This is a genomic window from Lentzea sp. NPDC036955, assembly GCF_055608005.1.
In genome coordinates, this window is the sequence record NZ_JBVJRC010000004.1 from 645,154 (window position 1) to 745,878 (window position 100,725).

Below are 100,725 nucleotides of genomic sequence, written 5' to 3' on the forward strand. Positions count from 1 at the left end.
GCTGATCCTCGTCGGCATCGCGCTCGTCACCGGGCTCTGGGGTGAGTTCGTCGGGTGGCTGCGCTACTCGTTCGTCGACGTAGTGGAGTTGCCGCTCTAGTGATCGCCTTCCTGCGCAACACGTGGCGCGGCCTCACCTCCATGAGGACCGCGCTCACCCTGCTGTTCCTCCTCGCGCTCGCGGCCATGCCCGGCGCGTTGCTGCCGCAGCGGTCGCTGAACTCCGCGCGGGTCGACGACTACGTCCGCGAACGCGGCTGGTGGGGTGAGCTCCTGCAGGACCTCGGCTTCTTCGAGGTCTACGCGACGCCGTGGTTCGCGGCGATCTACCTGCTGCTGTTCACGAGCCTCGTCGGCTGCCTGCTGCCGCGCACGGTCGAGTACTTCAAGCAGATGCGCGCGAAGCCGGTGCTGACGCCGCGCAACCTCTCCCGCATGCCGCACCACGCGCAGGCCGAGCTCGACATCACGCCGGACGAGGCGGTCGCCAGGGCGAAGAAGGCCATGCGCGGCTGGCGGATGGAGACCGGCGAGGGCACGGTCAGCGCCGAGCGCGGGTTCCTGCGCGAGACCGGCAACCTGGTCTTCCACTTCGCGCTGCTCGGGCTGCTCGTCTCGTTCGCGCTGGGCAAGATGTACAACTACGAGGGCCAGGTCATCGTCCAGGCCGACGGCGGCCAGTTCTGCAACGGCGGCATCTTCAACTACGACCAGTTCCGGCCCGGTCTGCGCATCGACGGCACCGACCTCACGCCGTTCTGCGTCGAGATCGGCAAGTTCTCCGCCGAGTACCTCGACAACGGCCAGCCCGTCGGCTACCAGGCCGACATCCGCTACCAGTCCGGCGCCGACCTGGAGACGAACACCTGGCGGCCGTACACGCTGCAGGTCAACCACCCGCTGCGGACCAGCGGCGACCGGCTCTACCTGCTCGGCCACGGCTACACACCCACGTTCACGGTGACGTTCCCCAACGGGGAGAAGCGCACGCAGGGCATCCAGTGGCTGCCGACCGACCAGCTGACGCTCGCCTCCGAGGGCGCGACGAAGTTCGACCCGCCGGGCATCACCGACTCCGAGCAGCGGCGCAAGAACCAGATCGCGGTCACCGGCCTGCTGGCGCCGACGCCGTTGCTGCACGGCAACATCCTGAACTCGAAGTTCCCCGCGCTGAACGCCCCGATGGTCGCCGTCGACGTGTACCGCGGCGACCTCGGCGTGGACGACGGGCGCGGGCAGTCGATCTTCTCGATCGATCAGGAGCTGGTGGAGCAGGGCCGGTTGCAGAAGGTCGCGCGCAAGAACCTCGCGCTGGGCGAGGAGATCGCGCTCGACGACGGCACGAAGGTCCGGTTCGACTCGGTCAACGACTGGGTGTCGTTGCAGGTCTCGCACGACCCCACCCAGGGGTACGTGCTCGCGTTCGCCGTGCTGATCATCCTCGGGCTCGGCGTCTCGCTCACGGTCAAGCGCCGTCGCGTCTGGGTGCGTGCGACTCCTCGGGAGGACGGGCGTACGTTGGTCGAGGTCGGCGGCCTCGCCCGCACTGACCAGGCCGGATACGGCGAGGAGTTCACGCGGCTGGCCCGCGCGGTGTTGATAGGGGAGAAGTCCTGATGCCGGTCAACGAGACACTCGCGACCTACAGCGACTGGCTGTACCGCAGCGCCCTCGGGGTCTACCTCTTCGCGATGGCGTTCTACCTGGTCGAACAGGCCTTCACGCGGGCGCCGCGCAAGGCCGAGGCGCTGGTGGGCGCCGGTGCGCCGGTCCCGGGACCGGCCGAGGAACCGACCAGGCGCGAGGTCTCGCGGCCGGAGCGGTTCGGCCGCATGGGTGCCGCGCTGACCGTGCTCGGCGCGGTGCTGCACCTGGGGTCGCTGGTCATGCGCGGCCTGTCCGCGGGGCGGGCGCCCTGGGGCAACATGTACGAGTACATGTCGCTGCTGTGCCTGGCCGCGGTGGTGGCGTGGATCGTGCTGATGGCGAAGTTCCCCATCCGCCGCCTCGGCGCGTTCGTGCTGGTGCCGATCTGGGTGCTGCTGTTCCTCGGCGGCACGGTGCTCTACGCCGAGTCCGCGCCCGTGCAGCCGGCGCTGCGCTCGTACTGGCTCGTGATCCACGTCTCGGTGATCTCGATCTCGTCCGGCGTCCTGCTGATCCCCGGTGTGGCCTCGGTCCTCTACCTGCTGAAGGACGGCAGGGACGACCGGCTGCCGAGGCTGCCGTCGGCCGACGTGCTCGACCGCCTGGCCTACCGCACGACGGTGCTGGCGTTCCCCTTGTTCACCGCGGGCATCATCTGCGGCGCCATCTGGGCGGAGGCGGCCTGGGGCCGGTTCTGGGGCTGGGACCCCAAGGAGACCGTGGCGTTCGTGTCGTGGGTCGTCTACGCGGCCTACCTGCACGCCCGTGCGACGGCCGGCTGGCGTGGCCGCGGGGCCGCGTGGATCAACGTGGCCGGGTTCGCGCTGAACGTGTTCAACCTGTTCTTCATCAACTTGGTCACCAGCGGGTTGCATTCCTACGCGGGTCTCTAACGAGTTAGCCCCCACGTCGATGGAACCGTTGCCGGTTGCGTACCGTCGCAACCCGGGGGTCGGGGAGGTCTCGATCCTCCTTGCTCAGGGAGGGCCACAGCGGTGACACGGCAACCACCGGGTGAGGAACAGGGCTCGGGCCCGCAGTACGTCGACCCGCAGACGGCCTACCTCGACCCGCAGCAGTCCGGTCCGCAGCAGATCAGCGGCCAGTCCGGCGCGTACCCCGTCGCCGGCGGTCAGTCAGGCCCCTACCCGGCACCGCACGGTTCCGGCGCGTACCAGGTCCCCGGCGGGTCGGGCGCGTACCCGGTGCAGGGCGGCTCCAGTGCGTACCCGGTGCAGGGCGGCCAGTCGGGGCCCTACCAGGTGCCCGGCGGGCAGTCCGGCGCGTACCAGGTGCCCGGTGGGCAGTCCGGCGCGTACCCGGTGCCCGGTGGGCAGTCCGGGCCGTACCCGGTGGCCGGCCAGTCCGGGCCGCACCAGGTCGGCGGCGGCCAGTCCGGTCAGCACAGCACGGCCCAGTACGGCCAGTTCGCCGGCCAGCAGTACCCGAACAACTTCCCGCAGCAGCAGTACCGCTCGCAGGCCCAGGAAGTCTCGTCGCAGCAGCTGATCAAGAAGGAGAAGCGCCCGCCGTCGTCCGGCTGGCGCAAGTCGCTCCACTCGATGAGCGGCGGCCTGATCAACCTCGGCGAGAGCCCGGCGGACCTGCGCCGGCGTGAGCTGATCGCGCGGATCAACCAGCCGCTGCGCGGGTGCTACAAGATCGCGATGCTGTCGCTGAAGGGCGGCGTCGGCAAGACCACGACGACCACCACGCTGGGCTCGACGTTCTCGTCGCTGCGCGGTGACCGGGTCATCGCCGTGGACGCGAACCCGGACCGCGGCACGCTGGCGCTGAAGATCCCGCGGGAGACCACGGCGACCGTGCGGCACCTGCTGCGCGACGCTTCGCGGATCACGAAGTACAGCGACGTGCGCGCGTACACCTCGCAGTCGCCGTCCCGCCTGGAGGTGCTCGCCTCCGAGCAGGACCCGGCGGTGTCGGAGGCGTTCAGCGAGGACGACTACCGGCGCACGGTGGCGTTGCTGGAGCACTTCTACAACATCGTGCTCACCGACTGCGGCACCGGACTGATGCACTCGGCCATGAAGGGCGTGCTGGACGAGGCGGACTCGCTGGTCCTGGTGTCGTCCGGGTCGGTCGACGGCGCGCAGACGTCGGCGGCCACGCTGGACTGGCTGGAGGCGCACGGCTACGGCGCACTGGTCGCCAAGTCCGTGTGCGTCATCAACTCGGTGCGGCCGAAGTCCGGCAAGGTCGACCTGGACAAGCTCTCCGCGCACTTCGCGCAGCGCTGCCGGTCCGTGGTCCGCATGCCGTTCGACGCGCACCTGGAGGAAGGCGCCGAGATCGAGCTGGACAAGCTCGCGCCGGAGACGCGCCTGGCGCTGCTGGAGCTCGCCGCGGTGGTCGCGGACGACTTCCCCAACACCTAGGCGCTGGTCGTCAGAGCACGCGAGAGGGGCCCCGGGAACGGGGCCCCTTGTCGTTCACTCGTCGCGTTTGCGCTGCTCGTCGAGCTTGCGGAGGAACTCCGGGTCGTCGTCAGGTGCGATCACCTTGCGGCCCGGGGTGTACTCCGAATGCTGTGGGGCGAACGCCCGCCACACGAGCACAGCCACGGTGAGCGCACCGATCACCGCCAGCAGGTAGATCATCTGGTCGCCACCTCCCTTTGCCACGAGATTACCCGCGGCACGGGGATTGCCGCGGTCTCAATGGCGGACGGGTTCGGTCGCCTCGGTCGTGAGCTCCGTGAGCAGCGCCTTCACCTCGGTCTCACGGAACCTGCGGTGTCCTCCAGGGGTGCGGATCGAGCCGATGCGTCCAGCGGTCGCCCACCGGGTCACGGTCTTCGGGTCGACCCTGAACAGGTTGGCCACTTCTCCAGGCGTCAACAGGCGCTCGGTCGCTGCAGCAGTCACTACTGCCTCCTCAGATCAGACGTTCCGGTCCGATCGTGGCATCTCACCCGTCAGGTACTCGAACGCTTGTTTTTTGGTAAAGAGGTAGTAATGGGACGACCGACGCGTTTCGGACACTCCCCCCGTTGACGGCCGCACGCGGGGCCCTCCCGTGCTCTCCTGGTGAACGAAAGCTCCCCGCGTGCACTTCAACTGTGACCGGGACGACGTGCACGCGTGTGCGAGGCATAGGGTGTCGCGGGTGGATGCACTTGATCGCCAGATCATCGCCGCGCTGCGTGCCAACGGGCGGGCCACCTACGCCGACCTGGGCCGACAGGTCGGGCTCTCGGCCTCCGCGGTGCACGAGCGGGTCGGCAAGCTCGAGTCGGCCGGCGTCATCGTGGGCTACCACGCCGTCGTCGACCCCAGCTCGGTCGGCCTGGGCGTGACCGCGCTGATCGGCATCCACCCCACGGACACCGCGGACGACAACGAGGTCGCGGACGAGCTGGCCGAGCTCATCGAGGTCGAGTCCTGCTACCGGGTGGCGGGCGACGAGTCGTTCGTCGTCAAGGTCCGGGTGGCCACGGTGGACGACCTGGAGAAGTCGCTGGGCAGGTTGCGGCGCATCCCCGGAGTTGCCCGAACGCGCACCACGGTGGTGCTGTCCACCCGTTTCGAAGGACGGCCGAACACCTCCGACGAAGGCGACGTAACCTGAACGGGTGCTCGCTCGAGATGTGACCCTGTACGTTCTAGCCCGCTTCGGTCTCGTCGCGGTGGTGACGGGCGCTCTCCTGCTGTTCAAGGTCCCGCTGCTGGTCGCGCTGGTGGTCGGCATCGTGGTGGCGCTGCCCGCGTCGCTGTTCGTGTTCAAGGGTCTGCGCGAGCGGGTCGCCGCCGGTCTGAACGAGCGCGACGCCGTGCGCAGGGCCGAGCGGGACAAGCTGCGCGCCCAGCTCCGCGGTGACGAAGGTCCCGTCACCCAGGCGTGAGCCCGTGGCGCGGATATCGTGCCCGGTGTGAGCACTTCTGTGGACCGGTGTTGCAGCAGGACCAGGCACTGGGTGTGTGAGGCCGTCGGGATCATCGAGGCGGATGCGAACCGCAGCGCGGACACGCACCTGCTGCGCTACCCGCTGCCGCTCGACTGGGGCATCGACCTCTACCTCAAGGACGAGTCGACGCACCCGACCGGCTCGTTGAAGCACCGGCTGGCGCGGTCGCTGTTCCTCTACGCGATCTGCAACGGCTGGGTGACCGGCGGGACGCCCGTGATCGAGGCCTCCTCCGGTTCCACGGCCGTGTCCGAGGCGTACTTCGCGCGGCTGCTGGGGCTGCCGTTCATCGCCGTGATGCCGCGGTCGACGTCTGCGGAGAAGGTCGCGCTGATCGAACGCCAGGGCGGCCGGTGCCACTTCGTCGACGACCCGTCGGCGCTCTACGACGAGTCCCGCCGCCTCGCCGCGGAGCTGGGCGGCCACTTCATGGACCAGTTCACGCACGCCGAGCGCGCGACCGACTGGCGCGGGAACAACAACATCGCCGAGTCGATCTTCGACCAGATGCGGCTGGAGCCGTCGCCGGAACCGGAGTGGGTCGTCGTCGGCGCCGGCACGGGCGGCACGTCCGCGACCATCGGCCGGTACATCCACTACCGCAAGCTGAACACGCGCCTGGCCGTGGTGGACCCGGAGCACTCGGTGTTCTTCGACGCCTGGCGCGACGGCAACCCGGACCTGGTCGGCACCCGCGGCTCGCGGATCGAGGGCATCGGGCGCCCGCGCGTGGAGCCGTCGTTCGTCGGCCAGGTGATCGACCGCATGATCAAGGTCCCGGACGCGGCGTCGGTGGCGACGATCCGGTACGTCGAGGACCTGCTCGGACGCCGGGTCGGCGGCTCCACCGGCACGAACCTGTGGGGTGCGTTCCAGGTCGTGGCCCAGATGCGGCAGTCGCGCACCCGCGGCAGCGTGGTGACCCTGCTCTGCGACGGCGGCGAGCGTTACGCGAACACCTACTACGACGACTCATGGGTAGCTGCCCAGGACATGGACCTCGCCCCGTGCCTGGACCGCCTCAACAACTTCCACCGCACGGGGAACTGGTGACGAGAGCGCTGCGTCACAGCGTGACCTGAGCACTTTGAGTCCGAGGGGGACCGCCGTGGCGCTGTTTTCAACAGACGCTGCCGAGCTGCGCGCGTACGCCGAGTACCTGCGCACCGAGGCAGCGGAGTTCGAGACGATCCGCAAGTACGTCCACGCCACGGCCTGCGACAAGAGCGGTTTCACCGGCCTGCTGACGCTGTTGCAGCCGGGCGTGGACCTCGTGCGCGCGCTGTTCGACGAGACCCTCGACTTCGGCAAGTCCAAACTGGAGGGCACCGCCACCGGCGTGGAGGCCACGGCCGCCGTCTACGAGCAGGTCGACCTGGCCCAGCGGAAGATCTTCGAGGGCCTCCTGCGATGACGACGACGTACTCCTCGCCGCGCCCGGTCTCGGGTTCGCTGCAGCAGCCCGAGGTCGACCGGGCCGCGCTGAACGACGTCCTCCAGGACCAGGGCTGGGGCGTCCAGGCCGTCAACTGGGTGTTCGAGGCCGTGACGGGCGAGAGCCTGGTCGCCACGATCATCACGCCGATCACCGGTGACTGGTCGAAGATCCGCGCCGACGGCGACGCCTGGCGCTCGGTCGGCAACGCCATGAACGACATGTCCTACAACCTCACCGACGCCGTCGGGAAGGTGCGGGACGCGTGGGACGGCGAGGCAGCGAGCAGCCACGAGAAGTACATCGCGCTGGGCTGGAAGGCCGGTCTGCTCGCGGAGATGGGCGTCGCCCAGCTCATCGCGAAGGGCTTCGACACGGTCGCCTCCGGCGCCGAGGCCCTGGGCAGGCAGGCCGCCCGCCTGCTCGACTACCTGATCAACAAGCTCATGCAGGCGGCGGCGACCGTCTGGGTCCCGGTGGCCGGTTGGATCAAGGCCGCCGAGATGGTCTGGAACGCCTACCAGATCTACCGCCGTGTCATGGACATCATCGACACGGTCAAGAAGCTCATCACGGACGTGAAGGCCCTCTTCGACGCCGTGGGCCGGGTCGCCTCTGCACTCGGCAAGCTGAAGGACGCCGACTCCCTCGCCGAGGCCATGAACGCCACCCAGGAGGTGGCCGAGGGCGCCCGCGACGTGCGCAACAGCGTCCGCGACATCCACGAGGACATCCAGTCCGTCAAGGACTCCGCCACCGAGATCGGCGAGCGCGGACGCGACATCGGCTCGACCGTCCGCGAGGTCTACTCCCCGTCCGGCGGCGGCGCCGACGGCACGAAGGCGGCCTCGGTCTCCACCCCGGTCGCGGGCACCCCGGTCTCCGCACCGCCCACGGTCCAGTCGCCCGGCGACACCACCGCTCCCTCGTCCGGTGGCGGCGGCGGAGGTGGCGGCACCGTGACGGCCCCGCCCCCGGTCCGCCCCGGCGGCGGTGGCAGCGCGAGCGCACCCCCGTCCGGCGGCCACTCCGGCGGCCCCACGGTCACCCGCCCCGACACGACCCACGCGGCCGGCGCGGCCCCCGCACCCGCCCCGTCCTCGCACTCCGGCACCCCGGTCGGCGGCGCCATGCCGATGGGCGCCCCCATGACCCCCGGTGCAGGCGGCGACACGCAGCGCTCCGGCCCCCGCCCCGGCTCCACGGCCGCCGCGGGCACCCCCACCGCCCCGCCGCAGCACCGCCCGGCCGGCGGCTCGGGTTCCGCACTGCCCTCACCCCAGCCGGCCGGTCACTCGACCCCCGGCTCCGGCGCCGGCACCGGCGGCACCTCGTCCGGCCCGCGCCCGACCCCCGGCGGCCTGCCGTCGCCGTCCGGTCAGGGGTCCGGCCTGCCGTCGCCTTCGGGACACGGCTCTTCGAGCCACGGCTCGACTCCGGGCACGCCGTCGAGCCACGGCTCGACTCCGGGCACGCCGACGGGCCACGGTTCCGGCCTGCCCTCGCCCGCTGGTCACGGCTCGACTCCGGGTTCGCCCGCGGGTCACGCGCCTGGCGGTTCCGGCTCGGGCCTGCCCTCGCCGACCGGCCACGACACCCCGCGTCCGCACGACACGCCCCCGTCCGGCACCACGCCCCACGACGGCGGCACCAAGCCGCACGACAGCACCCGTCCCCACGACGGCACCGGTGCCCCGACCGACACCAAGCCGCACGACACCAAGCCCCACGACACGACCCCACACGACGGCACCCGCCCGCACGACACGGACGGCACCCGCCCGCACGACACGGACGGCACCCGCCCGCACGACACCGACGGCAAGCCGCACGACACCGGCACGAGCGGCGCCGACGACGCACGTCCCCACGACGACACCCCCACCGGTCACGACCGCGACCCCGGCACCGACCGCCCCGCCGACCACGACACCCCCGGCAACCACAACACCGGCGACAACCACAACACCGACAACCACAACAACGGCGACGACAACGGTGGCGGCGGCGATGGTCCGCCCCGGTCGCCGCAGGGCCACGACCTCACCCCGCAGTTCGACAACTCGGCCATGGCCGCGCAGGGCGAGGGCTACCGGCAGCAGCTGGAGCACATCCTCCCGAACGAGGCCGACCGCCAGCGGTACGAGCAGCTCAGCACGACCCTGTCGACGAACCTCACCCCGGACGAGGCCCGGCACGTCGCGGACGTCCGCAACCAGCTGACCGTCGGCAACGGCGACATCGTCACCAAGGCCCTCAACCAGGGTGCGATGGACACCTACCTGCCGGCGACGCCGCACCCGGACGGCGACCGCAGGCAGGACTGGCAGACCCAGGTCGGCGGGTCGATCGCGCGCGGTGTCGACGTGGTGGACATCAACACGCCGCAGGGGCTGCGGGACGGCCTCGCCCTCGACGACAAGGGCGCCGGCTGGACGCCGATCCCGGCGAACGCGGACTCGGCGATGCAGTTGCGCTACAAGCTCGACGCGACCACGGCGGGGGAGGCGTTCATCCCGTTCGGCGGGCCGAACAAGGAGACCTACGCGGACGCGGCCGAGCAGCGGCGCTACGACGACGCGGCGCAGCGGATGGCCGACGCGGGTGGTGTGGCCACTCCGAACCGGAACCTCGACCCGTTCACGGGCACCGGGTCCACCGGTGGCGGCGTGCCGGAGTGGATCGTGCCGCGCGGCACGGACCTGCCTGACCGCGCCGAGATCTGGCAGGTCGACCGGGCCGGCGGGGAGCGCCTGCACGCCGTCTACGACAGCCGGTACGGCTGGTACCAGCTGCCCGCGGGCACGCCATGACCCACGACTTCGACGTCGCCGAGTACCGCGGCGAGACCTTCCGCACGAGCACGAGCGAGGCGGCGGAGGGCCACGTCTGGCTCATCCGGATCGGCGAGCAGGCACCGGAGCGGCAGGTGCCCATCGCCGACCTGGACGCCTGGTACCGGGACCGCACGACGGCGACGTGGCGCGGGCAGCCGTTCCGGGTCGGCCAGGTGCGCAACGGCACGGCGACCGTCGACTACGTCGGGCACGACGGCACCTGGGCCGCGCAGAACGGGCTCCAGGGCGACCGGTACAACGGCTTCTACGGCACGATCAGTGCGGCAGAGCTGGAGGACGTGCGGGTCGACCGCACCGACCACCTGGCGCGGTGGAAGAAGGAGAACCTGGGATGACCACGCCACAGGCCGTGCACAAGGCAGCGGGCATCGGGCCGGAGACCATCCTGCAGAAGATCGTGCACCCGGCGACGGCGCAGCTCTACCTGGGCAACGTCACGGTCACCGGCCGGTTCGAGCCGCACCGCACCGCCGGGTTCGTCACCCGCGGCCAGGACTTCCCGCAGGGCACGAGCACGCAGTTCGCCGAGGCGTTCGGCGTCGATCGGGTCGAGGGCTGGCCGCAGGGCACGCAGTACCTGCTGCGGTTCTACGCGCACACGACGGAGCTCTTCGAGACCAGCTTCGGCGGTCCCGACCTCGAAGGCGCGCGGAAGATGGGCACGACGCGCGTCTACCCGCTGCCGTTCACGGGCACCGGGTACACGCCGAGCGCCACGCCGATCCCCGAGTACGTCATGGAGCTCAGCGAGTTCGCGGCCGGCACCGAGCTGTGGCGGTTCGAGCCGAACGGCGAGGGCCGCAGCGTCGGCAAGTACGTCGACCGCCAGGTCGGCTGGGTGCCGACGGGGGACGTGGGCTTCGGGCCGGGGAGGTACTGGCAGGGCCCGGTTCCGCTGCGCCCGACCGTCCGGCGTGGACTGATGGCGCGCTACCGCGGCCAGGACTTCGAGGTCGACTTCGCGCCGCGGCCGGGTGCGCTGATCCTGCACCCGTTCCCCGGCCAGACGGTGCCGGAGGACTTCACCGACCGCAACGGACACTGGTCGCTGGAGCTGCCGGACGCGGCCGTCGAAGAGCTCGTGCACGTCCGCAAGCTCTGCACGTACCGCGGCGCGCCGTTCGAGGTCCTGGGCATCCAGAGCGACCAGGTCACCCTGCACTACCTGGGTGAGAACTACCAGCAGGCGCAGGAGCTGGGCCTGACCGAGGTCGACTTCCGCCAGTGGCGCACGTTCGCCACGCGTGGTGAGGTCACCGACGTACGCGACGAAGTCAGGCCGTTGCCACGCGGTCTCTTCGGGTCGAACTGACGGGGAGAGCATGAGCACGCCCAACGACAGCTGGAAGACGCCGGAGCTGCGTGCGGCCGAGGCGCAGGTCGACGCGCGCTTCAAGGAGGCGCAGGACCTGGCGAACCGGCTGAAGGACACCCCGCTGCCGCCGGTGCCGCCCGTCGACTTCAAGGCCATCGCCCAGCAGGTCGAACGCGCCGCGCAGGAACGGGACGCGCCCGAGCAGCTGAAAGCGTTGAAGCGCAAGGTGGACGCGGGCGAGTTCACCTGGGAGGACGTCGTCTCCGGCAAGGTCGCGCAGGACCCGGACGTGCAGGCCATGCAGCAGGAGAACGTCAACAAGATGAAGCAGGCGTTCCAGATGCTCCAGGAGGGCATGACCGCCGAGGAGATCATGAACGCCCAGGGCCCGCGCCGCGGCGGTGGCGAGGACGGCGACGAGATGGACCCCGGCATCTTCACGGAGGACAAGTGGTGATGACGGCCTGGCGGACACCGGACATCCGGGCGGCGGAGGACTTCCTGACCCAGGCGGTCCGGCAGGCCGAGCAGGACATGCGCACCACCGCGCAGAACCTGCGCGGCAAGGAACCGTCCACTGAGGACGTGCGCAGGGTGATGCAGTTCGCGAAGTCGAGCGAGGCGTCACCGGCGATGCGGCAGCTGGCCGACCGCATCGCCCGCGGTGCCGGGCTCAGCTGGCGTCAGGTCCTCACCGGCGAGGCGTCGCACGACCCGCTGGTGCGCCAGGCGCTCGAAGCCGACCGCGCCAGGCTCGACGAGCTGATCCAGGGCGAGACGGCCAGGCCGCCGCAGCCCCGCAGGCCGCAGCGCCAGGACGACGACGAGCCCACCCAGTTCACCGAGGACGCCTGGTAGCGGGCCGTCAGTCCAGGACCAGGGCCACGCTGACCAGCACGGCCCACGCGAGCATCGCGATCCCGGTGAACTGCAGCACCGGGATCAGCTCACGCCCCTGGCGCCCCGCCGCGACCCGGCGCACAGCGGGCAGCAGCACCGGCGCCGCCAGGAATCCCAGCAGCGCGTACGGCACCCGCACGGTCATGCCCACGGCGATCAGGAACGGCACGGCCACCAGCGCCAGGTAGAGCCGGCGGGTGTCCTTGTCCCCCAGCACGACCGCGAGGGTGCGCTTGCCCGACACCGCGTCGGTCGGGATGTCCCGCAGGTTGTTCGCGACCAGCACGGCCGCCGAGATGCAGCCCATCGCGATCGACGAGCCGATGCCGATCCCGGTGATCTCCCCGGTCTGCACGTACAGCGTGCCCAGCACCGCGGCCGGCCCGAAGAAGAGGAACACCGCGATCTCGCCCAGGCCCGCGTAACCGTAGGGGCGCTTGCCGCCGGTGTAGAACCACGCGCCCGCGATGCACACGGCACCGAGGGCCAGCAGCCACCAGTACCCGGACAGCACCACCAGCGCGATCCCGGCCAGCGCGCCGGCACCGAGGCTGATGAACGCCGCCAGCCGCACGTTCTTCGGCTCCGCGGCACCGGAACCGGTGAGGCGGAACGGCCCCACCCGGTCGTCGTCGGTGCCGCGGATGCCGTCGGAGTAGTCGTTCGCGAAGTTCACGCCGATCTGGAACGCGATCGACACGACCAGCGCGAGTCCCGTGAACAGCGCGTTGAACTCGTCGATGTGGTGCGCCGCCGCCGCGCCGACGACCACCGGTGCGATCGAGTTCGGCAGCGTGCGGGGGCGGGTCCCCTGGATCCACTGGACGACTGAGGCCATGCCCCCATCCTCCGCTATGGCCACCGGGGACCCGCCGAGGGGTTATCAGCAGCTAGTCGCTCCGGAGACGCCCGCCACGTAGGCCTTCGCGACGTGCTTGCCGGACGCGATGCGGTACCAGACGTTCGACGTGCCCTGCGTGCCCGACACCGACTCGCCGGTCAGCTGGCACGTGACCCGCACCTGCGCGTAGTTCGCGGCCAGACCCACCTGGGAGGACGAGGAGTTCGCGCCGGACCGCACGTTCACCGTGCCGTTCGCCGCCGAGGTGCGCACCGTCCCGACCGGACCGGAGCCGGTCCACAGGTACGTCACGGTCACCCACGCGTTGTTCGACAGCTGGAGGCCGTCCCAGAACGTGCCGTCGGCCAGGTCGATGCCCGCCGGGTTCGCGACCGCGCGGCCGAACTGGTCCTTGCCGCCGTTGTAGTCGTTCTCGTACGCGGCCTGCGCCTCCGGCTTGCCCTGCGGCAGGTCCTTCCACATCTCGCGGGTCGTGGCCGGGTTCCAGTAGTCGTCCTTGGTGTTCCACGGGCCGACGTCCCACACCGGCGCCCACTCGCAGCGGCCGTTCGACGCGCACACCTGCACGCTGTAGTTGCCGGAGTTGTTGCCCGCCAGGCCCCGCCGCGACGGCAGGGCGACGAAGTGGTCGCGCGAGCGGATCACGTGCCCGTTGGCGGTGGTGCCGCCGACCAGGCCCTCCCGCGTGGCGTAGACGCGGTACGAACGCCCGGCGGCCAGCGCCGACACGTCCTCGGCGGCAGCGGGCGCGGTGTACGCCGACACCTTCACCTTCGCGGCCTTGCCGCTGTTCAGGACGACCCGCGCCTGAACGGTCGAGGTGGTGACCGGCAACGTCGCCGGTGCCTCGTACCACTCGGTCCACTGCCCGTCGGCGCGCAGTCCGCGCACGTCGACGACGCCGTCGCCGGTCACCGCCGCCGTGACCGCGTTGGCGGGCCGCGCGAGCCGGTGCGTCCCGAGCTCGACCAGACCGATCCGCGGGGCGCCACCCCACGAGACGGCGTGCCCGCTCGCGTCGACGGTCCACTCGTTGGAGGCGGCCTGGGCGGGTGCCGCCAGTCCGACCGTCAGGGCCGCCCCGACGACCAGCGGTAACAGGTAGCGCATGAGAACCCCCATCGCCAGCGCGCACGGCCTGGGTCCGTGCGCTTCGCGGCGAGAGTCGTCCTCAGCGGTAAAGGTTCACCTAAAGGAGGTCACCTGAAGGAGTCGGCCACCGCGGTCCGGTCGACCTTGCCCGGTCCGCGCAACGGCAGTTCGGTGACGAACCGCACCAGCTTCGGCGCCGCTGCCCGGCCCACCTGCTCTGCCACCGCGGCCTTGAGGTCCTCGACCGGGGGAGTGCCGCCGCGCGCGACGACGGCGGCCGCCACGACCTGTCCCCACTCGTCGTCCTGCACGCCGACGACGCACGCCTCCAGCACGCCGTCCACCGTGGCCAGGGCCCTCTCCACCAGCACGGGGGGCACCTTCTCGCCGCCCGTGACGATCATGTCGTCGGCCCGCCCGAGCACCTCCAGCCGCCCGTCGCGCAGCCGCCCGAGGTCACCGGTGCGGAACCACTCGCCGAACGGCTCGGGGCTGCCGCGGTACCCCAGCGCCAGCACCGGCCCGCTGATCTCGATCAGGTCGTCCGTGCGCAGCTCGACGTCCTTGAGCGGCACACCGTCGTACACACACCCGCCGGCCGTCTCGCTCATTCCGTACGTGGTGACGACCTGCACCCCGAGCGCGCGCGCCTGCTGCAACAGCCGCGGCGGGGTGGCCGCCCCGCCGATCAGCACGCCGTCGAACTGCCGCAACGCCTCCAGCCCCGGCCCCTCCCCGGCGACGAGCCGGGACAGCTGCGTGGGCACCAGCGCCGTGTAGTGCCGCCCCGGTTCGGCCAGCACCGGCCGCGCGGCCAGCGCGAACCCCATGGCGCGGAAGCCGCCGGACAGGTCCAGCTCACCGGGCGTCGTGCCGGCGACGACGGACCGCACCAGCACCTGGATGCCGGCGATGTGGCCCGTCGGCAACGCCAGCAGCCACGTGCCGGGCCCGCCCAGCCGTTCGTGCGTGGCCTCCGCGGACGTGGTCAGCGCCTCGGCGTCGAGCAGCACCGTCTTCGGCTCGCCCGTGGACCCGGAGGTCGGCACGCCGATGGCGGCCCGCTTCTCCCAGCCGTCGAGCGGTCCGTCCACCAGCGGTTCGCCACCGGAGAGCGCCGCGCGCAGTTCGTCGAGCACGGTCACCTGCCCAAGAGGAGTGCGGACTCAGAAGTAGTACGGGTAGTTCGACCAGTCGGGGTCGCGCTTCTCCAGGAACGAGTCGCGCCCCTCGACCGCCTCGTCGGTCATGTACGCGAGCCGCGTCGTCTCCCCGGCGAAGAGCTGCTGCCCCACCAGGCCGTCGTCGATCAGGTTGAACGCGTACTTGAGCATCCGCTGCGCGGTCGGCGACTTGCCGTTGATCTCCCGGGCCCACTGCAGCGCCGTGGTCTCCAGCTCGGCGTGCTTGACGACCGCGTTGACCGCGCCCATCTTGAACATGTCCTCGGCGCTGTACGTGCGCCCGAGGAAGAAGATCTCCCGCGCGAACTTCTGCCCCACCTGCCGCGCCAGGTAGGCGGACCCGTACCCGCCGTCGAACGAGCCGACGTCCGCGTCCGTCTGCTTGAACCGCGCGTGCTCCTCGCTCGCGATGGTGAGGTCGCACACCACGTGCAGGCTGTGCCCACCCCCGGCCGCCCACCCCGGCACGACCGCGATGACGACCTTCGGCATGAACCGGATCAGCCGCTGGCACTCCAGGATGTGCAACCGCCCCGCCCGCGCCGGGTCCACCGTCTCCGCCGTCTCACCCGACGCGTACTGATACCCGCTGCGCCCGCGAATCCGCTGGTCACCGCCACTGCAGAAGGCCCAGCCACCGTCCTTGGGACTCGGCCCGTTGCCCGTCAGCAGCACGCACCCGACGTCACTCGACATCCGCGCGTGGTCGAGCGCCCGGTACAGCTCGTCCACCGTGTGCGGCCGGAACGCGTTGCGCACCTCGGGCCGGTTGAACGCGATGCGCACGGTGCCCTGGTCGAGCGCGCGGTGGTAGGTGATGTCGGTGAAGTCGAAGCCCTCGATCGGCTTCCACAACGACGGGTCGAAGAGGTCCTGGTCTGCCACGGTCTGAGACTCTAGGCGCATGAATCCGGCAACGCTGCAGGCGAGGGTGGTCGTCGACGAGCTGGTGCGCAACGGCGTGCGGCACGTCGTCCTGTGCCCCGGTTCGCGCAACGCCCCGCTGTCGTTCGCGCTGCACCAGGCCGAGCAGAGGGGCCTGCTGACGCTGCACGTGCGGATCGACGAGCGCACCGCGGGGTTCCTCGCGCTCGGCCTGGCCAAGCGCGGCACGCCGGCCGTCGTCACCTGCACGAGCGGCACCGCCGTGGCGAACCTGCACCCGGCGGTGGTCGAGGCGGAGCTGACGCACGTCCCGCTGGTCGCGCTCACCGCCGACCGCCCGGTCGAGCTCTACCGCACCGGCGCCAGCCAGACGATCAACCAGCACGACATCCTCGGCATCCGGACGCTCCACATGCCCGAGGCCGCAGACGAGCCCACGACGCGATCTCTCATCTGTCGCGCGATGGCCACCGACGGCCCGTCGCACATCAACATCCCGTTCCGCCCGCCGCTCACTCCCGACGACGACGCGTGGCCCACGTCCGACCGCACCCCGTGGACGGCCACGGACCGAACCACCGCAATCGAAACCCGCCCGTCGGACCTGCCCGCGAAAACGCTGGTGCTCCTCGGCGACGACCACCCCGGCCGCGTCCGGGAAGCCGCGCGGCTCGGCTGGCCCGTCATCGCCGAACCCACCGCCCCCGGCGGCCTCCGCCACGGTTCACTGCTGCTCAACGCCGGTCTGCCGGAACACCTGGAGCCCGAGGCGGTCCTGGTCGTCGGCCGGGTCACGCTGAGCCGCGGCCAGCAGGCGCTCCTCAAGAACACCGCGGTCGTGCACGCCGTCGGCGACCAGGCGGAGTGGGCGGACACGCAGTTCACCGCCACCCGCGCCTCGACGTGGCTGCCCGAGCCGCAGGCCGTCGACCAGGACTGGGCACAGGCCTGGCAGAGCGCGGTCAAGGACGTCAGCGCCGCCGTGGACGAGCTGCTGGACGCCGAGCCGTGGCCGACAGGGCTGCACGTGGCGCGCGAGCTCACGCACACGGTCCCGGCCGGCTCGATGCTCTTCGTGGGCTCCTCCAACCCCATCCGGGACGTCGACTTCGCCGGCGAGCGCCGCGACGACCTGGAGGTCCACGCCAACCGGGGCGCCGCGGGCATCGATGGGAGCGTGTCCACGGCCATCGGGCTGGCGACCACGCACGAAGGACCGGCCTACGCGTTGATGGGCGACCTGACGTTCCTGCACGACCTCAACGGCCTGATCACCGACCGGCGGCCGGACCTGACGATCGTGGTGCTCAACGACGACGGCGGCGGCATCTTCTCGTTGCTGGAACAGGGCGCGCCGGAACACGACAAGAGTTTCGAGCGGATTTTCGGCACGCCGCACGGAGCTGATCTCGCGGCATTGTGCGCCGGACACCGGATCAGGCACTCCATTGTGGACGGCAAGGAGGAGTTCCGTAGCGCACTTGCGCCACCGGAGGGCATCCAAGTGGTGGAAGTGCGGTCGAAAAGAGACGAACTGCGCTCTTTGCACCAACGTCTCAAGTCGACGGTGTCAACGGTTTTCAGCAGGTAGGAAAACCCTCCGAAACCTACGTAAGTCGGTGGTTGCCCCCGGAAAGGGGTGGATAGCGTCCGGCGCATGTCGATCAGAACCAAGGCAACGGCCGCGGTCGCGTCCGCAGCCGCAGTGACGCTCTTCGCGGGAACGGCGCTCGCCGCGGCGCCCGGTGCCCCCGGCGCGGGCGACCCGTACTTCCCCGGCTACGGCAACGGCGGGTACGACGTCTCCCACTACGACATCAGGCTCAACTACAACCCCAACGGCGACCAGCTCTCCGGCACCACGACGATCCTCGCCAAGGCCACCGAGGACCTCACCCAGTTCAACCTGGACTTCCTGCTCAAGGTCAAGACGCTGCGGGTCAACAACGCCCCCGCCTCGTTCGTCCAGGACGGCGACGAGCTCGTCGTCACCCCGCGCGGTGGCCTGCGCAAGGGCCAGGACGTCACCGTCGTGGTGACCTACGCCGACGTCCCGTCGCAGGTCAAGGACCACAACGGCTACACGGCGTGGACCAAGACGCCCGACGGCGCGCTCGCGATCGGTGAGCCGGAGATCGCCCGCTGGTGGTTCCCCGCCAACGACCACCCCACCGACAAGGCCACCTTCGACGTCAACGTCGCCGTCCCGGAGGGCGTCGAGGTCATCTCGAACGGCACCTTCCTCGGCAACACCCGCCAGATCAACGGCTGGACCCGCTGGAACTGGCGCAGCACCAAGCCGCAGGCCACCTACCTGACGTTCCTCACCATCGGCCAGTACGAGCTCCGCCAGTACGCGGCGCCCAACGGCCAGCCGGTGTTCAACGCCTACTCCACGCGCCTCGGCGACTCCACCGACGCCGCCAGGGCCAGCGTCGAACGCACCCCCGAGGTCATCGAGTTCCTGTCCGGCAACTTCGGCCCGTACCCGTTCGAGGCGCAGGGCGGTGTCGTCACCCCCGACCTCGGCTACGCGCTGGAGGACCAGACCCGGCCCACCTACGACGACGCGTTCTTCCGCCGCGGCGCCAACACCTACGTCGTCGCCCACGAGCTCGGCCACCAGTGGTTCGGCGACTCGGTGTCGGTGCACCACTGGCGCGACATCTGGCTGAACGAGGGCTTCGCCTCCTACGCGGAGTTCCTGTGGTCCGAGCACGTCGGCGAGGGCACGGCCCAGGAGAACGCCGACTTCGTCTACGACTCCTACCCGGCCGACGACCCGTTCTGGCAGGTCCTGCCCGGCGACCCCGGCGCTGACAACGTCTTCCACGGCGCCGTCTACGACCGCGGCGCGCTCGCGGTGCACGCGCTGCGCGTGGCCGTGGGCGACGAGAAGTTCTTCGAGGTCCTCAAGACCTGGCAGGCCGAGAAGAAGTACTCCGACGCCACCATCGAGGAGTTCATCGCGCTGGCCGAGCGGGTCTCCGGGCAGCAGCTCGACCAGCTGTTCCAGACCTGGCTCTTCACCAAGGGCAAGCCGGCGGAGGCCCCCGGCCGGTCCGCCGCCCTGACGGCGAAGACCACGGCGAAGGCCGCAGAGCCGAAGTCGCGGGCCAAGATCGCGCTGACGCACGAGCTGCTGGACGCCCACAAGTAGTCGCCATCCGGCCGTGAGCGGTTTTTGTCATTGATATGACCAAAACCGCTCACGGCTTTTTTGTGCTTGGATCGCGATCAATGTATTCCCGATCCGGTGGAACCGGTTAATCCGAACGGGGTGTTTTGCGGGTCAATCCGTTTTTGTTCCCCTGATTCTGCCCTAACGTCACTCCCCGGATCACGGTGCCGGTCTCGGGGAGGTGAGCCTGTGGCGGATCAGAACAGTGCCGGGGAAAGCGCTCAGGCCCACACCTCCGGGCTGTACATCGAACACGACCCGCAGGCCGTCGACAAGGCGATCGGGAAGCTCGATGACCTCCAGCGGACCCTGGAGCGGATCAAGCGCAGGTCGTCGCTGCTCGCGACCAGGACCCCGCTCGGCGGGGGCTACGCGCAGGCCGTGGGTTCGATCAACGAACGGGTCGGCGAGCTCGCGCGCTCCACGGTCATCCCCGGCCTGCTGAGGGTGATCGACGAGCTGAGGGCCGAGCTGGACAAGAGCAGCCGGTCGTACCGGAACGTGGAAGAGAGCACGTCCGACACGCTGAACAGACTCTGACGGGAACTCATGAACCGCATGCGCATCGCCGTGGTCGGTCTTGCCCTGTTCGCCGCGGCCTGTTCGGACGGGGGTGTGAGCGGCCGGGCCCGTCCCGCCTCGGTGCGGACGCCGGTGACCAGCGAGGTCAGCCGCACGTCCGGCGCAGGGCTCGCCGGGGTCAAGCCCTGCGAGCTGATCAGCGGGGCGGAGGCGGCCGGCCTGGGCCTCGTCGCGCCGCGCCCCCGCACGACCGCCGGCCTGCAGACCTGCGAGTGGGACGGCAGCGGGAACGGCGGTCTCACCGTCGCCGTGGACGTGCGGCGGGGCGCCGACGCCCTCGACTACTCCGGTGACGCGAAGACCCCGGCCAGGTTCGGCGAGCGCGACGGCTTCAGCGTGGCGGCGCCGGACGGGGCGAAGGACCTCTGCCACGCGGTGATCTCCGTGTCCGCGTCGTCGAGCGTGCAGCTCGTGGCGAGCGCGGGCGGCGCGTCGGCCGACACCGCCAAGGCCTGCGCGCTGGCGACGAGATCGGCCGAGCTGGTGGCCGCCAGGCTGCCCTGATCCACAGATCCGCGAGGGGACGACGATGCCGCACGACACTCCGCGATTACCGCAGCCGAACGTGAACTACTCGGCGCACAGCCACGCAGACCTGCACCGGCTGGCGATGGACGGCAACGACCCGGCGCTCGCGGGGGAGATCGCGGCCGAGTGGAGGTCGATCGGCACCGAGCTGACCGAGCTGGCGGCCGGGATCAACGAGGTGGTCAACGGCCTGCGCGCGGGCTGGTCGGGCGCTGCGGGCGCCGGTGCGTCGGCGGCGTTGACGAAGATCTGCTCCTTCACGGACGAGCTGGCGTCGACGTTCACCGCAACGGCCCGCGTGGTCGAGGAGCAGGCCGCGGCGGCAGTGGCGGTGAAGAGCGCGTTCCCGCAGGAGGTCCCGTTCGACCCCGCGCGGATGCTGAAGGACGCGGCGACCAGCTGGAACCCGGTCCGCATGGTGGCGGCCCCGTTCGACGTCCTGGCCCAGTACGAGAAGGCCAAGGCCGCCAAGCAGGAGGCCGAACGGGTCGTGCAGGCCCGCGACAACGCGCTGGCGGCCTCCGCCGCGCTGCTGCCGGCCTTCGACGACGTCCCGCAGGTCACCACCGGCGACCAGGGCGTGACGACGACGAGTAGCACGACGTTCGCGCACACCACGGCCACGGTGAACCCGAACGCGGTGCACCCGGCCACGCAGGTCGGCACCCCCGTCGTCGGTGTGCCCGGCGTCCCGGTGAGCCCGGTCAGCCCGGTCAACGGCAACCCGGCCGGCGACTCCAGCGCCACGAGGACCGCGTGGTCCGCATCGGCCGCCCACCCCACGCCGCCTGGCCCGACGCCGCCCGACCGCACGCCACCCGCACCCGGTTCGGGCTCACCGGTCTCCTCGGGAGCCGTCCAGGGCATGAGCACCCCGCGCACCGCCGCGGGCAGGGGCGGGGGAGCGGGCGGTGGCCGCGGTGCCGGCGGGTTCGGCACGGCGCGCCCCGGTGGTGCCGCGGGACGGGGCACGTTCGGTCCCGCCACACCGGGCGGTGCCGCGGGCGTCGCGCCGGGTGCGGAGGGAACGCGCGGCGGCGGCGGTGCTCCCGGAGCGGGCAGGAACGGCGCTCCCGGCCCAGTCGGAGCCGGCCCCGCCGCGGGCGCGGGAAACGGCGGCGAGGAGGACAAGGAACACCGGTCCAACTACCTCGTGCCGACCGACGAGTACTTCGACGACAACCGGATGGTCGTTCCCCCGGTCATCGGGGAATGAGCTCGTCCCCATTTCACCCGAACGAGCCAGTATCTTGGAATAGAAACACGTCATACCCTCGATGGACATGGCCCCAAGCACTCCATCCACCGCGTACAGCCGCGATCTCGGCGACGAGTTGCGCCGGCTGCGCGAGTCCAGCACCGATCTCACCGGAAACGCCATGGCGCAACGGCTCGGCTGGGACCCCAGCAAGGTGTCCACCATCGAAAAGGGCAAAACCCGGCCGAGCGAGGTCGACCTGGTCCAGTTCATCACGATGTGCGGCAAGGACGTCGACTTCTTCGAGGACTTCCGGCGCAGGTACCGGTACGCCTTCGACGAGTACATCGTCCAGGTCTCGGACAACGTCCGCACGCTCGCCCTGGCCGAGTCGACGGCCGACAAGATGCTCAACTACGACACGTTGACGGTGGCCGGGCTACTGCAGACGGAGCGGTACGCCGATGCCCTCTACCGAGCCCACGGTGTCGCCACCGAAGAACGAATCCCGGCGCTGGTGCAGGCCCGAATAGATCGCCAGGCGGTGCTGCGTCGACACAATCGGCCGGATTGCTTGTTCTACATCCATGAGCTGGCGCTGCGGCAGCAGGTCGGCAACGCCGAGATCATGGAGGACCAGTACCTCCAGCTGCTGTTCAACGCGCGCATTGTGCGAATAGTCCCCGCGAACGTGCTCATCAACTCGGCGGGTGTCCGGCTGTGGGAGTACGAGAAGGCGTTGCCGGTCGTCTACAGCGAATCCGACCTCACGCACGTGTTCGTGCAGGACCCCGGGGCGATCGCGCGCACCAGGTTGATCTTCAACCGCTTGGCCGAGGTCGCCTTGGATGAGGAACAATCGCGGAGCAAGCTGGCGGAGTACGTCGGCTCACCGCGAGAGGACCTCCACGATGCAGGACCGCGCCTGGCGTAAGAGCAGCTACAGCAACGGGACGCCGGAGGGTGATTGCGTCGAGGTGTCGCTGACCCGGGACGTGCTCGTCCGCGACACCAAGAACACGGCCGGTGAGGTGCTGACCTTCAGCACCTCTGCCTGGCACGCGTTCCTGGAAGAGCTCTAAAGCCCTTCCAGCGCCTCCCGCATGGGGCGCATCTTGGCGTGCGCCTCCTGCACCTCGCTGTCGGGGTCCGAGTCGGCGACGAGCCCGCAGCCGGCGAACAGGCGTGCCGTCGACCCGTTGATCTGCGCGCACCGCAGGGCGATGCCGAGCTCGCCGTCGCCGTTGCCGTCGATCCACCCGACCGGTCCGGCGTAGCGCCCGCGGTCCATGCCCTCCAGCTGCGCGATCAGCCGGGTCGCGTCCAGCCGCGGTGTTCCGCCGACGGCCGCCGTGGGGTGCACGGCCTCACCGAGGTGCAGCAGGGACGCGGACGACGACAGCGTGCCGATGACGTCGCTGGACAGGTGCGAGACGTTCGGCAGGCGCAGGACCGACGGGCCGTCGACGGACATGGTCGAGCAGAAGGGGCGCAACGTCTCCGCGAGAGAGGTGATCGCGTACTCGTGCTCTTCGAGGTTCTTCTCGGACGACATCAACGCCGCCGCGAGCTCTTCGTCGCTGATGCCGTCGTGCGGCCACGTCGTACCCGCCAGCACGCGTGAGTCGACCACGGAGCCGGTGCGCCGCAGCAGCAGTTCGGGTGTGGCGCCCACGAGACCGTCGACCGCGTAGGCCCAGCACTCGGGGTAGCGCCGTGCGAGGCCTTGGAGCACGAAGCGCTGGTCGAGCCGTTTGTCGGTCACGGCCAGGAGGTCGTGGGCGAGCACGACCTTGCCGAGCTCGCCGTCGCGCATGCGGGCGACGGCCTCGCGCACGGCCTCGCGGTACTGCGTGACGGGCAGCTGGCCGTTGGCGTAACGGACCGCCGAAGGGCGCGAGAGAGGGGTTTTGCGGGGGATCGAGTCGGCGGTGCCGATGGTGGTGACCCACTCCACACCGTTGCGCCTGCCGACGACGACCTCGGGGACGATCAGCACCGAGTCGCCGGGCTCGTCGGCGAACGCCATCGAGATGAACGCGACGGGGCCGCTGCCGGGAACGCCCAGCTCGTCGTCCACGTCGAGGTGGCTGACGAACTCGCGCCACCACGCGTCGGCGCGGGCGAACCGGTCCGGACCGCTCACCTCCAGGCGCGCGGCCTCGCCCCACCCGACCAGTCCGGAGCCGTCGCGCACCCACGCGAGGGCCTGCTCCGGGTTCGGCAGCAGTCCGAGCAGGTCACCGGCCCTGTCCCGCCTCGACCGGACGCGGATCCGCTGCCGTGCTCGTGATGTGGGTGCTGATGTCACGCCTCGACTGTATGGACCTGAACCTGAAAGCGTGGCACTCACCCGGCTCTAGACTTCTCAGTTGTGGTGGAGGACGCAGTGACCAAGCCGCCGCTCGGCGTACGCGTCCGCCGTGCGGTCAGCCGTGCTTTGTTCATCGTCGGTGGTGTGGTCACGCTGATCTGCGTGCTGCTCCCTCTCGCGTGTTGGCGCGACGATGTTGCCATCGAGAAGCGCACGGGTGAAGCGGTCGCACAGGTGGATTCGGTGGCATTCAACAGAACCGTTGTGCGCTACGCCACACCGGATGGGCGGGTGATCATCCCGGCGCAGGGGGTGCTCTACCCGGACGGCCTGAACGTGGGCGACAACGTGCGGGTCCAGTACGACAGGGCGAACCCGGAGCTCGTGCGCGTGGCCGGCCGGACGGCGGTGCTGTCCCTGCTGCCCGTCGGGACGTTCCTCGCGGCCGTCTGGATCGTGATCGCGGCCGTTGTGACAGTTCTACGCAGATTCGGCACTCAGGTGTAACATCGGTGCATGGCGGATGACCTGGAGCTGCGCTTCGAGCGCACCGTGCAGGCCGACGCGCGCATCGAGCCGCGTGACTGGATGCCCGACGGCTACCGCAAGACGTTGATCAGGCAGATCGCCCAGCACGCGCACTCCGAGATCATCGGGATGCAGCCGGAGGGCAACTGGATCTCCCGCGCGCCCTCGCTGCGGCGCAAGGCGATCCTGCTGGCCAAGGTGCAGGACGAGGCAGGCCACGGCCTGTACCTGTACTCGGCGACCGAGACGCTGGGCGCCGACCGCGAGGACCTGACGACCAAGCTCGTCGAGGGCCGCCAGAAGTACTCCTCGATCTTCAACTACCCGACGCTCACCTTCGCGGACGTCGGCGTCATCGGCTGGCTGGTCGACGGCGCCGCGATCTGCAACCAGGTGCCGTTGTGCCGCACGTCCTACGGGCCGTATGCGCGCGCGATGATCCGCATCTGCAAGGAGGAGTCGTTCCACCAGCGCCAGGGCTACGAGCTGCTCATGACGATGATGCGCGGCACGCAGCAGCAGCGGGACATGGTGCAGGACTCCGTGAACCGCTGGTGGTGGCCGGCGCTGATGATGTTCGGCCCGCCAGACGCGGAGTCCACGAACACCGAGCAGTCGATGGCGTGGCGGATCAAGCGCGACACCAACGACGAGCTGCGGCAGAAGTTCGTGAACATGAGCGTGCCGCAGGCCGAGGCGCTCGGCGTCACGTTCCCCGACCCCGAGCTCAAGTGGAACCCCGAGCGCGGGCAGTACGACTTCGGTGCGCCCGACTGGGACGAGTTCTGGCAGGTCGTGAAGGGCGGCGGTGTCTGCAACGAGCAGCGCATCGCCCACCGGCGCAAGGCGCACGAGGACGGCTCGTGGGTCCGCGAGGCCGCTGCCGCGCACGCCGCGAAGCACGCCGTTGCGAAGGAAGGTGCCGCGTGAGCACGTCTTGGCCGCTGTGGGAAGTGTTCGTGCGGGGCAAGCGCGGCCTGAACCACGTGCACGTCGGTTCGCTGCACGCGCCGGACGCGGAGATGGCGCTGCGCAACGCCCGTGACGTCTACACGCGCCGCAACGAGGGCGTGTCGATCTGGGTGGTGCCCGCGGCGTCCATCACGGCCTCCTCGCCGGACGAGAAGGACCCGTTCTTCGCGCCGTCGGGCGACAAGGTCTACCGGCACCCGACGTTCTACGCGATCCCAGAGGACGTGCCGCACCTATGAGCTTCGACAACGCGTACGAGTCGCTGCTGGGCCACGAGGACGCGCACTGGGCGTTCGGGACGGGCTTCTCCGACGCGCTGGTCGGCGTGAACCGCGAGTTCGCCGCCGGTGTCGACCGCGAGGCGCTCGCCGCGTACTGCCTGATGCTCGGCGACGACGCGCTGATCATGTCCCAGCGGCTCGCGGAGTGGTGCTCGCGCGCACCCGAGCTGGAAGAGGACATCGCGCTCGCCAACATCGCGCTGGACCTGCTCGGCCAGGCCAGGATGCTGCTCACGCGCGCCGGCGAGGTGCTCGGCAGGTCCGAGGACGACCTCGCCTACCTGCGCGACGAGCGCGAGTTCCGCAACGTGCACCTGGCCGAGATCGACTGCGGTCCCGGCCCCGGCGGCGACTTCGGCACCACGATCGCGCGGCTGCTGGTGTTCTCGTCGTGGCGCCTCGCGCTGTTCTCCCGCCTGCGCGGCTCCGCTGACCCGGTGCTGGCCGCCGTGGCCGAGAAGGGCCTGAAGGAGCTGGCGTACCACCGCGACCACGCCGCCCAGTGGACCGTCCGCCTCGGCGACGGCACCGACGAGTCGCACCGCCGCATGCAGGCGGGCCTGGACCGCGTGTGGCCGTTCGTGGACGAGCTGTTCGCCACGCACGCCGTCGAAGCGCGCCTGGAGGGCGTCGCGGTCGACCCGGCGTCGCTGCGGTCCGAAGTGGACGGTGTGTTCGAGGCCGTGTTCTCCGCCGCCGGGCTGGTGCGCCCCGAGGACCGGCGGGCCGCGCGGGTCGCGGGCATGGCCGGTCGCGACGGCGTGCACACCGAGGCCATGGGCTACCTGCTGGCCGAGATGCAGCACCTGCACCGCTCGCTGCCGGGAGCCGTGTGGTGAGCACGGCACTGGAGATCGCGTCGGCCGTGCGGGACCCGGAGCTGCCGGTCCTCACGCTGGCGGACCTCGGCGTGCTGCGCGACGTGTCCGAAGAGGACGGACGCGTCGTCGTCACCATCACCCCGACCTACTCCGGCTGCCCCGCGATCGACGAGATGGGCGCGGACCTGCGCCGCTCGCTGCTGTCGGCGGGGTTCGAGGAGGTCGAGGTGCGGCTGTCGCTGTCCCCGGCGTGGACGACGGACTGGATCAGCTCGGAGGGCCGGTCGAAGCTGGCCGCCGCGGGGATCGCGCCGCCGTCGCGGATCGGCCCCGCCCTGGCCGGCCCGGTACCGCTGAACCTGGTGCCGCCGTCGCGCCAGGTGCCGTGCCCGCGGTGCGGTTCCCCGAACACGGCGGAGATCTCCCGCTTCGGTTCGACCGCGTGCAAGGCGCTGCGCCGCTGCAACGCCTGCTCCGAGCCCTTCGAGCACGTCAAGGAGATCTGAGTGGTCCGCCGCGCTGCCTTCTACAAGCTGACGGTCGCCCGCGTCGACCGCCTCTGCGACGACGCCGCAGCCGTGACGTTCGACGTGCCCGCCGACCTCACCGACGAGTTCGCCTTCTCGGCCGGCCAGTACCTGACCCTGCGCCAGGGCGACGAACGCCGTTCGTACTCGATCTGCGCGCCGGCGGGGTCTCCTCCGCGCATCGGCGTCCGCCGGGTCGACGGCGGCACCTTCTCCTCGTGGCTCGTCGACCGGCTGGCCGTCGGTGACGTCGTCGAGGTCCTGCCACCCCTGGGCAAGTTCACGCCGTCGGGCTCGGGCGTGCACCACGGCTTCGTGGTCGCCGGCTCGGGCATCACCCCGGCCCTGTCGATCGCCGCGACCGTGCTCGCCACGGGCGCCCGCGTGACGCTGCTGTACGGCAACCGCCGCACCGACACCGTGATGTTCGCCGACGAGCTGGCCGACCTGAAGGACCGCTACCCGGCCACCCTCCAGCTCGTCCACGTCCTGTCCCGCGAACCCCGTGACGTGGAGCTGTTCTCCGGCCGCCTGGACGCGGCGAAGCTCTCCGCGCTGTTCTCCACGGTCGTCCCGTTCGACGGCATCGACGAGTGGTGGCTCTGCGGCCCGTACGAGATGGTCCAGGACGCGACCTCCGTGCTGCGCTCCCGCGGCGTGCCCCCCGACCGCGTGCACCACGAACTGTTCTACGTGGACGAACCCCCACCCCCACCGCGCCGGGCGGAAGCCGTGGTGGAGTCCGCCTCCGCCGTGACCGTGGTGCTGGACGGCAAGTCCACCACCCTCCCGCTCCCCGCCGACGAACCGATCCTCGACGCCGCACAACGCGTCCGCGCCGACCTGCCGTTCGCGTGCAAGGGCGGCGTCTGCGGCACCTGCCGCGCGCTCGTGACGGACGGCACGGTCGAGATGCGCCGCAACTACGCGCTCGACGAGTCCGAGGTGGCGGCCGGGTTCGTGCTGACGTGTCAGGCGTTGCCGACGAGTGAGCGCGTGACGGTCGACTTCGACGCCTGATCGGAGGTGTCCGTTACTCCTTTGAGACCATATGGTCCATGTGGCACGGATTTCTCGACGAGTCCCGTCGAGGCACGACCTACCTGGTCGTCGCTGTCTTCGTTCGACCTCGTGATCTGGATGCGATCCGGTCGGCCCTGCGTCGGTTGGTGAAGCCGGGCCAGCGCCGGGTGCACTTCAAGAAGGAGAGCGACTCGCGCAGGCGGGAGCTGGTCTCGCGGCTGCGGGAGATGGGGTTGCGGGCCGCCGTGTGGACGGTTCGCGACTCCGACGACGTCCACGCCCGCCAGCTATGCCTGTCCGCGGCCGCGACCTGGCTCCAGGAGCTCGGTGTCACCCGGCTCGCGATCGAGAGTTGCGCGCACCAGGACGTTCGCGACCGGCAGACACTCGCGTCGGTGCTGGAGAAGGTGAACGATCCGTTCACCTACGAACACCTGCGGCCTGCGGAAGACCCGTTGCTGTGGGCGAGTGACGCGCTCGCCTGGTGCTTCGGAGCGAGCGGCGACTGGCGGCAGCGCGTCCAGCCGATGCTCGACGCGGTCGTGAAGCTCGACCAGTGCCCAGAAAGCGCGAAACCCGGCAACCGACCGTCCGGACGGTGAACCGGGTCCACTTCCGGTTCCTACTGGAACCGACAAGAAGAACTGTAGCACTGATAGTGCGCGACCAGTAACTCCAGCTTGCCGACGCACGAGCGCCGAACATGGCACGATCGACGGTCATGGGGGTCGTGATCCGCTCAACGCTCGGCGGTGCCGCAATCGGCGCCGCGGTCGTGGGCGCCTTCGTCACGATCATCGACGTGTCGATCCCGTCGCCGTCGCAGTCCTCGACCTCGCTGTTCGTCCGGTTCCTGGCGATCCTCTTCTTCGCCGTGGTCTTCGGCGCGCTGCCGGGCGCTCTGATCGGCACGGGCGTCGGCGCCCTCCGCCGTTCGGCGCAGCGCGGGCCGGCCGTGCCACTGCGCCCGATGCACCCGCCGATCGCGCAGCAGCCCTACGACATGTGGTCCGAGCTGGTCGAACGTTGCGCCGAGAGCACGCGCAGGGTCACGGCGGCGGTGCAGACGGTGCCGAACTCACCGGCCAAGGAGTGGCTGCAGCGGATCAGCGGGCAGCTCGCGGGGGAGCTCGACGACGTCCGCGGCATCGCGCAGCTCGGCAGGGCGCTCGGCGCGGTCGACCGGCAGCACCCGGTCTACCAGCGGCTGCTCAGGGCGGCGCACGACTTCCACCAGTTCGAGAACGAGGTGGGCCGGGTCGCGCTGCAGATGTTCGACCACCCGGAGCTCGACGAGGCGCGCACGCATCTCGAGGTCCTCGAGCGGCAGTTGCCTCAGCTCAGTTGACCGTTCAGCGCCGACTGCCACCAGCCGAGGACCTCGTCCGCGGCGTCCGGTGCTGCCACCAGCAGGCCGTCCGCGGGCAGTTGAGCGCCCTCGCCGCGGCGGTCCAGCACGACCGCGCCGGACTCCAGGGCCAGCGACACGGCGCCGGCGACGTCCCACTCGTGGTAGCCGTGCAGCACGGCGGCGGCGACGTGGCCGAGTGCGACCTGCGCCACGGCCAGGCACTTCGACCCCAGCACGCGGACGCCCGTGCCCGCTATCGCGGCCGTGGAGATGAATTCGCCCATGCCGGGCCACGGTCCTGTGCGGGTCATTTCGGTGCACACGACCAGCGAGTCGCCTTGGCGTTCAGCCAGCCGCACCGGGGTGCCGTTGGCACGCATGCCACGGCCGCGGGCGGCAGCGTAGATTTGCGACCTGTACGGATCGGCGACCACACCGACTACCGGGCCCCACCTGTCCACGAGTGCGAGGCTGTAGGCGCACCAGGGCATGCCGGCGGTGTAGTTGGCCGTGCCGTCGACCGGGTCGACCACCCAGCGGAACTCCGAGTCACCCGGGACGTCGTCGTCGGAGTTTTCACAGAAGACCGGAATGGACGGGAACTCAGCGGTGAGCACGCGTCGGGTGTGGCGTTCGAGGGTGCGGTCGGTGTCGGTGACCCAGTCGAACGGTGACTCGTCGGAGTCGGGACGCGCACCACGGCCCGCTGTGGCCATGATGACGTCCGAGGCGTCGTTCGCCAGACGACCGGCCACTTCCATCGCGATGGACACCAGTCCGGGGTCGGCTGGATGCGCGGGACGGGACGACAAGACGGTCATGCTGGCCTAGTCTCACCGCTTCGGGTGACCGGAACACGACCGCCAGATGACCAAACGACGATCACCTGGCCACGACGTGAGGTGTTCTGACCGCGTCAAATTTCGCGTCACGCGGACTTCACACCAGCACTACAAGGTAGGTTCTGTGCGCGTAGCGATCGTGACCGAGAGCTTCCTGCCCCAGGTGAACGGGGTGACCAACTCCGTGCTCCGCGTCCTGGAGCACTTGCGCAGCAGAGGCCACGAGGCCATGGTGGTCGCCCCCGGCGCCGGCGAGGACTCCGTCCACGGCATGCCCGTCATGAGGGTGCCCGCGGTCGACGTGCCGATCGTGACGAGCCTCCCGATCGGCGTCCCCAGCCCCAAGGTGCTGCACGCGCTGGCCGACTTCGAACCGGACGTGGTGCACCTCGCATCACCGTTCGTGCTCGGCGCCTACGGGCTCAGAGCCGCGCGCAAGCTCGACGTGCCGACCGTCGCCGTCTACCAGACCGACGTCGCCGGGTTCGCCGGCAGCTACGGCCTCGGGCTCACCAAGCGCGCCGCGTGGCGGTGGACCAAGCGCCTGCACACGCTCGCCGACCGCACCCTGGCGCCGTCCAGCTCGGCGGTCCAGGCGCTGGAGGAGCACGGCGTGCCGCGCGTGCACCGGTGGGGTCGCGGCGTCGACATCGAGCTGTACCACCCGCGCCCGCGGCAGAACGACCGGCTGACCGTCGGCTACGTCGGCCGCCTCGCGCCGGAGAAGCAGGTCCACCGGCTCAAGGAGATCCACGACATGCCCGGCGTGCAGCTGCGCGTCGTCGGCGACGGACCCTCCCGCGACCAGTTGCAGAAGGACCTGCCGAACGCCGAGTTCCTCGGTTTCCGCACCGGTGAGCCGTTGGCGGAGGCCTACGCGTCGCTGGACGTGTTCGTGCACACCGGACCGCACGAGACCTTCTGCCAGGCCGTCCAGGAGGCGCTCGCCACCGGGCTGCCCGTCCTCGCCCCGAACGCGGGCGGCCCGCGCGACCTGGTTGCGCACGGCCGGACCGGGTACCTGTTCGAGGACGACATCGCGCAGTACGTGGACCTGCTGCGCGACCCGCTGCTGCGCAAGCGGTTCGGCCTCGCCGCACGCAGGTCGGTGCTCTCCCGCACCTGGCCCGCGGTCTGCGACGAGCTGCTGGGCCACTACGCTGCGGTTACCGGACTCACACACCAGGCGGCCGCTTGAGGATCGTTCAGCTAGCCAACTTCTACGGACCGCGGTCGGGCGGACTCCGCACGGCGCTGCACCACCTCGGCGCGGGCTACGTGCAGTCGGGCCACGAGGTCGTCCTCGTCGTGCCCGGCGACCACCGCGCCGACGAGGTGCTCGAGAACGGTGTGCGGCGCATCACGCTGCCGGCCGTGAAGATCCCGTACACCGGCGGCTACCGCGTCGTGGACCCGTGGCGGGTCAAGGCGCTGATGGAGCAGGTCGGACCGGACCGGCTGGAGGTCTCCGACCGCCTGACGTTGCGCGGCATGGGCGCGTGGGCCGGCGCACGGGGCATCCCGAACGTCGTGATCTCCCACGAACGCCTCGACCGGCTGCTGCAGTTCGTGCTGCCGGAGGGCCCCGCGGTGAAGGGCGCCGACTGGGCGAACGCCCGCATGGCCGCCTCGTACGACACCGTCGTGTGCACGACCGGGTTCGCCCGCGAGGAGTTCGACCGGATCGGCGCCACGAACGTGACGCAGGTGCCGCTCGGCGTCGACCTCGCGACGTTCACCCCGGAGCGGCACTCGGCCGACCTGCGGCGAGACCTGTTGCGCGGCAAGGAGAACCTGCTGATCCACTGTGGTCGGTTGTCGCCGGAGAAGCACGTGGAACGCTCCGTCGACACGCTCGCCGAACTGCACGAGCAGGGCCACTCCGCACACCTCGTGATCGCCGGCGACGGCCCGCGCAGGGCCGCGCTGGAGAAGCGCGCGGCGGGCCTGCCGGTGACGTTCCTGGGCTTCGTGAAGTCCCGGTCGGAGGTCGCCTCGCTGCTCGCCTCCGCGGACCTGTCGCTGGCGCCGGGCCCGCACGAGACGTTCGGCCTCGCGGCACTGGAGGCCCTCGCCAGCGGCACGCCCGTCGTGGTGAGCAGGAGCAGCGCGCTGAAGGAGATCGTGCAGCCGTCGTGCGGCGCCGCCGTCGACGACCACGCGCACGCCTTCGCCTCGGCCGCCGAACGCCTGCTGGCCTCCGGCTCGCGGGAGGCCGCGCGCGCCCGTGCCGAGCAGTACCCGTGGCAGGCGGCGGTGGACGGCATGCTGACCGCTCTGCGGGTGCCGTAGGACGTCCTCAGCGGTTCTGACCTAGGCTCTTGGCATGTCGCGAGCAGGTTTGGACAAGAACCCCCGCGAGGTCGCCGAGATGTTCGACGGCGTTGCCAAGGGCTACGACCGCACGAACTCGGTCATGACGCTGGGCTTCGACCGCCGCTGGCGGGAGTGGAGCCGGCGCGTGCTCGACGCCCGCTCCGGCGAGAAGGTCCTCGACCTCGCCGCGGGCACCGCCGTGTCCACGGTCGAGTACGCCGCCTCCGGCGCCTGGTGCGTCGCCGCGGACTTCTCCGTCGGCATGCTCGCCTCCGGCGCCCACCGCCGCGTCCCGAAGGTCGCCGCCGACGCCCTGCGCCTGCCGTTCAGGGACAACTCCTTCGACGCCGTGACGGTGTCCTTCGGCATCCGCAACTTCAACGACACCGTGGTGGCGCTGCAGGAGATGGCCCGCGTCACCAAGCCCGGCGGCCGCATGGTGATCTGCGAGGTCTCCACCCCGGTGTGGAAGCCGTTCCGGTTCGTCTACATGCGCTACCTGCTGAAGCTGCTGCCGCTGATCGCCCGCTTCGTGTCCTCGAACCCGGCGGCCTACTCCTACCTGTCGGAGTCGATGGCCGCGTGGCCGGACCAGCGGTCGCTGGCGGAGCTGATCTCGAAGGCCGGGTGGGAGGACGTCGCCTGGTTCAACCTGACCGGCGGCATGGTGGCCCTGCACCGCGCCACAAAACCGAAGCCCAAGTCGGAGTCCGTGCCGGAACCGGGCCCCGAGCCCACGCTGGCCCCCGCACCCGAACAGCAGACCTGACCACCTCACCGCCCGCCCCCCGCCCCCGCTTTTTGTCGCACGCGGGGCCCTTCCGTTCTCTCCTGGAGTACGAAAGCTCCCCGCGTGCACTCAGACCGGCCGCCACAACGTCGCCGAGACGCGAGGTCTCGGGCGCTGTGCTGCGGCTTGGTAGGCGCCGCGCAACTCGTTGATGACAGCCGCCGGGTCCTTCTTCAGCCGCGACGGAACCGTGTGGACGGTCATCACGCCGTTGGCCAGCAGAGCGGAGTGCTGCGCCATCGTCCGTGCGTAGTCATCCGGTGCCAGGTGGAACTCCAGCGAGTCGATCTGCCATGCGAGTCCGACCTCGTCCCACCAGCCGTCCACGACGGCAAGTTGCTCGCCTGACACGGATCTGATCAGCACGTTCCACTGAGGTGGCGGCAGCGAGGAACGATGGACCAACGATCGTGACCACGCTTCAGCCGCCGAACGAACACCGTCGCTGACCTCCGCCAACACGCGCCTTGGCAGCCAGGTGCCGCCCAGTCGCTGGTCTTTCAGCTCCTCGGCGATCGCTTCCGGTGAACAGAGCCGCCTCTGCACCGCGTCCGCGATGAACGCGCGCACCACGTCCAGACCGCTCTCCTTGCGGGCCGCGTCGATGAGGGCTCGAGCGAGCGTCACAACGGGAAAACCGTCGATGATCACGCCGTCCCACGGCCGGTTGGTCCGTTCGACGAGCATGGCGCCTTGGCTCGTCACACGGCGGCCGTGGGGGACGAGCACGTGGACGCGTGGATCTGCCGGCAATCGACGTACCCCGTGCCTGCGGGCGGCTTCGACGCCGGTCAAGAACGTCAGCGGTCCAGCCCGCAGCAACGCGCCCCGGACGAGCTGCCGTCTGCTCGGTGTTCCACCGGTGAGCAGGTAGACGCCGAGGAACAGCCGCGTCCACCCGCCTCCTGGCCTGCACTTCTTGGCCAGCGTGTTGCTGCTGAACCCGAGTGCGAGCAGGTGCCTGCGAACAGCCACGCCGTCCTCGAAGGCGTCGGCGAGCAGGCCGTAGTCGATCGATCTGGTCTTCATCACTCGATCAATCATCAACACATGTCGGCCAGGAGCAACCAGCCCTTGATCGACATGTGGACAACTCGCGATCTTCAGGTGCACGCGGGGAGCTTTCGTACTCTTCTGGCGCACGGGAGGGCCCCGCGTGCGGTGAAGCGGGGCGGGCGGGAGGCGTGGGGTCTCAGGGAGTGGCGGTTAGAGTCGCGAGGGAGTCACGAGCGAGCGTGTAGGGAGTCTGGATGAGCAGGCGCGGGATCAACGAGGACGCCGACGTCATCGTGGTGGGGGCGGGACCGGCGGGCTCGACCGCGGCGACCTACCTGGCCCGCGCGGGCCTCGACGTCCTCCTGCTGGAGAAGAGCTCGTTCCCGCGCGAGAAGGTCTGCGGTGACGGGCTGACGCCGCGGGGTGTCAAGCAGCTGATCGACCTCGGCATCGACACGAGGGAGAGCAACGGCTGGCTGCACAACAAGGGACTGCGGGTCGTCGGCGGCGGCGTCACGATGGAGCTGGACTGGCCGGAGCTGGCCACGTTCCCCAACTACGGCGTCGTGCGGCCGCGCATGGACTTCGACGAGATGCTCGCGAACGCGGCGAAGGCGGCCGGCGCGCGCATGCACGAGAACACCACGGTCACCAAGGCGATCGTCGAGAACGGGCGCGTGGTCGGCGTCGAGGCCAAGCAGGGGCCGGAGAAGAACCCGGTCACCTACCGGGCGCCGATCGTCGTCGGGTGTGACGGTGTGTCAGCGCGGCTGGCCCTCAGCGTCGGCCTGCAGAAGGACGACGACAAGCCCATGGGCGTCGCGGTGCGGAGGTATTACGCCAGCCCGCGCACCAAGGACGACTACCTGGAGTCGCACCTGGAGCTGTGGGCGCCGGACGGGCAGCTGCTGCCCGGTTACGGCTGGATCTTCGGCATGGGCGACGGCAGCGTGAACGTCGGTCTGGGCATCCTCAGCACGTCGAAGGCCTACGGCACCACGGACTACCGCCAGCTCCTGCGCTCCTGGCTCGACGCCACGCCGGAGGAGTGGGGCTTCCGCGAGGAGAACGCGACGAGCCGCATCGGCGGCGCCGCGCTCCCGATGGGGCTCAACCGCAAGCCGCACTACTCGAAGGGGCTCGTGCTCGTCGGGGACGCCGGCGGCATGGTCAACCCGTTCAACGGCGAGGGCATCGGCTACGCCATGGAGTCGGCCAAGATCGCGTCCGAGAGCATCGTCCAGGCCCTCGCGCGCACGGGTGTCAACCGTGAACACGCGCTGTACGGCTACCCGGTGCGGATCGAGCAGGCGCTCGGCAGCTACTACCGGCTCGGGAACGTCTTCTCGAAGCTCATCGGCAACCCGGCGGTCATGCGGACCGCAACGAAGTACGGAATGCCGCGAAAGCGCCTGATGAAACTCGTGCTCAAGCTGCTCGCGGGCCTCTACGACCCCAAGGACGGCGACGCAATGGACAAGCTCATCGTGGCCGCCACGAAGCTCGCGCCGACGGCGTAAATTACTCCGAATAGGTGACGGCACCGGCTCTTTTCGAGCCGGTGCCGTTTCGTTTGTGTCCACCAGGTTAAACGGCCAGGTCAGACCCTGTGACCCAGGTCATTTACAGGCGTTCTACACTGGCGAGCGAGCTTGTGAATCACTTCACAACAGTGTGATCAGGCTTGTGAACTGTTTCACAAGCGTTTGTTAGGTTCGCCTAACAAACGAGTGGCAGAAGTACACCCTTAGGGTGCGCCTCGACACGCGAGGAAAGGACGACGGAGAGTGCTGGACCCTTACCTCCCCCTCGTATTGATGTTCGCGCTCGCCGGGGCGTTCGCGCTCTTCTCGGTGACCGCAGCGCCCTACATCGGACCCCGCCGCTACAACCGGGCCAAGCTCGACGCGTACGAGTGCGGCATCGAGCCGAGCCCGCAGCCGGTGATCGGTGGTGGCCGCATGCCGGTCGCCTACTACCTGACGGCGATGCTCTTCATCTTGTTCGACATCGAAATGGTGTTCCTCTACCCGTTCGCCGTCGCTGCCGACAAGCTCGGCCTGTTCGGGCTGGTGGAGATCGTCCTGTTCGTCGCAACGGTCGGCTTCGCGTACATCTACGTGTGGCGCCGCGGCGGCCTCGACTGGAACTGAGGAAGTCATGGGTCTCGAGGAGAAGCTCCCGAACGGCATCCTGCTGGCCAGCGTGGAGAAGCTGGTCAACTGGACCCGCAAGTCCTCGCTCTGGCCTGCCACCTTCGGCCTGGCCTGCTGCGCCATCGAGATGATGACGACGGGTGGTCCGCGCTACGACCTCGCCCGCTTCGGCATGGAGGTCTTCCGGGCGTCACCGCGCCAGGCCGACCTGATGATCGTCGCGGGCCGGGTCACCAACAAGATGGCGCCGGTGCTGCGGCAGATCTACGACCAGATGCCCGAGCCGCGCTGGGTGCTGGCCATGGGCGTGTGCGCCAGCAGTGGCGGCATGTTCAACAACTACGCGGTGGTGCAGGGCGTCGACCACGTCGTGCCCGTCGACATGTACCTGCCGGGCTGCCCGCCGCGGCCGGAGATGCTGATGGACGCGATCCTCAAGATCCACGCCAAGATCATGGACGAGCCGCTGGGCGCCGTGCGCGCCAAGGCACTCGCCGACTCGGGCTACCGCACCGACCTCATCCCGTCGTCCGAGCGCTTTGCGAGGAAGAAGTGACCGAGCCAGGGGGAGAGCACTCCAGCGTCAACAACCGCGCGGGAGAAGACCTCGAGAAGACCAACGGCGACGAGGCGAAGGCCAAGGCGCCGATCCTCGCCGGCAAGGAGCGCAGGGGCCTCTTCGGCGTCACCGGCTCCGGTGACACCTCCGGCTTCGGCGGCCTGCGCCTGCCCGCCCACGTGGCCGCTCCGTCCGAGCGCCCGTACGGCGGCTGGTTCGACGAGGTCGCCGACGAGATCCTCGCCGCCGCGAACGAGAAGGGCCTGCCCGCCGACACGGTGCAGCAGGTGTCCGTCGACCGCGGCGAGATCACCTTCTACCTGCGGCCGGAGACGCTGCTGGAGGTCGCGCGGATCTGCCGCGACACCCCGTCGCTGCGCTTCGAGCTCTGCAGCTCGGTGTCCGGTGTGGACTACGGCGCCGGGGTGCCGCAACGCCTGCACTCGGTCACGCACCTCACGTCGATGACGTACCGCCGCCGCATCCGGCTGGAGGTCGCGGTCGACGTCGAGCACCCGCACGTGCCGAGCCTCGTCGAGGTCTACCCGACGGCGGACTGGCAGGAGCGCGAGACCTGGGACATGTTCGGGATCATCTACGACGGTCACCCCGGACTGACCCGAATCCTCATGCCGGACGACTGGGACGGCCACCCGCAGCGCAAGGACTACCCGCTGGGCGGCATCCCGGTCGAGTACAAGGGCGCGGAGATCCCTCCGCCGGACCAGAGGCGGTCCTACTCATGACCGAGCGGCTTTCCGACTTCACCACCGGCACGAACACGAGCGCCACCGGCAGCGACAGCTCCGACGACGTCGACACGAGCCCGAACACCCCCGAGATCGCCGACTCCCGCAAGACCACCGAGGGCACCGTCTACACGGTCACCGGCGGCGACTGGGACGAGGTGCTCGCGGACGCGGTGCACGACGAGCGCATCGTCATGAACCTCGGCCCGCAGCACCCGTCGACGCACGGCGTGCTCCGCCTGGTGCTGGAGCTCGAGGGCGAGACCGTCACCCACGCCCGCAGCGTGATCGGCTACCTGCACACCGGCATCGAGAAGAACCTCGAGTACCGCAACTGGGTGCAGGGCGTCACCTTCATCACGCGCACGGACTACCTGGCGCCGCTGCACCACGAGGCCGCCTACTGCATGAGCGTCGAGAAGCTGCTCGGCGTCACCGTGCCGGACAAGGCGCAGGCCATCCGCGTGCTGCTGATGGAGCTCAACCGGATCAGCTCGCACCTCGTCGCGCTCGCCACCGGCGGCATGGAGCTCGGTGCCCTCACCGGCATGACCTCCGGCTTCCGCGAGCGCGAGGAGGTGCTGCACCTGCTGGAGTTCCTGACCGGTCTGCGGATGAACCACGCGTTCATCCGGCCCGGCGGCCTGGCGCAGGACCTGCCCGACGGCGCGATCGAGAAGATCCGCGACTTCATCAAGCTGATGAACAAGCGCCTTCCCGACTACGACAAGCTGCTCACCGGCCAGCCGATCTGGCGCAACCGGCTCGCGGACGTCGGCTACCTGCCGGTCGACGCGTGCCTCGCGCTCGGCATCACCGGTCCGATCCTGCGCTCCGCGGGCCTCGCCTGGGACCTGCGCAAGGTCGACCCGTACAGCGGCTACGAGAACTACAGCTTCGAGGTGCCGGTCTCCGACCAGGCGGACTGCTTCGCGCGGTACCTGCTGCGGCTGGAGGAGATGCACCAGTCCCTCAAGATCATCAAGCAGGTCGTCGACACGTTGCCGACCGGCCCGGTGATGGTCGAGGACGCGAAGATCGCGTGGCCGGCGCAGCTCACGATCGGCAGCGACGGCATGGGCAACTCGCTCGAGCACGTCCGCAAGATCATGGGCCAGTCCATGGAGTCCCTCATCCACCACTTCAAGCTGGTGACCGAGGGCTTCAAGGTGCCGGCGGGCCAGGTGTACGTGCCGGTCGAGTCGCCGCGCGGCGAGCTCGGCTACCACGTGGTCTCCGACGGCGGCACCCGCCCGATGCGCGTGCACCTGCGCGAGCCCAGCTTCGTGAACCTCCAGTCGATGCCCGCGATGTGCGAGGGCGGCATGGTCGCCGACGTGATCGCGTCCGTCGCCTCGATCGACCCGGTGATGGGTGGTTGCGACCGATGACCCAGGCAGCAGAGAACACCACGTTCGACCAGTCCACCGCGGACAGGGCGCAGGCGATCATCGCCCGCTACCCGCAGGCCCGCAGCGCGCTGCTCCCGATGCTGCACCTCGTGCAGTCGGTGGAGGGCTACGTCTCCCAGGACGGCATCCGGTTCTGCGCCGGGCAGCTCGACCTGACCGAGGCCGAGGTCAGCGCGGTCGCGACGTTCTACACGATGTACAAGCGCCGCCCGTGCGGTGAGCACCTCGTGAGCGTCTGCACCAACACGCTGTGCGCGGCGCTGGGCGGCGACGACATCTACAAGACCCTCAAGGACCACCTCGGCGTGGGCCACGAGGAGACCGCGGGCGAGCCGGGCACGCCGGGCTCGATCACGCTGGAGCACGCCGAGTGCCTCGCCGCGTGCGACCTCGGCCCTGTTCTCCAGGTCAACTACGAGTTCTACGACAACCAGACGCCCGAGAAGGCGCTGGGACTCGTGCAGGCGCTGCAGTCGGGGGAGAAGCCCGCCCCCACCCGCGGCGCCCCGCTCACCGACTTCAAGCAGGCCGAGCTCCAGCTCGCCGGGTTCTTCGAGGGTCGCGACGCCGACCTCGACGGCCCGTCGGCGGCCGCGGAGACGTTGCGCGGCGCCAAGATCGCCCAGGAACGCGGCTGGGACGCGCCGGAGATGCCGTCCAACGCCGAGTTCCCCGCCCTGCCGGAAAAGAAGTAGGGGGCACACGATGGTTGACCCGCTGACTCCCGTTCTCACCAAGCGCTGGACCGAGCCCAGGTCCTGGACGATCGAGACCTACGAGCGCACCGGTGGCTACACCGCGCTGCCCAAGGCGCTCAAGGCCCACCCGGACCAGCTCATCCAGCAGTGCAAGGACTCCGGGCTGCGCGGCCGCGGCGGCGCGGGGTTCCCCACCGGCATGAAGTGGGGCTTCATCCCGCAGGGCGACGGCAAGCCGCACTACCTCGTCATCAACGCCGACGAGGGCGAGCCGGGCACCTGCAAGGACATCCCCACGATGATGGCGGACCCGCACTCGCTGATCGAGGGCGTGATCATCACGTCGTACGCGATCCGCGCGAACTTCGCGGCGATCTACGTCCGCGGCGAGGCCCTGCACTGCATCCGCCGCCTCAACGGGGCCGTGCGCGAGGCGTACGCCAAGGGCTACCTGGGCAAGGACGTCCTCGGCAGCGGGTTCGACCTGGACGTCGTCGTGCACGCCGGCGCCGGCGCGTACATCTGCGGTGAGGAGACCGCGCTGCTCGACTCGCTGGAGGGCCGCCGCGGCCAGCCGCGGCTCAAGCCGCCGTTCCCCGCGACCTCGGGCCTGTACGCGTCGCCCACCGTGGTGAACAACGTCGAGACGATCGCGTCGGTCCCCTTCATCGTCAACGGTGGCGCAGACTGGTTCCGCGCGATGGGCCGCGACCGGTCGCCCGGCCCGAAGATCTACTCGCTGTCCGGCCACGTGACCAACCCCGGCCAGTACGAGGCGCCGATGGGCACCACGCTGCGCCAGCTGCTGGACATGGCCGGTGGCATGAAGGACGGCGTCCCGCTCAAGTTCTGGACGCCGGGTGGCTCGTCCACCCCGCTGTTCACCGCGGAGCACATGGACGTGCCGCTGGACTTCGAGGGCGCGGCCGAGGCGGGCTCGATGCTCGGCACGACCGCGATCCAGGTCTTCAACGAGACCGTGTCCGTGCCGTGGGCCGTCATGAAGTGGACGGAGTTCTACAAGCACGAGTCGTGCGGCAAGTGCACGCCGTGCCGCGAGGGCACGTACTGGCTCGTGCAGATCCTACAGCGGATGGTGGCGGGCAACGGCACGGCGAGCGACATCGACACGTTGCTCGACGTCTGCGACAACATCCTCGGCCGTTCCTTCTGCGCGCTGGGTGACGGTGCGGTCAGCCCGATCACCAGTGGCATCAAGTACTTCAAGGACGAGTTCCTGGCTCTCTGCGACCAGAACTCCAAGGTCCTGGCTGGAGCGAACGCATGACCATCGCCCCTGACAAGAGCACGCCCACCGAGCTCGTCGTGCCCGAGGGCCACGTCAAGCTCGTCATCGACGGCGTCGAAGTGGTGGCGCCCAAGGGCGAGCTGCTGATCCGCACGGCCGAGCGCCTCGGCACGGTCATCCCGCGCTTCTGCGACCACCCGCTGCTGGAGCCCGCCGGCGCCTGCCGCCAGTGCCTCGTCGAGGTCGAGATGGGCGGCCGGCCGATGCCGAAGCCGCAGGCCTCCTGCACGATGACGGTCGCGGACGGCATGGTCGTGAAGACCCAGCTGACCTCGCCGGTCGCGGACAAGGCCCAGCAGGGTGTGATGGAGCTGCTGCTCATCAACCACCCGCTGGACTGCCCGATCTGCGACAAGGGCGGTGAGTGCCCGCTGCAGAACCAGGCGATGGCCCACGGCCGCAGCGACTCCCGCTTCCACGAGCACAAGCGGACGTTCCCGAAGCCGATCAACATCTCCACGCAGGTGCTGCTCGACCGCGAGCGCTGCGTGCTCTGCCAGCGCTGCACCCGGTTCTCCGCGCAGATCGCCGGCGACCCGTTCATCGAGCTGCTGGAGCGCGGTGCGCAGCAGCAGATCGGTGTGGCGCAGGAGAAGCCGTTCCAGAGCTACTTCTCCGGCAACACCATCCAGATCTGCCCGGTCGGTGCCCTCACGAGCGCCGCCTACCGGTTCCGCGCCCGGCCGTTCGACCTCGTGTCGACGCCGAGCATCTGCGAGCACTGCTCGTCGGGGTGCGCCGAGCGCACCGACTGGCGGCGCGGCAAGGTGCAGCGCAAGCTCGCCGGCGACGACCCGCAGGTCAACGAGGAGTGGATCTGCGACAAGGGCCGGTTCGCCTTCCGCTACGCCACGGCCGGCGACCGCATCACGCGACCGCTGGTCCGCGACGCCGAGACCGGTGAGCTGCGCGAGTCGTCCTGGACCGAGGCGCTGCAGGTCGCGGCGGCCGGTCTGACGGCGGCCCGGGACGCGAACGGCGTCGGCGTGCTGACCGGTGGCCGGCTGACCGTCGAGGACGCCTACGCGTACTCGAAGTTCGCCCGGATCGCGTTGCGCACCAACGACATCGACTTCCGCGCCCGGCCGCACAGCGCCGAGGAGCTGGAGTTCCTGTCCGGCACGACGGTGTTCACCAACCCGGACAACGGCGTCACGTTCGAGGGCATCGAGAAGGCACCGGCGGCTCTGCTGGTCGCGTTCGAGCCCGAGGAGGAGGCGCCGATCGTCTTCCTGCGGCTGCGCAAGGCCGCGCGCAGGGGCACCACGAAGGTCTTCCACCTCGGCCAGTACACGTCCCCGGCCGTGGAGAAGACGTTCGGAACGCTGCTCGCGTGCGTGCCCGGTGCCGAGGCCAACGCCCTCAACGCGTTGCCGGAGCACGCCTCCGACGTCGTCGAGCTGCTGGGCAAGCCCGGTGCGGTGATCCTCGTCGGCGAGCGCGCCGCCGAGATCCCCGGCGCGTTCACCGCGGTCGCCCGGCTGGCCGAACGCACCGGCGCCAAGGTCGCGTGGATTCCGCGGCGGGCCGGTGAGCGCGGTGCGCTCGCGGTCGGCGCGGTGCCGAACCTGCTGCCCGGTGGCCGTCACGTCGCGAACGACGCGGCGCGCACCGAGGTCGAGCGGACCTGGGGTGTGGCGGAGGGCTCGCTGCCCGCGACGCCCGGCCGCGACACCACCGGAATCCTCGAAGCCGCCGCGAGCGGTCAGCTGTCCGGCCTGGTGGTCGGCGGCGTCGACCCGTTCGACCTGCCGGACCCGCGGCTCGCGGAGAAGGCGCTGGCGGGAGCCGGTTTCGTCGTGAGCCTGGAGCTGCGGCCGAGCGCGGTCACCGCGCACGCCGACGTCGTGCTCCCGATCGCCCCCGCGGTCGAGAAGTCGGGCACCTTCCTCAACTGGGAGGGCCGCCTGCGCGAGTTCGGCACGACGCTGGAGGGCACCGGCGCGCTGCCGGACTGCCGCGTGCTCGACACCCTCGCGGTGGAGATGGACGCGGACCTGTTCACGCAGACGCCCGCTGCCGCTGCCGCCGACCTGGCGCGGCTCGGCGAGGGCGTCTCGAACGGGTCCTCGCTGAACGTCGCCGCCCCGCTGGTGTCGCCGGCCGGTGCGGGCAAGGCCGTTCTCGCCACCTGGCACCGCCTGCTCGGCAACGGCTCGCTGCAGGTCGACGAGCCGCACCTGGCCGGCACGGCCCGCCCGGTCGTCGCCAAGGTCGCCGAGGCCACCGCGCGGCAGTTCGGCCTGGAGAGCGGCGGCTTCGTGACGGTGTCCACCGAACGCGGCGCGATCACGCTGCCGGTCGAGACCGACGACCTGCCCGAGGGCGTCATCTGGCTGCCCACCAACTCGGGTGACGTGACCGTCCGGGCCACGCTCGGCGCGGGCCACGGCTCGATCGTCTCCGTCAGCGGAGGAAAGTCATGACGCAGCACTACTTCGCGGCGGAGCTCGGTGACACCGGCAAGCTCCTCGCGGACGACCCGATCTGGCTGGTCCTGGTCAAGGTCGTCGGGATCTTCGCCTTCCTCGTGGTCATGACCCTGTTCATGATCAACTGGGAGCGCAAGGTCGTCGCGCGGATGCAGCACCGCCCCGGTCCCAACCGGGTCGGCCCGAACGGCTGGCTCCAGTCGCTCGCGGACGGTCTGAAGCTCGCGTTCAAGGAGGACATCCGCCCGGTCCTCGCGGACAAGTGGGTGTTCTTCCTCGCCCCGGTGATCTCGTGCATCCCCGCGTTCCTCGCGTTCTCGGTGATCCCGCTCGCGGGCGAGGTCAGCATGTTCGGCGAGCAGACCGCGCTGCAGCTCGTCGACCTGCCGGTCGGCGTGCTGGTGGTCCTGGCCTGCTCCTCGCTCGGCGTCTACGGCATCGTGCTGTCCGGCTGGGCCTCCGGCTCGCCGTATCCGCTGCTCGGCGCGCTGCGCTCGGCCGCGCAGGTGATCTCCTACGAGATCGCGATGGGCCTGTCGATCGTCGCGGTGATCATGTTCACCGGCTCGATGTCGACCGGTGACATCGTCAACGCGCAGGCGAGCACGATCCTCGGCACCCCGATCCCGGGCTGGTTCGGCATCCTGCTGTTCCCGAGCTTCGTGATCTACGTGGTGTCGATGGTCGGCGAGACCAACCGCGCGCCGTTCGACCTCCCCGAGGCCGAGTCCGAGCTGGTCGGTGGCTTCCACACCGAGTACAGCTCGCTCAAGTTCGCGCTGTTCTTCCTCGCCGAGTACGTGAACATGGTGACCGTCTCGGCGCTGGCGACCACGCTCTTCCTCGGCGGCTACCGCGCGCCGTGGTCCGGTGAGTTCATGAACACCGGCTGGTGGGGCCTGCTGTGGTTCATCGTCAAGACGCTGTTCTTCCTGTTCATCTTCATCTGGCTGCGCGGCACGCTGCCCCGCCTGCGCTACGACCAGTTCATGAAGCTCGGCTGGAAGGTGCTGGTCCCGGTCAGCCTCGTGTGGATCATGGCCGTCGCCGTCATCCGCACCGGTGCGCTCAAGGAGCTCTCCACCGGGCAGAAGCTGGTCGCACTGGGTGTGTTCGTCGGCGTCGTGCTGCTGATCTCGTTCCTGCTGCCCGACAAGAAGCAGCAGGCCAAGGGCGGCGTCCCGCTGGCGGGCTCCGGCTTCCCGGTGCCGCCGCTCGACCTCCAGGTCCCCAGGTCCGCGCCCAAGCGCAAGGTCAAGGTCGCCACTCTTCCCCAGGACAAGGAAGCCCTGGCCGCCACTCCCACCGCGAAGGAGGCGGAGTAGGGATGTTCGAGTCCATCAAGGGCTTCGGAGTCACCTTCGGCACCATGTTCAAGAAGGTGGTGACCGAGGAGTACCCCGAGGTCAAGAAGGTGACCGCACCGCGGTTCCACGGCCGCCACCAGCTGAACCGGCACCCGGACGGGCTGGAGAAGTGCGTCGGCTGCGAGCTGTGCGCGTGGGCCTGTCCCGCGGACGCGATCTTCGTCGAGGGTGGCGACAACACCGAGGAAGCGCGCTACTCGCCCGGTGAGCGCTTCGGTGCCGACTACCAGATCAACTACCTGCGGTGCATCGGCTGCGGCCTGTGCATCGAGGCCTGCCCGACCCGGTCGCTCACGATGACGAACGAGTACGAGCTCGCCGACGACAACCGGCAGGACCTGATCTTCACGAAGGAGGACCTGCTCGCCCCGCTGCTGCCCGGCATGGAGCAGCCGCCGCACCCGATGCGGCTCGGCGACAACGAGCAGGACTACTACGTGAACGGCCCGCAGCTCGCCAAGGCGGCCCAGAAGGAGGGGGATCAGCAGTGAGCCTCGTCCTCCAGTTCCTGGCGCAGCAGCCGGAGCCGGTGCAGCGCGCGGTCGACGTCATGACCACCGGTGAGAAGGTCGCGTTCTGGGTCCTCGGCCCGCTCGCGCTGGCCGGCGCGCTCGGCATGCTGTTCTCGCGCAACGCGGTGCACTCCGCGCTGTGGCTGGTGCTGACCATGCTGAACCTCGGTGTGCTGTACATGGTCCAGCAGGCGCCGTTCCTCGGCTTCGTGCAGATCATCGTCTACACCGGCGCGATCATGATGCTGTTCCTGTTCGTGCTGATGATGGTCGGCCGGGACAGCTCCGACTCGGTCGTCGAGGTGATCAGGGGACAGCGCCTCGCGGCCACGTTCCTCGGCATCGGCTTCGCGGTCCTGCTGGTCAGCTCGATCGCCCGGTCCCTGACCGCGGTGACGCCGGTGGGTCTCGCCGAGGCGAACACCACCAACGGCGGCAACGTCGGCAACATCGGCCAGAAGATCTTCACGGACTACCTGTTCCCGTTCGAGCTCACCTCGGCGCTGCTGATCACGGCGGCCATCGGCGCGATGATCCTCGCGTTCGTCGGCCGCGACGGGAAGCCCGCCAAGAAGACGCAGCGGGAGCTCGTCGAGGAGCGCTTCCAGGAGGGCAAGCGGGTCGGGTCCATCCCCGGTCCCGGTGTCTTCGCCACCGCCAACTCGGTGGCCACGCCCGCACTGCTGCCCGACGGCAGCGTCGCGGAGGAGTCCCTGTTCGAGGTCATCGAGACCACCGACAGGGGCAAGCTCTCCGACGACGTCGCCGAGGTCGCAGGCTCCGGCCACCAGCCGGACCCGCACGCGCTCAAGGGAAGTGAGTCGTGACTCCGACGTACTACCTGCTCCTGTCGGCACTGCTGTTCAGCATCGGCGCCGTCGGCGTGCTGGTGCGGCGCAACGCCATCGTCGTGTTCATGTGCGTCGAGCTCATGCTCAACGCGGTCAACCTGAGCCTGGTGACGTTCGCGCGGATCAACGGCTCGCTCGACGGTCAGGTGATGGCGTTCTTCGTGATGGTCGTCGCCGCGGCGGAGGTCGTCGTCGGCCTCGCGATCATCATGTCCATCTTCCGGACGCGTCGCTCGGCCTCGGTCGACGACTCGAACCTGCTGAAGTACTGAGGGGTCACCGGTGACGGAACCTGTTGCCGCCAGCGGGGTCGCTTCTCTCGCCTGGCTTCTGTTGGCGCTGCCCGCGTTCGGCGCGGCGGTGCTGTTGGTCAGTGGCAAGCGCGCCGACAAGTGGGGCCACCTGCTCGGCAGCGCCACGCTCCTGGCGTCGTTCGGCTACGCGCTCGCGTTGTTCTTCTCGACCCTCGGCGTCTCGAACACCGAGGAGCGGGTCCAGAACCTCAAGCTGTGGGACTGGATCGACGTCAACGCGCTGACCGTCGAGTTCGGACTGCGGCTCGACCCGCTGTCGCTGACGTTCGTGCTGCTGATCACCGGTGTGGGCTCGCTGATCCACATCTACTCGATCGGCTACATGGCGCACGAGGAAGGCAGGCGGAAGTTCTTCGCCTACCTCAACCTCTTCGTGTCGGCGATGCTCCTGCTGGTGCTGGGCAACGGTTTCGTGACCCTGTACTTCGGCTGGGAGGGCGTCGGTCTCGCCTCGTACCTGCTGATCGGCTGGTACCAGTACAAGCCGGAAGCGGCGTCGGCGGCCAAGAAGGCCTTCCTGATGAACCGCGTCGGTGACCTGGGCCTCGCCATCGCGATCTTCCTGATGTTCAACCGCCTCGGGACCACGCAGTACACCGAGGTCTTCAGCCGGGTCGGCGAGTTCAGCGGTGCCGAGGTCCTCGCGATCACGCTCCTGCTGCTGCTCGGCGCCTGCGGCAAGTCGGGCCAGTTCCCGCTGCAGGCCTGGTTGCCCGACGCGATGGCAGGCCCGACCCCGGTGTCCGCCCTGATCCACGCGGCGACGATGGTCACCGCGGGCGTGTACCTGATCGCCCGCTCCAACCCGCTCTACAACCTGAGCGAGGACGGCCGCCTGGTCGTCATGATCATCGGTGGCGTCACGCTGCTGATCGGCTGCATCATCGGCTGCGCCTACGACGACTTCAAGAAGGTCCTGGCGTACTCGACGGTCTCGCAGATCGGCTACATGATCCTCGCCGTGGGCCTCGGCCCGATCGGTTACGCGCTCGGCATCATGCACCTGCTGACGCACGGCTTCTTCAAGGCCGGGCTCTTCCTCGGTGCCGGCTCGGTCATGCACGGCATGAACGACGAGGGCAACATCCGCCGGATGGGCGGGCTCTACAAGTTCCTGCCGATCACGTTCGTCACCTGGACGCTCGGCTACCTCGCGCTGATCGGCATCCCGCCGTTCGCGGGCTACTTCTCGAAGGACGCCATCATCGCGGCGGCGTTCGGCGCGGAGGGCTGGCGCGGGTACGTCTTCGGCGGTGTCGCACTGCTCGGTGCCGCGCTCACCGCGTTCTACATGACCCGCCTGCTGATCCTGGTCTTCCTGGGCAAGCCCCGCTGGAAGGACCTGAAGGCCGAGAACGGCAAGGACTACCACCCGCACGAGTCCCCGCTGACGATGACCATCCCGATGATCGTCCTCGCGGTCGGGTCCGTCGCCGGCGGCTGGTTCCTCTCCTCCGGCGGCCGGCTCGCCGGCTGGCTGGAGCCCTCGCTGGGTGAGCTGCAGGAGTCGCACGGCGTCCTGTCGCACGGCGTGGTCGGAATCCTGACCGTGGTGCTCTCGCTCGCCGGCGCCGGTCTCGCGTTCCTGCTCTTCGGCCGCGGCACGCAGCCGGTCGAGCGGCCGGAGCGGGTGTCGTTCCCGGTCCGCGCGGCCCGCAACGACCTGTACGGCAACGCCCTCAACGAGGCCCTGTTCGCGCGGCCGGGCACCTGGCTCACCCGCGCGCTGGTCTACCTCGACCTCAAGGGCGTCGACGGCGTGGTCAACGGCACCGCGGCGTTGCTGGGCGGTAGCTCCGGCCGGCTGCGCAGGCTGCAGACCGGTTTCGTCCGCTCCTACGCACTGTCCATGCTCCTGGGCTCGATCGTGGTTCTCGGGGCTCTGCTGATGGTGAGGTTCTCGTGAACTGGGTCCTGATCGCGCTGCTGGTCGTGCCGCTCGTCGGCGCGCTGGTGGTGACGTTCCTGCGCAAGGACGACGCGAAGGCCAAGTTCGTCGCGCTGGCGTTCTCGCTCGTCGAGCTGGTGCTCGCGGGTCTGCTGTGGTTCGCCTACGACCCCGACGGTGACCGCCTCCAGCTCACGTCCGGGGTGACCTGGATCGAGTCGTTCGGCGTCCGGCTGTCGTTCGGCATCGACGGCATCGCGCTGGTCATGATCGCGGTCATCGCGCTGCTCATCCCGCTGGTGATCGGTGCCGGCTGGACCGAGCGGCTGCCGGAGGGCCGGTCGCAGGGCGGGTACCTCGCGCTGATCCTGGTGCAGGAGGCCGTGACGGTCGCGGTGTTCGCCGCCACCGACGTCTTCCTGTTCTACGTGCTGTTCGAGGTCATGCTCATCCCGATGTACTTCCTGATCGGCGGCTACGGCGGCGCGCGCAGGCAGTACGCGGCGGTCAAGTTCTTCCTGTACTCGTTCCTCGGCGGCCTGATCATGCTGGCTTCCGCGATCGGCGCCTACGCGATGGCGTCGGACGAGCTGGGCAAGGGCACGTTCGACTGGGCGACGCTCGTGACCGTGGTCCGCGACGCGGACGCGACGACGCAGACCTGGCTGTTCCTCGGCTTCTTCCTGGCGTTCGCCATCAAGGCGCCGCTGGTGCCGTTCCACACCTGGCTGCCCGACGCCGCGGCCGAGGCGCCCATCGGCGTCACGGTGATCGTCGTCGGCATCCTGGACAAGGTCGGCACGTTCGGCATGCTGCGCTACCTGCTGCCGATGTTCCCGGAGGCGTCGAAGAACCTGGCGCCGTACATCCTGGTCCTCGCGGTGGCCGGCGTCCTCTACGGATCGCTGCTCGCCACGGGCCAGCGGGACATGAAGCGGTTCCTCGCGTACGTCTCGATCGCGCACTTCGGCTTCATCGCGCTCGGCATCTTCGCGTTCACGTCGCAGGCCGGCGTGGGCTCGGTGTCGTACATGCTGAACCACTCGATCTCGACGGGCATGCTGATCCTGGTGGTCGGCATGATCATCGCGCGCGGTGGTTCGTCGCTGATCTCCGACTACGGCGGCATGTCGAAGGTGGCCCCGCTGCTCGCGGGCATGCTGCTGATCTCGGGTCTGACCACGCTGTCGCTGCCGGGCACGAACTCGTTCGTCTCGGAGTTCCTGGTGCTGATCGGCTCGTTCCCGACGCAGCCGGTCTACACGGTCCTCGCGACGATCGGCATGGTGCTCGCGGCGCTCTACGTGCTGTGGCTCTACCAGCGGATGATGACCGGCCCGCTGCGCGGCGACGCGCTCGTGGGTGCCGCTGCCGGTCCGGGTGCCGTCGGCGACCCGGAGAAGAAGACGGCCATCGGCGACCTGAACAAGCGCGAGATCGCTGTTCTGGCACCGCTCGTCGTCATCGTGCTGGCCCTCGGGTTCTACCCGCAGCCGGTGCTCGACGTCATCACCCCGACTGTCGGGGCGACGCTGACCGAGGTCGGCGTGACCGACCCGGTCTCCGTGCAGGAAGGCAAGTGACGTGAACCTCCTGTTCGCCCAGGCGCAGCAGATCCAGGCGCCGGAGATCGACTACGCGGCCATCGCGCCGTTGCTGGTGGTGCTCGGCGCGGCGTGCATCAGCGTGCTGCTGGAAGCGTTGCTGCCCAAGCACCAGCGGTGGGCGGTGCAGCTCGTGCTGTCGCTCGTCACCCTGGTCGGGGCCACCGGCGCGCTGATCCTCTACGCGGTGAAGGACGACCGTCCGGCCGCCGGTGTCTCGACGCTGGCGGGTGCGGTCGCCGTCGACTCGCCGTCGCTCTTCCTGTGGGCCACGCTGCTGGTGCTGGCGTTCGGCAGCCTGCTGCTGATCGCGGACCGCTCGGTCGAGCCCGGCGGCGTGTTCGTGTCGCAGGCGGCGATCCGGCCGGGCACGATCCAGGACCGCGCCCAGGCCACCAAGGCCGGGATGCAGACCGAGGTCTTCCCGCTCGTGCTGTTCGCGCTCGGCGGCATGATGACCTTCGTCGCGTCGAACGACCTGCTGACGATGTTCATCGCGCTGGAGGTCATGTCGCTGCCGCTGTACCTGCTGTGCGGCCTGGCCCGCCGGCGGCGCCTGCTCTCGCAGGAGGCGGCGGTCAAGTACTTCCTGCTCGGCGCGTTCGCGTCGGCGTTCTTCCTCTACGGCATCGCGCTGCTGTACGGCTTCGCCGGCTCGGTGAAGCTGTCGGCCATCGCCTCCGCCGCCGCGGGCACGGACCGCTCGGACACGCTGCTGTTCGCGGGCTTCGGCCTGCTGGTGGTGGGTCTGCTGTTCAAGGCCGCGGTCGGCCCGTTCCACGCGTGGACCCCGGACGTGTACCAGGGCGCTCCCACGCCGGTGACGGCGTTCATGGCGGCGTGCACCAAGGTCGCGGCGTTCGGCGGCATCCTGCGCGTGCTCACCGTGGCGTTCCAGAACACCCAGTGGGAGTGGCGGGGCGTGCTGTACGGCGTCGCCGTCGTCTCGATGGTGATCGGCGCGGTGCTCGGCCTCACGCAGACCGACGTGAAGCGCATGATCGCGTACTCCTCCGTGGCGCACGCGGGCTTCCTGCTGATCGGCTCGATCGCCCTGACGCCGGAGGGCGGGTCGCCGGGCGTCAGCGCCACGATGTTCTACCTGCTGGTGTACGGCTTCACGACGATCGCGGCGTTCGGCATCGTCTCGCTGGTGCGCAACTCCGACGGCGAGGCGACGCACCTGTCGCAGTGGGCGGGCCTCGCGAAGCGGTCGCCGCTGGTGGCGGGCATCTTCACGTTCCTGCTGCTGGCACTGGCCGGCATCCCGCTGACGTCCGGTTTCATCGGCAAGTTCGTCGTGTTCAGCGCGGCGATCGAGGCAGGCCTCACGCCGCTCGTGGTGATCGCGCTGGTGGCCTCGGCCGTCGCGGCGTTCTTCTACCTGCGGGTGATCGTGCTGATGTACTTCAGCGAGCCCGCGCCGGACGGTCCGACCGTCACGGTGCCGGGGGCGTTCACCACGGTCGCGATCACGTTGGGTGCGGTGGTCACCCTGGTGTTGGGTCTGTACCCCACGTTGGTGCTCGAATGGGCGGGTACCGGCACCTTCCTCAGCTAGGTGTACGTAGGCTGCTGATGTGACCAGTAGCGAGCATGAGGGACCGGGGTTCGCGTTGGTGGACCCCGTGCTCACCGAGGTAGTCCAGAACGGCCTGGCCGAGGTGGAGCAGCTCCTGCACGACGTCGTGCAGAGCGAGTTCCACCCGGTCACGGAAACCTCGCTTCACCTTGTGGAGGCGGGCGGGAAGCGGATCCGCCCGCTCTTCACACTGCTGGCTTCCCAGTTCGGCGCCGACTACGACCGCGAGAAGGTCGTCAAGGCGGCCGCTGTGGTCGAACTCACGCACCTCGCGACGCTCTACCACGACGACGTGATGGACGAGGCGACCACGCGGCGCGGCGCGGTGTCCGCGAACGCCAAGTGGGACAACAGCATCGCGATCCTGACGGGCGACTTCCTGTTCGCCCACGCCTCCCGCTTGACCGCCGACCTGGGCACGGACGCGGCGCGGATCATCGCGGAGACGTTCTCGATCCTCGTCACCGGCCAGATGCGCGAGACCGTCGGCCCGAAGCCCGGCGAGGACCCGGTCGCGCACTACCTCCAGGTGATCGGCGAGAAGACCGGTGTGCTGATCGCCACCGCGGCCCTCTTCGGCGGCATGTTCTCCGACGCGACCGACGAGCAGACCGACGCCCTGCGCCGGTACGCGGAGGTCATCGGGGCGGCGTTCCAGATCGCCGACGACGTCATCGACATCGCCTCCCCGTCGGTCGAGTCCGGCAAGACGCCCGGCACCGACCTGCGCGAGGGCGTGCGGACGTTGCCGATGCTCTACGCGCTGGCCGACCCCGCCGAGACGCGGCTGGCCGAGCTGCTGGCCGGGCCGATCACCGAGGACGCCCTCGTCGACGAGGCGCTGGCGCTGCTGCGCGAGTCCTCCGGCATGGACCGGGCGCGCGAGACCCTCGACGAGTACGCCGACCGGGCCCGCACGGAGCTGGGCAAGCTGCCGCCGTGCGCCGCGCGCGACGCCCTTGAAGAGCTCGCCACCTACGTGGTCGCCCGCACGCGCTGATCCCTCGTCACGCGGGGGCCCCGCGTTCCCTTCAAGCGGGCTGCTCGACCGGCGCGAGCAGTTGCTTGCGCCGGTTCCGCACGGCGTCGGCCGTGAAGATCGCGAGGGCCACCCACACCAGCACGAACCCGGCCCAGCGGCTGGGCGGCATCGGTTCGCGCACCACGAACACGCCCCACGCGAACTGCAGGATCGGCGCCAGGTACTGCAGCATCCCCATGGTGGTCAGCGGGATCAGCCGCGCGCCCAGGCCGAACAGCAGCAGCGGGATCACCGTGACGATGCCGGTGCTCAGCAGCAGGAGCGCGTGGCCGGTGCCCTCGGTGGTGAAGGTGTTCGCGCCGCCGAGCACGAGCAGGTAGCCGAGCGCGATCGGGAAGATCACCGCGCTCTCCGCGGCCAGGCTCGACGTGGCGTCGAGCGGCACCTTCTTCTTCAGCAGCCCGTAGACGCCGAACGAGCAGGCCAGGACCAGCGAGATCACCGGCAGCGTGCCGTAGTCGACCGTGAGCACGATCACTGCGACGACGAGCACACCGATCGCGGCGAACTGCGCCGCCCGCAGCCTCTCCTTCAGCACCACCATGCCGAGGGCCACGCTGACCAGCGGCGTGATGAAGTAGCCGAGCGCCGACTCCACCACGTGGTGGGTGTTGACGGCGTAGATGTAGACGCCCCAGTTCACCGTGATGAGCACCGCGGCCGCCGTGACGATCAGCCAGCCCCTGCCGGACAGTTCGACCAGCGGGCGCCACTTGCGCAGCACCGCCAGCAGCACCCCCATCGTGACGAAAGACCAGACGATGCGGTGTGCCAGCACCTCCACGGGTGCGGCCGGCACGAGCAGTGGCCAGTACGCGGGGAACAGTCCCCAAAGGACGTAGGCGGTCGCGCCGTAGGTGATCCCTCGCCCCTGGGTGTGAACTTCTGCCGAAGTGAGGTTCGGACTCGTCAGGGGAGGCACAGAATCTCACTCTACGCCGCAGGTTCCGGCGCTTGTTTGCGCTGAACGGCGTAGTGGCGCAGCATCATCAACGGCACTGTAGTTTGACTACGCTCACCCTTCCGAGTGAGTGGGTCGGCGCGTGGTCTTAGAAGGGGCTTACCCGTGAATGTCTTCGGGCAGGTCTGGTTGTGGAGTCTGCTGGCGTTCGTCGCGGGGGTGTTGCTCACCTGGCTCGTGATGGTCAGGCCCGCACGGAAGCAGGTCGCGGAACTCGAAGATCGACTTCTTGAGGAGAGGTCGCGGAACACCGCCGCGCCGGTCGCCTCCGCTCCCGTCGACGACTTCGTGGTCGACGAGTGGGAGAGCGGCCCGCAGCGCCCGCTCCGCGACGACATCCTCGCACCCGTCCCGGCACCGGCCCCCTACGCGGAGCCGCCTGCCTACTTCGGTGCGCCCGTGCCGGCGCCCGTCGCGGTGCCGGAGCCGGTCGTCGCCGAACCCGAGCCCGAACCGGAGCCGCAGCCCGAACCGCAGCCCGAACCGCAGCCGGAGCCGGAGCCCGCGCCGGTCGTCGAGGTGCCACGCGCGCCGCTGATGTCGCCGGAGGAGGCGCAGCGCCGGTTCGAGGAGCAGCTCGCCGAGCAGAAGGCCTTCGCCGACGCCGCGGAGGAGGACGACCGGCCGCGTTCGTTGTTCGAGCGCCTCAGCCCGGAGTCCGTGCCGGAGGAGACCCCGGCCGAGATGACGACCGTGCTGCCGCGGTCCGGTCTGGAGGCCGCCGACTTCGACGAGGAGCCGGAGCTCCCCGCCGAGCAGACCTCGTTCGTGCCGGCCTACGAGCCGACCGCGGAACCCGGCGCACCCGTCGCGAAGCCGACCGCGGGCCCCGAGGTCGACGGCCCGGCCGACGACTTCATCTACCAGCCGCGCGAGGTGTGGGCCGAGCAGGAGCAGGAGGTGTTCCTCGACGAGGCCGACGAGCAGGAGGACGAGCCCCAGGGCACCCGCTCCGAGCAGACGACCTACATCGCCGTCGAGGAGAGCGCCTGGCCCGCCAACGACCTCACCGGCGAGTACCCCGGCCTGCGCGACGAGCTCACCGGCCGCCTCGACCCCGAGCCCGAGTCGGCCGCCGAGCTGACCGGCGTGCTGGGCGAGCCCATCGACCTCGACGCCCCGCACGTGCGCAACGGCGTCTTCACCGAGCCGCAGCCGGACGCCGAGCCCGCGCAGGACCCCGAGTCCGGGTACGACGAGCCGGCGTACGACACGCAGGTGCACGCGGCCGTGCCCGCGTTCGAGGAGCCCGAGCCCTCCTACGCTCACGACGAGCCCTCGTACGCCCAGGACAAGCCCTCGTACGTGACGCCCGCCCAGGACGAGCCCGTGTACGGCACGCCTGCCTACGACGAGCCCGCGTACGGCACTCCCGCCCAGGACGAGCCCGCCCGCCAGTCGCCCGCGGCGCACTCCCAGCCGTTCACCAGCCCCGGCGCGGCCCCGGCCACGGCGTTCTCCGCGTTCGGCGACAACACCGACCCGGTCGAGCCGCAGGAACGCCAGCCCCGCGGCATGGGCGCCGCCTTCAACCACCCGCCGGAGACCCCCGAGGAGGCGGCACCCCCGGCGGCCCGCCCCGAACCGGTCGCGGAACGCCCGCGCTCGCTGTTCGAGCCCCTCCTGGACGCCGACGAGCCGCTGCCGGCCACCGGCCAGACCCGTTCGCTGCCGGACACGAGCGACGACCAGCCGTTCGTGCCGAAGTTCGTGCCCTCCGACGAACCCCTGCTCGCCGCCCCGCCGGAGCCGGAGCCGGAACCGGAGCTCGACCTCCCGCAGCGCGTGACCGAGGCCGGCCTGCCCATCCGCGAGGCCCGCAAGACCACGAAGCAGCGCCAGCAGAGCTTCCCGGCCTTCCAGGCGTTCGAGGCCCCCAAGCAGGAGGCCCCGAAGCCGGCGGCGGCCCTGCCCCAGCGCCCCCGCCCGGTCGGCTTCTCGCCGTCCACCGGCGGTCGCCCCAACGGCACGGCAGCCCCCGGCTCCTCCCGCTTCCAGCAGCCGGAGGGCTTCAACCCGCGTTCCCCGTTCGGCCCCGGCTCTGTCCTGCCCAGGTCCGACGGCCACGCCCCGGCGGAGGACTTCGCGGTGAAGGCCACCCTGACCGGCCGCCGCTACTACACGGAGGGCTCGGCGAACTTCGGCGAGACCCGCGCCGACGTGTGGTTCCGCACCGAGTCCGACGCCGAGAAGGCGGGCTTCCGCCCGGCGCCCTGAGCCGCCGCACCTGAGGTGTTGAACGCCGAGAGGCCCCCACCGACTGCGGTGGGGGCCTCTGGCGTTGTCGCCGAGCCGTGGATCAGTCGCTGAGCACGGTCCACGTGTCCTTGCCGTGCAGCAGCTTCTCCAGGTCCGCGGCCTTCGCCTGCTTGGCCGCCGCCACCTGCGCCCGCGCACCGTCGTCGTACGTCGGACGGTCCGCACGCCGGAACACACCGGTCACCGTGTGCGTGAGGTCCTGCGTCGACAACCGCGACAGCGCGAACGACAGGTTCAGGTCCGACGCGTCGTGCACCACGACGTCCGAGGCGTCCACGTCGGCGGACTTCGCGACCGCCAGGCCGAAGCCGTCGCGGACCACGCAGTACTCGCCCTCGCGGCCGAACCGGATCGGCTCGCCGTCGACGACGTTGATGATCCGCCGCTGGGCCTCGTCGGCGTCCTTGAGGACGTCGAACGCGCCGTCGTTGAAGATCGGGCAGTTCTGGTAGATCTCCACGAGCGCCGAACCGCGGTGCTCGGCGGCCTGGCGCAGCACCGACGTGAGACCCGCCTTGTCGGAGTCGAGCGCGCGGCCCACGAAGGACGCCTCCGCGCCCAGTGCCAGCGACACCGGGTTGAACGGGTGGTCCAGCGAGCCGATCGGGGTCGACTTGGTGACCTTGCCCTCTTCTGACGTCGGCGAGTACTGGCCCTTCGTGAGGCCGTAGATCCGGTTGTTGAACAGCAGGATCTTGAGGTTCACGTTGCGGCGCAGCGTGTGGATCAGGTGGTTGCCGCCGATCGAGAGCGCGTCACCGTCACCGGTCACCACCCACACCGACAGGTCCGGCCGCGCCACGGCGAGACCCGTGGCGATGGCCGGCGCACGGCCGTGGATGGAGTGCATGCCGTAGGTGTTCATGTAGTACGGGAACCGGGACGAGCACCCGATGCCCGACACGAACACGATGTTCTCGCGCTTGAGACCGAGCGACGGCAGGAACGACTGCACGGTGTTGAGCACGATGTAGTCGCCGCAGCCGGGACACCAGCGGACCTCCTGGTCCGACTTGTAGTCCCTGGCCGTCTGCTTCTCGTCCGTCGTGGGAACTCCGGTCAGTCCCGGGATTCCGAGGTCGATCGCAGTCACGCCGACACCCCCTTGATCACGTCAGCGAGCACGTCCTGGAGCTCTTCCGCCTTGAACGGCAGACCCTGCACCTTCGTGTAGGACACCGCGTCCACGAGGTACTTGGCCCTCAACAGCAACGCGAGCTGGCCCAGGTTCATTTCCGGCACGACCACCCTGTCGTACCGGCCGAGCACCTCGCCCAGGTTCTTCGGGAACGGGTTGAGGTGCCGCAGGTGCGCGTGGGCGACCGGCAGGCCCAGCTTGCGGACGCGGCGTGCGGCCGCGCCGATCGGGCCGTAGGACGAACCCCAGCCGAGGACCAGCACGCGGGCCTCGCCGCTCGGGTCGTCCACCACGACGTCGGGGACCTCGATGCCGTCGATCTTCGCCTGGCGCAGGCGGACCATCCGGTCGTGGTTCTCCGGGTCGTAGGAGATGTTGCCGGTGACGTCCTGCTTCTCCAGACCGCCGATGCGGTGCTGCAGACCGGGGGTGCCGGGCACGGCCCACGGGCGGGCCAGCGTCTCCGGGTCGCGCGAGTACGGCTGGAAGTTCTCCGGGTCGGTCGCGAACTCGACGGTGAGGTCGGGCAGCGCGTCGACGTCGGGGATCAGCCACGGCTCGGAACCGTTCGCGACCGCGCCGTCGGACAGGAACAGCACCGGCGTGCGGTACTTGAGCGCGATGCGGCAGGCGTCCACCACCGCGTCGAAGCAGTCGGACGGCGACTGCGGCGCGACGATCGGCACCGGCGACTCGCCGTTGCGGCCGAACATCGCCTGCAGCAGGTCCGCCTGCTCGGTCTTCGTCGGCAGACCGGTGGACGGGCCACCGCGCTGCACGTCGATCACCAGGAGCGGCAGCTCCGTCATCACCGCGAGGCCGATGGTCTCGGACTTCAGCGCGATGCCGGGACCCGACGTCGACGTGACGCCGAGCGCACCGCCGTAGGACGCGCCGAGCGCGATGCCGATGCCGGCGATCTCGTCCTCGGCCTGCACGGTCGTGATGCCGAAGTTCTTGTGCTTCGACAGCTCGTGCAGGATGTCCGACGCGGGCGTGATCGGGTACGTGCCGAGCACGACGGGCAGCTTCGAGCGCTGCGCCGCCGCGACGATCCCGTACGCCGTCGCCGTGTTGCCGGTGATCTGGCGGTAGGTGCCGGTGTTGAGCTTCGCGGGCGCCACCTCGTAGGTGACGGCGAAGGCCTCGGTCGTCTCGCCGTAGTTCCAGCCCGCGCGGAACGCCAGGACGTTGGCCTCGGCGATGTCCGGCTTCTTCGCGAACTTCTCGCGCAGGAACCGTTCCGTGCCCTCGGTGGGCCGGTGGTACATCCACGAGAGCAGGCCGAGCGCGAACATGTTCTTCGCGCGTTCCGCGTCCTTCTTGCCCAGGCCGGTCTCTTCCAGAGCGCCGATGGTCAGCGTGGCCATCGCGATCTTGTGGACCTGGAACTTCTCCAGCGAGTCGTCCTCCAGCGGGTTCGAGTCGTACCCGACCTTGGTCAGGTTCCGCTTCGAGAACTCGTCGGTGTTGACGATCAGGATGCCGCCGTCGGGGAGGTCGACGACGTTCGCCTTGAGCGCGGCCGGGTTCATCGCCACGAGCACGTCGGGACGGTCACCCGGCGTCAGGATGTCGTAGTCGGCGAAGTGCAGCTGGAACGACGACACACCGGGCAGGGTGCCCTGTGGTGCGCGGATCTCGGCGGGGAAGTTGGGCTGCGTGGCGAGGTCGTTGCCGAATGCCGCCGCTTCCGACGTGAACCGGTCTCCGGTGAGCTGCATGCCGTCACCGGAGTCGCCGGCGAAGCGGATCACGACGCGATCCAGCTTGCGGGTCTCAGTGCTCATTCCTACGCCGATACCTCTCTCCAAGGGTGGCTGTGCCCCACCGCGAGGGTAGTCGCCAGGACCGCCTGCGAGACGGGCCGTGTACCACTAGGCGAGACGAACCGTCCCATCTGCCGCACCGGGTCCTCACTCAGACGGTAGGCACAGCACTACCAGCGGATACCTGAATGCGGCAGACGTCACCCTCGATACCTGTTACCCACGGTAACACCTAACGCCCGCTGATCCGAGCCTTCATCGCGGCAAGCCTGGCAGCGAACTCTGGAGTGTCGATCGAAACCACCTGTGGCCGCAGCTCCGTCTCGACCGCTTCGCCGTGGTCGTCGAGAACATCGGTCACCCGCATCGTGGCCTTGATGGTCCGGACGAGTTCAGCCGGTGCCTCCGCGGCCGCCCTCGCCAGTCCCCTCGCCGCCTCCACGGGGTTCTCCGCACGCTGGAGGGCCAACCCCGTCCTGACCGCCTCGTCGGCGTCGAGCACCTGCCCGAGCAACGTCATCGCGGTCGCGACCTGCGGCCCGACCTTGCGCTGCAACATCCACGTCATGCCGCCACCGGGGTGGATGCCGAGCTGCAGGAACCGCGCGTCGAACCGCGCCTTCGGTCCTGCCACCAGGACATCGCACGCGAGCGCGAGGTTGAGCCCGGCACCGACAGCGGCCCCGTTGACGGCGGCGATGGTGGGGATCCGTGCGTTCGCCACGGCGAGGAACCCGCGGTAGATCCGCCGCAGCCCCTCGTCCTTGGAGTTGCCGAGCTGCGTGAGGTCCGCACCGGCGCAGAACGCCGGCGGCGCCCCGGTGACGACCACCGCGTTGGCGCGCTCCTCGGCCTCGGCGACCTTCTCCGCGAGCTCCTCCGACAGGTCGATCGTCAACGCGTTGCGCCGCTCCGGGTCGTCGATCGTGATCACGGCGACGGAGTCGGCGCACTCCAGCAGAACCTGAGCCATGGCCCGGACTCTAGGGTGCCGGCGGCCGGTCCAGCAGCCGGGACAGCACCACCGTGGACACCGTCCGGTCGATGATCTCGACGGCCCTGAGCCGCTCCAGCGCCGTCTCCAGGTGGTGGATGTCCGCGGCCCGCAGGTGCACGATCGCGTCCGCCGCGCCGGACACCGTGTAGGCCGCGCTGACCTCGGCCATCGGCTCCAGCCGGTGCTGGATGTCGTGCGGCGCCACGTTCCCCCTGCAGTGCACCTCCACGAACGCCTCGGTGCCCCACCCGAGCGCCTCCGGGTCCACCACGGCCGTGAACCCGCGCAACACCCCGTTGTCCAGCAGTTTGTCCACCCGCCGCTTCACCGCGGGCGCGCTGAGCCCGACCTCCTTGCCGATCTCCGCGTAGCTGGACCGTGCGTTCGCCATCAGACACGAAATGATTCGCTGGTCAATGCTGTCCACACGCAACATTCTGCCCTAGTTCACGCAATATCGCGGCGTTGTTCGAGGGTCATCCTCACCTTTACATTTCGATCCATGACGGTATCCATCTCCGGGCCGGCCGAGCCGATCACGCTCGACATCGCCGCACCCCTCGCGCCGACGCGCACGCCGACCACCCGTCGGTACCTGATGTGCCCGCCGACGTACTTCACGGTGGAGTACGCGATCAACCCGTGGATGGACCCCACGCAGCCCACCAGCACCTCGCTGGCCGTGGAGCAGTGGACCGCGCTCAAGGAGACCTACGAACGCCTCGGCCACGAGGTGAACGTCATCGACCCGGTCCCCGGCCTCCCCGACATGGTCTTCTCCGCCAACAGCGGCACCGTCGTCGACGGCCGCGTCCTCGGCTCCCGCTTCCGCGCCCCGCAACGCGCGGCAGAAGCCGACCACTTCCGCCGCTGGTTCCTCGCCTCCGGCTACAACTCCGTCGTCATGCCCACCGCCGTGAACGAGGCGGAGGGCGACTTCACCTGGACCGGCACCCTGCTGCTGGCCGGCACGGGCTTCCGCACCGACCCCCACGCCCACGGCGAGGCCCAGGAGGTCCTCGGCGTCCCCGTGGTGTCCCTGCAGCTGGTCGACCCGCGCTTCTACCACCTCGACGTGGCCCTGTTCATGCTCGACGACCAGTCCCCGACCCCCCTGGTCGCCTACTACCCGGAAGCCTTCTCGCCCGGCTCACAGGCGGTGCTGCGCCGCCTGTTCCCGGACGCGGTGATCGCCAACGACGCCGACGCGGTCTGCCTGGGCCTGAACGCGGTGTCCGACGGCAAGCACGTCGTGATGCCCGTCGAGGCAACGCACCTGGCGGAGCAGGTGGCCCTGCGCGGGTTCGAGCCCGTGTTCGTGGACATCTCGGAGCTGCGCAAGTCCGGTGGTGGGCCGAAGTGCTGCACGATGGAACTGCGCGGCTAGACCTCGCCCACGCAGTGCCGTTCCGCTGTTCCTGCGTGAAGGCCTGATAGGCCGGTTGACCTGCTCCGATGCTGCCAACGACGTCAGTGTCGGCAGGTCACCGTCTGTCGCTGGCTGCGGCCTTCTGCGGCTGTCTCTGGAACATGTGTGGAACAAGAAGAGCCCCCGGCGAGACCATCGCCGGGGGCTCGTCCGTTACGCCTGCCTAACCGCCGTAGCTGCACTAACCGCGGGTTAGGGATTGCAAGTGATCACTAGGGTGACCAAGGTTCGTCGAGGAGTTCGGCCGTCCGAGGTATGGCATGTGAGCGCGGCGGATGTGGGGGCGTAGGTGCCCGGAAGATGCGGTCAGCCTCGGTCTCTCCAGGCCGTAGCGACACGATCGTGTGGCGTTGCACCTGGTAGGAGTTGCGGCCACGCCTGAACTCGAACGCGTCGCTCGGCACATGTCGAGTGGAAGTCTTGATCAACCCCAGCTCGGTGAGCTTGCGGGCACCCTTGAGACGGGTGTCCTCGGAGAGCCCGTACCGGTCTTCGGCCATCGTGGGACTGATCCACACCCAAGGCGTCGGTGTCTCCTTGATCGCCTTGCCGCTCTCTAGCCAAAGCACGAGCAGCATGACCACAGCCGGGCCGTGGTCGAGTGCGGCGATCCATCCGTTGGTCCACAGCTGACTAGGGATCTGGAAGTAGCGGTGGTGTGCTGCTTGAGCTGGCTTGGAGCGCAGGCGAGTGTAGGCCGAGCCTGGAAGCTCGTAGCGTTCGCCGCTGCCTGCATCGTTCATCAGGTGGATCACAGCATCCCGACCGGGAGAGCTTTCCAACTGGATGAGTCCGTGATGGTCGAGCCAGCCAAGTGCGTTGCGGATCCTCCTGGCGCCCGCAGTCTCCGGATCGACCAAGCCCAGTAGTGCTGCCCATGATCGGAGCGGGTAGGTCAGGGTGGGGTCGTCGCGTACGGCCCACAGCAGCGAAAGCATCAGTCGAAGCCTGACGTCTCCGCCCGTGATCCCGCGGCCGCCGGTCGCACCGCGCAGCAACGCGACGGCCCGCGGAAGCGGATCGGACGGCTTCTCACGTTCGACAAACCCGTACCGGACTGGGGCGTTGCGCTTGGCCTGGCGCGCAAACCTTTGGGCGATCTCCATTGCGTCGGGTGAGGTCGACGCTGAAGCCGCAGGTAGAGGCTCCATGTGACCTCCTTCAGTGCTAAGAGATAAATCTGAGCTTGAGCTACACTTTGCCCAGATGCTTGGTCGCTACTATAACGTAGTGCCTGCTGGCTCGGTGGGTTGGTTCAAGATCCAGACGAGGCCTGATCGCGGCTGACTCCCGCATAATCGGCAAGTTGGCCGGTATGAGCTCTGGTAAATCGGTAGGTTCATCGGTCAGTCACTATGCTACAGTTGGTATCAGCAGGTCGCGACCCGCTCATATCCGGCGAGTGACCTGCAGGCGGCCGACTGGACGTCCAATGCCCTCGTGGTCAGCGTGGTCAGCGCTACCGAGGAGTCATCGGCCAAGGTCGGCCGCCGCCGCTTGTGGGCCCCCGTGTCAATCTGGCGCGGGGGCCCTGCCTATGCCTGGACACGATCTTGCTGCCAGCGCGCCTGTCGGCACTTCAGTCGCGTGACCACTCCGGTTCCAGCGACGCGGTTACTCCTCACCACTCAGTATGGCGTCGATTTTCAGGTTCGACTTCTCTCGTTGCCCGTCCAGCACCTTCGCGTAGACCTTCAACAGGACGTCGACCGTGTGCCCTGCCCGCTCCGCAACTTCCGCCGGAGGCAGGCCAGCCGCGAGCCACGTCGAGACCGCCGCATGCCGGAGCGAGTACGGCGTGTCCGCCAACGGCGACTCGAACTGCTCCGGCGAGAGCGCGAGCTCACGAACGCGACCCCAAGCGTGGGTGTAGACCGTCGCGTTGACCGGTCCGCCGCTGACCATCCCGCGGAACAACCGTCCATCCGGCGTGGTCCCGAACGTCTCCAGATGCCACCGGAGGATCGCGACCAGCACAGGCGGAATCGGCACTGGTCGGACGGCGCCCTCAGCCTGCCGCTTGAGCGAGCGCGTTTCCCATAGCTCGCCGGAGTCGGTGTACCGCCCGTTCGCCCGCGAAGCCGACTTCTCCAGGATGAGTTCACCCCAGCCGGTCTCGGGGAGCTTGCAGTCAGCTTCCCTCAGCCGGTTGACCTCACACGGACGCAGAGCCGCGTAGTACATGGTCGCGAAGAACCCGTACAGGTAGTCGTACTGCCCGGTTGTGGTGCCCGCATAGGTCACAGCCGCGAGGCACTGGCGCCCTTGAGCAGGGTTCACCACCGATCGAGGGTCAACCTCGCTCGTTCCCCGCTGCACCGCAGACTTCATCCCTGTGACCGGGTTCGAATCGAGTTCGCCGACGTCGACCGCGAACCCGAGCAGATGATGAAGCACGCCTCGCCGGGTTCGTGTCGTCCACGCGGCTGCAATCCTGCCGTCGAGGTTTCGGCCGAGCGACCGCAGCAGCCGACCAGTTTCGATCTTGTCAGCCAGTTCGCGAACCAGACGAGAGTTGGTCTCGATCCAACCCGCCGCGTCCTGCTCCGCCGCCGTCAGTGACCGGTTCCGGGTGTTGTCAGGCAGGAGGTGTGTCGTCAACACCCGCCGGAGCACGCGAGCCGGAGGCGCACCCTTCTGTGACCCCACGAACGCGGCCACCGGGATGGCCAAGGTGTCGACGTAGCGCTTCCGGGTGTTGGGCGCCGCCTCCTCCCACGACTCACTTATGAACTCCTGTGCGAGCTTCAACAGCGACCGCGCGGACTGCTTCTTGACCTCCGACTCCGGCAACCCCGACGTGATGTCGAAGGCTTCGCCCTTCTTGACGAACTGCTTCAGGTCGGAGCGGCGATTGTCCGCGAGCGCCTTGGACTTGTACCACTCCGAATGCTGCTTTCCGGCCGTTGCCCAGCGGACCCCGTACGGCTTCGGGCGGACCTTCCCGTTGACGTCCGGCTTGAGGACCTTCAGCGCGTAGATGCTGACCTTGTATGTCAGGTTCACGCGGCATCACTCCGCAGGCCGAGCAGCCACGCGGCGAAGTCAGCGCCGGAGATACGCAACGCCCCGTTCCGCATCTTGTGCACGACAGGAGCGGCACCGGGGATCTGCCGCCACTTGTAGAAGGTGTCCTTCGAGATGCGCATTCGGGCGCAGAACTCGTCGGCCGTCATGAAGTCATCTGGATCAAGCAGCTCGGACATGGTGTTCCCCCTCCTGTTCGTACTTGCGCAGGCGTTGAGCTCGGACCCGTTCGGCGATGCCGGCCGCGAGTTCGCGTTCCGCGTCGTTGTCGTAGCCGGATCCGGCGTACTGCCAGTCGTTGACGACGACCACGGCCGCAGGGTCGAGTCCGAGGCGCTCGAACATTTCGAGCGTCCGGAACGTGCGGCGTTCTTCGCGGATGGCGCGGAACGTTGTGGAGTAGTGCTTGGACTTGGTGAGGAAGTGGCCGCGGAACCCGAGCATGTGTGCCCACTTGCGCAGGTTCAGTTCCTCGAAGTCGGCCAGGCCGCCGAGGTCCCAGGCCGTCTGCACCATCCGCCGGTGGTGCTCGGAGATCTGGAGGATGTCGATGTCCAGCTGGGAGCGGATTGGCCGGTCCGCCGTGTCCCTCGCGCCGGTGCCCTTGGTGGCGTATTTCGCGACGTAGCCCGCCAACCGGGCCTCACTGATCTCCCCGGACTCGTCTTCCACCTGGGAGCCGCGGATTCGCTTGGTGTCGACCTGTTCGCCCCACAGGAGGCGCAACGCCGAGCCGTCCGGCCGCGTTGTGTCGATCCGTACCGTCCGAGCCGCAGCTTTGATGCAGTCGCCGAGCAGTTCGGCCGTTGCCCAGGCCGGGGTGGGGTCGTGTGGCCCGTCTGGTCCGTCGATGCGCACGACGGCGTGGAAGTGGACCAATCCCCGCCGCTGATACTCAGCGACCTTGGCGTACGAGAGCCGGGCGTGGTGCTTGAACTCGGCGACCTTCAGGCCGGCCGCGCCAGCGAGCTTGCGGCGAAGCGCGATGGTGAACCGGTGCCACAGCTTGCCCGCGTGTGCCTGCCAGATCACCGCCCCCGCGTAGTCGTAGCTGCCGGGGTCGACAGCACCACCGGTACGGGGATCGTCGCCATGGTGCCATTCGCCGCAGCCCGTACAAGGCCGGACCTTGCCCGTCGTGGTGGTCGGGCGGTTGTGCACCAGGCCGAAAGACGGCGCGGTGAGCGTCGCGAACACCCGAGGCTTCTCGGAGACGTCCACGGGAACGCCCTTGCTTCCGCCAGCTAGGCCCGCGTGCATCAGGTGATAGGCGTCGGCCGCGTACCGGTCCGAGCAGGCCGGGCAGACCGACTCACGGCGGTTGCCGCACGGAACCATCACGTCCCCGCCGATGTGCTCGATCAGCCCGCCGTGGAGGTCTTGGAGCTGGAAGGCGCCTGACAACCGGATGGGCGCGGCACAGCCGCCAATCGCGGTCACCCGGTCTCGCCATGCCCGGAAGTCGACCGCCTTGACTCGTGCGGTGATGCGGTCTTCCAGAGTGAGCACGGTGACCCTCCTTTCGTTGCGGGAAAAGGAAAAGGCGGGGGCATGACCGGCGTTCTGGTCATGCCCCGCGTGGTTGAGATGGGTCAGGCTGCGAGTTGCGCAGCGAGCCGCGCGGCGTACTCCTCGGGCACGTTGAGCGCGTCTTGGATGTCTTGCGCGGTAAGCGCTCGACCTTCCGCATGCACCTCGTTCGCCTTGGCGTCCAGCGCACCTTGCAGATGTCCGGGAAGCCTCAGAGCGGTTCGAGCGGGTACCGCCTGAGCGACTGCGCTCGGAGTGTCAGATGCCGGCGCAGTAACGAGCTCAGCCGCCTTGTCACGAGCGGCGTTGCAGCGTGCCTGGATCACCGGCATGACTTCGGCGAGCAGGAACACCACGAGCGGGATCACGAGGTGCAGGAACACCATCCCGGCGTTGATCTGCCCGTCCGGAGGCCGCAGCGACGACCACACATTGGTGATCAGCGTTGCGCCGAGCAGCACCCGTTTGAGCCACTTGACCGGCCGGTCATCGACCGCCAGGCCGTGGGAGAGCATCTGCGCTTCCCACCGCAGGAGCGTGATCAGGATTCCGGCGAAGGCCGGTTCCACGAGCCACGCTCCCCACCACATCGGATCAGCAGGCCCGAGGTGCCCGGCGAGGAACGCTTGCACGCCGGTCGCGGTAAAGCCGAGACCGCAGGTCAGAAAACACCACATGGAGCGCGTCACCGACACCCGGAACCGGTTCGCCTGCACCGCCGCCAGCAACGGATTCGCGGTGAGCTGGTGGATGTCCTGCGCCTCATCGAGCTGGGCACGCAGACGCCGAACGGTCCGCGTCTCGCGCAGTACCTCGGATTCAGTTTCGTTGCCGTGATTGGACTTCTCGGACACGAGGCCACCTACTCCCCGTGCGCTGCCTTGAGGAGCAGGCACCCCAGCCACAGCAGCTCGACGGCGAGCACCAGGCACCCGACGAAGCCGAACAGCAGGTACATGCAGATCAGGGAAGTCACGACAGCGAACGCCATGTGCGCGATGCGGACGAAGCCGCGGAGGTTGACCGGGACGGCAAGTACGAGCTTCATCAGGCCACGTCCTTTGCGTTCCTGGCGAGGTGGTGGATTCGGCGCCGATCAGCCCCGGTGAGGCCGCCGACGACACCGGAGGCGTTGGCCCGGAACCGCGGACTGGTGGCTTCCCAGTCGAGTTGGTCCTGGCGGCACTCGGCGATGACCGTGCAGGACGCGCACACTTTCTTCGCAGCGGCGATCCGGCCGGCGGTGTCGAACAGGCTCGGGTCGGAGTCCGCACAGGCAGCCCGTTCACGCCAGGCGGGTGGTCCGTCAGTCGGGCCAAACAGAACCCGCATCAACACCCGGTAGCTGAAGGCTTCGGCGTCGCTGTTCTTCACGCCGCCACCGCCAGTCGAGCACCGGACACCCGCGCGGCCTGGACGACCTGGGCGACCTCATCGACCGTGACCTGTTCCGGCGTGCACACGGCCAGCCGGAAAGCCTGGGCGAGCACCACCCCCGAGCCGGACTTGACCTTGCCGCCCAGCTCGACCACCAAGGCCGAGGCAGCAAGACCGAGCGTCACACCGGAGGCAGTGCGCCCAGTCGCCGCGACCGAGAGGGTTTCCGCGGCCTGGAGTGTCCAGGTCAGCTCGACCCCGTGCAATGAGGCTGCCCAGACCAGCAGGCACGCGAGCCGATCGGGTGCGGTGCCGGAGGTGAATTCGGCGTGCACCGAGCCGGACGGCGTGGAGATGACCAGGCGGTCTGGCCGAGGCAGGCCGAGCGTGCGGATGTGGCCGCGGATCGAGCGGAGCAGGCCGTCAAGGCGGCGAGGTGCACTGTTTTCGGGCATGGCAAGGCCTCCACGATTAGTGGCGAAAGGTGTTGGGGTGAAGGAAGCTCAGGCGATCGAGCGAAGAGAGCCGGTCTGGTCGTCGCGGACGAACTCCACGAGTTCGCGGATGTTCTCGTCCGTCGTGTACGCCGCGCGGACTCGGCGGGGAACGCGTGAGCGCTCGTCGGTGCGGTAGCCGATGCCGGCCGTTTCAGGAATCGCGGGAATCTGGTCGGCGATCGCACCTCGTTCGCGAGCGCCCTCACCCAGCACCATGTCCGGGTGCGTCGGTGACGTGGTGCGCAGGCAGATGCGATTAGGGAACAGGTCCCGGATCGACAGCGTGTCCTTGTCCGGTTCTTGGATGTAGGCATCCGCGACGTGAAGGGTTGCGCGGCCCATCGAGGTGCCCCGAGCCAGCAAGCCCGTGATCTGCCGCGCGTACTCGGGCCTGTAGGCGACCAACGAGCCGATCTCGTCCACGATCAGCAGGTTGAGCGGGTACTCACGCGACGGCTGGACCGACCGCAGCCCTGCCCGCTGCATCCGTTTCTGGGTGCGCTCCATGTCGTCGACCCACATCTCGATCAGCTCCAGGCACTCGCCCGCGTCATCGGCGTAGCGGTTCTCCGTGATCGGCTTGATGGCCGCGAACTCCAGGTACTTCGGGTCGCAGACCCACAGGCGGACGATGCCGTCTCTGATCAGCGGAGCCATCGAGCGCAGCTTGGCGAACGCCAGCGAGTTCTTGCCTGAGCCCGTGCCACCTGCCGTGAGGGTGTGCGTGCCTTGGACGGGTTCGGTCCAGTCGCCGCCGTACTCGTCCTCACCCAGTAGCACCGCCCGCAGATCGACGTCCTCGGAGCGCTCTGGCATATCCGGCGCCGGAATGACTTCGGTGAACGGTTCGTCCCGCTGCACGACGAGCGCCACGTAACCCGGCTTCACCAGCTCGATAGCGACCCGTTCGGCTTCCATCGCATGCGCCAGCTCTTCGGCCTGCCGGGCGAAGTGCATCGGTGACTGACCCTTGGCCAGCTTCACCAACACGGTGTCGATCGACGGCGAGTACGAGCGGACCCGCACCACACGCGGGTAGTTCGTGATCTTCTTCCGGCGGTGCTCGGTTGTCAGCTTGTGCACGTCCATCAGGTCCCGCCAGCGCCCACCGACGTAGGCCCCGAACCACCGCCGCTGCCAGGCCCGCAGTGTGGGCGCGGCCAAGGTGTCGAACGAGTCCGGGTGACCCCGGTACCAAAGCCCGGTCGCACCAGCCGCGCCGCCGAGGACGTAGCCCGTGACGGTCGGGCCGAGCGTGCATGCACCGGCCGCGACGGCAGACGGGGCGAGCATCCATTCCGGGTTCCTGGCCAGCCACCGTGCCGCGCGGAACTCGGCGGCTACGACGCGCTTGCTTGCGTTCCACTTCCAACCCATTGCAGTACTCCTCAGGGAAGTGCGACGGCCGACCCTCGAACGTGTCGAAGATCGGCCGCCGCGTTGATCAGTGCGGATTCAGTTGTTGGGCAGTTGCCCGCGGGCGTAGGACGCCTCCGTGGTCAGCACGCTGACTGAGCGGACGAACCGGCGCCGCAGGTCCGTGAAGCCCTCACGGCGAACCGGGATTCCGTCCATTGCCGTGCGGAGTTGCTTCATCGCCTGGTCCAGGTTGGACACGGCGTTGTCGAGCTGGTGAGACATTGATCAGGCTCCCCACTCTTTGGCCTTCAAATTGATCTCGTGCCGCTTGGCTTGCTCCCGCAGCGCACTGAGGTCGTTCCGCGCGGTCCGCAGATAGCCCTTGAGTTCGTCGGGTGTCGCGACCTGCCAGCCACCGGCCTTGCCGGGCTTCTCGCTCATCCGGTTGATGAGCTTTTCCAGCGGCACCAACAGCTCCTCAACGAAGTCCATCGCGCCGACGAACGCGCCGTACTGCTGCTGTGCTCGCTCGTTCAACATCTCTTGGATCAACTAGCCACCCTCTCAGTCCTCAAGTCGCCGACGTAGATGAAGCGGTACAACGCTTGCTGCAACTCCAAGTGGTCACGCCAGCTCTCGCCGACGCCCGGAAAGCCGTGCTTCGTAAGGACTTCGCCAACCTCATGAACGAGGCCGAACGTGAAGCGCGGGTCATTGCCGTCCGGATCAGCAAGTTCGATCGGGTACGAGCGCTCATCCATGCTGAAATTCCTTTCGGGAGGCACGGCAAACCCAGGAACGAAGGCGTACCTGGATTCACCGAATCTCCCGGAGCACATGAAATGCTCCAGATTTAGGCATGGTTCGACTCACTGTGGAATTCTCAAAGAACAAAAATGAGTGCCCTGGCCCGACTCGAAGCGGGCTACCGGCCTACCGGGCAGGGCTTGCGGGGCTAAGCCGCGGGAGCGGACACGATGCGTGCCGCAGGGGTGAGGCCGTCTGCCTTGAACCACAGGCCGGAGGCGGTGATCTTGCCGTCCTCCCCGCGCATCTCGTAGGTGTTGATCACGGGGTTGATCAGCTCGACGTAGTCGCCTTCCTCGAACCCCGCACCGGGGTCGCCGGGAAGGTTGACGCGGATCTCCTCGCCCTTCGTCTTGCGGCGGCCTTCAGCCGGACGGGCCTTGGCGAACAGCACCACGACGAACTGCTCTTCGTTCGTGTTGCGATCGACCACGGGCACCAGCTGGCCGCCGTCGAGCTCGCGCATCTTCACGCAGGGCGCTTCGGTGATCAGGAGCTTGTAGTGGGACAGGATCACGGGGATGTCGTTCAGAGCCATGTCGTACCTCCAGTGACGAGCAACCGATACATACCAATATAGAGCAGTATGGATCAGCTGGCATAGTCCAATCGGGTGACCTATGTCAGTGAGGGTGATCAAAGTTAGTCTGATGTTCGTGAGTGACCAGCCAGGACTAGCCGCGTACCAGCGAGTCGTGGAAGCGGTGAAGAAAGACATCCGGTCCGGAGCCCTGAAAGTGGGCGCCCGTCTACCCGGTCACCGCAAACTCGCCGAGCAACACGGCGTCGCACTCGGGACCGCGCAGAAGGCTGTGCAGATCCTTGAGACCGAGGGCTGGGTGGTCTCGCAACCCGCCGTAGGCGTCTTCGTTCAAGAACCGCCGGCCGAGGATCGAAGCCCGGCCACGATCGAGACGGTCATCCGCCAGCTTGATCAATTGCAGGCGGCGGTCTTGCATCTGACTGAGCGTGTCGAGCAGCTCGAAGCCGCCGACGATCCTCGATCTGTTCCACCTTCTCAGTGACCCTCGTTATGGCGAACTGCAACTGACGCAGCCTGAGGCTGATGAATTCCAACTCATCCGGTGTTCCGTTCATGTAGACATAGAACGGCAGGTGAGGGGGTGCATTGCAGTGTGCTCAAGGGGGTGCATTGATGCACGGAAGGGGTGCACGGGAGGTGCACGGCGTGCAGACACGGTGATCATTTGACCGGCAACAGCGAACCGAACAAGCTCCTAGCTGCGGTGATGTCGGAAGCCGACATGAGCAACAAGGGGCTTGCCGCACGAGTGCGAGAACTTGCCCAACGAGACGGTCAGACCATCTCGGCCGATCACGTGTCCGTTCGTCGCTGGCTGGATGGAACGCGGCCAAAGGCTGCAACCCAGAACTACATCGCTCTTGCGCTAGGAGCCAAGCTCGGCCGGCGCGTCGACCTCGGGGAGATCGGCTTCAACGGCGGTCTTCAACCCGTCGGCCCCGATGCGACTGAGCACGGTGCGGAGTACCCGCCGAGTGCAGACGCTGCCGTTGACCTGATGAGCCAACTCACCGCGGCTGACCTCGAAGATCAGCCTGCTCTTGTGCGTTCCCAGTGGGCGCAGGAGGCGACGCCGAGCATCATCACCGGCTACCTGTTCGGCGACTCGCTGCACGTGGCGGAAGCAGGCGAGTTGCGTCGAGGCGGGGGAGCGGCGGCATCGGCGATCCGCGCGACGGCGGCCAACCTGATGGACCTCGACTTCAAGTACGGGGGCGGGCACGTCCGGAAGATGCTGCTCTTCTACTTCAAGACCGAGATCACCCCGCTTCTGCAGGGCGTGCACAGCGAGTCGGAGCGGCGCGACCTGTTCAGCGCAGCCGCGGAGGTGGCGCAGCTGCTCGGCTGGAGCGCCTACGATGCGGGCCGCCACGGAGCAGCACAGCGGTACTTCGTGCAGGGACTCCGTCTTGCCCGCGAGGCTCAAGATCCTGTCCTGGGCGGACGGTTGTTGGCGAACCTCAGTCACCAGGCGAACTACCTCGGACGCTTCAACGACGCCGTCCAGTTCGCGCGTGCAGCGCAGGGCTCGACCATCGCCAAGGCCACGCCGGCGGTTACGGCGATGTTCCTCGCGATGGAGGCCAGGGCGTTGGCCAGCAGCGGCCAGGCCCGAGAGTTCGCCCGCGTGATGCACGAGGCGGAGCGCTTCTTCAGCCAGCACGTCCCTGACGACGAGCCGCCGTGGATCAGCTACTTCAACGCCGAGGAACTCGCGGGGGAGGCCGCCCACGGCTTCCGCGACCTCAAGCAGTCGGAGAAGGCCCGGCTCTACGCCGCCCGAGCCATCGCCCCGGACGACACTCCACCCCGGACGCGAGCCTTCATCGGCATGGTCTCGGCCGCCGGGGCGCTCACGAACGGAGACCTGGAGGAAGCCGTTGACCTGGCGATCGACGCGGTAGACCTCGCTGGTCCGCTGCAATCGAGCAGATATGTGCGCTACCTGACCGACTTCCACGCGCAGCTTGCAGCGCTACACGCAAACGATCACCGCACGCGCCTGTTCGTCGAGCGGGTGATTCGGCACTATCCGGGCCTTGACCTCGGAACTGCCGCTCTGCTGACCAGAATCGCTTAGAAGGGCCGCCACGGTTCCGTTGTGCGGCCGGTCCGCATGGTCTGAATCCGTGTGGCGTACTCGGCAGCGACCTCTTCGGACTCGTCAACGTTCTGCATGATCCACGTGGTCATTTTGATCTCGTGTGTGGCCTGCAGGACTTCGAAGCCGTCCCACTGCGTCACGTCTCGGCCGTAGGCCTCGCAGAACTCGCCGTACTCGTCGGCTGTCCACCAGCCGGCAGACAGGTACTCAGTCGCAGTCATGGCCAGGTCCCACTCGGGCTGTCCCCACGAGAAGCGCTCGAAGTCGATCAGGAGCGCTGCACCATCACTGATCATCAGGTTCTGAACGTGTGCGTCCCCGTGAGTTGCAGTCGGCTCCAGCGGGAACATGAGCGCGTCGATCTTGTTCCGGAGTTCGGCGACCTTGTCGAGCAGGAAGCGCTTGTCGGCATCTGGCACGCAGGCGGATTCGATCCGAGGTGCGACGCGCTCAAGGATGTCCTGCTCAGGTAGTTCGAACGTCGTCGGTCGCGGCGTCTGGTGCAGCCTCCGCAGCAGTTGGCCGAGGGCGTCGACGTCACTGCGACCCCCGTTACGACCGTCGATGTAGCGCCAGAACGTCACTGGGTACCCGGAGACCGAGATCGGCTGATCGAGGTCGTACAGCCGCGCGGCGGGCAAGCCTTCCTTTGCGAGCCAACTCGCGACAGCCACTTCCTTGACCGCGTCGTCCCAGTGATCCTCGTTCCGGGCGATGCGCACCACCGCAGACGAATTCGGAAGATGGAACAAGGCGTTTTCGCCTAGCCGCATCAGGCGTGAGCCGGTCGAGTCGATTCCCGTCTGGGCGGAGACCTTCTTCAGCACGGCAGACACAAGACCAGAGCTGAAAGGCCCGTCCGGGATGTCTGCTTCAAGCACGTTGCGCACCTTGCCCACGCTAGAGGTCTGGTTCCTGCTCTTCCAGGCTCTTCCGAGTGCCCGCAGGGTTCAATGCCTGAACCTAACACCCGTTCGAGCGCTCAGCGTCGAGGGCTGTCTGGACGCTCGCACGACGCGGCCGTTATCGCTGTCACGTACTCCTCTGAGAGCAACTGGCTGAAGAGGTCTCTGGACTCAGAGAGGCTCAGCGCGACGTTTTCAAGGGTAGCCAGAACCTTCCGGCATCGTGACGTCGCCGCCTCGTCCTGAACGAAAACCCTTGCGAAATCGCAATCCACGACTGCTGTGTCGGGCATCTTCTCGTATTCGTAGAGGGTGAAGCCGGATGACGAGAACAGTTTCTCGTCCGCCGGAACAACGCGAAGTGCCCACGACAGACACCTGAGCAGCTCAAGTTGATCCATTCGCGCGCGGTCGTCTTCGAGCTGTGCTCTGACTGCGGTTTCGTTCACGTAGAACATGCAGTTCGGCCGCTTGGTCGCGCGCAGGATGCACCGGCGTTCTTGTTGGGACTGGACAGCTGTCTGGATCTGCTCGGCGGTTGCCCCGCACTGCTGTAGGACATGCTCCGTGTAGGCGTCCGTTCGGAAGAGGTCCGGGATCATCGTCCCGCCATAACCCGTGATGCCTGTTGCAGTTCGCTCAGCGAAGAGGATCGTCGTGACGTTCGTCGGCTGCTGGGCGAAATACGGCTCGAAGGCCTGCTGGTAGCGATCGATGAACTCGGCGATCCAGCGTCGGTCTTTGCCGCACGCAGTCAGGTACTGAGCAAGATCCACATCAGTCGGATGCACCTTTCCGCGCTCGATGTTTGACACCTTGCTGGGGTCCCAGTCGAGGGCCTTGGCGAACTCGGCCCCCTTGGCGAACCGCTCCCGCAGGGTTCGGAGTTCGTCGCCGAGCTCACGGCTCCGCGGGGTGAGTGGTTTCCGATCCATGCGCTCAGTTGCCTCCGTCTTTCATGATGCTGGCCGTCTCGGCTATCACCTCTATGGACTGCGCCGGACTGAGGGCAACCTGTTGCAGCGCTCTGAAGCTCTGGTTGACCAGTCGGCACACGGTCAAGTCTTCGATGTACCGCGCGTCGCCTTGGCCTTCCACGTACACCGTGTCTTCGTGTTGCGGGTGCGGGAAGGAGAGATGGAAGAATGAACTTTCTGGAACACCTTCGCCGTCTGTGACCTGAACCGTGAACGTCTCGATTTCAGAGAGTCGGATCAGCTGAAGAAGAGCGGAATTCGTAATCGTCGGGTTGCCGACCACTCGGCGAACCGCATGTGTGCTGACCAGGACGTTTACTCTGGGGCTGCGTCCTGTGGTTGAACCCAAGTTGTTCATCCAACGTGATTGCAGCTCCGCCGTGCGTTCTGGATACTCGGCCGGATAGGTAGGGCTTCCAAGGGCGGCGGCAGAGATTCTGTACTCCGGCGTCTGGAGGAAGCGCGGGATCATGTCCGCACCGAAAGCGGAGATCGTCACGGCCTCAAGGTAAGACTCGTCTGCGTCTCTGGTCGCATTCAGCTCCACCGCACCGTGCTGCACGTTCGTGCCTTGAGAGCATCTCCCCGCAGCCGCCTCAGCGCGCCTGACCAGCTGTTTCCAGACGTCATTCGGAAGGTCGTAGACGCGGCCCAGGAGCATAATGTCCAGTGGGTCGAACGGCTTCAAGGCGTTCTCGGTCAGGCTGAGCGTCGCTGCCGAGAACCCAGCCCGGTGGCACGCAGCAGCGAGACTCAGACCAGCCTCGCTCCGCCACCTGCGCAGTTCGCGGCCGATTGCCCTCTCCGCCATTGACGGCCGAAAGTTCTTCGTCACTGCGGCCCCACACCGTCAGTGATCCCGGAGCTGTCGACCGCCTGCGCGGTACGACCTCGTCTTTCGCCACGCTTGAGCAGCGATTCGCCGAGCGAGATGAGAATCTGGCCGAACTCGCGCTCGTTCTGGGGTGGCAGGGTCTCCATGACGATGTCGAACGCGACGCCAGGCATCAGCTCCGAGACCTTGCGGAGACCCGCGACCAGTTCGACATCATCGGACGACAACACGGTGAGCACTCCTCGACACGACAGCTGCAGGGCGCCTGACAGCAGCGACGCTAGATCGACTACTGATCAGTAATCCGAGCTGTCGGCTAGACCAAGCCGGGAGCGCTGCTGCTCAGAGAGGTGCGCCAACACGCGCAGCCAGCCGCGCAGCTTCCGTCGCGACCGAACGCCGAGCGTGCTGTACGAGCGTTCCCAGCACCTTGTGCGCGGCCGGCCGATGCTTCAGGTCCTCGGGTGCTTCACGCGCCGTGGCGGACAGCATGACCAACGCACTGCCGTAGTCACGGCGCTGCACCTGGCCCTTGGCCTGGTCGAGGAGAAACGCCACACGACGCTCGATCGAGGGGGAGCGGTCGTGGTCGATCCGTTCTGCCAACCGCAGCCCGTCCGCCGCCGCGCCAGCTTCTACCTCAACGCTGACCGCGTGCATCGCCACGTTCGTAGGCCCGAACACCGTCCAAAGCGTGTTGCGTTCGCCGGTCCGCTTGGCCAACGGCTCGACCGCACGCACGCGCTCTCTGGCCCTCCACGCGTCACCGCAGCGTGCTGCCGCAATAGACCCAACAAGGAGGAGCGCACCGCGGAGCGCCACGGCGTCCAGATCGTCCTCCATCTGCGGACCCAGCGCCTCCGCCCCGTGCATCGCGACGTCTTCCGCGCCCTCAGCCTCACCATCGGCAAGCAGGACCTGAGCCAAGTTCCATTGCGCCATCGCCAGCCGCAGCGGATCGTCCGCGTCCTCTCCGGCACGAATTGCCCGGTCCGCCGCGAGCATCGAAACGTCGACCCTGCCAAGCCTCTTGGCAACGCTCCGCAGCAGGGCGTAGAGATCAGCAGCGCAGCGCTGAACTTCCCGACGTTCAGCCGCGGACAGGCCCCCGCCATCACGCAATGCTTGCTCGGCCTCGATCACGAGCGCGGGGAGTTCCGGCGTGAGCTGGCTGTATCGCGTGGCTGACGTCTGCCAGGTCTCCCATGCGCTCAAAACGTTGCTGCGCAGGGCCTTCACGTCCACTACCGCGCCGCTAGTTGAGGTCAGCGGCCGGGTAAACGCCCTGTACAGGGCATCTCCCGCCGAGCCTGATCGGGTCGGCGTCTCACGCTTCGCTGCGGAGCTCAACAGCTCATCGGCTGACACGTTCAGCACGTCGGCCAGCTGCTTCAGCACCGTGACCGTGGGGAGCTTGAGGCCGCGTTCGATCTGATAGAGGTAGTCAGGCGTGATGCCGGCCAGCCCAGCAATCACGGTCTTGGACTTCCGCGAAGCGAGGCAGAACAGGCGCACGCGTTCGCCGATCGTGGCTGCAAGCTGCTCGTCCATTCCCACCTCTGCGAAGCGTTGACCTGCACTGATGCTACGCCCCAGCGCGAGACCCCAACCGGGTGACAGACTCGAAGCATGATCGCGCCGAACGAGCCGCGACGGCTCGTGCTCTGGGACATCGACCACACGTTGCTTCAGTCTCGTGGCATGGGGCGCGAGATGTACGAGCGAGCGGTCCCGATGGCGATCGGCCGACCTTTCCAGCAGCTTGCCGACGTGAACGGCAGGACCGAGCTGGACATCATCGCCGAGACTCTGAAGTTGCACGGGGTCGAGCCCACCAACGCGGCAATTGGCAAGTTGGTGAACGCACTCATCGACAGCTACGAGGCTGGCCGCGACGAATTCGCATCACGAGCCCGAGTGCTCCCTGGCGCACGTGAAGCCCTGGCGGCGCTGAAGTCTGAACCGGCTGTCCATCAAGGGGTGCTGACCGGCAATCTTCGGGCTGTCGCGCGTATCAAGCTGGTCGCGCTCGGGTTAGAACAATTTCTCGACCTGAAGACGAGTTCGTACGGCGATGACCACGCCGACCGCGCGGAACTGGTGGCAATCGCCAGGGATCGCGCCGCTCGGCAGCTCGGCGGACAGTTCGGCCCAGACGACACGGTGCTAATTGGGGACACTCAAAAGGATGTGGCCGCAGCATTAACTTCCGGCGTGCGAGTTATCGCAGTGGCGACCGGGCGAAGTAGTATTGAAGAGCTACGGGCAGCTGGAGCGGTTGATGTTCTCAAGAACCTAGAAGATACGGCTAGGGTGCGGGATCTGATCAGACGATAGGCTATTGCCTGAGTGTGTCTGTCCTTCAATTTGAGTGGAGGTGCCAGTCTTGTCGAACTGACTGTGGCTATCAAAATTCAAGCTGTTCTTGCACTGCCTCCGGTTCGACTGTTGTCGTCGAGCGATTTCGAACTTCCTCGACAGAGCCGGTGATTCCCTGAATGTGTGCGTTGTATATCCAATACATCATGCCATCGCGTTCTAGATCGCCAAATACTTGGATAGCGAGGTCTTCGTCGTGTGCGCGCACGGCTAGATGATACTGATCTGCATCGTCTAGCCTCACCCGGAATTTCCGCGCCGGAGATGTTAACGTCTCCAAACCGAAAACTCCAGGTCCTCCTGCATGCTTTTTGGTGAGCAGATGAACTCGGCCGATGATCGTTGTGGGTCTGGACGATTCTTCGCTAGCGGCAAGTTTACGCGAAACCCGTTCGAAGACATCAGTGTCGGCGCCTTTGAATTCAAAAGTGAATTTTGGATTTACTCCTTCGGGTGGGCTTGCGGGATCGTATTCGATCTCGATATCTCCGCCGCTTGAGTCTCTGGAAATGCTGGTCAACGCGGAGGAAAGTTCGTAAGAGAGGCCATTTTGTACTGCTGCATCGAACCCGCTGAGAGAGCCTGTGTTGTAGTAGTGTTCCAGCCCTTCAGCTGCGGCTTCCAGGGCGCCCACCACAGATCGAGTAATATTTCTCGCGGGAGTCGAATCGATCTCGGGTAGGCTTTGCTCGTGACTGCCTGTGCCGCTAAGCGCAATTGGGGTATTCGCTGGAGCGTAAGCAGTGACGACGTAGCTTCCTATAGCTGTCTGGCCCATAAGCACGCTGTCTAGGTACCTGCCAGCGAATTGCCCATGCCGATTACTGTACCGCCGCAGGCGCTCAATGTGAGACTTTGCGCCTGCAATCAATGCGGCTCTCGCTGCGCTGATTAGGTCCTCGCCCTGTCGCCATGGGATCAAGCCGGTCGGAGCCGAACTCTCCTTGCGAAAACGAAATGAATCCGTCAACTCATTCGTCAGTCGTGGAGCTAAGTCCACAGTCCACAAATCGCGAAACGTTGAGCTGCTAAGTTCAAGAATCGCTGCGCGCATGGAATCTTCGAAATCTGGCGCGGTCTTGTCCAGAGGAACAAGGAGAGACCAGCGTCTTCCCCAATCCTCGCCGTTTGCAGGAGGGGTAAGTCGCCTGTAAATTCCTGTTCGTCCGCCAGCTATCTTCCAGCCAAGATCTTCAAGGAGCAGAAGTAAACGATCCGGGTCGATCCGTTCAGGATGATCGGTGAAGGGATGACTCGAACCGTTCATGTCAGCTCCTCCTCTCTGTCCAGTCGGTTCAAGATCTCGGTAAGGGCGCTGGCGTCGAATACATTAGCCGTCGGTATGTGTACCGTAGGAGATTTTACTCCGTCTGCAGCAGTCTCGCCTTCCAGGCTACGCCAGTAGCAGCAGTACTGAAGTTCGAGGGACTCATGGCTTCCTTTGGTCCAGTCTGCTTGCACTGGCGTGGTGGCCATGACGATCAAGATCGCTTTGGGTCCCTTGCGGCGCATGGCGAGTTTCTCAAAGTACTCTCGCTTCTTAAGTTGATAAGAGAAGAAGTCTTTCTGTGGGTCAGGCCTTACCGTGGTGGTATTTTTGAGCTGGGCAAGGACGGTTACTTCTTCGGTGTTCTCTTCTGCGCCTGGACGGATGATCCGAATATCTGTTCCATAGAGATCTCTTTTGGTGACCTCAACGGTGCATCCAGCTGTAGCGGCCACGGCGAATACGTAGCCCTCCTGCAGCTGCTCCATGCACTCTGTGAACGATGACGCGATCACAGGGCGGATATTCACCTGGCGAGCCTTCTTTGGCTCCGTCAAGGCCACCTCCCCCATGTCCTGCGCTTGTTGCAGCGATCAAGCTAAGCGGCAAGCGTATTGGCCATACGGATGAGGTATCTAGATCCATAGGGGTATGCGTTACGGTCTAGCCATCACGGCTTGGCAACGACACGACAGGTGGACCGTTGTCAACTGCGGTGTTCAGAGTTTCTTCTCTTCATCAAGGCGGCCCCTGCGGGGCCGCTGGCCATTCGTGCTTCAGCCGTCGCGGAGTTCAGCCCTCGGCAGTCTTGTCTGGCGCCTCCAAGCGGGCCTGGCGGCCCGCGTCGGCGCCAGCGAGGCAACCGAGGGCTGTCCGCGCCGGCCGAGGGTATGGCCACCGTCCCCGCAGACGCCGCGACAGTCGAACGCAGTCGCCCCATAGGCACGACACGCCGGGGCGCAACCCGACTTTCGTAGGGTCTTGCTGTGGACAACTCGACGTCGTAGGTTGTGGATAACTCGGAACTACCTAGGTGTAGTTCCAGGTCGTAATGAGTGCAGGTTATCCACAGAACACAACATGTCGTATCCACAGCCTGCGGATCACGCTAGATCTTGTGCGAACGTGTGTTCGTGTCGAGTTGCATCCGCTCCGTAGGCGGTTCACACTCCTCCTCAGTAGACAGACGAACGTGCGCCATCGTGCGCAAGGAGTGAGGTGTGGGCCTCATGGGCTGGGGCCGAGGTTGTTCGATGCGGCGGCGCGGTACTGACCCGCTGGTTGCTTGAGCCGCATATGCGAAAGGCCCATGGCAGGAGCACTTGCCATGGAGGCAGGTGGCACCAGACACGGGCCCGGACTTCGCACCCCGACCCTAGCGCGATGAAGCGGCAAGCGCATAACCAGTGCTCGCGGCTGCTTCGAGTAGTCACGGTGTGCCTGCCTGTTACTGAACAGGAGAGATCTTTGAAGGCACAGAACGTGGACATCTCCACGTTGATGTTCACCGAGTACGTCGGCAGCCGAAACAGCCGGCGCATCGACATCGTCAAGGAACAGCGCAGTCTCCACGACGCAGAGGATGGCGTCTGCCGCGCGTTCTATCAGCGTATGAGGGACGCGATGCGTCGTGCGGCCAACTCGCCTTGCCCCGAGAACGAGCTGAACGCAGCAATCGCAAGGGCTAACCGCCGCGGGCAGGAGCGTGCGTTCACCGAGATCAAGACGGGCTTCCTGCCGTGGTTCTCTGGTCTCAAGGCCTCTGGCGTGCGGACCAAGCTGTCCGTGTTGACCGTTGGCGAGTTGGACCTGAAGGTGCAGCCGCACCTGGGGTTGCGTCTGCCTGACGGATCGACGTGGGCGGTGTTGGCCTACCTCAAGGAACCGGTGTTGCAGCTCGACGCTGCCAACATCGCTTTGAGGATCTTGCAGCGGACCGTGGACGAGACCTTGCCTGGAGCGGTTCCTGTAGTTCTGGACGCTCGCCGCGGAAAGCCGTACTTCGAACCGAAGCGCGGCAAGCTCGACCGCCTCGATCCACTGATCGCTGCGGAGGCAGCCGGCTACGTCGTGCATTGGCGGATGGCCGCGTGACCGAGTAGCGGGCGCCGCTGTTTGTCGACGGCGGCCCTTGAGTTGGGACGAGCGCCGTGTCCAAGCTTTCACCAAGCTGGGCACGGCGCTCGGCTGCCGCGCCTATGGACAGCTCAACGCCTTGACGGCGTCGACCAGCCCACAGGCTTGCCCTCGAAGCGTGTTCAACGACTGCCACTCGGTACGCCAGATATCCGCTTCGCTGCGCCGGTCGGCCGGACGCCGGCCTTTGGAACACGTGTGGAACGCCGGTCGGTGATCGAGTTTGGGGTGAGCCTCCGTCGCAGGTCAGCCTGGCATCAGTCGAGCTGGGGTAACTCCGCACGATGGAACTGCGCGGCTGACCTCACCCACGCGACCATCACGATCTGCGCTGGAAGGAGCTCCCGAACCGGGTCTTCGACCAGCGCAGATCCGTTTCCGGGCGAACTACTGCTCCGACACGGTGATCGACATCTCGGCACTATGGAGACCATGCCTGCCGATCCCAACAGCCCCACCACCGCACCGGTGGAGAACGACTACGACCTCTTCGCCGAGAACTACACGGCCGTGAACGAGACCAGCCTCCTCAACGCCCACTACACCCGGCCCGCGATCGTGAACCTGGCCGGCGACGTGACCGGCCGGCGGATCCTGGACGCCGGGTGCGGCTCCGGCCCCATCTCGAAGGTGCTGCGCGACAGGGGCGCCATGGTGGCCGGCTTCGACCGCAGCGCGAAGATGGTGGAGTTGGCGCGGCAGCGCCTCGGCGACGACGCGGACCTGCGGGTCGCCGACATCAGCCAGCCGCTGCCGTACCCCGACGGCGCGTTCGACGACTGCGTCGCCGCGCTGGTCCTGCACTACCTGGAGGACTGGTCCGCACCGCTGGCCGAGCTGCGGCGGGTGTTGAAGCCCGGTGGGCGGCTGATCGTGGCCGTCAACCACCCCATCATGCTCAAGATCCTGGATCGCAAGACCGACTACTTCGCGACCACCAAGTGGACCGACGAGTACGACTTCAACAGCCAGAAGGCCACACTCACCTACTGGCACCGGCCGCTGCACGCCATGACCGACGCCTTCACCGCGGCGGGCTTCCGCACGGCCGTCATCAGCGAGCCGCCTCCGGCGCCGGAGGCCCATGAGCTGTTCCCCGACGAGATGGCGGAGTTCCCGGGCGGGGCCTTCCTGAGCTTCCTGTTCTTCGTCCTGGAAGCCGCCTGACCCGGAGCGGCGGAGCAGTGGATCTGCGCTGGTCGGACGACTTGGAGCAGGGTTCTCGCCAGCGCAGATCTGCTTTGTGCGGGCCTACGCGCCACGCAGCGGCGGGCGGGCCTCCTGGTGCGGCACCGGAGCGGTGTGCCGGGCGTTGATCGCCTGAGCCTCGGCGAGCTGGTCCTCCAGCGTCACGATGCGGCAGGCCGCGTCCAGGCCCGTGCCCTGGTCGACCAAGGCGCGGACGCGGGCGGCGAGGCGCAGTTGGTAGCGGCTGTACCGGCGGTGGCCGCCGGCCGAGCGCTGGGGCTCGATGAGCTTCGCCTCGTCCAGGCTGCGCAGGAAGTTCGCCGAGGTGTTCAGCAGCTCCGCGGCCCGGCCCATCGTGTAGGCGGGGTAGTGCTCGTCGTCGAACTTCTCGGCTGTCGTCTGCGGGTTCTCCGCAGTTGATTCATCTGTGCCAGGGGTCATCGCGCCTCCGCATCACGAGGGGCCCCGATGCCGTAGCACCGGGGCCCCAGGGTTGTTGGGTTTCACTTCCACCTAGCCGACCGTGAGATCGACTTGCTCTGTCCGCACGGCCCCTGTCAGAAGCGGGCACTGCGGGGATCGCGTGTGCGTAACCGAAGACCACCTTCCAATCTGATGGAACTGCGGTACCCGTCCGGCCGAGTTCAGCCGAAGGCGGGCGATCCGATGGGGTGCAACCCTTCCCTTCTCCTCTGATTACTGCTCTTTCACTCTCACGTGGCTGCCGGCACCGGACCTCATGCACATGCCGGTTTCGCTTTCGCCGACTGCCTTCTTGCACATCTCACGGGCAGTTCGTCATCTCCCGTGCCCTGGACCTCTTGTTCGACGAGGAGAATGCTACCCACATCGGACCGAGGATGTCTACCTCCGTCACCACAGATTTTCTCCCGCAGGCAACGTGCACCGTCGACCAGCCGCTCATCGCAGCCCTGCGAGCTCCTACCGCCTGTGGACAACCCTTCAACGGCGCGGGAAGGCCTTCAAAGGCCCATGGAGTTCGATCAACGCGACTACCCGCTCGTTAACGCTCCTGCAGCCCACCGTGTGGACGGTGCCGCTCAACGACCAACGGCCGTATGCGCACCCTTCGGCTCCATACGCTGGCCATCGCCCGGAGGTGCACGCCTAAAAAGAGGAACGGCTCCCTGGCCAGAGGGAGCCGTTCGATCACCTTCGCCGGGCTGAAACCACTCCACACGCGAAGGAGCTTGCGACAAGTGACGTTAGCCAGTCGGTCCGCCGCCCAGAACCACGCGGACGACGAACGGTCGGTCGCGCCTGCCGGCCAGCACGCCTGTTCCCGCCGAAGCGAAGGACCCGCCGAGAACCTCTGGTCCACGATCCGCCACCACACGTCCAGTTGGTCACTGCTGCTGCGCCTGCTCACGCTCGCGCTCGGCGTTGCCTTGTTGTTGGGCGCGGCCACCGCGCTGATGTGGCTCCTCGGCATGAGGGTCGGCATCGCGGGCTTCGAGGTGGCACCCGCGTCCTGAACCGGTGGCCCTCGTCAACGGTGCCGAGGGCCACCGAACGGCAGTAGCCTCCGGCGGGTGCCCACCGTTCTCGTCATCGGCTTCGACCCGCACACCATCCCCGGTTACGACCCGGACGCCGTCGCCGCGGCCATCGAGCAGGGCAGCAGGCTCGTGGCCGAGCTCGGTCTCGCCGAGGACCTCCACCTCGTCGACTTCGCCCAGCTCGGCGACGCCGCGCTGGCCGGGATCGCCGACCGGCTCAAGGTCAAGCGGTACGACTGCGTGGTCGTCGGTGGCGGCATCCGCAAGCAGCCGGAGTTGCTGGAGGTGTTCCAGCAGGTGGTGAACCTCGTGCACTGGCTCCAGCCGGACGCGGCCATCGCGTTCAACAGCGGGCCGAGCGACAGCGCGGACTGGGTGCTCAAGGCGCTGGAGCAGAGGCGCCAGAACAACCGGCCGTGAACCGCGGCGGCCACGCTTCCGTACCTCTCGTCAGAACTGTGTGCCAAGCGAGCACCGAGCCGGCAGACAGCTCCGCCGGTTCGTCAGGAGGCAACGATGAACACATCACGGAAGCATTCACAGCGGTGCTGACTGTGTGTTAGCAACGGATCGCCCAAGTCATCGGAAACGTGACGAGAGTCACCGAACGGGTGCCCAGGCTTGCCTGTGCTCGTGACGCGAGGTTACGTTCTCGCCCGCCGATAACGGTTTGGTCACTGGCAGGACACGGGAACCGCAGCTCGACGGGTTCCGCGGGTCCGCCCGGAATCCCCCGCCGGGAACGCCGGAGACCAAGCTCCCCGACGCAGGAGGCTCCCCCTTGGCCCGGCACAGCAAGGCCGCCGGCCGAACCGTGTACACGGTCGTGCCCAAAGCAGAAGTGAAGCCCGGTTCCCACCGCGCCGAGGACGACAAGGTCCCGCTCGCCCACCGCGTGAGCGCCATCGTCGTCGCGGCGGGTGTCGCCGCCGGCACGGCCGCCATCGCCAACGCGGCCACCAGTGGCTCCTCCACCGACCTCGCCGCGGGTGCGGCCGAGCTCGGGGCGGCTCCGCAGACGCAGCAGGCCTTGAAGACCGTGCACGACGTCAACCCCGGCGGTGAGGTCGGGCGCCTGCTGCAGTTCCAGCAGATGTACGCGATGCAGACGTTCGAGCAGGCGAGCAAGATCGCCAAGGACGCGCACGCGCAGCGGGTGGAGGCGGCTCGCGTCGAGGCGGAGCTCCAGGCCGAGATGCGCAAGCCGGCCAAGCAGCGCGAGGTCGAGGGCTGGATCAAGGAAGCCATCAAGGTCCTGCAGGCCAACGGCACCAACATCGACAACAGCAGCCTCGACGAGATCTACACGATCATCATGAAGGAGTCGAACGGCAACCCGAACGCCGTCAACAACTGGGACTCCAACGCGCTGCGCGGCACCCCGTCCAAGGGGCTCATGCAGTGCATCGACCCGACGTTCCGCGCGTACAAGCTGCCGGGGTACGACAACATCCTGGCGCCGGTCGACAACATCATCGCCGGTGTCCGCTACACCTACGCGCGCTACGGCGGCTTCCACAACCACCCGGGTCTGGTCAACATGAACCTGGGCGGCGGGTACCTGGGGTACTGAGAACGGTCGCCCCGGGGTGCGGGAACCCCATCGGCGGGCGATGCTGTCAACAGAGTTCACCCACAAGCATGGCGGCCCTAGCGGGCGCACGCCCGGTAGTGCTCCCATCGAAGCGATCCCCCGAACGCAGGGAGTGGCCGATGAACGAGCAACAGGCACCCGACACCGAGCTGGCGAAGATCCGCTCGGAGGCGACGAGCTGGCTGGCCAAGATGGCCAAGGCCCAGCACCGTCCCGAGGTCGAGCCCCGCAGGCCTGAGCACGACGCCATGACACCCGCGAAGACGCAGTAGCGCAGCACCCGCAGGACCCCGGGAGCGCCTCGGCTACGGCCGGGGCGCTTCTGCTGTGAAGGCCGCCCACAGCAGGTTGAGCGGGTGATCGGCCGGGTGCTTCGACAGTTCGTCCGTTCGGGCGAAAACGCCGACGAGCCGCTCCAGCGAGTCATCTGCGAGCTCGACGACCCGGAGGCCGCCTCCCTCCCGCAGCTCGTTGTTCGACGCCACCACGCCCAAACCGGACGTCACGATCATGGCTCCCTGGACGAGGTTCGAGCGCAGCAGCGAGATGCCGTACTGGATCTCGTCGATCTCCGCGGCGATGTCGATGCTCTGCCGGTAGTCGGGGCCGAACCAGCCGCGCAGGAACTCCGCGATCAACCCCGCTCCCGGCACCACCAGCGGCAGGGACCGCAGCTGCGGCACCCGCACCCGTTCGCCGACGACCGCGTCCGGCAGGTTCGTCAGCAGCGCCAGGCCGCCGCGCCGCCACTCGATCACGTCGAACTCCGGCCGCTCCCAGCCGGCGCCCGCCCGCGTCACGACGCTGCCGCACACCACGTCGACCTCGCGGGTCTCCAGCTTCGTCCAGATGTCCTTGGTGCGGATGTGCACGACCTTGAGGTCCACGTCGCGCTCGCGGAACTCGTCGGCGACGTGGTGCCACGCCTTCGCGAGCGTGTCCAGCATGTATCGCGTGGTGCCGACGGTGACGGTCGTCCCGAGCTTGCGGCGGCACTCGTGAATTCCGTCGAGCCAGTCCGCGAGCGTCTCCCGCGCCATTTCGACGAGCGACTCACCGGTGGGCGTGAACAGCACGTCCCTTCCGCGTCCCTGCTTCACCACCAGCGGTTCACCGCACAGTTCCCGGAAGTTCCTGTTCAACGTGTCCAGCTGCTTCTGCACGCTCGACTGCTCACGTCCCAGCGCCCGTGCCGCGCGCAGGGCCGACCGGGTCTCGTGCACCGTCAACAGCGTCCTGAGCTGGTCCATCGTGGTGTCCAGGAGAGCGCCGGGCATGTTCAGCAGACGGTGCAGCGAGGTGCTGGTGGGCAGCACCAACTGGGACGAGCCGGACATCGGAACCCTCTCTGGTGTTCTACCGATCAGTTGAACTGAACTTGACCGCAGTTCGCAGACAGATAATCTGCAGATTCTGCCGGTAAATCCCTGGACACTTATCTGGCGGTGTACAAAACTATCTGCGGCGACCACGCGTGGGAGCCGATTCCGGGGGGAATCATTGGGGGGTGGGGGTCCGCCAGGCGCAAGCCGGCGGGCCCCCAAGTATTACCCTCGCTGGTTGTGACGGCTTCCGCTCGCCTGGAATGGGGCACCACCTACCAGGTCACCGTGCTCGAACTCGGACTCGCCTGCTGCGGGGTAGAGGTGATGGCAGCGCTCGACCGCCTCCCCGGCCTCGGCGTGACGCCGGTCGACGGCGCGGGCGAGGCGCACGTGCTCGTCGTCTCCGGCACCGTCACGGACGTCATGTTGCCCGCTGTGCTCCGCAGTTACGAGGCCATGCCGGAACCCAGGTACGTGATCTCCGTGGGCGCCTGCAGCAACACCGGCGGCCCGTACTGGGACTCCTACAGCGTCACCAAGGGCATCGACCAGGCGTTGCCGGTCCACGTCGCCGTCCCCGGCTGCCCGCCACGCCCGGAGGCGCTGCTCGAAGGCCTCAGGGCGCTGCACCGGCTGGTGAACGCGTGACGACCACCCCCAAGACCGCGTTCGGGCAGACGGTCCACCACGTCGAGCTCGCCGACTGGCTCACCACCGCCACCGAACACCACGCCGCGGGCTTCGCGATGTTCGACTGGCTCGGCGTCGAGGACGCGGGCCGGCCCGGTGCCGTCGGCCGGCGCCACGCCGTGTTCCTGCACGTCATCGACCCGAGCACGCGCGAAGGCGTCATGCTGCGCACCGAGGTCGGCCAGGACGACCCGCTGCCGAGCGTCGCCCACCTCTGGCGCGGCGCCGAGTGGCACGAGCGCGAGGCCGCGGAGATGTTCGGCATCGCGCTCACCACGCCCGGCGACCGCCTGCTGCTGCCCGACAGCTTCCAGGGCCACCCGCTGCGCAAGGACTTCGTGCTGGCCTCCAGGGTCGTGCGCCCGTGGCCGGGCCGGCTGGAGCCGGGCGAGGACAACACCAGCGCGCCCAGCCGCCGCCGCACCGCACCGCCCGGAGTGCCGGACCCGTCGTGGGGCCCGCGCCGTGAAGAGGAGAGCACGCCATGACCGGGCCGGAGAACGGCAACAGCCTCCCGCCGCGCACGAGGGGCGTCATCGCGCTGCTGGAGGCCAACTGCACGGTCTGCATGATCTGCGCGCGCGAGTGCCCCGACTGGTGCATCCACATCACGTCGCACACCGAGGTCGAGCAGCAGGCCGGCAGCGCCCGCCCGCGCAGCCGCAACGTGCTCGACCGGTTCGCGATCGACTACGGCCAGTGCCTCTACTGCGGCATCTGCGTCGAGGTCTGCCCGTTCGACGCCCTGCACTGGGCACCGGAGTTCGGCTATCCGGGCACCGGGTCGCTCGACGGCGACGGCGCCGTGGCGGAGCTGGTGCACGAACGGGACGTGCTGGCCACGTGGGTCGACCAGGTGCCACCGCCGCCCGCGCTGGACCCGGCCGCGGAACCGGCGCCGGAGACGGCCACCGGAACCGGGAGGCGACCGGGTTCGTTGAGGGGTAGGACGTGAGGAACCCGGAGGCGCAACCGTGCACAAGCACATCAACGGGTTGAAGACGGCCTTGCTGCTCGGCGGGATGAGCGCGCTGATCATCGTGATCAGCAGCCTGTTCGGCCGCACGGCACTGGTCATCGGCCTGCTGCTGGCCTTGGGCGTGAACGCCTACGCGTACTTCAACTCGGACAAGCTCGCCCTGCGCGCGATGCGGGCCAGGCCCGTGTCGCAGGTGGAGCAGCCGGTCATGTTCGCGATCGTGCGCGAGCTGTCGCAGAAGGCCAAGCAGCCGATGCCGCGGCTCTACCTGAGCCCGACGGTGGCACCGAACGCGTTCGCGACCGGCCGCAACCCGCGCAACGCCGCCGTCTGCTGCACGACCGGCATCCTGGAGCTGCTCGACGAACGCGAGCTGCGCGCGGTGCTGGGCCACGAGCTCGCCCACGTGTACAACCGCGACATCCTGATCAGCTGCGTCGCCGGCGCGCTGGCGGGCGTGATCACCATGCTCGCGAACCTGGCCCTGTTCGCCGGGATCTTCGGCGGCGGCGACGGTGACGACGACGGCCCCGGCCCGCTCGGCCTGCTGCTGATCGCGCTGCTCGGCCCGGTCGCCGCGACCGTCGTGCAGCTGGCCGTGAGCCGGTCCCGCGAGTTCCAGGCCGACCAGTCCGGCGCGGAGCTCACCGGCGACCCGCTGGCACTGGCGAGCGCCCTGCGCAAGATCGATCTCGGGACGCGGGCGGCGCCGCTCGCGCCGGAGCCGGAGGTGGTGTCGCAGAGCCACCTGATGATCGCGAACCCCTTCCGGCCGGGGGAGCAGTTCGCGCGGTGGTTCTCGTCCCACCCGCCGATCGCCGACCGCGTCCGCAGGCTCGAGGAGATGGCGCGGCGCTAGCGCGAGGTCTGCGCCACGGCCATCAGGTACTCGCCGTAGCCCGACTTGCCGAGCTTCTCGCCGAGCGCGTAGCACTCCTGCGCGGAGATGAAGCCCATGCGCAGCGCGATCTCCTCGGGACACGCGATGCGCACGCCCGTGCGGTGCTCCAGCACCTGCACGAACTGCCCGGCCTCCAGCATCGAGTCGTGCGTGCCGGTGTCGAGCCACGCGAACCCGCGGCTGAGCTCCACCAGCTGCGCCCGCCCCTCGCGCAGGTAGCGCAGGTTGACGTCGGTGATCTCCAGCTCGCCCCGCGCCGACGGCTTGAGGTTCGCCGCGATGTCGAGCACACCGTTGTCGTAGAAGTAGAGCCCGGTGATCGCCCGGTTCGACTTCGGGTGCCGGGGCTTCTCCTCGATGGAGATGAGCCGCCCGAACGCGTCGACCTCGCCCACGCCGTACCGCTCGGGGTCCTTCACCTGGTACCCGAACAGCACACAGCCGTCCAAAGAGGACGCGTGCTGCTGCAGGGTGGTGGAGAAGCCCTGGCCGTAGAAGATGTTGTCGCCCAGCACCAGCGCCACGTCGTCGTTCCCGACGAAGTCCGCGCCGATGACGAACGCCTCGGCCAGCCCGTTCGGCGCCGCCTGCTCGGCGTACTCGAAGCGCATGCCCCACTGCGACCCGTCGCCCAGCAACCGCCGGAACAGCGGCAGGTCGACCGGCGTGGAGATGATCAGCACCTCCCGGATGCCGGCCAGCATCAGCACCGACAGCGGGTAGTAGATCATCGGCTTGTCGTAGACCGGCAGCAGCTGCTTCGAGACGGCCTGCGTGATCGGGTGCAGGCGCGTCCCGCTGCCACCGGCGAGGACGATGCCCTTCACCGGTAGTTGGTGAACTGGAGCGCGATGCCGAAGTCCGAGCCCTTCAACAGGGCGATGACGTCCTGCAGGTGGTCCTTCTTCTTGCCGGACACGCGCAGCTGGTCGCCCTGGATCTGCGCCTGCACGCCCTTGGGCGCCTCGTCGCGGATCTTCTTGGCGATCTCCTTGGCCTTCTCCGACGAGATGCCCTGCACGAGGTTCCCCGTGACCTTGAACACCTTCCCGGAGATCGCCGGCTCGCCCACCTCGAACGCCTTCATCGAGATGTTGCGCTTGACCAGCTTCTCCTGGAAGACGTCGATGGCCGCCTTGCAGCGCTCCTCGGTCTCGGAGGTGAAGGTGATCGCCTCCTCGCCGGCCCAGGCCACCGTGGTGCCGGTGCCCCGGAAGTCGAAGCGCGTGCTCAGCTCCTTGGCCGCCTGGTTGAGCGCGTTGTCGACCTCCTGCCGGTCCACCTTGCTCACCACGTCGAACGACGGGTCCGCCACGACTTCACTCCTCAACGATCTCGGGGTCTTCGTGCTGCACCGATGCTACTGGGGGACCCCGATTTGAGGCCGCCCGACGGGGTTATGTATTGTTCCCACCGCACCGTTACGACGGTGTGGGGCGGGTTGCCCGAGCGGCCAATGGGAGCGGACTGTAAATCCGTCGCGAAAGCTACAGAGGTTCGAATCCTCTACCCGCCACATCGGCGGAAAGGTCCCTGTGACCAGCGCAAGCTGGCCACAGGGACCTTTCTGTTGTGTCCGGCTGTGTCCGGTCGGTTCCGGCGTTCTCCGAGTGGCTGTACCGAGGACGTACCGAAGTTATGCGGCGGTCGGCCCGCCTAGCGCTGCCTGGACGCGCTGCCTCGCCGTCTCCTCTCCTCCGTCGATGCACTTGGCGTACGTCCGCAGTAAGACGTTCAGGCTGTGCCCTGCCCATGCGGCTACCCGGGGTGCCTCGACACCCGCGTTCAGCCACATGGACACACAGGCGTGACGCAGGTCATACGGCCTCTTGGCTAGCGGCGACGCAGCCACCGCAGGGGTGAACGCAGCTTCGCGTGCCAACGCCCATGTGCGGCCGTAGGTGGAGCTGCCGATGCGGCCACCGCGCTCAGCAACGAACAGACGGCCACCTGGCGCGGTGCCGAACTCATCGAGGTGCGCATGCAGGATGAGAGCCAGTTCGGGGGAGCAGGGCACCGGACGGCCCTCCGTGTCCTCACGGTGCTTCAGCCCGCGTTCCTCGTCGCGTTCTCCGCTGTCCGTCCACTGAGGGCCAACTTCCGGTGCGGCACCGTCGAGGTGGATCTCTCCCCACTCGCGCACTTCCCAGCGGCTAAGCGGCTCGTTCCACTCGCGCGGCGGTAGCGCTAAGTGGTCACGCCGGACGTTGCTCACCTCCTCCGGCCGCAGCCCAGCGAAGTACATGAGCGCGAAGAATGCGACGAGCTTTCGGCCAGTTCGTCCACTGTTCGGCACCTCGCGCAGAACCGTGCGGAACTGAATCGGGTTGGCAACCGAACGTCGGTCGACCTGGTGAACCACGGTCTTGCGCTTCTTCAACTTCACCTCGGTGAGCGGGTTGCCGGCAAGAGCCTTCCTTTCGACGGCATAGTCGAGCGCACTGCCGAACGTCGTGCGACGCAGCCGAATCGTGTCTGGCGCGGCGCGCTTGCCGTCGAGCTTCTTCTCATATTGCATGGTGACTTGCCGCAGAACCTCCGGCTTGGCGAGGTCAGAAACCAGTCTCGTGTTCCGCGAGAGCCAATCCAGCGCCATTGCGATGTCGCTCGGCTGCGTCACTGACCGCTGATTGGCGTTGAGCGCGACACGGAGCGCCCTGCGCAGCACCGAGTGTTCCGGCCTCCCCCGATCGGTCGTGAGCATTGCCTCCGTTATCGGGGCCAAAGCGTCGGCGATGGATTTGCGGTGAGTCGGCGCAGCGTCCGGCCATTTCATGTCGACGAACGAGCACACGAGTTCGAACCACGACATCGCGGTTGTGTCCTTGCGCAGCATTGAGACCGGTAGGCCGGTTTCCACGCAGAACGCTTCACCCTTGTTGGCGGCGGTCAGCAACTCGGCACGAACGCTGCTGGCGAGCGCGTCGGTCTTGAACGGCTTCTTGAACCGCTGGCCTGCCACCGACCACTGAACCCAATGCGTGGTCGTGCGCTTGCCCTTGTACACGTCGATCACGTAGATGCGTACGTCATAGCTTGTCGTCGTCATGCTGCCACCTCGCAAGAGCCGTACCAGGATTCGACGTCCGCGCGGTTGAACCGCAATTGGCCGTTCGGCAACTTGGCGTGGCGCGGCGCAAGACCCTTTGCTAGCCACTCGTAAAGGGTCGAGCGCGACACCTTGAATTCTTTGCAGAACTCGGTAACCGTCAGCAGTTCGCGTCGACTCATGGCTATTCCCCCTCCGAATTCACGGTCGCCTTCTCCGCGGGCAGGTAGCGCGCCCATGCGTCGCCCAACCCGTGAGCGCCGTCGATGACGTAGCCCTTGAACGTCTTGGCACCGTTCTTGAAAGCGGTGACTTTGACGCCGTAGGCGCTGAGTTCCGTGGCCAATTGGCGGGCGTTGATCGGCCTGCCATAGAAGTCGCCCCACGGCGCTTCTTCCATGCTGTGCAGGACAGCGAGGATTTCCACCGTGCTCATGCGGGTCACGCCGCGGTCGGCGAACACGGTGCGGAGGTCGGACAGCAGCCGGATTCGGTCGGATGTGGGGTTGGTTTGAGCGGCGGTGACGAAGTGCACGCATGCGGCACGTGCGGTCTTCGGCCAGTGCCCGCCGGCCATGTCCGCGATTGCGAGCAGCGGTTCCCAGATTTCGGCTGCGCGGTCGGTGACGCCTTCGGGCATGTCCGGGTAGGCGGCACCAACGCGTTCGCCGACGACCTCCATCCACGTCGCCAGAGCGTCACGGACCGGGGCGGACTGTTCCTCCACCTTTCGTTCGCGGAACGCCTCGACTCGTTCGTCGGGGCGTCGCCGGCGCATGTGGACGGTGATGGCGCGCGTGGTGATGGTGTCGGGCATGTTTCCTGCGATGCCTGCCAGTGCGGCGGGGGCGTAGACCGGGAACCGTTCGATCACCATGTTTCCGGCGTCGCCCTTACAGCGCGCCACGGTGGCGGAGCGCTTGTAACCAGCGTTGACCAGCGCGCGGAGGTCTTCGTTGCCGCCACCTTTGTTGTCGAAGATGGCGTCAACCTCGTCAAACAGGATGGTGATCGGTCCGGCGCCGACCATGCGGAACAACGCGGCCGGGGTGGCGGAGAACGTCATTTCCGGCGTGCGGACCAGGTGGCGGGCGACCTCCAGAACGCGGGTCTTGCCCGAGCCGGGTTCCGCGCTGGACAGCACGACGCGCGGGGTGATGTAGAAGTGTTCGGCGGCCCAGGTGTGGGCGTACCAGAGCGCGAGCATGGGCGCACAGTGCTCGTCGGGGAAGGCGTTGAACCGCGACAGGAACGCCTGCACCGCGTCCAGAACCTCAGCGCCGTTGTGGGTCGTGGTCATGCGGAGGTCTCCTGACTGTTCGTGTGCGCCGGGGACTTCATGCCGCGGTTCGGGTGTGGTGGGCGCCGGTGAGGATGAGTCGGCCGATGTGTTCGGCGACGTCGGGGACGACGGCGTTGCCGAGGGTTCGGCGGCGGTCCACTCCGGTGGGAACCCCATAAGCCACTCCGACAGGGCGGGGTTGACCGGTCCACGGCCTTCCCGGTTGCGCACTGCGTCGGCGAGGTTCCACCTGTGGCGTTTGCGGTCGAGCACTCCGCCCCGTTGCGAGTCGGAGGCCCGTGGCGTGGGCCAGTCCGAACAGCCGTCGCCGCACGTGTGGGGCACCCACTGCACAAGCGGTGGCCCACCCCACGCGGTGGTGGTAGCCGAGTCGGACAAGGTCGGCGTGGACGATGTCGAGTCCTCGGTGGAGCAGACCGGACACGTTCTCCCACACGACCCAGTCGGGCTGGAGGTTGTCGATGACGTCGGCCATTGCGGGCCAGAGCCATCGGGGGTCGTCGGGTCCGAGCTTGAGTCCGGCGGAGCTGGCCGGTTGGCAGGGGAAGCCGCCGATGACGGCGTGAACGGGGGGACGTGACCGGGAGTGCCACCAGTTGATGGTGGTGTGGACGTCGTCATGGCGGGGCACCTCCGGCCAGTGTCGTTCGAGGATCGAGCGGGCGTAGGGGTCGGCCTCGACCTGGCCGACCACGGTCATGCCGGCGCGTTCGAAGCCCAGTTCGAGGCCGCCGATGCCGGAGAACAGCGAGAGAACGTTCATGCCGCCACCCCTGATGGCTGGTCGGAGGCGAGGATCAGGCGGCCGATGTGTTCGGCGACTTGGGGAACGACGGCGTTGCCGAGTGCTCGGATTGGGTCTCGCACCAGGTGGGCGGGAATCCCATCAGCCAGGCGAGCCACGTCGGGTTCGGTCGGCCACCCAGGACGGTTGGAAGCTGGTCGGTCCGGCCGACGCCTTTCCAGTCCCTTGCCACGGGGGTGGGCCACAAGGAACACGCGCTGTCGTGGATGTGGTGCACCCAGCGAGCACGCTGAGAGCACACTCCATTCCGCATCGAACCCGAGGTCGGCCAAGTCTCCGAGGATGCGTCCGAAGGCATCCCAGTCGTGAAGGAGAGCTGCGACGTTCTCCACGAGGACGTAGCGGGGTCCCACCACCTCGACCACGTCGCGCATCCACGGCCACGCCCACCGTTCGTCGGCCGTCCCGAGCTGGAGTCCGGCGCGGGAGAAGGGCTGACAGGGGGGTCCTCCAGCCACAACGTCAACTGCTGGCCGGATTGCCCTGGTCCACCACTCGCTGGCGGTGCGGACGTCGTCATGGCGCGGAACCTCCGGGAAGTGCTGGGTCAAAATCTGTTGGCAGTACGGGTCGATCTCGACCTGGCCGACCACGGTCATGCCGGCGCGTTGCAAACCGAGTTCGAGGCCTCCGATGCCGGAGAACAGCGACAGGACGTTCATGCCGCGCCCCGATCGGTGAACAGCCCTGCCGTGCTGGCCGCGGCCTGTTCGGTCGGTGCGGTGCGGGGACGTGACGCGCCGGCGCGCAGCCCGTTGGCGATGGTGCGCAGCACTTCCTGCTCGGTGCACCCACACCGGTCCGTGACCATGTGCAGTGCCGCGTTGAACAACTCGGCCTCTGCTGTAGCCGAGGGGAGCAGTCCACCGGCTACGAGCTGCCCGAGGGCGACGGAGGCCACGAACAACGTCCGCGTGTGCGCCCCTGACTGCGCCGCTGCGACCCTGTTGCGCTCACCCTGGACCGCGGCCGAAACGTAGGCGGGCAACCGCTCAGAACGGCTCACGATGGGCGCTGTACGGGCCGCTGGAGGCCTGGGAGCGAGGCAGCGAACCAACCACACCGGAAGGGGCATGGGAGGCGCGTCCGTGATGAGCCGGTATCGCCCCTCCGGAGTGGTCGAACCGGGGCCGACGACGTAGCCGCCGTGCGCGCGAGTGTCGACTTTCCAGCCCAACCCGTTGCCGTGGTCGCCTTCGGTGTTGCGCAGCTCCACAGTGGATGGTGCCTGGAAGTAGAAGTGCGTTCCGCCGCGGGCGGTACCCACCGTCATGGTGTCCCAGGGAATGTCTTCGCCGGCATCCCTGCACAGGGACCGGAAGACGTCGTGGCCGTCGACGATCCCCGCCCGGTTCCAGCGTCGTGGAGGTACGTCGTCACGCGACTTGCGGGTGTCGAGGTCGATGACCACGAGGTTGCTCGGTCCGGTGGCGATGCCGATGTTGAACGGCGCGACCGACCAGCAGGCGGTGATCCGGTCGGGGTCGGTGGTGGCGCGCTGCTCCCACCCGAGGTGCCCGTTGCGGCACACCCCGGTACGTGGGCATGGGCGGCGGGGCGAGTTTCCGTGCAGGGCGGGCACCTTGGTGCCTGCTCGCAGCGGGAAGACGTGCATCCCCAGGCGGGCGTAGTGCAGCGCGTGCGTCAGCATGTTGGGCTCAGCCATGACAGGTCTCCGAGGTGTGAAGGAGAAGGCAGGGGAGCGGGGCGGTCACGTCCCCTGCCTGAGCTGGGTGAACGGATGTCACTTCATGCGCTTGCCGTTGATCCAGATGCCGTCTGGTCCGAAGTGGACGTCGCCGCTGATCGGCCCGTCGACCTGGACTCCGTGGTTGCCGCCGTGGGCGATGTTGGTCACGTCCCCGCCGTGAGCAGGGCGGGTGTGGTGGTCGACCGGGTGGCCGTTGATGCGGGTGATGCGGCCATCGACGACGTCGATCTGTGCTCCGCGGCCGGGGGTGGTGGGGATGTTGTGCCGGCGGATCAGCTCGTCTGCCTGCGCGCTGAGGTCGGCGGCCTGCGCACTTACGCGGCGCGCGTACTCCGTTGCCCGCTGGTAGTCGGACGCCCTGCTGTCGGCGCGCCGGCGGTTGTCCTTCGGGCTGTCACCGGTCTGGACGTTGGTGGGGCCGTGGAACGTGTACTGGCTGCGTCGGCCCTGCTCGTCGGTAGTGCCGTAGCTCCAGGGCTGCGACGTGCTGCGCTGGTCGCGGTGTTCCTGGTGCGGCTGGGTGAACTGGTGCTCGTTGCCGGTGTTGACGTTGGCCGGACCGTGGAAGGTGTAGGTCACGTCCCCACCGGCACCTGCGCCCGGACCGCCGCGGTGGTGGTGCTGCCCGCCGTAGATGACTCCGGCCTGGACACCGACACGGCTGTTGCCGGTGGCGATGTTGGTGATGTCGCCGTAGTCGGCTGCTCCGCTCTGGACAGTCGAGCCGGTCACGTCCCCGCGCTGACCAGCGTCGCGGTCCGGACCGCGGTGACGGTCGGTCTGGACGTCGCCGTGGATGACCCCTGCCTGGATGCCGACCTGGCTGTTGCCGTCGGCGATGTTGGTGATACTTCGCCGTCGCGGGCCGTTGCCCTCCGAGGTGGGCGGGGTGTCGTCGGCGGGCGGTGGTGGGGTCACGTCCCCTTCTGAGCTGGACGAACTGCGCTTGCGCTGTTTCTGCTCACGCATCTCGGTGAGGGTGTCGCGCACGGCGTCGTCGATCTCGAACTTGCCGCAGTCGCCCAGGCTTTCGTGGCGCTTGTTGCGGACCCGCTGGCGGAGCAGGTCGTCCAGCAGGCCCGTGGTGCGCTGGTCGCCGGCGGCGACCTTCTCGCACAGGTCGAGCAGCGGTTGCATCTCCCGTTCGGGTTCCTGGCGGACGATCGGGACGGCGTGCAGCTTGCGCACCAGCTCACGCAGGGGTTCGGGCGTGCCCTCGGGGACCTCGGGGACGGGGGTGTCCGGGCCGTCCATGTTGCGGATGGCGGTGGAGAGGCACAGCTTGGCGCGGCTGCCCTCGGGAAGCCGGTCGCGCAGCTCCTTGAGGTCGTTCACGGCCTGCTGGGCGGTGGTCTTGCGGCGCACGACGTCGGTGGCGAGTCGTCCCACGACGTTGGCCAGCGGTTCGCCATCGACCTCCATGCGGGCGTCGGCGCCCATGTACTTGACCGCGGTCCCGATCGGGCCGTCGTCGTGGTAGTGCACCGGGCTGTTGTCGAGGATGCTGCCCCAGGTGTTCTCGATCAGCGGCGCGGCAGAGGCCTCACCGGTGACCGGGGCCGGTGTCTTCTTCGGGGCGGTCACGTCCCCGCTCTGACCCGAGGGTTCAGTGCTGTCGTTATGGCACATGTGGTTCTCCTTGGCCGCGGCGATGGCGGCGTTGGCCTGGTCAAGGCGCTGCTGGGCGGCGACGATGGCCTCCGGCTCACCGGCGGCCGTGGCGTGGCGCAGCGCCTGCTTGGCGCGGGAGCGCTGCTTGCGGGCGGTCTGGGTGGCGCGGCTGCTGGCAGTGCTGCCCGTGCAGCGGCGTCCTCCTGCTCGGCACATGTCACGTCCCCTTGCTGAGCAGCGGATATCAGCCGACGTGCTTGCGGTGGCGGCGCACGGCGTTGAGGACACGACGGCCGGCGCGCAGCGTGAGGCCTTCGCCGCCGCAGCGCGGGCAGAGCTTGATGCCGCCGAACCCGCCGGTGCGTCGGCCGATGCCCTTGCAGGCACCGCACTTGCGGAACGGGAAGGCCCAGCACGCCAGGGCGTAGACCAGGGCGAACGTGGCCAGCAGCAGCCACGCGGTACCGCGGACGCCCGGTGCGATGTCACTGACAGCGACGACGATCAGTCCGAGAATGGTGAGGCGGAGGAAGGTCTTCGGGGTCATCGAAGTGGCCTCTCAGGGCTGTTTGTGGGTGCGCGAGACCGAGCCCCCTAGGTGCTAGGGCGCTGATCAGCGGGTATGCGGGTGTCTAGGGGAGGCTCTAGGTCTAGAGGGGCTTGGCTCTAGACCTAGAGCCGTGCGCGGTCTACTTCCGCGACTTCTTCCCGTCACGCTCGGTGAGTGCCTGTGTGAGGGTGGAGCGTTCGACGCCCATCCGGTTGGCACCCTTGCCCGTCTCCGGGTCGGTACCCCACACCTGTTTGGTGGTGATGCCGAACGGCTTGAGCGCCCCGGCCAGCGTGGTGGCCTTGGCCGCGCCGGTCGGCAACGCGCCCCACTCGCCGTAGACCGCGGGCCGCAGTTCGGCCAGCGCGTCCACAAGGGACTCCGACCAGCGCTTCTCGTTGGCACCGAACACGTTCAGGAGGTCGGGCAGCAGCGTGTTGGCCGCCTCGACGTCCTCGACCTGGGCGTCGACGCCGGCGGCGTAGCCGGACAGGCTGCCCGACTCGACCCGCCACGCCCGTGCCCGTGCGGCGATGGCCTTCGCGCTGGGTGCGTCGATGTAGACGCCCTTCACGGTCTGCGTCTCGTCACCGACACCCTTGAGCAGGCCGATTCCCTTGTCGCCAAAGGAGAACTGCGTGGCGCGCTCACCGTTCTTGTAGGACGAGGTGCCCAGCACCATGTCGTTGGCGATCTGCCCGGTGACCTTGAGGCAGAACCGCAGGATGGCGTTGTCGCTGATCGCCATCGGGATGGACTTCGAGTCCGGGCGCTGCGTCGCGAGGATGATGACGATCCCGGTTGCGGGTCCGCGTTTGACCAGGTCGGTGACGATCTCCTCGAACTCGGCGCCGTGCTCGGGGTGCTCGAACATCACCTGGCACTCGTCCACCCCGACCACGACCGGGTGCAGACCCAGGGCCTTCTTGTCCGCCAAGGGGGACGTGACCTTGTTCTCGGGGCACAGGTCCGGCGGGAGTTCGCGGATCACCTTGGTGCGGCGGCGCATCTCGTCGCGCAGCTCCCGCAGGCTGGTGAGCGCGTAGCCGATGTCCTCCGGGTCGTCGCCGGCGCGGTAGCGGTGCGCCACCACCTCCAGCGGCGAGAGGTCACCGGTTCCCTTGAGGTCGAACGCGTACACCGCCGAACGCGGGTCTAGGGCGGCGATGAGCAGCAACTCGCGCAGCGTGAACGTCTTGCCCATCCGCGGGATCGCACCCACGATGCCGGCGACGTACATCAGCACCACGTCGACCCACTTGCCTCGCACGTCCGTGCCGAAGGGCTGGGGCTCGAACAGGTCGATGCGCTTGCCCGTGCGCAGCGGCCACGCGGGCTGGGACGCCTTGCTCATGTCCTTGTCGCCCACCCACAGCACCAGCCGTCCGGGGTGGACCTCTGGCTTGCCCTCCGGCCACACACAGCCCAGCGGCCTGCCCAGACCGGAGGCGAGCTTCTCGCGCTTCTCGATCACGTCCGTGGCGGTGACGCCAGCGGGAAGGTCGAGTTCGGCGCGCCATCCGGGGCCGTCGCGGGTGATGGGTGCGGTGAAGCCGATGGCGTGCGGGTTCTTGGCCAGCGCGCTGGTGATACCGGAGATCCCGAGCACGGACAGCGCCTTCTCCACCGTGTCCGCGGTGAGCTTGGCGACGTGCGCGGCGACCACCGCACGCGAGACCACCGGCTGGTCCGCGGGGGTGCCGAGCTTGCCCAGCAGCGCCACCGCGAGCGTGCCGCACGCCCACAGCACCCACCCTGGTGTCACGTCGGGCAGCAGCATCAGGACGGGCACACCGATGGCGGCGAGGATCACCAGGGTGAGTGCACGCGTCCGTACTCGCACGTTGCGCTGCGCGGACAACCGCAGGTAGGCGGCCGTGTCAGCGTCCCGTGCGGCAGCGGCACGCAGCACGCGCCCTTCCGCGTCCGAGGCCCACCGGCCGGTCGCCGCGGCCAGCAGCAGCGCACCCCGCGGGGACCGTACCGCCAACCGCAGCAGGTACAGCGGGGACCGGGTGGCGTGGTAGCCGGCGGCGTGGGCGTAGTGCCCTGCCACCCACCGGACGGTGTCCCGTGCTTCCTCGACCGATCGCAGGTAGGTGGGGATGATCGGTTCCCGCTTGGCCTCCCGCAGCCGGCGCACCCAGTGCACCGCGTCGCCGCCGGGCTGGTCGACCAGCGTCACTGCACCGGTCACGTCCCTCTCGGAACCGGGGGCGTCGTCGTCGACCAGCTCACCCTCGATCACCGCGGCGTCATCGGCCGGGACGGGGTGCAGGGCGGTCACGGTGGCGGGGCGCTCGAACTCGTCACGGTCCTCGGGACCGGTCGCGCCGGTCAGCGTCGTGATGGTCATCGCTGCACCTCCGCAAGA

At 68.3% G+C, this 100,725-nt stretch carries 109 protein-coding genes and 1 tRNA gene (1 of these 110 only partly in view); 63 read left to right on the forward strand and 47 right to left on the reverse strand.

The features are described 5' to 3' along the window. The 4 genes from ACZ7CF_RS16625 to ACZ7CF_RS16640 form a co-directional block, all read left to right on the forward strand. On the forward strand, positions 1–100 hold the 3' portion of the coding sequence (locus tag ACZ7CF_RS16625; RefSeq protein WP_360399787.1) for a cytochrome c biogenesis CcdA family protein. 677 nt of this gene lie to the left of the window's left edge; 100 of the gene's 777 nt are visible here — the last part of the coding sequence; its start codon lies off the left edge, out of view; its stop codon occupies positions 98–100. Between the two features lie 41 nt (positions 101–141). Further along, positions 142–1,617 (forward strand): cytochrome c biogenesis protein ResB, encoded by a 1,476-nt coding sequence (resB, locus tag ACZ7CF_RS16630; protein WP_360399911.1) that lies wholly within the window; start codon positions 142–144, stop codon positions 1,615–1,617. Further along, positions 1,617–2,540 (forward strand): c-type cytochrome biogenesis protein CcsB, encoded by a 924-nt coding sequence (gene ccsB, locus ACZ7CF_RS16635; protein WP_360399785.1) that lies wholly within the window; start codon positions 1,617–1,619, stop codon positions 2,538–2,540. The genes resB and ccsB overlap by 1 nt, the downstream gene beginning before the upstream one ends. Before the next feature lie 102 nt (positions 2,541–2,642). Next, a complete protein-coding gene (locus ACZ7CF_RS16640; protein ID WP_470369927.1) occupies positions 2,643–4,043 on the forward strand; it encodes a MinD/ParA family ATP-binding protein in 1,401 nt (466 codons plus the stop codon). 54 nt (positions 4,044–4,097) lie between these two features. Here ACZ7CF_RS16640 and ACZ7CF_RS16645 read toward each other — a convergent pair whose 3' ends face one another. After that, positions 4,098–4,265: a hypothetical protein gene (locus tag ACZ7CF_RS16645; protein WP_086667950.1), complete on the reverse strand. Its 168-nt coding sequence runs from the start codon at positions 4,263–4,265 to the stop codon at positions 4,098–4,100. A gap of 57 nt (positions 4,266–4,322) precedes the next feature. Further along, entirely contained in the window at positions 4,323–4,532 is a 210-nt protein-coding gene (locus ACZ7CF_RS16650; protein WP_053737033.1) for a BldC family transcriptional regulator, read from the reverse strand. 241 nt (positions 4,533–4,773) lie between these two features. Here ACZ7CF_RS16650 and ACZ7CF_RS16655 point away from each other — a divergent pair, with 241 nt between their 5' ends. From ACZ7CF_RS16655 to ACZ7CF_RS16695, 9 genes are read left to right on the forward strand one after another with little or no spacing between them, the layout of a single operon-like run. After that, complete coding sequence (locus ACZ7CF_RS16655) at positions 4,774–5,235, forward strand: Lrp/AsnC family transcriptional regulator (protein WP_360399777.1); 462 nt, start codon at positions 4,774–4,776, stop codon at positions 5,233–5,235. 4 nt (positions 5,236–5,239) lie between these two features. Next, a complete protein-coding gene (locus tag ACZ7CF_RS16660; protein ID WP_360399774.1) occupies positions 5,240–5,509 on the forward strand; it encodes a DUF4229 domain-containing protein in 270 nt (89 codons plus the stop codon). A 27-nt stretch (positions 5,510–5,536) separates the two neighbouring features. Next, the gene (cds1, locus tag ACZ7CF_RS16665) at positions 5,537–6,625 is read left to right on the forward strand and encodes an L-cysteine desulfhydrase Cds1 (RefSeq protein WP_360399771.1); all 1,089 of its coding nucleotides are present in this window, start codon (positions 5,537–5,539) and stop codon (positions 6,623–6,625) included. A 55-nt stretch (positions 6,626–6,680) separates the two neighbouring features. Then, positions 6,681–6,986 (forward strand): hypothetical protein, encoded by a 306-nt coding sequence (locus ACZ7CF_RS16670; RefSeq protein WP_360399768.1) that lies wholly within the window; start codon positions 6,681–6,683, stop codon positions 6,984–6,986. Continuing rightward, a complete protein-coding gene (locus tag ACZ7CF_RS16675) occupies positions 6,983–9,820 on the forward strand; it encodes a hypothetical protein (protein ID WP_470369928.1) in 2,838 nt (945 codons plus the stop codon). Before ACZ7CF_RS16670 ends, ACZ7CF_RS16675 begins: the two co-directional genes overlap by 4 nt. Continuing rightward, positions 9,817–10,200 (forward strand): hypothetical protein, encoded by a 384-nt coding sequence (locus tag ACZ7CF_RS16680; RefSeq protein ID WP_360399762.1) that lies wholly within the window; start codon positions 9,817–9,819, stop codon positions 10,198–10,200. Before ACZ7CF_RS16675 ends, ACZ7CF_RS16680 begins: the two co-directional genes overlap by 4 nt. Further along, positions 10,197–11,177, forward strand: a complete 981-nt coding sequence (locus tag ACZ7CF_RS16685) for a hypothetical protein (protein WP_458430126.1) — start codon at positions 10,197–10,199, stop codon at positions 11,175–11,177. The genes ACZ7CF_RS16680 and ACZ7CF_RS16685 overlap by 4 nt, the downstream gene beginning before the upstream one ends. 10 nt (positions 11,178–11,187) lie before the next feature. Then, entirely contained in the window at positions 11,188–11,637 is a 450-nt protein-coding gene (locus ACZ7CF_RS16690; protein WP_360399756.1) for a hypothetical protein, read from the forward strand. Further along, positions 11,637–12,038: a hypothetical protein gene (locus ACZ7CF_RS16695; RefSeq protein ID WP_360399753.1), complete on the forward strand. Its 402-nt coding sequence runs from the start codon at positions 11,637–11,639 to the stop codon at positions 12,036–12,038. The genes ACZ7CF_RS16690 and ACZ7CF_RS16695 overlap by 1 nt, the downstream gene beginning before the upstream one ends. Before the next feature lie 7 nt (positions 12,039–12,045). On the opposite strand, the gene ACZ7CF_RS16700 is transcribed toward ACZ7CF_RS16695, so the two are convergent. From ACZ7CF_RS16700 to ACZ7CF_RS16715, 4 genes are all read right to left on the reverse strand, one after another. Beyond that, complete coding sequence (locus ACZ7CF_RS16700; RefSeq protein ID WP_470369929.1) at positions 12,046–12,918, reverse strand: 1,4-dihydroxy-2-naphthoate polyprenyltransferase; 873 nt, start codon at positions 12,916–12,918, stop codon at positions 12,046–12,048. Positions 12,919–12,963: 45 nt separating this feature from the next. After that, positions 12,964–14,052, reverse strand: a complete 1,089-nt coding sequence (locus tag ACZ7CF_RS16705; RefSeq protein WP_470369930.1) for a hypothetical protein — start codon at positions 14,050–14,052, stop codon at positions 12,964–12,966. A gap of 89 nt (positions 14,053–14,141) precedes the next feature. Beyond that, positions 14,142–15,179: an o-succinylbenzoate--CoA ligase gene (gene menE, locus ACZ7CF_RS16710; protein WP_360399744.1), complete on the reverse strand. Its 1,038-nt coding sequence runs from the start codon at positions 15,177–15,179 to the stop codon at positions 14,142–14,144. A gap of 21 nt (positions 15,180–15,200) precedes the next feature. Beyond that, positions 15,201–16,103 (reverse strand): 1,4-dihydroxy-2-naphthoyl-CoA synthase, encoded by a 903-nt coding sequence (locus tag ACZ7CF_RS16715; RefSeq protein WP_458430132.1) that lies wholly within the window; start codon positions 16,101–16,103, stop codon positions 15,201–15,203. 19 nt (positions 16,104–16,122) lie between these two features. On the opposite strand from ACZ7CF_RS16715, the gene menD reads away from it, so the two are divergent. The 7 genes from menD (at position 16,123) to ACZ7CF_RS16750 (ending at position 22,674) form a co-directional block, all read left to right on the forward strand. Further along, positions 16,123–17,694 carry a 2-succinyl-5-enolpyruvyl-6-hydroxy-3-cyclohexene-1-carboxylic-acid synthase gene (gene menD, locus ACZ7CF_RS16720; RefSeq protein WP_470369931.1) on the forward strand — a complete coding sequence of 524 codons (1,572 nt, stop codon included), beginning with the start codon at positions 16,123–16,125 and terminating at the stop codon, positions 17,692–17,694. 66 nt (positions 17,695–17,760) lie between these two features. After that, a complete protein-coding gene (locus ACZ7CF_RS16725; protein WP_470369932.1) occupies positions 17,761–19,263 on the forward strand; it encodes a M1 family metallopeptidase in 1,503 nt (500 codons plus the stop codon). 210 nt (positions 19,264–19,473) lie between these two features. Further along, positions 19,474–19,824 carry a hypothetical protein gene (locus tag ACZ7CF_RS16730; RefSeq protein ID WP_470369933.1) on the forward strand — a complete coding sequence of 117 codons (351 nt, stop codon included), beginning with the start codon at positions 19,474–19,476 and terminating at the stop codon, positions 19,822–19,824. A 9-nt stretch (positions 19,825–19,833) separates the two neighbouring features. Beyond that, complete coding sequence (locus ACZ7CF_RS16735) at positions 19,834–20,370, forward strand: DUF3558 family protein (RefSeq protein ID WP_470369934.1); 537 nt, start codon at positions 19,834–19,836, stop codon at positions 20,368–20,370. A 25-nt stretch (positions 20,371–20,395) separates the two neighbouring features. Next, positions 20,396–21,610 carry a WXG100-like domain-containing protein gene (locus ACZ7CF_RS16740; protein ID WP_470369935.1) on the forward strand — a complete coding sequence of 405 codons (1,215 nt, stop codon included), beginning with the start codon at positions 20,396–20,398 and terminating at the stop codon, positions 21,608–21,610. 67 nt (positions 21,611–21,677) lie between these two features. After that, complete coding sequence (locus tag ACZ7CF_RS16745; RefSeq protein ID WP_360399723.1) at positions 21,678–22,526, forward strand: helix-turn-helix domain-containing protein; 849 nt, start codon at positions 21,678–21,680, stop codon at positions 22,524–22,526. After that, on the forward strand, positions 22,504–22,674 hold the full coding sequence (locus ACZ7CF_RS16750) for a DUF397 domain-containing protein (protein WP_360399720.1): 171 nt from the start codon (positions 22,504–22,506) through the stop codon (positions 22,672–22,674). Before ACZ7CF_RS16745 ends, ACZ7CF_RS16750 begins: the two co-directional genes overlap by 23 nt. Here the strand turns inward: ACZ7CF_RS16750 and ACZ7CF_RS16755 are convergent. Beyond that, positions 22,671–23,903 carry an isochorismate synthase gene (locus ACZ7CF_RS16755; protein ID WP_360399717.1) on the reverse strand — a complete coding sequence of 411 codons (1,233 nt, stop codon included), beginning with the start codon at positions 23,901–23,903 and terminating at the stop codon, positions 22,671–22,673. The two genes, ACZ7CF_RS16750 and ACZ7CF_RS16755, sit on opposite strands and share 4 nt — an antisense overlap. A 78-nt stretch (positions 23,904–23,981) precedes the next feature. Here ACZ7CF_RS16755 and ACZ7CF_RS16760 point away from each other — a divergent pair, with 78 nt between their 5' ends. From ACZ7CF_RS16760 to ACZ7CF_RS16795, 8 genes are all read left to right on the forward strand, one after another. Next, positions 23,982–24,413 (forward strand): DUF3592 domain-containing protein, encoded by a 432-nt coding sequence (locus tag ACZ7CF_RS16760; RefSeq protein WP_360399714.1) that lies wholly within the window; start codon positions 23,982–23,984, stop codon positions 24,411–24,413. Between the two features lie 9 nt (positions 24,414–24,422). Beyond that, complete coding sequence (gene paaA / locus ACZ7CF_RS16765; RefSeq protein WP_470369936.1) at positions 24,423–25,364, forward strand: 1,2-phenylacetyl-CoA epoxidase subunit PaaA; 942 nt, start codon at positions 24,423–24,425, stop codon at positions 25,362–25,364. After that, positions 25,361–25,645, forward strand: coding sequence for a 1,2-phenylacetyl-CoA epoxidase subunit PaaB (paaB, locus tag ACZ7CF_RS16770; RefSeq protein WP_089948924.1), 285 nt, complete (start codon positions 25,361–25,363; stop codon positions 25,643–25,645). The genes paaA and paaB overlap by 4 nt, the downstream gene beginning before the upstream one ends. Then, on the forward strand, positions 25,642–26,526 hold the full coding sequence (gene paaC / locus ACZ7CF_RS16775) for a 1,2-phenylacetyl-CoA epoxidase subunit PaaC (protein WP_458430144.1): 885 nt from the start codon (positions 25,642–25,644) through the stop codon (positions 26,524–26,526). The genes paaB and paaC overlap by 4 nt, the downstream gene beginning before the upstream one ends. Further along, a complete protein-coding gene (paaD, locus tag ACZ7CF_RS16780) occupies positions 26,523–27,014 on the forward strand; it encodes a 1,2-phenylacetyl-CoA epoxidase subunit PaaD (RefSeq protein ID WP_470369937.1) in 492 nt (163 codons plus the stop codon). The genes paaC and paaD overlap by 4 nt, the downstream gene beginning before the upstream one ends. Further along, a complete protein-coding gene (gene paaE / locus ACZ7CF_RS16785) occupies positions 27,015–28,055 on the forward strand; it encodes a 1,2-phenylacetyl-CoA epoxidase subunit PaaE (protein ID WP_470369938.1) in 1,041 nt (346 codons plus the stop codon). A gap of 149 nt (positions 28,056–28,204) precedes the next feature. After that, positions 28,205–28,660 (forward strand): hypothetical protein, encoded by a 456-nt coding sequence (locus ACZ7CF_RS16790; RefSeq protein ID WP_470369939.1) that lies wholly within the window; start codon positions 28,205–28,207, stop codon positions 28,658–28,660. A 119-nt stretch (positions 28,661–28,779) separates the two neighbouring features. Next, positions 28,780–29,406: a hypothetical protein gene (locus ACZ7CF_RS16795; protein ID WP_470369940.1), complete on the forward strand. Its 627-nt coding sequence runs from the start codon at positions 28,780–28,782 to the stop codon at positions 29,404–29,406. Here ACZ7CF_RS16795 and ACZ7CF_RS16800 read toward each other — a convergent pair. Continuing rightward, complete coding sequence (locus ACZ7CF_RS16800) at positions 29,394–30,230, reverse strand: inositol monophosphatase family protein (protein WP_360399691.1); 837 nt, start codon at positions 30,228–30,230, stop codon at positions 29,394–29,396. The genes ACZ7CF_RS16795 and ACZ7CF_RS16800 overlap by 13 nt on opposite strands. A gap of 145 nt (positions 30,231–30,375) precedes the next feature. Between ACZ7CF_RS16800 and ACZ7CF_RS16805 the strand changes: the two genes are divergently transcribed. From ACZ7CF_RS16805 to ACZ7CF_RS16815, 3 genes are read left to right on the forward strand one after another with little or no spacing between them, the layout of a single operon-like run. Next, the gene (locus ACZ7CF_RS16805) at positions 30,376–31,449 is read left to right on the forward strand and encodes a glycosyltransferase family 4 protein (protein WP_458430149.1); all 1,074 of its coding nucleotides are present in this window, start codon (positions 30,376–30,378) and stop codon (positions 31,447–31,449) included. Then, positions 31,446–32,543 (forward strand): glycosyltransferase family 4 protein, encoded by a 1,098-nt coding sequence (locus ACZ7CF_RS16810; RefSeq protein WP_470369941.1) that lies wholly within the window; start codon positions 31,446–31,448, stop codon positions 32,541–32,543. Before ACZ7CF_RS16805 ends, ACZ7CF_RS16810 begins: the two co-directional genes overlap by 4 nt. A gap of 34 nt (positions 32,544–32,577) precedes the next feature. Further along, positions 32,578–33,336 carry a demethylmenaquinone methyltransferase gene (locus tag ACZ7CF_RS16815; RefSeq protein ID WP_470369942.1) on the forward strand — a complete coding sequence of 253 codons (759 nt, stop codon included), beginning with the start codon at positions 32,578–32,580 and terminating at the stop codon, positions 33,334–33,336. 90 nt (positions 33,337–33,426) lie between these two features. Here the strand turns inward: ACZ7CF_RS16815 and ACZ7CF_RS16820 are convergent, their stop codons facing one another. Beyond that, positions 33,427–34,470 (reverse strand): hypothetical protein, encoded by a 1,044-nt coding sequence (locus tag ACZ7CF_RS16820; protein WP_458430151.1) that lies wholly within the window; start codon positions 34,468–34,470, stop codon positions 33,427–33,429. Positions 34,471–34,607: 137 nt separating this feature from the next. Here ACZ7CF_RS16820 and ACZ7CF_RS16825 point away from each other — a divergent pair, with 137 nt between their 5' ends. From ACZ7CF_RS16825 to ACZ7CF_RS16900, 16 genes are all read left to right on the forward strand, one after another. Next, positions 34,608–35,873 carry a geranylgeranyl reductase family protein gene (locus ACZ7CF_RS16825; protein WP_470369943.1) on the forward strand — a complete coding sequence of 422 codons (1,266 nt, stop codon included), beginning with the start codon at positions 34,608–34,610 and terminating at the stop codon, positions 35,871–35,873. A 267-nt stretch (positions 35,874–36,140) separates the two neighbouring features. Beyond that, complete coding sequence (locus ACZ7CF_RS16830) at positions 36,141–36,506, forward strand: NADH-quinone oxidoreductase subunit A (RefSeq protein ID WP_065915906.1); 366 nt, start codon at positions 36,141–36,143, stop codon at positions 36,504–36,506. Between the two features lie 7 nt (positions 36,507–36,513). Then, on the forward strand, positions 36,514–37,065 hold the full coding sequence (locus ACZ7CF_RS16835) for a NuoB/complex I 20 kDa subunit family protein (RefSeq protein ID WP_089948943.1): 552 nt from the start codon (positions 36,514–36,516) through the stop codon (positions 37,063–37,065). Beyond that, positions 37,062–37,814 carry an NADH-quinone oxidoreductase subunit C gene (locus tag ACZ7CF_RS16840; RefSeq protein ID WP_458430153.1) on the forward strand — a complete coding sequence of 251 codons (753 nt, stop codon included), beginning with the start codon at positions 37,062–37,064 and terminating at the stop codon, positions 37,812–37,814. The genes ACZ7CF_RS16835 and ACZ7CF_RS16840 overlap by 4 nt, the downstream gene beginning before the upstream one ends. Next, positions 37,811–39,208 (forward strand): NADH-quinone oxidoreductase subunit D, encoded by a 1,398-nt coding sequence (locus tag ACZ7CF_RS16845; RefSeq protein ID WP_360399672.1) that lies wholly within the window; start codon positions 37,811–37,813, stop codon positions 39,206–39,208. Before ACZ7CF_RS16840 ends, ACZ7CF_RS16845 begins: the two co-directional genes overlap by 4 nt. After that, positions 39,205–39,924 (forward strand): NADH-quinone oxidoreductase subunit NuoE, encoded by a 720-nt coding sequence (nuoE, locus tag ACZ7CF_RS16850; protein WP_360399669.1) that lies wholly within the window; start codon positions 39,205–39,207, stop codon positions 39,922–39,924. Before ACZ7CF_RS16845 ends, nuoE begins: the two co-directional genes overlap by 4 nt. A gap of 10 nt (positions 39,925–39,934) precedes the next feature. Beyond that, positions 39,935–41,215 (forward strand): NADH-quinone oxidoreductase subunit NuoF, encoded by a 1,281-nt coding sequence (gene nuoF / locus ACZ7CF_RS16855; protein ID WP_360399666.1) that lies wholly within the window; start codon positions 39,935–39,937, stop codon positions 41,213–41,215. After that, entirely contained in the window at positions 41,212–43,662 is a 2,451-nt protein-coding gene (locus tag ACZ7CF_RS16860) for an NADH-quinone oxidoreductase subunit G (RefSeq protein ID WP_470369944.1), read from the forward strand. Before nuoF ends, ACZ7CF_RS16860 begins: the two co-directional genes overlap by 4 nt. Beyond that, positions 43,659–44,993 carry an NADH-quinone oxidoreductase subunit NuoH gene (gene nuoH / locus ACZ7CF_RS16865; protein ID WP_470369945.1) on the forward strand — a complete coding sequence of 445 codons (1,335 nt, stop codon included), beginning with the start codon at positions 43,659–43,661 and terminating at the stop codon, positions 44,991–44,993. The genes ACZ7CF_RS16860 and nuoH overlap by 4 nt, the downstream gene beginning before the upstream one ends. A 2-nt stretch (positions 44,994–44,995) precedes the next feature. Then, positions 44,996–45,526 carry an NADH-quinone oxidoreductase subunit NuoI gene (gene nuoI / locus ACZ7CF_RS16870; protein ID WP_360399657.1) on the forward strand — a complete coding sequence of 177 codons (531 nt, stop codon included), beginning with the start codon at positions 44,996–44,998 and terminating at the stop codon, positions 45,524–45,526. Between the two features lie 59 nt (positions 45,527–45,585). Next, the gene (locus ACZ7CF_RS16875) at positions 45,586–46,374 is read left to right on the forward strand and encodes an NADH-quinone oxidoreductase subunit J (protein ID WP_458434296.1); all 789 of its coding nucleotides are present in this window, start codon (positions 45,586–45,588) and stop codon (positions 46,372–46,374) included. Further along, positions 46,371–46,670: an NADH-quinone oxidoreductase subunit NuoK gene (gene nuoK, locus ACZ7CF_RS16880; protein ID WP_030473209.1), complete on the forward strand. Its 300-nt coding sequence runs from the start codon at positions 46,371–46,373 to the stop codon at positions 46,668–46,670. Before ACZ7CF_RS16875 ends, nuoK begins: the two co-directional genes overlap by 4 nt. 10 nt (positions 46,671–46,680) lie before the next feature. After that, a complete protein-coding gene (gene nuoL, locus ACZ7CF_RS16885; RefSeq protein ID WP_470369946.1) occupies positions 46,681–48,618 on the forward strand; it encodes an NADH-quinone oxidoreductase subunit L in 1,938 nt (645 codons plus the stop codon). Continuing rightward, positions 48,615–50,183 carry an NADH-quinone oxidoreductase subunit M gene (locus ACZ7CF_RS16890; RefSeq protein WP_360399651.1) on the forward strand — a complete coding sequence of 523 codons (1,569 nt, stop codon included), beginning with the start codon at positions 48,615–48,617 and terminating at the stop codon, positions 50,181–50,183. Before nuoL ends, ACZ7CF_RS16890 begins: the two co-directional genes overlap by 4 nt. Position 50,184: 1 nt before the next feature. After that, entirely contained in the window at positions 50,185–51,765 is a 1,581-nt protein-coding gene (nuoN, locus tag ACZ7CF_RS16895; protein WP_360399648.1) for an NADH-quinone oxidoreductase subunit NuoN, read from the forward strand. A gap of 55 nt (positions 51,766–51,820) precedes the next feature. After that, on the forward strand, positions 51,821–52,786 hold the full coding sequence (locus ACZ7CF_RS16900) for a polyprenyl synthetase family protein (protein ID WP_360399902.1): 966 nt from the start codon (positions 51,821–51,823) through the stop codon (positions 52,784–52,786). A gap of 31 nt (positions 52,787–52,817) precedes the next feature. Here ACZ7CF_RS16900 and rarD read toward each other — a convergent pair whose 3' ends face one another. Next, positions 52,818–53,750 carry an EamA family transporter RarD gene (rarD, locus tag ACZ7CF_RS16905; RefSeq protein WP_470369947.1) on the reverse strand — a complete coding sequence of 311 codons (933 nt, stop codon included), beginning with the start codon at positions 53,748–53,750 and terminating at the stop codon, positions 52,818–52,820. A gap of 144 nt (positions 53,751–53,894) precedes the next feature. Between rarD and ACZ7CF_RS16910 the strand changes: the two genes are divergently transcribed. Further along, positions 53,895–56,006 carry a sunset domain-containing protein gene (locus tag ACZ7CF_RS16910; protein WP_470369948.1) on the forward strand — a complete coding sequence of 704 codons (2,112 nt, stop codon included), beginning with the start codon at positions 53,895–53,897 and terminating at the stop codon, positions 56,004–56,006. Between the two features lie 82 nt (positions 56,007–56,088). Here ACZ7CF_RS16910 and ACZ7CF_RS16915 read toward each other — a convergent pair whose 3' ends face one another. From ACZ7CF_RS16915 to ACZ7CF_RS16930, 4 genes are all read right to left on the reverse strand, one after another. Continuing rightward, positions 56,089–57,141 (reverse strand): 2-oxoacid:ferredoxin oxidoreductase subunit beta, encoded by a 1,053-nt coding sequence (locus tag ACZ7CF_RS16915; protein ID WP_360399639.1) that lies wholly within the window; start codon positions 57,139–57,141, stop codon positions 56,089–56,091. Continuing rightward, positions 57,138–58,976: a 2-oxoacid:acceptor oxidoreductase subunit alpha gene (locus ACZ7CF_RS16920; RefSeq protein ID WP_360399636.1), complete on the reverse strand. Its 1,839-nt coding sequence runs from the start codon at positions 58,974–58,976 to the stop codon at positions 57,138–57,140. The genes ACZ7CF_RS16915 and ACZ7CF_RS16920 overlap by 4 nt, the downstream gene beginning before the upstream one ends. Before the next feature lie 211 nt (positions 58,977–59,187). Further along, on the reverse strand, positions 59,188–59,928 hold the full coding sequence (locus ACZ7CF_RS16925; protein WP_458430158.1) for an enoyl-CoA hydratase: 741 nt from the start codon (positions 59,926–59,928) through the stop codon (positions 59,188–59,190). 10 nt (positions 59,929–59,938) lie between these two features. Beyond that, on the reverse strand, positions 59,939–60,379 hold the full coding sequence (locus ACZ7CF_RS16930) for an Lrp/AsnC family transcriptional regulator (protein WP_360399630.1): 441 nt from the start codon (positions 60,377–60,379) through the stop codon (positions 59,939–59,941). Between the two features lie 75 nt (positions 60,380–60,454). Between ACZ7CF_RS16930 and ddaH the strand changes: the two genes are divergently transcribed. After that, the gene (gene ddaH / locus ACZ7CF_RS16935; protein WP_360399627.1) at positions 60,455–61,339 is read left to right on the forward strand and encodes a dimethylargininase; all 885 of its coding nucleotides are present in this window, start codon (positions 60,455–60,457) and stop codon (positions 61,337–61,339) included. 254 nt (positions 61,340–61,593) lie between these two features. Here the strand turns inward: ddaH and ACZ7CF_RS16940 are convergent, their stop codons facing one another. From ACZ7CF_RS16940 to ACZ7CF_RS17000, 13 genes are all read right to left on the reverse strand, one after another. Further along, positions 61,594–62,532, reverse strand: coding sequence for a hypothetical protein (locus ACZ7CF_RS16940; RefSeq protein ID WP_470369949.1), 939 nt, complete (start codon positions 62,530–62,532; stop codon positions 61,594–61,596). Positions 62,533–62,995: 463 nt separating this feature from the next. Next, positions 62,996–64,387, reverse strand: a complete 1,392-nt coding sequence (locus tag ACZ7CF_RS16945; protein ID WP_470369950.1) for a tyrosine-type recombinase/integrase — start codon at positions 64,385–64,387, stop codon at positions 62,996–62,998. Beyond that, a complete protein-coding gene (locus ACZ7CF_RS16950; protein ID WP_470369951.1) occupies positions 64,384–64,587 on the reverse strand; it encodes a helix-turn-helix transcriptional regulator in 204 nt (67 codons plus the stop codon). Before ACZ7CF_RS16950 ends, ACZ7CF_RS16945 begins: the two co-directional genes overlap by 4 nt. After that, positions 64,571–65,917, reverse strand: a complete 1,347-nt coding sequence (locus tag ACZ7CF_RS16955; protein WP_470369952.1) for a replication initiator — start codon at positions 65,915–65,917, stop codon at positions 64,571–64,573. The genes ACZ7CF_RS16950 and ACZ7CF_RS16955 overlap by 17 nt, the downstream gene beginning before the upstream one ends. An 83-nt stretch (positions 65,918–66,000) precedes the next feature. After that, on the reverse strand, positions 66,001–66,792 hold the full coding sequence (locus ACZ7CF_RS16960) for a hypothetical protein (RefSeq protein WP_470369953.1): 792 nt from the start codon (positions 66,790–66,792) through the stop codon (positions 66,001–66,003). 8 nt (positions 66,793–66,800) lie between these two features. Continuing rightward, complete coding sequence (locus ACZ7CF_RS16965; RefSeq protein WP_470369954.1) at positions 66,801–66,986, reverse strand: hypothetical protein; 186 nt, start codon at positions 66,984–66,986, stop codon at positions 66,801–66,803. Next, positions 66,986–67,312, reverse strand: coding sequence for a WhiB family transcriptional regulator (locus ACZ7CF_RS16970; protein WP_470369955.1), 327 nt, complete (start codon positions 67,310–67,312; stop codon positions 66,986–66,988). Before ACZ7CF_RS16970 ends, ACZ7CF_RS16965 begins: the two co-directional genes overlap by 1 nt. Then, positions 67,309–67,770 carry a hypothetical protein gene (locus tag ACZ7CF_RS16975; protein ID WP_470369956.1) on the reverse strand — a complete coding sequence of 154 codons (462 nt, stop codon included), beginning with the start codon at positions 67,768–67,770 and terminating at the stop codon, positions 67,309–67,311. Before ACZ7CF_RS16975 ends, ACZ7CF_RS16970 begins: the two co-directional genes overlap by 4 nt. A 48-nt stretch (positions 67,771–67,818) precedes the next feature. Continuing rightward, positions 67,819–69,189 (reverse strand): FtsK/SpoIIIE domain-containing protein, encoded by a 1,371-nt coding sequence (locus ACZ7CF_RS16980; protein ID WP_470369957.1) that lies wholly within the window; start codon positions 69,187–69,189, stop codon positions 67,819–67,821. A gap of 78 nt (positions 69,190–69,267) precedes the next feature. Then, positions 69,268–69,453: a hypothetical protein gene (locus tag ACZ7CF_RS16985; protein WP_253322590.1), complete on the reverse strand. Its 186-nt coding sequence runs from the start codon at positions 69,451–69,453 to the stop codon at positions 69,268–69,270. Positions 69,454–69,456: 3 nt separating this feature from the next. Beyond that, the gene (locus tag ACZ7CF_RS16990; protein WP_470369958.1) at positions 69,457–69,723 is read right to left on the reverse strand and encodes a hypothetical protein; all 267 of its coding nucleotides are present in this window, start codon (positions 69,721–69,723) and stop codon (positions 69,457–69,459) included. After that, positions 69,720–69,932 (reverse strand): hypothetical protein, encoded by a 213-nt coding sequence (locus ACZ7CF_RS16995; protein ID WP_470369959.1) that lies wholly within the window; start codon positions 69,930–69,932, stop codon positions 69,720–69,722. The genes ACZ7CF_RS16990 and ACZ7CF_RS16995 overlap by 4 nt, the downstream gene beginning before the upstream one ends. Before the next feature lie 194 nt (positions 69,933–70,126). Next, positions 70,127–70,516, reverse strand: coding sequence for a hypothetical protein (locus tag ACZ7CF_RS17000; RefSeq protein WP_470369960.1), 390 nt, complete (start codon positions 70,514–70,516; stop codon positions 70,127–70,129). 157 nt (positions 70,517–70,673) lie between these two features. Here ACZ7CF_RS17000 and ACZ7CF_RS17005 point away from each other — a divergent pair, with 157 nt between their 5' ends. Together ACZ7CF_RS17005 and ACZ7CF_RS17010 are read left to right on the forward strand one after the other, a co-directional pair. Further along, a complete protein-coding gene (locus ACZ7CF_RS17005; protein ID WP_470369961.1) occupies positions 70,674–71,003 on the forward strand; it encodes a GntR family transcriptional regulator in 330 nt (109 codons plus the stop codon). A gap of 183 nt (positions 71,004–71,186) precedes the next feature. Next, positions 71,187–72,602: a hypothetical protein gene (locus tag ACZ7CF_RS17010; RefSeq protein WP_470369962.1), complete on the forward strand. Its 1,416-nt coding sequence runs from the start codon at positions 71,187–71,189 to the stop codon at positions 72,600–72,602. Here ACZ7CF_RS17010 and ACZ7CF_RS17015 read toward each other — a convergent pair. From ACZ7CF_RS17015 to ACZ7CF_RS17035, 5 genes are all read right to left on the reverse strand, one after another. Then, positions 72,599–73,516: an aminoglycoside phosphotransferase family protein gene (locus ACZ7CF_RS17015; protein WP_470369963.1), complete on the reverse strand. Its 918-nt coding sequence runs from the start codon at positions 73,514–73,516 to the stop codon at positions 72,599–72,601. The two genes, ACZ7CF_RS17010 and ACZ7CF_RS17015, sit on opposite strands and share 4 nt — an antisense overlap. Positions 73,517–73,608: 92 nt before the next feature. Next, positions 73,609–74,466 carry a helix-turn-helix domain-containing protein gene (locus ACZ7CF_RS17020; RefSeq protein ID WP_470369964.1) on the reverse strand — a complete coding sequence of 286 codons (858 nt, stop codon included), beginning with the start codon at positions 74,464–74,466 and terminating at the stop codon, positions 73,609–73,611. Between the two features lie 4 nt (positions 74,467–74,470). Further along, entirely contained in the window at positions 74,471–75,343 is an 873-nt protein-coding gene (locus tag ACZ7CF_RS17025) for a Scr1 family TA system antitoxin-like transcriptional regulator (protein ID WP_470369965.1), read from the reverse strand. Beyond that, entirely contained in the window at positions 75,340–75,582 is a 243-nt protein-coding gene (locus ACZ7CF_RS17030) for a hypothetical protein (protein ID WP_470369966.1), read from the reverse strand. Before ACZ7CF_RS17030 ends, ACZ7CF_RS17025 begins: the two co-directional genes overlap by 4 nt. Positions 75,583–75,685: 103 nt before the next feature. Then, a complete protein-coding gene (locus ACZ7CF_RS17035; RefSeq protein ID WP_470369967.1) occupies positions 75,686–76,894 on the reverse strand; it encodes a helix-turn-helix domain-containing protein in 1,209 nt (402 codons plus the stop codon). 78 nt (positions 76,895–76,972) lie between these two features. Here ACZ7CF_RS17035 and ACZ7CF_RS17040 point away from each other — a divergent pair, with 78 nt between their 5' ends. Beyond that, positions 76,973–77,680 carry an HAD family hydrolase gene (locus ACZ7CF_RS17040; protein WP_470369968.1) on the forward strand — a complete coding sequence of 236 codons (708 nt, stop codon included), beginning with the start codon at positions 76,973–76,975 and terminating at the stop codon, positions 77,678–77,680. Between the two features lie 70 nt (positions 77,681–77,750). Here the strand turns inward: ACZ7CF_RS17040 and ACZ7CF_RS17045 are convergent, their stop codons facing one another. Then, on the reverse strand, positions 77,751–78,989 hold the full coding sequence (locus ACZ7CF_RS17045; protein WP_470369969.1) for a hypothetical protein: 1,239 nt from the start codon (positions 78,987–78,989) through the stop codon (positions 77,751–77,753). Beyond that, positions 78,986–79,477 carry a DUF4365 domain-containing protein gene (locus ACZ7CF_RS17050; protein ID WP_470369970.1) on the reverse strand — a complete coding sequence of 164 codons (492 nt, stop codon included), beginning with the start codon at positions 79,475–79,477 and terminating at the stop codon, positions 78,986–78,988. Before ACZ7CF_RS17050 ends, ACZ7CF_RS17045 begins: the two co-directional genes overlap by 4 nt. Before the next feature lie 895 nt (positions 79,478–80,372). Between ACZ7CF_RS17050 and ACZ7CF_RS17055 the strand changes: the two genes are divergently transcribed. Next, positions 80,373–81,083 (forward strand): hypothetical protein, encoded by a 711-nt coding sequence (locus tag ACZ7CF_RS17055; RefSeq protein ID WP_470369971.1) that lies wholly within the window; start codon positions 80,373–80,375, stop codon positions 81,081–81,083. 465 nt (positions 81,084–81,548) lie between these two features. Further along, a complete protein-coding gene (locus ACZ7CF_RS17060; protein ID WP_470369972.1) occupies positions 81,549–82,292 on the forward strand; it encodes a class I SAM-dependent methyltransferase in 744 nt (247 codons plus the stop codon). Positions 82,293–82,376: 84 nt separating this feature from the next. Here the strand turns inward: ACZ7CF_RS17060 and ACZ7CF_RS17065 are convergent, their stop codons facing one another. Then, positions 82,377–82,754 carry a helix-turn-helix domain-containing protein gene (locus ACZ7CF_RS17065; protein ID WP_360401810.1) on the reverse strand — a complete coding sequence of 126 codons (378 nt, stop codon included), beginning with the start codon at positions 82,752–82,754 and terminating at the stop codon, positions 82,377–82,379. A gap of 779 nt (positions 82,755–83,533) precedes the next feature. On the opposite strand from ACZ7CF_RS17065, the gene ACZ7CF_RS17070 reads away from it, so the two are divergent. From ACZ7CF_RS17070 to ACZ7CF_RS17085, 4 genes are all read left to right on the forward strand, one after another. Next, positions 83,534–83,809 (forward strand): hypothetical protein, encoded by a 276-nt coding sequence (locus ACZ7CF_RS17070; protein WP_470369973.1) that lies wholly within the window; start codon positions 83,534–83,536, stop codon positions 83,807–83,809. Positions 83,810–83,866: 57 nt separating this feature from the next. Continuing rightward, entirely contained in the window at positions 83,867–84,253 is a 387-nt protein-coding gene (locus ACZ7CF_RS17075; RefSeq protein WP_470369974.1) for a hypothetical protein, read from the forward strand. A gap of 406 nt (positions 84,254–84,659) precedes the next feature. After that, positions 84,660–85,406: a transglycosylase SLT domain-containing protein gene (locus ACZ7CF_RS17080; RefSeq protein ID WP_360401819.1), complete on the forward strand. Its 747-nt coding sequence runs from the start codon at positions 84,660–84,662 to the stop codon at positions 85,404–85,406. A 140-nt stretch (positions 85,407–85,546) separates the two neighbouring features. After that, a complete protein-coding gene (locus ACZ7CF_RS17085; RefSeq protein ID WP_470369975.1) occupies positions 85,547–85,699 on the forward strand; it encodes a hypothetical protein in 153 nt (50 codons plus the stop codon). Positions 85,700–85,732: 33 nt separating this feature from the next. On the opposite strand, the gene ACZ7CF_RS17090 is transcribed toward ACZ7CF_RS17085, so the two are convergent. Then, on the reverse strand, positions 85,733–86,764 hold the full coding sequence (locus ACZ7CF_RS17090; RefSeq protein ID WP_360401825.1) for a LysR family transcriptional regulator: 1,032 nt from the start codon (positions 86,762–86,764) through the stop codon (positions 85,733–85,735). Between the two features lie 225 nt (positions 86,765–86,989). Here ACZ7CF_RS17090 and ACZ7CF_RS17095 point away from each other — a divergent pair, with 225 nt between their 5' ends. From ACZ7CF_RS17095 to htpX, 4 genes are read left to right on the forward strand one after another with little or no spacing between them, the layout of a single operon-like run. Continuing rightward, the gene (locus tag ACZ7CF_RS17095) at positions 86,990–87,400 is read left to right on the forward strand and encodes an NADH-quinone oxidoreductase subunit B (protein WP_360401828.1); all 411 of its coding nucleotides are present in this window, start codon (positions 86,990–86,992) and stop codon (positions 87,398–87,400) included. Continuing rightward, positions 87,397–87,930, forward strand: a complete 534-nt coding sequence (locus ACZ7CF_RS17100) for an NADH-quinone oxidoreductase subunit C (protein WP_470369976.1) — start codon at positions 87,397–87,399, stop codon at positions 87,928–87,930. The genes ACZ7CF_RS17095 and ACZ7CF_RS17100 overlap by 4 nt, the downstream gene beginning before the upstream one ends. Then, positions 87,927–88,397 carry a 4Fe-4S binding protein gene (locus ACZ7CF_RS17105; RefSeq protein WP_360401834.1) on the forward strand — a complete coding sequence of 157 codons (471 nt, stop codon included), beginning with the start codon at positions 87,927–87,929 and terminating at the stop codon, positions 88,395–88,397. The genes ACZ7CF_RS17100 and ACZ7CF_RS17105 overlap by 4 nt, the downstream gene beginning before the upstream one ends. A gap of 19 nt (positions 88,398–88,416) precedes the next feature. After that, positions 88,417–89,280, forward strand: a complete 864-nt coding sequence (htpX, locus tag ACZ7CF_RS17110) for a zinc metalloprotease HtpX (RefSeq protein WP_360401837.1) — start codon at positions 88,417–88,419, stop codon at positions 89,278–89,280. Here the strand turns inward: htpX and rfbA are convergent. Both rfbA and ACZ7CF_RS17120 read right to left on the reverse strand, forming a co-directional pair. After that, positions 89,277–90,149 carry a glucose-1-phosphate thymidylyltransferase RfbA gene (gene rfbA / locus ACZ7CF_RS17115; protein WP_360401840.1) on the reverse strand — a complete coding sequence of 291 codons (873 nt, stop codon included), beginning with the start codon at positions 90,147–90,149 and terminating at the stop codon, positions 89,277–89,279. The genes htpX and rfbA overlap by 4 nt on opposite strands. Then, the gene (locus ACZ7CF_RS17120) at positions 90,146–90,637 is read right to left on the reverse strand and encodes a YajQ family cyclic di-GMP-binding protein (protein WP_065915931.1); all 492 of its coding nucleotides are present in this window, start codon (positions 90,635–90,637) and stop codon (positions 90,146–90,148) included. The genes rfbA and ACZ7CF_RS17120 overlap by 4 nt, the downstream gene beginning before the upstream one ends. 120 nt (positions 90,638–90,757) lie before the next feature. On the opposite strand from ACZ7CF_RS17120, the gene ACZ7CF_RS17125 reads away from it, so the two are divergent. Beyond that, a tRNA-Tyr gene (locus ACZ7CF_RS17125) sits at positions 90,758–90,838 on the forward strand. A gap of 120 nt (positions 90,839–90,958) precedes the next feature. On the opposite strand, the gene ACZ7CF_RS17130 is transcribed toward ACZ7CF_RS17125, so the two are convergent. The 9 genes from ACZ7CF_RS17130 to ACZ7CF_RS17170 form a co-directional block, all read right to left on the reverse strand. Next, entirely contained in the window at positions 90,959–92,371 is a 1,413-nt protein-coding gene (locus tag ACZ7CF_RS17130) for a tyrosine-type recombinase/integrase (protein ID WP_470369977.1), read from the reverse strand. Further along, the gene (locus ACZ7CF_RS17135; protein ID WP_470369978.1) at positions 92,368–92,553 is read right to left on the reverse strand and encodes a helix-turn-helix transcriptional regulator; all 186 of its coding nucleotides are present in this window, start codon (positions 92,551–92,553) and stop codon (positions 92,368–92,370) included. The genes ACZ7CF_RS17130 and ACZ7CF_RS17135 overlap by 4 nt, the downstream gene beginning before the upstream one ends. Before the next feature lie 2 nt (positions 92,554–92,555). Continuing rightward, the gene (locus tag ACZ7CF_RS17140; RefSeq protein WP_470369979.1) at positions 92,556–93,671 is read right to left on the reverse strand and encodes a DUF3631 domain-containing protein; all 1,116 of its coding nucleotides are present in this window, start codon (positions 93,669–93,671) and stop codon (positions 92,556–92,558) included. Positions 93,672–93,708: 37 nt separating this feature from the next. After that, complete coding sequence (locus tag ACZ7CF_RS17145) at positions 93,709–94,437, reverse strand: DNA cytosine methyltransferase (protein WP_470369980.1); 729 nt, start codon at positions 94,435–94,437, stop codon at positions 93,709–93,711. Further along, complete coding sequence (locus tag ACZ7CF_RS17150) at positions 94,434–95,141, reverse strand: DNA cytosine methyltransferase (protein WP_470369981.1); 708 nt, start codon at positions 95,139–95,141, stop codon at positions 94,434–94,436. The genes ACZ7CF_RS17145 and ACZ7CF_RS17150 overlap by 4 nt, the downstream gene beginning before the upstream one ends. Then, the gene (locus ACZ7CF_RS17155) at positions 95,138–96,145 is read right to left on the reverse strand and encodes a bifunctional DNA primase/polymerase (protein ID WP_470369982.1); all 1,008 of its coding nucleotides are present in this window, start codon (positions 96,143–96,145) and stop codon (positions 95,138–95,140) included. The genes ACZ7CF_RS17150 and ACZ7CF_RS17155 overlap by 4 nt, the downstream gene beginning before the upstream one ends. Positions 96,146–96,223: 78 nt before the next feature. Next, positions 96,224–98,017: a hypothetical protein gene (locus tag ACZ7CF_RS17160; protein WP_470369983.1), complete on the reverse strand. Its 1,794-nt coding sequence runs from the start codon at positions 98,015–98,017 to the stop codon at positions 96,224–96,226. Between the two features lie 28 nt (positions 98,018–98,045). Continuing rightward, complete coding sequence (locus ACZ7CF_RS17165) at positions 98,046–98,348, reverse strand: hypothetical protein (RefSeq protein WP_470369984.1); 303 nt, start codon at positions 98,346–98,348, stop codon at positions 98,046–98,048. 142 nt (positions 98,349–98,490) lie between these two features. Then, positions 98,491–100,707 carry a P-loop NTPase family protein gene (locus ACZ7CF_RS17170; RefSeq protein WP_470370000.1) on the reverse strand — a complete coding sequence of 739 codons (2,217 nt, stop codon included), beginning with the start codon at positions 100,705–100,707 and terminating at the stop codon, positions 98,491–98,493. Positions 100,708–100,725: the final 18 nt, after the last annotated feature.

What these genes read in the sequence shown, in the direction of transcription:
- resB (WP_360399911.1), top strand. Translation starts at nt 142, where the DNA reads ATGAGGACCGCGCTCACCCTGCTGTTCCTCCTCGCGCTCGCGGCCATG.
- ccsB (WP_360399785.1), top strand. Translation starts at nt 1,617, where the DNA reads ATGCCGGTCAACGAGACACTCGCGACCTACAGCGACTGGCTGTACCGC.
- ACZ7CF_RS16645 (WP_086667950.1), bottom strand. Translation starts at nt 4,265, where the DNA reads ATGATCTACCTGCTGGCGGTGATCGGTGCGCTCACCGTGGCTGTGCTC.
- ACZ7CF_RS16675 (WP_470369928.1), top strand. Translation starts at nt 6,983, where the DNA reads ATGACGACGACGTACTCCTCGCCGCGCCCGGTCTCGGGTTCGCTGCAG.
- ACZ7CF_RS16680 (WP_360399762.1), top strand. Translation starts at nt 9,817, where the DNA reads ATGACCCACGACTTCGACGTCGCCGAGTACCGCGGCGAGACCTTCCGC.
- ACZ7CF_RS16685 (WP_458430126.1), top strand. Translation starts at nt 10,197, where the DNA reads ATGACCACGCCACAGGCCGTGCACAAGGCAGCGGGCATCGGGCCGGAG.
- ACZ7CF_RS16690 (WP_360399756.1), top strand. Translation starts at nt 11,188, where the DNA reads ATGAGCACGCCCAACGACAGCTGGAAGACGCCGGAGCTGCGTGCGGCC.
- ACZ7CF_RS16695 (WP_360399753.1), top strand. Translation starts at nt 11,637, where the DNA reads ATGACGGCCTGGCGGACACCGGACATCCGGGCGGCGGAGGACTTCCTG.
- ACZ7CF_RS16700 (WP_470369929.1), bottom strand. Translation starts at nt 12,918, where the DNA reads ATGGCCTCAGTCGTCCAGTGGATCCAGGGGACCCGCCCCCGCACGCTG.
- ACZ7CF_RS16705 (WP_470369930.1), bottom strand. Translation starts at nt 14,052, where the DNA reads ATGCGCTACCTGTTACCGCTGGTCGTCGGGGCGGCCCTGACGGTCGGA.
- menD (WP_470369931.1), top strand. Translation starts at nt 16,123, where the DNA reads ATGAATCCGGCAACGCTGCAGGCGAGGGTGGTCGTCGACGAGCTGGTG.
- ACZ7CF_RS16725 (WP_470369932.1), top strand. Translation starts at nt 17,761, where the DNA reads ATGTCGATCAGAACCAAGGCAACGGCCGCGGTCGCGTCCGCAGCCGCA.
- ACZ7CF_RS16735 (WP_470369934.1), top strand. Translation starts at nt 19,834, where the DNA reads ATGAACCGCATGCGCATCGCCGTGGTCGGTCTTGCCCTGTTCGCCGCG.
- ACZ7CF_RS16740 (WP_470369935.1), top strand. Translation starts at nt 20,396, where the DNA reads ATGCCGCACGACACTCCGCGATTACCGCAGCCGAACGTGAACTACTCG.
- ACZ7CF_RS16745 (WP_360399723.1), top strand. Translation starts at nt 21,678, where the DNA reads ATGGCCCCAAGCACTCCATCCACCGCGTACAGCCGCGATCTCGGCGAC.
- ACZ7CF_RS16750 (WP_360399720.1), top strand. Translation starts at nt 22,504, where the DNA reads ATGCAGGACCGCGCCTGGCGTAAGAGCAGCTACAGCAACGGGACGCCG.
- paaA (WP_470369936.1), top strand. Translation starts at nt 24,423, where the DNA reads ATGGCGGATGACCTGGAGCTGCGCTTCGAGCGCACCGTGCAGGCCGAC.
- paaC (WP_458430144.1), top strand. Translation starts at nt 25,642, where the DNA reads ATGAGCTTCGACAACGCGTACGAGTCGCTGCTGGGCCACGAGGACGCG.
- ACZ7CF_RS16795 (WP_470369940.1), top strand. Translation starts at nt 28,780, where the DNA reads ATGGGGGTCGTGATCCGCTCAACGCTCGGCGGTGCCGCAATCGGCGCC.
- ACZ7CF_RS16800 (WP_360399691.1), bottom strand. Translation starts at nt 30,230, where the DNA reads ATGACCGTCTTGTCGTCCCGTCCCGCGCATCCAGCCGACCCCGGACTG.
- ACZ7CF_RS16815 (WP_470369942.1), top strand. Translation starts at nt 32,578, where the DNA reads ATGTCGCGAGCAGGTTTGGACAAGAACCCCCGCGAGGTCGCCGAGATG.
- ACZ7CF_RS16825 (WP_470369943.1), top strand. Translation starts at nt 34,608, where the DNA reads ATGAGCAGGCGCGGGATCAACGAGGACGCCGACGTCATCGTGGTGGGG.
- ACZ7CF_RS16835 (WP_089948943.1), top strand. Translation starts at nt 36,514, where the DNA reads ATGGGTCTCGAGGAGAAGCTCCCGAACGGCATCCTGCTGGCCAGCGTG.
- ACZ7CF_RS16845 (WP_360399672.1), top strand. Translation starts at nt 37,811, where the DNA reads ATGACCGAGCGGCTTTCCGACTTCACCACCGGCACGAACACGAGCGCC.
- nuoE (WP_360399669.1), top strand. Translation starts at nt 39,205, where the DNA reads ATGACCCAGGCAGCAGAGAACACCACGTTCGACCAGTCCACCGCGGAC.
- nuoF (WP_360399666.1), top strand. Translation starts at nt 39,935, where the DNA reads ATGGTTGACCCGCTGACTCCCGTTCTCACCAAGCGCTGGACCGAGCCC.
- ACZ7CF_RS16860 (WP_470369944.1), top strand. Translation starts at nt 41,212, where the DNA reads ATGACCATCGCCCCTGACAAGAGCACGCCCACCGAGCTCGTCGTGCCC.
- nuoH (WP_470369945.1), top strand. Translation starts at nt 43,659, where the DNA reads ATGACGCAGCACTACTTCGCGGCGGAGCTCGGTGACACCGGCAAGCTC.
- nuoI (WP_360399657.1), top strand. Translation starts at nt 44,996, where the DNA reads ATGTTCGAGTCCATCAAGGGCTTCGGAGTCACCTTCGGCACCATGTTC.
- ACZ7CF_RS16875 (WP_458434296.1), top strand. Translation starts at nt 45,586, where the DNA reads ATGACCACCGGTGAGAAGGTCGCGTTCTGGGTCCTCGGCCCGCTCGCG.
- ACZ7CF_RS16920 (WP_360399636.1), bottom strand. Translation starts at nt 58,976, where the DNA reads ATGAGCACTGAGACCCGCAAGCTGGATCGCGTCGTGATCCGCTTCGCC.
- ACZ7CF_RS16925 (WP_458430158.1), bottom strand. Translation starts at nt 59,928, where the DNA reads ATGGCTCAGGTTCTGCTGGAGTGCGCCGACTCCGTCGCCGTGATCACG.
- ddaH (WP_360399627.1), top strand. Translation starts at nt 60,455, where the DNA reads ATGACGGTATCCATCTCCGGGCCGGCCGAGCCGATCACGCTCGACATC.
- ACZ7CF_RS16940 (WP_470369949.1), bottom strand. Translation starts at nt 62,532, where the DNA reads ATGGAGCCTCTACCTGCGGCTTCAGCGTCGACCTCACCCGACGCAATG.
- ACZ7CF_RS16950 (WP_470369951.1), bottom strand. Translation starts at nt 64,587, where the DNA reads ATGTCCGAGCTGCTTGATCCAGATGACTTCATGACGGCCGACGAGTTC.
- ACZ7CF_RS16965 (WP_470369954.1), bottom strand. Translation starts at nt 66,986, where the DNA reads ATGAAGCTCGTACTTGCCGTCCCGGTCAACCTCCGCGGCTTCGTCCGC.
- ACZ7CF_RS16975 (WP_470369956.1), bottom strand. Translation starts at nt 67,770, where the DNA reads ATGCCCGAAAACAGTGCACCTCGCCGCCTTGACGGCCTGCTCCGCTCG.
- ACZ7CF_RS16980 (WP_470369957.1), bottom strand. Translation starts at nt 69,189, where the DNA reads ATGGGTTGGAAGTGGAACGCAAGCAAGCGCGTCGTAGCCGCCGAGTTC.
- ACZ7CF_RS16985 (WP_253322590.1), bottom strand. Translation starts at nt 69,453, where the DNA reads ATGTCTCACCAGCTCGACAACGCCGTGTCCAACCTGGACCAGGCGATG.
- ACZ7CF_RS16995 (WP_470369959.1), bottom strand. Translation starts at nt 69,932, where the DNA reads ATGGATGAGCGCTCGTACCCGATCGAACTTGCTGATCCGGACGGCAAT.
- ACZ7CF_RS17000 (WP_470369960.1), bottom strand. Translation starts at nt 70,516, where the DNA reads ATGGCTCTGAACGACATCCCCGTGATCCTGTCCCACTACAAGCTCCTG.
- ACZ7CF_RS17020 (WP_470369964.1), bottom strand. Translation starts at nt 74,466, where the DNA reads ATGGATCGGAAACCACTCACCCCGCGGAGCCGTGAGCTCGGCGACGAA.
- ACZ7CF_RS17035 (WP_470369967.1), bottom strand. Translation starts at nt 76,894, where the DNA reads ATGGACGAGCAGCTTGCAGCCACGATCGGCGAACGCGTGCGCCTGTTC.
- ACZ7CF_RS17040 (WP_470369968.1), top strand. Translation starts at nt 76,973, where the DNA reads ATGATCGCGCCGAACGAGCCGCGACGGCTCGTGCTCTGGGACATCGAC.
- ACZ7CF_RS17045 (WP_470369969.1), bottom strand. Translation starts at nt 78,989, where the DNA reads ATGAACGGTTCGAGTCATCCCTTCACCGATCATCCTGAACGGATCGAC.
- ACZ7CF_RS17050 (WP_470369970.1), bottom strand. Translation starts at nt 79,477, where the DNA reads ATGGAGCAGCTGCAGGAGGGCTACGTATTCGCCGTGGCCGCTACAGCT.
- ACZ7CF_RS17055 (WP_470369971.1), top strand. Translation starts at nt 80,373, where the DNA reads ATGAAGCGGCAAGCGCATAACCAGTGCTCGCGGCTGCTTCGAGTAGTC.
- ACZ7CF_RS17060 (WP_470369972.1), top strand. Translation starts at nt 81,549, where the DNA reads ATGGAGACCATGCCTGCCGATCCCAACAGCCCCACCACCGCACCGGTG.
- ACZ7CF_RS17065 (WP_360401810.1), bottom strand. Translation starts at nt 82,754, where the DNA reads ATGACCCCTGGCACAGATGAATCAACTGCGGAGAACCCGCAGACGACA.
- ACZ7CF_RS17085 (WP_470369975.1), top strand. Translation starts at nt 85,547, where the DNA reads ATGAACGAGCAACAGGCACCCGACACCGAGCTGGCGAAGATCCGCTCG.
- ACZ7CF_RS17090 (WP_360401825.1), bottom strand. Translation starts at nt 86,764, where the DNA reads ATGTCCGGCTCGTCCCAGTTGGTGCTGCCCACCAGCACCTCGCTGCAC.
- ACZ7CF_RS17105 (WP_360401834.1), top strand. Translation starts at nt 87,927, where the DNA reads ATGACCGGGCCGGAGAACGGCAACAGCCTCCCGCCGCGCACGAGGGGC.
- ACZ7CF_RS17130 (WP_470369977.1), bottom strand. Translation starts at nt 92,371, where the DNA reads ATGACGACGACAAGCTATGACGTACGCATCTACGTGATCGACGTGTAC.
- ACZ7CF_RS17135 (WP_470369978.1), bottom strand. Translation starts at nt 92,553, where the DNA reads ATGAGTCGACGCGAACTGCTGACGGTTACCGAGTTCTGCAAAGAATTC.
- ACZ7CF_RS17140 (WP_470369979.1), bottom strand. Translation starts at nt 93,671, where the DNA reads ATGACCACGACCCACAACGGCGCTGAGGTTCTGGACGCGGTGCAGGCG.
- ACZ7CF_RS17145 (WP_470369980.1), bottom strand. Translation starts at nt 94,437, where the DNA reads ATGAACGTTCTCTCGCTGTTCTCCGGCATCGGCGGCCTCGAACTGGGC.
- ACZ7CF_RS17150 (WP_470369981.1), bottom strand. Translation starts at nt 95,141, where the DNA reads ATGAACGTCCTGTCGCTGTTCTCCGGCATCGGAGGCCTCGAACTCGGT.
- ACZ7CF_RS17155 (WP_470369982.1), bottom strand. Translation starts at nt 96,145, where the DNA reads ATGGCTGAGCCCAACATGCTGACGCACGCGCTGCACTACGCCCGCCTG.
- ACZ7CF_RS17160 (WP_470369983.1), bottom strand. Translation starts at nt 98,017, where the DNA reads ATGTGCCGAGCAGGAGGACGCCGCTGCACGGGCAGCACTGCCAGCAGC.
- ACZ7CF_RS17165 (WP_470369984.1), bottom strand. Translation starts at nt 98,348, where the DNA reads ATGACCCCGAAGACCTTCCTCCGCCTCACCATTCTCGGACTGATCGTC.
- ACZ7CF_RS17170 (WP_470370000.1), bottom strand. Translation starts at nt 100,707, where the DNA reads ATGACCATCACGACGCTGACCGGCGCGACCGGTCCCGAGGACCGTGAC.